The organism is Rhizobium pantanalense (genome assembly GCF_030182525.1).
GTDB lineage: Bacteria > Pseudomonadota > Alphaproteobacteria > Rhizobiales > Rhizobiaceae > Rhizobium.
Window position 1 is genome coordinate 171,915 of record NZ_JAQJCH010000010.1, and the last position, 115,343, is coordinate 287,257.

Annotated in this window: 91 protein-coding genes and 6 pseudogenes (2 of these 97 cut by a window edge); 60 read left to right on the forward strand and 37 right to left on the reverse strand. The window is 57.5% G+C overall.

Features of this window, described 5'->3' with window-relative positions:
* Positions 1-1,238: the 3' portion of an MFS transporter gene (locus tag PH558_RS24295; RefSeq protein ID WP_285207049.1), read on the forward strand. Its footprint begins 67 nt before the window's first position; only the last 1,238 of its 1,305 coding nucleotides appear in the window; its start codon lies off the left edge, out of view; the stop codon is at positions 1,236-1,238.
* Positions 1,239-1,570: 332 nt separating this feature from the next.
* On the opposite strand, the gene PH558_RS24300 is transcribed toward PH558_RS24295, so the two are convergent.
* Positions 1,571-2,233 (reverse strand): TetR/AcrR family transcriptional regulator, encoded by a 663-nt coding sequence (locus PH558_RS24300; RefSeq protein ID WP_483314182.1) that lies wholly within the window; start codon positions 2,231-2,233, stop codon positions 1,571-1,573.
* Between the two features lie 81 nt (positions 2,234-2,314).
* Between PH558_RS24300 and PH558_RS24305 the strand changes: the two genes are divergently transcribed.
* The 6 genes and pseudogenes from PH558_RS24305 to PH558_RS24330 all read left to right on the forward strand — a co-directional run bounded on the left by PH558_RS24305 (position 2,315) and on the right by PH558_RS24330 (position 13,164).
* Positions 2,315-3,055 (forward strand): SDR family NAD(P)-dependent oxidoreductase, encoded by a 741-nt coding sequence (locus tag PH558_RS24305; RefSeq protein ID WP_113408708.1) that lies wholly within the window; start codon positions 2,315-2,317, stop codon positions 3,053-3,055.
* A gap of 93 nt (positions 3,056-3,148) precedes the next feature.
* Positions 3,149-3,475, forward strand: a pseudogene (locus tag PH558_RS24310) (ATPase domain-containing protein); the annotation flags it as partial.
* A gap of 471 nt (positions 3,476-3,946) precedes the next feature.
* Positions 3,947-7,162 (forward strand): alpha-1,4-glucan--maltose-1-phosphate maltosyltransferase, encoded by a 3,216-nt coding sequence (locus PH558_RS24315; protein ID WP_285207050.1) that lies wholly within the window; start codon positions 3,947-3,949, stop codon positions 7,160-7,162.
* 1 nt (position 7,163) lies between these two features.
* Entirely contained in the window at positions 7,164-10,457 is a 3,294-nt protein-coding gene (gene treS / locus PH558_RS24320) for a maltose alpha-D-glucosyltransferase (RefSeq protein ID WP_113408711.1), read from the forward strand.
* On the forward strand, positions 10,454-12,691 hold the full coding sequence (gene glgB, locus PH558_RS24325) for a 1,4-alpha-glucan branching protein GlgB (protein WP_285207051.1): 2,238 nt from the start codon (positions 10,454-10,456) through the stop codon (positions 12,689-12,691). The genes treS and glgB overlap by 4 nt, the downstream gene beginning before the upstream one ends.
* 122 nt (positions 12,692-12,813) lie before the next feature.
* Positions 12,814-13,164 (forward strand): response regulator, encoded by a 351-nt coding sequence (locus PH558_RS24330; protein ID WP_113408713.1) that lies wholly within the window; start codon positions 12,814-12,816, stop codon positions 13,162-13,164.
* Positions 13,165-13,224: 60 nt separating this feature from the next.
* On the opposite strand, the gene treZ is transcribed toward PH558_RS24330, so the two are convergent.
* The gene (gene treZ, locus PH558_RS24335) at positions 13,225-14,985 is read right to left on the reverse strand and encodes a malto-oligosyltrehalose trehalohydrolase (RefSeq protein WP_285207052.1); all 1,761 of its coding nucleotides are present in this window, start codon (positions 14,983-14,985) and stop codon (positions 13,225-13,227) included.
* A 129-nt stretch (positions 14,986-15,114) separates the two neighbouring features.
* Between treZ and treY the strand changes: the two genes are divergently transcribed.
* Positions 15,115-17,589, forward strand: coding sequence for a malto-oligosyltrehalose synthase (treY, locus tag PH558_RS24340; protein ID WP_285207053.1), 2,475 nt, complete (start codon positions 15,115-15,117; stop codon positions 17,587-17,589).
* A gap of 97 nt (positions 17,590-17,686) precedes the next feature.
* Positions 17,687-19,756, forward strand: coding sequence for a glycogen debranching protein GlgX (glgX, locus tag PH558_RS24345; protein ID WP_285207054.1), 2,070 nt, complete (start codon positions 17,687-17,689; stop codon positions 19,754-19,756).
* A gap of 399 nt (positions 19,757-20,155) precedes the next feature.
* Here the strand turns inward: glgX and PH558_RS24350 are convergent, their stop codons facing one another.
* The 3 genes from PH558_RS24350 to PH558_RS24360 are packed head-to-tail and all read right to left on the reverse strand — an operon-like array spanning position 20,156 to position 23,065.
* Entirely contained in the window at positions 20,156-21,223 is a 1,068-nt protein-coding gene (locus PH558_RS24350; RefSeq protein ID WP_285207055.1) for a two-component system sensor histidine kinase NtrB, read from the reverse strand.
* Between the two features lie 37 nt (positions 21,224-21,260).
* A complete protein-coding gene (gene kaiC / locus PH558_RS24355) occupies positions 21,261-22,757 on the reverse strand; it encodes a circadian clock protein KaiC (RefSeq protein WP_113408717.1) in 1,497 nt (498 codons plus the stop codon).
* Positions 22,754-23,065, reverse strand: coding sequence for a circadian clock KaiB family protein (locus tag PH558_RS24360; protein ID WP_095438081.1), 312 nt, complete (start codon positions 23,063-23,065; stop codon positions 22,754-22,756). The genes kaiC and PH558_RS24360 overlap by 4 nt, the downstream gene beginning before the upstream one ends.
* Before the next feature lie 259 nt (positions 23,066-23,324).
* Between PH558_RS24360 and PH558_RS24365 the strand changes: the two genes are divergently transcribed.
* Positions 23,325-24,080 carry a Crp/Fnr family transcriptional regulator gene (locus PH558_RS24365; protein ID WP_113408719.1) on the forward strand — a complete coding sequence of 252 codons (756 nt, stop codon included), beginning with the start codon at positions 23,325-23,327 and terminating at the stop codon, positions 24,078-24,080.
* Between the two features lie 177 nt (positions 24,081-24,257).
* Here PH558_RS24365 and PH558_RS24370 read toward each other — a convergent pair whose 3' ends face one another.
* Positions 24,258-24,554, reverse strand: coding sequence for a hypothetical protein (locus tag PH558_RS24370; RefSeq protein WP_095438079.1), 297 nt, complete (start codon positions 24,552-24,554; stop codon positions 24,258-24,260).
* A 182-nt stretch (positions 24,555-24,736) separates the two neighbouring features.
* Between PH558_RS24370 and PH558_RS24375 the strand changes: the two genes are divergently transcribed.
* The 3 genes from PH558_RS24375 to PH558_RS24385 are packed head-to-tail and all read left to right on the forward strand — an operon-like array spanning position 24,737 to position 28,511.
* A complete protein-coding gene (locus PH558_RS24375) occupies positions 24,737-25,498 on the forward strand; it encodes a gluconate 2-dehydrogenase subunit 3 family protein (RefSeq protein WP_095438078.1) in 762 nt (253 codons plus the stop codon).
* 2 nt (positions 25,499-25,500) lie between these two features.
* Positions 25,501-27,267, forward strand: a complete 1,767-nt coding sequence (locus PH558_RS24380; RefSeq protein ID WP_285207345.1) for a GMC family oxidoreductase — start codon at positions 25,501-25,503, stop codon at positions 27,265-27,267.
* Positions 27,268-27,296: 29 nt separating this feature from the next.
* Entirely contained in the window at positions 27,297-28,511 is a 1,215-nt protein-coding gene (locus tag PH558_RS24385; protein WP_095438077.1) for a c-type cytochrome, read from the forward strand.
* A 268-nt stretch (positions 28,512-28,779) separates the two neighbouring features.
* On the opposite strand, the gene PH558_RS24390 is transcribed toward PH558_RS24385, so the two are convergent.
* The 6 genes from PH558_RS24390 to PH558_RS24415 all read right to left on the reverse strand — a co-directional run bounded on the left by PH558_RS24390 (position 28,780) and on the right by PH558_RS24415 (position 35,241).
* On the reverse strand, positions 28,780-30,030 hold the full coding sequence (locus PH558_RS24390) for an MGH1-like glycoside hydrolase domain-containing protein (protein WP_285207056.1): 1,251 nt from the start codon (positions 30,028-30,030) through the stop codon (positions 28,780-28,782).
* A gap of 30 nt (positions 30,031-30,060) precedes the next feature.
* A complete protein-coding gene (locus PH558_RS24395; protein WP_113408723.1) occupies positions 30,061-31,119 on the reverse strand; it encodes an ABC transporter ATP-binding protein in 1,059 nt (352 codons plus the stop codon).
* A gap of 13 nt (positions 31,120-31,132) precedes the next feature.
* On the reverse strand, positions 31,133-31,993 hold the full coding sequence (locus PH558_RS24400) for a carbohydrate ABC transporter permease (protein ID WP_483314183.1): 861 nt from the start codon (positions 31,991-31,993) through the stop codon (positions 31,133-31,135).
* The gene (locus PH558_RS24405; protein WP_095438074.1) at positions 31,990-32,841 is read right to left on the reverse strand and encodes a carbohydrate ABC transporter permease; all 852 of its coding nucleotides are present in this window, start codon (positions 32,839-32,841) and stop codon (positions 31,990-31,992) included. The genes PH558_RS24400 and PH558_RS24405 overlap by 4 nt, the downstream gene beginning before the upstream one ends.
* 71 nt (positions 32,842-32,912) lie before the next feature.
* On the reverse strand, positions 32,913-34,187 hold the full coding sequence (locus PH558_RS24410; RefSeq protein WP_285207058.1) for an ABC transporter substrate-binding protein: 1,275 nt from the start codon (positions 34,185-34,187) through the stop codon (positions 32,913-32,915).
* A gap of 43 nt (positions 34,188-34,230) precedes the next feature.
* Entirely contained in the window at positions 34,231-35,241 is a 1,011-nt protein-coding gene (locus tag PH558_RS24415; protein WP_095438072.1) for a substrate-binding domain-containing protein, read from the reverse strand.
* 401 nt (positions 35,242-35,642) lie between these two features.
* Here PH558_RS24415 and PH558_RS24420 point away from each other — a divergent pair, with 401 nt between their 5' ends.
* The 8 genes from PH558_RS24420 to PH558_RS24455 all read left to right on the forward strand — a co-directional run bounded on the left by PH558_RS24420 (position 35,643) and on the right by PH558_RS24455 (position 43,885).
* Entirely contained in the window at positions 35,643-36,551 is a 909-nt protein-coding gene (locus tag PH558_RS24420) for an amino acid ABC transporter permease (protein WP_285207059.1), read from the forward strand.
* On the forward strand, positions 36,551-37,312 hold the full coding sequence (locus PH558_RS24425) for an amino acid ABC transporter ATP-binding protein (protein ID WP_285207061.1): 762 nt from the start codon (positions 36,551-36,553) through the stop codon (positions 37,310-37,312). The genes PH558_RS24420 and PH558_RS24425 overlap by 1 nt, the downstream gene beginning before the upstream one ends.
* 39 nt (positions 37,313-37,351) lie before the next feature.
* Positions 37,352-38,182, forward strand: coding sequence for an ABC transporter substrate-binding protein (locus tag PH558_RS24430; protein WP_095438069.1), 831 nt, complete (start codon positions 37,352-37,354; stop codon positions 38,180-38,182).
* A 128-nt stretch (positions 38,183-38,310) separates the two neighbouring features.
* The gene (locus PH558_RS24435; RefSeq protein WP_285207062.1) at positions 38,311-39,183 is read left to right on the forward strand and encodes a polysaccharide deacetylase family protein; all 873 of its coding nucleotides are present in this window, start codon (positions 38,311-38,313) and stop codon (positions 39,181-39,183) included.
* Positions 39,180-40,079, forward strand: coding sequence for a polysaccharide deacetylase family protein (locus PH558_RS24440; protein WP_285207063.1), 900 nt, complete (start codon positions 39,180-39,182; stop codon positions 40,077-40,079). The genes PH558_RS24435 and PH558_RS24440 overlap by 4 nt, the downstream gene beginning before the upstream one ends.
* Complete coding sequence (locus tag PH558_RS24445) at positions 40,069-41,430, forward strand: MmgE/PrpD family protein (protein ID WP_285207064.1); 1,362 nt, start codon at positions 40,069-40,071, stop codon at positions 41,428-41,430. Before PH558_RS24440 ends, PH558_RS24445 begins: the two co-directional genes overlap by 11 nt.
* A 47-nt stretch (positions 41,431-41,477) precedes the next feature.
* The gene (gene argH / locus PH558_RS24450) at positions 41,478-42,866 is read left to right on the forward strand and encodes an argininosuccinate lyase (RefSeq protein WP_285207065.1); all 1,389 of its coding nucleotides are present in this window, start codon (positions 41,478-41,480) and stop codon (positions 42,864-42,866) included.
* A 77-nt stretch (positions 42,867-42,943) separates the two neighbouring features.
* A complete protein-coding gene (locus PH558_RS24455; RefSeq protein ID WP_095438064.1) occupies positions 42,944-43,885 on the forward strand; it encodes a LysR substrate-binding domain-containing protein in 942 nt (313 codons plus the stop codon).
* Positions 43,886-44,359: 474 nt separating this feature from the next.
* Here PH558_RS24455 and PH558_RS24460 read toward each other — a convergent pair.
* Positions 44,360-44,548, reverse strand: a pseudogene (locus PH558_RS24460) (SDR family oxidoreductase); the annotation flags it as partial.
* Between the two features lie 179 nt (positions 44,549-44,727).
* Between PH558_RS24460 and PH558_RS24465 the strand changes: the two are divergent.
* Genes PH558_RS24465 through PH558_RS34275 form a run of 6 tightly spaced genes read left to right on the forward strand, consistent with a single transcriptional unit; the run spans position 44,728 to position 50,157 of the window.
* A complete protein-coding gene (locus PH558_RS24465) occupies positions 44,728-45,531 on the forward strand; it encodes a MetQ/NlpA family ABC transporter substrate-binding protein (RefSeq protein WP_095438063.1) in 804 nt (267 codons plus the stop codon).
* A 56-nt stretch (positions 45,532-45,587) separates the two neighbouring features.
* The gene (locus PH558_RS24470; protein ID WP_285207348.1) at positions 45,588-46,670 is read left to right on the forward strand and encodes a methionine ABC transporter ATP-binding protein; all 1,083 of its coding nucleotides are present in this window, start codon (positions 45,588-45,590) and stop codon (positions 46,668-46,670) included.
* The gene (locus PH558_RS24475) at positions 46,651-47,304 is read left to right on the forward strand and encodes a methionine ABC transporter permease (RefSeq protein ID WP_112342008.1); all 654 of its coding nucleotides are present in this window, start codon (positions 46,651-46,653) and stop codon (positions 47,302-47,304) included. The genes PH558_RS24470 and PH558_RS24475 overlap by 20 nt, the downstream gene beginning before the upstream one ends.
* Before the next feature lie 19 nt (positions 47,305-47,323).
* A complete protein-coding gene (locus tag PH558_RS24480; protein WP_285207066.1) occupies positions 47,324-48,568 on the forward strand; it encodes an SfnB family sulfur acquisition oxidoreductase in 1,245 nt (414 codons plus the stop codon).
* Between the two features lie 7 nt (positions 48,569-48,575).
* Positions 48,576-49,805: an SfnB family sulfur acquisition oxidoreductase gene (locus tag PH558_RS24485; protein WP_095438059.1), complete on the forward strand. Its 1,230-nt coding sequence runs from the start codon at positions 48,576-48,578 to the stop codon at positions 49,803-49,805.
* A gap of 31 nt (positions 49,806-49,836) precedes the next feature.
* Positions 49,837-50,157: a LysR substrate-binding domain-containing protein gene (locus PH558_RS34275; protein WP_350223825.1), complete on the forward strand. Its 321-nt coding sequence runs from the start codon at positions 49,837-49,839 to the stop codon at positions 50,155-50,157.
* Positions 50,158-50,205: 48 nt separating this feature from the next.
* Here the strand turns inward: PH558_RS34275 and PH558_RS24490 are convergent, their stop codons facing one another.
* The 3 genes from PH558_RS24490 to PH558_RS24500 form a co-directional block, all read right to left on the reverse strand.
* On the reverse strand, positions 50,206-50,982 hold the full coding sequence (locus PH558_RS24490; RefSeq protein ID WP_285207067.1) for a molybdopterin-dependent oxidoreductase: 777 nt from the start codon (positions 50,980-50,982) through the stop codon (positions 50,206-50,208).
* Positions 50,979-51,839 carry a cytochrome b/b6 domain-containing protein gene (locus PH558_RS24495; RefSeq protein WP_113408737.1) on the reverse strand — a complete coding sequence of 287 codons (861 nt, stop codon included), beginning with the start codon at positions 51,837-51,839 and terminating at the stop codon, positions 50,979-50,981. Before PH558_RS24495 ends, PH558_RS24490 begins: the two co-directional genes overlap by 4 nt.
* 128 nt (positions 51,840-51,967) lie before the next feature.
* Positions 51,968-52,579 carry a hypothetical protein gene (locus PH558_RS24500; protein ID WP_015342254.1) on the reverse strand — a complete coding sequence of 204 codons (612 nt, stop codon included), beginning with the start codon at positions 52,577-52,579 and terminating at the stop codon, positions 51,968-51,970.
* A gap of 260 nt (positions 52,580-52,839) precedes the next feature.
* Here PH558_RS24500 and PH558_RS24505 point away from each other — a divergent pair, with 260 nt between their 5' ends.
* From PH558_RS24505 to PH558_RS24515, 3 genes are all read left to right on the forward strand, one after another.
* Complete coding sequence (locus PH558_RS24505; protein ID WP_095438055.1) at positions 52,840-53,397, forward strand: sigma-70 family RNA polymerase sigma factor; 558 nt, start codon at positions 52,840-52,842, stop codon at positions 53,395-53,397.
* Entirely contained in the window at positions 53,384-54,025 is a 642-nt protein-coding gene (locus tag PH558_RS24510; RefSeq protein ID WP_095438054.1) for an NrsF family protein, read from the forward strand. Before PH558_RS24505 ends, PH558_RS24510 begins: the two co-directional genes overlap by 14 nt.
* 169 nt (positions 54,026-54,194) lie before the next feature.
* Complete coding sequence (locus PH558_RS24515; protein WP_095438053.1) at positions 54,195-55,175, forward strand: SDR family oxidoreductase; 981 nt, start codon at positions 54,195-54,197, stop codon at positions 55,173-55,175.
* A gap of 264 nt (positions 55,176-55,439) precedes the next feature.
* Here PH558_RS24515 and PH558_RS24520 read toward each other — a convergent pair whose 3' ends face one another.
* On the reverse strand, positions 55,440-56,153 hold the full coding sequence (locus PH558_RS24520; protein ID WP_113408739.1) for an SDR family NAD(P)-dependent oxidoreductase: 714 nt from the start codon (positions 56,151-56,153) through the stop codon (positions 55,440-55,442).
* Between the two features lie 162 nt (positions 56,154-56,315).
* Between PH558_RS24520 and PH558_RS24525 the strand changes: the two genes are divergently transcribed.
* Entirely contained in the window at positions 56,316-56,696 is a 381-nt protein-coding gene (locus PH558_RS24525) for a winged helix-turn-helix transcriptional regulator (protein WP_244575535.1), read from the forward strand.
* A gap of 421 nt (positions 56,697-57,117) precedes the next feature.
* Here PH558_RS24525 and PH558_RS34395 read toward each other — a convergent pair whose 3' ends face one another.
* Entirely contained in the window at positions 57,118-57,285 is a 168-nt protein-coding gene (locus PH558_RS34395; protein WP_483314184.1) for a winged helix-turn-helix transcriptional regulator, read from the reverse strand.
* Between the two features lie 117 nt (positions 57,286-57,402).
* Between PH558_RS34395 and PH558_RS24535 the strand changes: the two genes are divergently transcribed.
* The gene (locus tag PH558_RS24535; protein WP_285207070.1) at positions 57,403-58,212 is read left to right on the forward strand and encodes an SDR family NAD(P)-dependent oxidoreductase; all 810 of its coding nucleotides are present in this window, start codon (positions 57,403-57,405) and stop codon (positions 58,210-58,212) included.
* Between the two features lie 360 nt (positions 58,213-58,572).
* On the opposite strand, the gene PH558_RS24540 is transcribed toward PH558_RS24535, so the two are convergent.
* Entirely contained in the window at positions 58,573-59,421 is an 849-nt protein-coding gene (locus tag PH558_RS24540) for an MFS transporter (RefSeq protein WP_285207071.1), read from the reverse strand.
* 239 nt (positions 59,422-59,660) lie between these two features.
* On the opposite strand from PH558_RS24540, the gene PH558_RS24545 reads away from it, so the two are divergent.
* On the forward strand, positions 59,661-59,912 hold the full coding sequence (locus tag PH558_RS24545) for an AbrB/MazE/SpoVT family DNA-binding domain-containing protein (RefSeq protein ID WP_095438921.1): 252 nt from the start codon (positions 59,661-59,663) through the stop codon (positions 59,910-59,912).
* Positions 59,909-60,307, forward strand: a complete 399-nt coding sequence (locus tag PH558_RS24550; RefSeq protein WP_285207072.1) for a type II toxin-antitoxin system VapC family toxin — start codon at positions 59,909-59,911, stop codon at positions 60,305-60,307. The genes PH558_RS24545 and PH558_RS24550 overlap by 4 nt, the downstream gene beginning before the upstream one ends.
* A gap of 117 nt (positions 60,308-60,424) precedes the next feature.
* Here PH558_RS24550 and PH558_RS24555 read toward each other — a convergent pair whose 3' ends face one another.
* Positions 60,425-61,519 (reverse strand): site-specific integrase, encoded by a 1,095-nt coding sequence (locus PH558_RS24555; protein ID WP_483314187.1) that lies wholly within the window; start codon positions 61,517-61,519, stop codon positions 60,425-60,427.
* A gap of 204 nt (positions 61,520-61,723) precedes the next feature.
* A complete protein-coding gene (locus tag PH558_RS24560; protein ID WP_113408416.1) occupies positions 61,724-62,248 on the reverse strand; it encodes a DUF6428 family protein in 525 nt (174 codons plus the stop codon).
* 42 nt (positions 62,249-62,290) lie between these two features.
* Here PH558_RS24560 and PH558_RS24565 point away from each other — a divergent pair, with 42 nt between their 5' ends.
* Genes PH558_RS24565 through arsK form a run of 6 tightly spaced genes read left to right on the forward strand, consistent with a single transcriptional unit; the run spans position 62,291 to position 66,169 of the window.
* On the forward strand, positions 62,291-62,674 hold the full coding sequence (locus tag PH558_RS24565) for an ArsR/SmtB family transcription factor (protein WP_285207074.1): 384 nt from the start codon (positions 62,291-62,293) through the stop codon (positions 62,672-62,674).
* Positions 62,674-63,117, forward strand: coding sequence for an arsenic resistance N-acetyltransferase ArsN2 (gene arsN2 / locus PH558_RS24570; protein WP_113408418.1), 444 nt, complete (start codon positions 62,674-62,676; stop codon positions 63,115-63,117). The genes PH558_RS24565 and arsN2 overlap by 1 nt, the downstream gene beginning before the upstream one ends.
* Positions 63,114-63,818, forward strand: a complete 705-nt coding sequence (locus PH558_RS24575; protein ID WP_285207076.1) for an aquaporin — start codon at positions 63,114-63,116, stop codon at positions 63,816-63,818. The genes arsN2 and PH558_RS24575 overlap by 4 nt, the downstream gene beginning before the upstream one ends.
* Positions 63,815-64,237, forward strand: a complete 423-nt coding sequence (arsC, locus tag PH558_RS24580; RefSeq protein WP_285207077.1) for an arsenate reductase (glutaredoxin) — start codon at positions 63,815-63,817, stop codon at positions 64,235-64,237. The genes PH558_RS24575 and arsC overlap by 4 nt, the downstream gene beginning before the upstream one ends.
* Positions 64,212-64,937, forward strand: coding sequence for an arsenical resistance protein ArsH (gene arsH, locus PH558_RS24585; RefSeq protein WP_113408421.1), 726 nt, complete (start codon positions 64,212-64,214; stop codon positions 64,935-64,937). Before arsC ends, arsH begins: the two co-directional genes overlap by 26 nt.
* Positions 64,934-66,169, forward strand: a complete 1,236-nt coding sequence (gene arsK, locus PH558_RS24590) for an arsenite efflux MFS transporter ArsK (RefSeq protein WP_113408422.1) — start codon at positions 64,934-64,936, stop codon at positions 66,167-66,169. The genes arsH and arsK overlap by 4 nt, the downstream gene beginning before the upstream one ends.
* Positions 66,170-66,260: 91 nt before the next feature.
* Here the strand turns inward: arsK and PH558_RS24595 are convergent, their stop codons facing one another.
* Complete coding sequence (locus PH558_RS24595) at positions 66,261-66,950, reverse strand: gamma-glutamyl-gamma-aminobutyrate hydrolase family protein (RefSeq protein ID WP_113408423.1); 690 nt, start codon at positions 66,948-66,950, stop codon at positions 66,261-66,263.
* Positions 66,951-67,028: 78 nt separating this feature from the next.
* Between PH558_RS24595 and PH558_RS24600 the strand changes: the two genes are divergently transcribed.
* On the forward strand, positions 67,029-67,541 hold the full coding sequence (locus PH558_RS24600; protein WP_285207079.1) for a GNAT family N-acetyltransferase: 513 nt from the start codon (positions 67,029-67,031) through the stop codon (positions 67,539-67,541).
* Between the two features lie 38 nt (positions 67,542-67,579).
* Here PH558_RS24600 and PH558_RS24605 read toward each other — a convergent pair.
* A pseudogene (locus PH558_RS24605) lies at positions 67,580-68,499 on the reverse strand (recombinase family protein).
* A gap of 595 nt (positions 68,500-69,094) precedes the next feature.
* Here PH558_RS24605 and PH558_RS24610 point away from each other — a divergent pair.
* Positions 69,095-71,113 carry a HAMP domain-containing methyl-accepting chemotaxis protein gene (locus PH558_RS24610; protein WP_285207080.1) on the forward strand — a complete coding sequence of 673 codons (2,019 nt, stop codon included), beginning with the start codon at positions 69,095-69,097 and terminating at the stop codon, positions 71,111-71,113.
* Positions 71,113-71,577, forward strand: a complete 465-nt coding sequence (locus tag PH558_RS24615; protein WP_285207081.1) for a chemotaxis protein CheW — start codon at positions 71,113-71,115, stop codon at positions 71,575-71,577. Before PH558_RS24610 ends, PH558_RS24615 begins: the two co-directional genes overlap by 1 nt.
* 157 nt (positions 71,578-71,734) lie before the next feature.
* On the opposite strand, the pseudogene PH558_RS24620 reads toward PH558_RS24615, so the two are convergent.
* The 3 genes and pseudogenes from PH558_RS24620 to PH558_RS24630 all read right to left on the reverse strand — a co-directional run.
* A pseudogene (locus tag PH558_RS24620) lies at positions 71,735-72,463 on the reverse strand (integrase); the annotation flags it as partial.
* The gene (locus tag PH558_RS24625) at positions 72,460-72,864 is read right to left on the reverse strand and encodes a type II toxin-antitoxin system VapC family toxin (protein ID WP_285207082.1); all 405 of its coding nucleotides are present in this window, start codon (positions 72,862-72,864) and stop codon (positions 72,460-72,462) included. The pseudogene PH558_RS24620 and the gene PH558_RS24625, both read right to left, overlap by 4 nt.
* Entirely contained in the window at positions 72,861-73,118 is a 258-nt protein-coding gene (locus PH558_RS24630) for a type II toxin-antitoxin system VapB family antitoxin (RefSeq protein WP_285207083.1), read from the reverse strand. Before PH558_RS24630 ends, PH558_RS24625 begins: the two co-directional genes overlap by 4 nt.
* 818 nt (positions 73,119-73,936) lie before the next feature.
* Here PH558_RS24630 and PH558_RS24635 point away from each other — a divergent pair.
* The 3 genes from PH558_RS24635 to PH558_RS24645 are packed head-to-tail and all read left to right on the forward strand — an operon-like array spanning position 73,937 to position 75,486.
* Positions 73,937-74,218 carry a hypothetical protein gene (locus PH558_RS24635; RefSeq protein ID WP_113233495.1) on the forward strand — a complete coding sequence of 94 codons (282 nt, stop codon included), beginning with the start codon at positions 73,937-73,939 and terminating at the stop codon, positions 74,216-74,218.
* A gap of 49 nt (positions 74,219-74,267) precedes the next feature.
* Positions 74,268-74,762: a hypothetical protein gene (locus PH558_RS24640; RefSeq protein WP_145676943.1), complete on the forward strand. Its 495-nt coding sequence runs from the start codon at positions 74,268-74,270 to the stop codon at positions 74,760-74,762.
* Complete coding sequence (locus PH558_RS24645) at positions 74,698-75,486, forward strand: hypothetical protein (protein WP_145676945.1); 789 nt, start codon at positions 74,698-74,700, stop codon at positions 75,484-75,486. Before PH558_RS24640 ends, PH558_RS24645 begins: the two co-directional genes overlap by 65 nt.
* Positions 75,487-75,584: 98 nt before the next feature.
* On the opposite strand, the gene PH558_RS24650 is transcribed toward PH558_RS24645, so the two are convergent.
* Entirely contained in the window at positions 75,585-76,643 is a 1,059-nt protein-coding gene (locus PH558_RS24650; protein WP_145676947.1) for a PIN domain-containing protein, read from the reverse strand.
* 244 nt (positions 76,644-76,887) lie between these two features.
* Positions 76,888-81,018, reverse strand: coding sequence for a HigA family addiction module antitoxin (locus PH558_RS24655; protein WP_145676949.1), 4,131 nt, complete (start codon positions 81,016-81,018; stop codon positions 76,888-76,890).
* 365 nt (positions 81,019-81,383) lie between these two features.
* Here PH558_RS24655 and PH558_RS24660 point away from each other — a divergent pair, with 365 nt between their 5' ends.
* The 3 genes from PH558_RS24660 to PH558_RS24670 all read left to right on the forward strand — a co-directional run bounded on the left by PH558_RS24660 (position 81,384) and on the right by PH558_RS24670 (position 82,771).
* The gene (locus PH558_RS24660) at positions 81,384-81,599 is read left to right on the forward strand and encodes a DUF2188 domain-containing protein (RefSeq protein ID WP_145676950.1); all 216 of its coding nucleotides are present in this window, start codon (positions 81,384-81,386) and stop codon (positions 81,597-81,599) included.
* 78 nt (positions 81,600-81,677) lie between these two features.
* Positions 81,678-82,244 (forward strand): AlbA family DNA-binding domain-containing protein, encoded by a 567-nt coding sequence (locus PH558_RS24665; protein ID WP_285207085.1) that lies wholly within the window; start codon positions 81,678-81,680, stop codon positions 82,242-82,244.
* Complete coding sequence (locus PH558_RS24670; protein WP_145676953.1) at positions 82,208-82,771, forward strand: hypothetical protein; 564 nt, start codon at positions 82,208-82,210, stop codon at positions 82,769-82,771. Before PH558_RS24665 ends, PH558_RS24670 begins: the two co-directional genes overlap by 37 nt.
* A gap of 252 nt (positions 82,772-83,023) precedes the next feature.
* Here PH558_RS24670 and PH558_RS24675 read toward each other — a convergent pair whose 3' ends face one another.
* Entirely contained in the window at positions 83,024-88,300 is a 5,277-nt protein-coding gene (locus PH558_RS24675) for a hypothetical protein (protein WP_285207087.1), read from the reverse strand.
* A gap of 388 nt (positions 88,301-88,688) precedes the next feature.
* Between PH558_RS24675 and tnpA the strand changes: the two genes are divergently transcribed.
* From tnpA to PH558_RS24700, 5 genes are all read left to right on the forward strand, one after another.
* Entirely contained in the window at positions 88,689-89,075 is a 387-nt protein-coding gene (gene tnpA, locus PH558_RS24680; protein ID WP_285207088.1) for an IS66-like element accessory protein TnpA, read from the forward strand.
* Complete coding sequence (gene tnpB / locus PH558_RS24685) at positions 89,072-89,425, forward strand: IS66 family insertion sequence element accessory protein TnpB (RefSeq protein ID WP_145676956.1); 354 nt, start codon at positions 89,072-89,074, stop codon at positions 89,423-89,425. The genes tnpA and tnpB overlap by 4 nt, the downstream gene beginning before the upstream one ends.
* Before the next feature lie 68 nt (positions 89,426-89,493).
* Positions 89,494-91,029, forward strand: a complete 1,536-nt coding sequence (tnpC, locus tag PH558_RS24690; RefSeq protein WP_285207092.1) for an IS66 family transposase — start codon at positions 89,494-89,496, stop codon at positions 91,027-91,029.
* Between the two features lie 79 nt (positions 91,030-91,108).
* On the forward strand, positions 91,109-91,486 hold the full coding sequence (locus PH558_RS24695) for a hypothetical protein (RefSeq protein WP_145676960.1): 378 nt from the start codon (positions 91,109-91,111) through the stop codon (positions 91,484-91,486).
* 49 nt (positions 91,487-91,535) lie between these two features.
* Complete coding sequence (locus PH558_RS24700) at positions 91,536-92,993, forward strand: DUF5677 domain-containing protein (RefSeq protein WP_145676962.1); 1,458 nt, start codon at positions 91,536-91,538, stop codon at positions 92,991-92,993.
* A gap of 194 nt (positions 92,994-93,187) precedes the next feature.
* Here PH558_RS24700 and PH558_RS24705 read toward each other — a convergent pair whose 3' ends face one another.
* Positions 93,188-95,497 carry a hypothetical protein gene (locus PH558_RS24705; protein ID WP_145676964.1) on the reverse strand — a complete coding sequence of 770 codons (2,310 nt, stop codon included), beginning with the start codon at positions 95,495-95,497 and terminating at the stop codon, positions 93,188-93,190.
* A gap of 297 nt (positions 95,498-95,794) precedes the next feature.
* On the opposite strand from PH558_RS24705, the gene PH558_RS24710 reads away from it, so the two are divergent.
* The 3 genes from PH558_RS24710 to PH558_RS24720 all read left to right on the forward strand — a co-directional run bounded on the left by PH558_RS24710 (position 95,795) and on the right by PH558_RS24720 (position 99,201).
* The gene (locus PH558_RS24710; protein ID WP_285207094.1) at positions 95,795-96,706 is read left to right on the forward strand and encodes an HNH endonuclease; all 912 of its coding nucleotides are present in this window, start codon (positions 95,795-95,797) and stop codon (positions 96,704-96,706) included.
* A gap of 360 nt (positions 96,707-97,066) precedes the next feature.
* Positions 97,067-98,068: a hypothetical protein gene (locus PH558_RS24715; protein WP_145676968.1), complete on the forward strand. Its 1,002-nt coding sequence runs from the start codon at positions 97,067-97,069 to the stop codon at positions 98,066-98,068.
* Positions 98,065-99,201, forward strand: coding sequence for a hypothetical protein (locus tag PH558_RS24720; RefSeq protein ID WP_145676970.1), 1,137 nt, complete (start codon positions 98,065-98,067; stop codon positions 99,199-99,201). Before PH558_RS24715 ends, PH558_RS24720 begins: the two co-directional genes overlap by 4 nt.
* A 371-nt stretch (positions 99,202-99,572) precedes the next feature.
* Here the strand turns inward: PH558_RS24720 and PH558_RS24725 are convergent, their stop codons facing one another.
* On the reverse strand, positions 99,573-107,711 hold the full coding sequence (locus PH558_RS24725; RefSeq protein ID WP_285207096.1) for an RHS repeat domain-containing protein: 8,139 nt from the start codon (positions 107,709-107,711) through the stop codon (positions 99,573-99,575).
* A 464-nt stretch (positions 107,712-108,175) separates the two neighbouring features.
* Positions 108,176-108,484: a hypothetical protein gene (locus PH558_RS24730; RefSeq protein ID WP_152094764.1), complete on the reverse strand. Its 309-nt coding sequence runs from the start codon at positions 108,482-108,484 to the stop codon at positions 108,176-108,178.
* Positions 108,485-109,231: 747 nt separating this feature from the next.
* Between PH558_RS24730 and PH558_RS24735 the strand changes: the two genes are divergently transcribed.
* Positions 109,232-109,963, forward strand: coding sequence for a hypothetical protein (locus PH558_RS24735; RefSeq protein ID WP_285207098.1), 732 nt, complete (start codon positions 109,232-109,234; stop codon positions 109,961-109,963).
* Between the two features lie 67 nt (positions 109,964-110,030).
* On the opposite strand, the gene PH558_RS24740 is transcribed toward PH558_RS24735, so the two are convergent.
* The 3 genes from PH558_RS24740 to PH558_RS24750 form a co-directional block, all read right to left on the reverse strand.
* Positions 110,031-110,849 carry a S1 family serine peptidase gene (locus tag PH558_RS24740; RefSeq protein WP_173002597.1) on the reverse strand — a complete coding sequence of 273 codons (819 nt, stop codon included), beginning with the start codon at positions 110,847-110,849 and terminating at the stop codon, positions 110,031-110,033.
* Between the two features lie 98 nt (positions 110,850-110,947).
* Positions 110,948-112,612 carry a caspase family protein gene (locus PH558_RS24745; protein WP_152094761.1) on the reverse strand — a complete coding sequence of 555 codons (1,665 nt, stop codon included), beginning with the start codon at positions 112,610-112,612 and terminating at the stop codon, positions 110,948-110,950.
* 21 nt (positions 112,613-112,633) lie between these two features.
* Positions 112,634-113,659 (reverse strand): hypothetical protein, encoded by a 1,026-nt coding sequence (locus PH558_RS24750; RefSeq protein WP_152094760.1) that lies wholly within the window; start codon positions 113,657-113,659, stop codon positions 112,634-112,636.
* Positions 113,660-114,071: 412 nt separating this feature from the next.
* On the opposite strand from PH558_RS24750, the gene PH558_RS24755 reads away from it, so the two are divergent.
* Positions 114,072-114,194 carry a hypothetical protein gene (locus tag PH558_RS24755; RefSeq protein WP_267904848.1) on the forward strand — a complete coding sequence of 41 codons (123 nt, stop codon included), beginning with the start codon at positions 114,072-114,074 and terminating at the stop codon, positions 114,192-114,194.
* Between the two features lie 10 nt (positions 114,195-114,204).
* Here PH558_RS24755 and PH558_RS24760 read toward each other — a convergent pair.
* Positions 114,205-114,480, reverse strand: a pseudogene (locus PH558_RS24760) (SOS response-associated peptidase); the annotation flags it as partial.
* 315 nt (positions 114,481-114,795) lie between these two features.
* On the opposite strand from PH558_RS24760, the pseudogene PH558_RS24765 reads away from it, so the two are divergent.
* Positions 114,796-115,023, forward strand: a pseudogene (locus PH558_RS24765) (DUF6429 family protein); the annotation flags it as partial.
* A 192-nt stretch (positions 115,024-115,215) separates the two neighbouring features.
* On the opposite strand, the gene PH558_RS34280 reads toward PH558_RS24765, so the two are convergent.
* Positions 115,216-115,343: the 3' end of a barstar family protein gene (locus tag PH558_RS34280; protein ID WP_350223826.1), read on the reverse strand. It continues 316 nt past the right edge of the window; 128 of the gene's 444 nt are visible here — the last part of the coding sequence; its start codon lies beyond the right edge, outside the window; it ends in the stop codon at positions 115,216-115,218.

A 115,343-nucleotide genomic window follows, 5' to 3' on the forward strand; every position in this document is an offset into this window, starting at 1 on the left:
TCACGGGAGTGATCAACTATCTCGACCGTACAAACCTATCGATTACCGCCCCGTCCCTTACGGGAGAGCTTCAGATCGACCCTGTGACAATGGGATGGCTGTTTTCCGCATTCGGATGGACCTACACGGCCATGCAGATACCCGGTGGATGGCTGGCGGACAGGGTCCATCCACGACTTGTCTATCCCTTGACGATTTTGGTCTGGTCACTTGCGACCCTGAGCCTCGGCTTCGTGGCTGGGATCATCAGCTTGTTTATTCTCAGGCTCGCCGTCGGCGTATTCGAGGCTCCCAGCTATATCGTCAACAACCGGATCGTCACGACCTGGTTTCCGGAGAGAGAACGGGCAACGACGATCGGGATCTATATCTCCGCGCAGTATGTCGGCCTCGGCTTCCTAACTCCTGTTCTTGTTTGGGTCGAGGCTCTCTACGGCTGGCGCTCCGTCTTCATTCTGACAGGCATCCTCGGCATCATCGCCGCAATCCTTTGGGCAACCATCTACCGCGACCCGATGAAGTTTAGGGGCACAAACGAAGCAGAGCTGCGGTTGATCAAAGAGGGTGGCGGCGTCCCGGAGCTGAGTTCTAGGCTGGTGCAGGAGCAGGCGGGTCGAAAGTCGTTTTCCTGGTCCGATCTAGGCGTGGTCCTCAGCAAGAAAAAGCTTTGGGGCCTTTACATCGGTCAGTTCAGTTATCTGGCATCCGCAAACTTCTTTCTCACCTGGTTTCCGACCTACCTTGTTCAGTACAGGCATCTGGACTTCATCAAGGCAGGCTTCTACGCCTCAGTGCCGTTCCTGGCAGGTTTCGCTGGCGTGCTTGTTTCGGGTTTCGTTTCGGATGCCCTCTTGCGGTCGGGCCTCAGCCTCAGCGCCTCCAGAAAGATCCCTGTCCTGACTGGAATTGCCCTTTCTGTTCTGATCATTGGAGCGCAATTCGTTGAAAGCCCCGTGCTGATTATCATGTTCCTGGCGATTGCGTTTTTCGGCACTGGTATGGCATCGATCACATGGTCTTTCGTTTCGGCAATAGCACCAGAAAGGTTGATTGGACTGACCGGGGGCGTATTCAACCTCTTCGGGGGGCTCTCCAGCATCGTCATCCCGATCGCAATCGGTTACCTCGTCAACGGTGGAAGCTTTGCTCCGGCTTTGGCGCTGTGCGCCGGTTTGGCCGTCGTTGCCGCATGCTGCTACATCTTTTTGGTCGGCCGGATGGAGCGAGTGCAAGAATAGCTGAGCACCAGGAGCGCCGGCATCGGATGGCGCTCCCGCCTCCTGCAGGGATCAAAAGCTCCCGAAGCCTTCCTAGCTCTTCCGCCACGATCTGATCGTTGTTACGCGCAATGTCCGGAACTTTGAAGACATGGAACACCGGCTGCCATCGCAGCTGCTATGAAGGCATCACGATGCTTCTCCGAGTTTCTAGCGCATATGCAATTCCAAAGGTGTTGAATACCGTCGATAGCGCCCTTCGGGCTTCATGAGCCCTCTGCAAACGAGGTCCACAGCGCTTGTCGGTATTTCTGCGCCTGTGGCCAGTTCCAGGGGGTCATTTCAAAAACGGGTCAATCCGCGGCTTTTGAGACAAAACCGTCCCAGCCAGCCATGGCGATCTCGGCGACGCTTTGGAGCTCGGCTCTTTCCGCTCCGTCGCGGGCGCGGATTGCCATCCCGCTCTGAACAGTCTGGAGAAACCTGCAGACCATGGCGATATCAAGCGCCGGTGGAAGTTCTCCTTCGTCGACCGCCTTTTCCAGACGCGACGCGAGCACATCGAAAGCTAGCGCTCGTGTTGATCGCATCAACTCGGCAAGCTCGGCATGGCCATCGCTGCCCACCGTACCAAGCGTCGCCAGGCAGCCGCGCGGCAAGTCGCAGTCCGAACCGGTCATGGCGGCGGCCGAGTCGTAGAGATAAGCTTCCACCGCTTCACGCACGGTGATTGCCTCATGGAAACGCCGCCAAACCAGATGTTCGTAGTAAGAAGCGTAGTGCCGCAGCGCTTCGGCATAGAGTTCGTCCTTCGAGCCGAATGCCGCGTAGAGACTTGTCGTGGCGATGCCCATGGCTTCCGTCAGATCCGAGATCGACGTCGCTTCGTAACCTCTGATCCAAAACATCCGCATGGCGCAGCTCAGCGCTGCGTCACGGTCGAACGCACGGGGCCGGCCACGTCCGGACCCTGTTGTCGGGGCTTTCAATGATGTGCTGTTTCGATCTTTTTGCATCGATCGCTACATAAACTCATTGACTTCCATTTTCAACGTCCATATGAATTCTGCATCGATCGCTACACAAATGGAGTTGAGATGATTGATCTGAAGGGAAAGAGAGCGCTTGTGACCGGCGGCTCTCGCGGGATAGGGGCGGCCATCGCCCTGACGCTTGCCGAACATGGCGCCGACGTCGCGCTGACGTTTCAGAGTTCGGCTGAGCGCGCAAAGGCGGTCGTCGCCTCAATTGAGGCTCACGGCCGGCGCGGCATAGCGATCCAGGCCGATAGCGCGGATCCAGCCGCGATCCGGCGGGCAGTCGATGAAGCTGCAAAGGAGCTTGGCGGCCTCGACATTCTGGTGAACAACGCCGCGATCGCACTCTACGGATCAATCGCCGACATCAAGGTCGAGGACATCGATGCGCTCCTTGCGGTAAATGTCCGCGGCACGATCCTTTCGACGCAGGCCGCCCTTCCGCATCTCGGCGCCGGGGGGCGCGTGATCACGATCGGCTCAGCCGGTGCGGATCGGATCGTCGGCGCGACGGGCACGGTCTACTTCATGACGAAATCGGCACTGCAGTCCTTCACACGCGGCCTGGCGCAGGAACTGGGACTGCGCGATATCACCGCCAATCTGATCCAACCAGGCTCGACGGATACCGAGATGAACCCGGCGAATGGAGAATATTCTGAATTCCAGCGCAACCTCATCCCGTTGGGCCGATATGGTGCACCTTCGGACATCGCAGCAACGGTTGCGTTCCTCGCAAGTCCTGCGGCAAGACAGCTAACCGGCGTGATCCTCAACGTCGATGGCGGTTTGAACACCTGACCGCAGTGGTTCCTTCGCGATAACTGGCGGCGGGTCGTGACATTCTCTCGTCGATCAACATGAAGGTCGATCGGCCATGTGAAGGCGTCGTTCTTCACCGGATATCTACTTCATTGTCGCATCGTGAGAAGGCGATCCGCGACATCCAATCACTCCTGAAATTTCTCGCGCGGGTGGGTGTGCTTACCATCCTTATCGTCGCGCAGCACGGTCTGCTCGGACAAGCGGTCGGTATTCATGTCGATGTAAGTTTTCTGGGTGACACGGTGCTTGCTGCTGCGAATTGCCGAGCAAGAGGATAGGCTGCGGCGCAGCGTTACTGTCGTGAAGAAACGGCACGGTCCGCACGATCTCGACGTAGGGGAACTGTTCATCCAAAGCTCCGGCGTCACGGTGATCTCATGTGACCCCATTCCGGAGGCCCAATCGCTCGTGGCTGCGCATGACAACCATCTCGACTGGGTGTTGGTAATGGCGCCTTGTCGGCGCGATGCCGAACATTTGGAGACGCTCCTCGCTTAGAATGGCGGAGTTGTACGGCGGGCGGGGGGCTTGGAACCAAATGACAGCGCTGTTGGTGCAAACACTGCTGTCTCTCGATGGCCCGGATCGTATAGTGCTGGCGGGACGCTATGGGGTCGAAAGTAGACTACAGCGGGCAATGTGTGGCGACGGCCTGCCCGAAGAGGAAACGCGCGAGCGCTTTAGCCAATCTATTGCGAACTGAGGTGGAAAGTACCTTCGTCTGAGCGAGGAGCGGTGCTTCTTTATGCCTGGGTTGTTCAAATGAAAGTTGCTCGATTGGAGGGAACAAGCAAGTCGTTCGATGGTTGGTCTTGGTATCGCCGGGAGGGACAATTTATTTCCGCCTGATGCGTGGAGAACAGACTGATGACGTTTGCAGCCGAGTCGGCCGGGGCGTTTAGCCATCCGCGGATCTATTATGTAAATCCGATGCTCTTAACTGGGCGAGACCAATGGAGCGAAGCTTTTGATCATGCAAGCGCTCTCGGTTTCGATATCGTGCTTTCTGCTTCGCCTTTCCTCGAGACGAGAAGGGCCGGTCTTTGTTCCATAGAGAATTATAAGCAATCGGATGCAGAGGCCAAACATGAAGATGAAGTGAAGGAGGGTCTTTTCGCCCTGGCAAAAGATGCGCGCGAGCGAGGGGTGGCATTTATGCTCGATCTCGCGATAATGCCGTGCAACGCAAGAACAGGCGTCTCGACCCCTCTCGACCCACGGCGGTCGCCGAGCTCTCCATCTCAGCCCCGCCCGCCATATTCGAGCGAGGTGACCGGCGAATGGGAAACCCGCCTCGCAGACTTCGCATCCTGCGGGATCATGGGGTATCGGGTCATTGGCCTTGACAGCCTGCGTGCTGAGGGTTGGCGACGATTGATCGCCAGCGCAAAGATCGCCGATCCGGAAACGAGATTCTTTGCCTATACCCCGGGGACTGACTTCGCTTTTCGTTCAGAATTGCAAGACTGCGGGTTCGATGGAGCCTTTTCGTCGCTTGCTTGGTGGGATCTGCGCGAAGGCTGGTTCCTTGAAGAGTATCGCCTGCAACTCCCTTTCGGGCCACAGATCGCTTTTCCGGAAGCGCCGTTTGGAAGGCGCATCGCGCATGGCACCGAAAGCAGGGAAATCCGAGAGCGAAAATCACGCCGCGCTCTCCATCTTGCAGCCGAACTCGGCGACGGATTGCTTGTGCCGATGGGATTCGAATTCGGCGCCACCTTGCCGCTCGATCCGACATATGGTCATGGAAAGGGTTTGCGTGTCCTCAAAGCCGAGGGAGCCTACGATATCTCGGCCGATATACGCGACCTGAATTCCGTTCCACGTGCGTCCACTCGATGGATGCTCCTTCAATGTGAAACAACGAGCCAAGTCACGGTTGTCGCGCAGGCCGATCGGTCCACATTGCGGGAGGCAGCGCATGCGCGGCTTCTCGCCGTCAACAGAGATCTGCGTCGTGTCGCGGAACTCCCTGACGACATTATGCATCGCTTGGCCTCACCTTTCCTGCCTATCGGGGCGGAGTCCGGCGGCCGCAGGATCACTCCCGGTGCCGTATGTGCCATCACAACCGAAGCTCGCTCGGTCGTCGCGGCTGACGAAGGGGAGCTGTCCCTCGCTGAAGCGACAGCTTCTCCGCGCATCGCCATCGAAAATATTGCGCCGCAAGTGGATGACGGACGTTTTGCGGTCAAGCGCATCGTCGGCGACACCGTGGTCGTCGAGGCGGACATCTTTGCCGATGGCCATGATCTGCTGTCGGCCGCCCTTCTTTACCGCGCTCGCGATGAGCCTGAGTGGCGTCGAGCGAGAATGGTCCTTTCCGAAAACGATCGTTGGCAGGGCTCCTTCCTTCTCGATCGCGCCGGACGCTTCGAGTTCATGGTCGAAGCCTGGAAAAATCCCTTCGCTATCTTTCGCTACGAGCTTTTCAAGAAGAGCGAAGCACGGCTCGATCTGCGGCTGGAGCTGATCGAAGGCGAAGAGTTGATCCGGGATGCTGCAGCCGATGACGGCATATCGATGAGGGACGAGGACCGGGGTGAACTCGCGGCGCTGCTTGCCGAACTCGAAAGGCGTGACGGGCCAGGCAAGCTTGAATTGCTGCTTGCCACACGAACAAACGAACTCATGTCGCTCGCCGACCGCCGTCCCTTTGCCTCGCACTCGCGGACCTATGGTATCGAAGCCGAACGCCGCGAGGCGGCCTTTGCAAGCTGGTATCAGATATTTCCACGCTCGCAGAGCGGGGATCCCAATCGCCACGGCACTTTCGAAGACGTCATCGCACGTTTGCCGGCCATCCGGGATATGGGTTTCGATGTGCTTTACTTCCCGCCGATCCACCCGATCGGCCATACCAACCGCAAGGGCCGCAACAATTCTCTTATCGCCGCTCCGACCGACCCGGGCAGTCCTTACGCAATCGGTTCGGAAGCCGGGGGGCATGAGGCAATCCACCCCCTGCTTGGAGGATTCCATGACTTCGAGCATCTGATCTCGGAAGCAAGGCGGTTCGGATTGGAGATTGCGCTCGATTTAGCGATTCAAGCCTCCCCTGATCATCCGTGGCTAAAAGAGCATCCGGGCTGGTTCGACTGGCGCCCCGACGGCACGATCCGCTATGCGGAAAATCCGCCGAAGAAATACGAAGACATCGTCAATGTCGATTTCTATGCACCCGATGCGGTGCCGGCACTTTGGGCCGAACTGCGCGACATCGTCGAAATGTGGATCGAAGAAGGCGTGGAAATCTTCCGCGTCGATAACCCCCATACCAAGCCTTTTCCTTTCTGGGAGTGGATGATCGGCGATATCCGCGCGCGTCATCCGAAGGTCGTGTTCCTTTCGGAAGCCTTCACGAGACCGAAGGTGATGTACCGGCTGGCAAAGGTCGGCTTCTCCCAGTCCTACACCTACTTCACCTGGCGCAACACAAGGGCAGAGCTGGAGGAATATCTGACCGAGCTTACTCGAAGTGAGGTCAGGGAATTCTTTCGCCCGCATTTCTTCGTCAACACGCATGATATCAACCCGGACTTCCTGCAGAACGCGCCGCGCTCTGCCTATCTCATCCGGGCCGCGCTGGCCGCCACACTGTCCGGGCTTTGGGGCGTCTATAACGGTTTCGAGCTTTGCGAAGGACGTCCGGATGCCAAGCGCAAGGAATATGCCGATAGTGAAAAATACGAAATCCGCGCCTGGGATTACGACCGACCGGGCAACATCAAGGCGGAGATCTCGATGCTCAACCGCATTCGTAGGGATAATTCAGCGCTGCATTCGCATCGCGGTCTGACCTTTCTGCCCTCGTCGAACCCCAACGTCATGTTTTTCGAGAAGGCAAGCGCCGGACGCCACAACGTTCTGTTTGTCGCCGTGACGCTCAATCCGCACGCGATAGAGGAAAGCAATGTCGAATTTCCGCTCTGGCGGTTCGGCCTGGCAGACGATGGCACACTCGCTTTCGAGGATCTCGTCAGTGGCCAAAGATTCAGCCGTACCGGGAAGTGGCAGATGATCAGGCTCGATCCGACTCATTTGCCCTTTGCCATCTGGCGCGTCAGGGCAGGGGAGGTCTGAGATGGACACTGTTCACATGGCCGAGAGCGATAAACTTGCCGACGACCCGTTATGGTATAAGGACGCGATCATCTATCAGCTGCACATCAAGTCGTTTTACGATGCCAATGGCGATGGCATCGGCGATTTCGAAGGCCTGTACCAGAAGCTCGACTATATCGCTGCACTCGGCGTGAATGCCATTTGGCTCCTGCCGTTCTTTCCTTCGCCTCGGCGCGACGACGGTTATGATATCGCCGATTATCGCAACGTCAGCCCGGACTACGGGACACTCGAGGATTTCCGGAAGTTCGTGGCGGCGGCGCATGAACACAATATCCGCGTGATTATCGAGCTTGTCATCAATCACACCTCGGATCAACATCCCTGGTTCCAACGCGCGCGGCAATCGCCTGCCGGAAGCCCCGAGCGAGACTTCTACGTCTGGTCGGACACCGACCTGAAATTTCCCGAAACCCGTATCATTTTTCTGGATACGGAAAAGTCGAACTGGACATTCGATCCGACGGCGGGCGCCTATTACTGGCACCGCTTCTATTCGCACCAGCCAGATCTCAATTTCGACAATCCGCTGGTCATGAAGGAAATTATCGATGTCATGCGCTTCTGGCTTGAGACCGGCATCGACGGCTTCCGGCTAGATGCGATCCCCTATCTTGTCGAGCGCGAGGGCACCAACAACGAAAACCTGCCGGAAACCCATCTGATCCTCAAACAGATCCGTGCGGCGCTCGATGCGACACATTCCGGCGTGCTGCTCCTTGCCGAAGCAAACCAGTGGCCGGAGGACACGCGAGAATATTTCGGCGACGGCGACGAATGCCACATGGCGTTCCACTTTCCCCTGATGCCGCGCATGTACATGGCGATTGCCAAGGAGGACCGCTTCCCGATCACCGACATCATACGTCAAACGCCTGAGATCCCCGAAATCTGCCAATGGGCGATCTTCCTCAGAAATCACGACGAGTTGACGCTCGAAATGGTCACCGACGCTGAACGCGATTATCTGTGGGAGACCTACGCCTCCGACAAGCGCGCCCGCATCAACCTTGGCATCCGCCGCCGGCTGGCGCCATTGATGGAACGCGACCGCCGCCGTATCGAGCTCATGAATGCGCTGCTGCTGTCCATGCCGGGAACGCCCATCGTCTATTACGGTGACGAGATCGGCATGGGAGACAATATTTATCTTGGCGACCGGGACGGTGTGCGCACCCCTATGCAATGGTCCCCCGATCGCAATGGCGGCTTTTCGCGCGCAGATCCGGCACGCCTCGTATTGCCGCCGGTTGCCGATCCGCTCTATGGCTTTGAGGCATTAAATGTCGAGGCACAGGTGGCGGACGCGCATTCCCTGTTGAATTGGACACGGCGAATGCTGGCGCTGCGCGGTCGCCACAGCGCGTTTGGGCGGGGTTCAATGCGGTTTCTGGCGCCGGCGAACCGGCGGATTCTCGCCTATTTGCGCGAATATGACGACGAGGTCATTCTGTGCGTTGCAAACCTGTCGCGCGTTCCCCAGGCCGTAGAACTCGATCTGCAGCAGTTCGAAGGGCGAGTTCCCGTCGAGTTGACGGGCATGTCGCCATTCCCGCCTATTGGACAGCTCACCTACCTGCTCACACTCCCCCCCTATGGTTTCTTCTGGTTCCAGCTCGCTGCTGATGCCGATGGGCCGGCCTGGCGTACGGCTCCGCCCGAGCAACTTGTCGATCTAGTGACGATCGTTATCCGGCGCAGCCTGACGGAGCTTGCCGAGCTGCCGCATCACACGGCGGTGCTGAGCAGGGATATCCTGCCGGCCTATCTTGCGAAGCGCCGCTGGTTCGGCGCCAAGGACCAGGCTCTGCAGGAGGCGAGGCTTGTTTCCGCGACACCGATACCCTTTGCCGACGGAATCGTGCTCGGAGAGATCGAGGTTGTGCTGCCGGATCATGTGGAGAGCTATCAGTTGCCGCTCGCAGCCGAATGGGATGATACGGCGCCCAACGTGCTCGCCCAGCAGCTGTCCCTTGGGCGCATCCGGCAAGGTAGGCGGGTTGGATTCTTGACCGATGGATTTGCCGTCGAGATGATGGCACGCGGCATTTTTCAAGGCCTATGCGATCGCTCGACGGTCAGCGGACGCACAGGCATGATCGAATTCATCGGCACCGATCGGCTCGATTGTCTGGCTTTGACAGAGGATATGCCGATCCGCTGGCTTTCGGCCGAACAATCCAACAGCTCGTTGCTCGTGGGCGACTTGGCAATGATCAAGCTGATCCGCCATGTCTTCGTCGGCGTCCATCCCGAAGTCGAGATGACGCGCTATTTGACGGAACATGGTTATGAGCATACTGCGCCTCTTCTGGGCGAGGTCGCTCGGACCGACGGCGAAGGTCGCCGATCGACGCTTATCATCGTGCAAGGCGCGATCCGCAATCAGGGTGACGCGTGGAATTGGATGCTGTCCAATCTGCGCCGCACCGCTGACGAGATCGTGATCACCGAGGCTGCAGTCGAGTCAGCCGATGAGCAGCTGCAGCCGCTTCTGCATTTCATTTCCATGGTCGGCGAACGCCTCGGAGAATTGCATGTCTTGCTGGCGCAGCCGACCGACGACGAAGCTTTTGCGCCACGTCGGGCGGATACACGTGATATCGTCGGCATTCGCAAAACCGTAACGGGCGAGATCACCTATGCTTTTTCCAAGCTGACCGGCCTCGAAGATAATGTCGAGCCGGAGATCGCAGAGCAAATATCCTCGCTGCTTGCCGAACGTGACAGGATCATCGAGCTTGCCAGTGCGCTGGCGGATCAGGCAAAAGGCACTTTGCTGACGCGTGCGCATGGCGATTTCCATCTTGGCCAGATCCTGGTGACGGAAGGCGATGCTGTTATCATCGATTTCGAAGGCGAGCCGGCGCGCAATCTCGCTGAGCGTCGCGCCAAGACGAGCCCGCTGCGCGACGCTGCCGGCCTGCTGCGGTCGCTCGACTATCTCTCGGCAACCGCCATGCTCGAAAACGACGCCATTTCGGATCATCATGATGCCCGCCGCAGACAGGTGATCCAGCGCTTCGCGGAAAACGCGGAGCTCGTTTTTCTGACGTCCTATATCGAGGCATTGGCGGCTTCGCCCGATTTGCCGAAAACGCCCGCCGAGGTGCGGCGGATCATCGATATCTTTCTTCTGGAAAAGGCCGCCTATGAGATCGCCTATGAGGCACGAAACCGGCCGAAGTGGCTCCCGATCCCGCTGAACGGATTTGCCGCCATCATAGCCCGACTTTCGGAGAGCCGCTCATGAGCGATGTTGCCGACATTCTCAGCCAAGTGGATGCGGGTTCGATATATGCGCTGGTGGAGGGGCGGCATGGAGATCCCTTTTCGATCCTCGGCATGCATCAGGGGATGGACGGCCGGTACAGCATCAAGGCTTTTCTCCCCGGCGCTTTGAGCGTTGAAATCCTCGATCGAGACAGCGATCGCGTTCTGGCATTGGCCGGTCTCATCCATCCGGCCGGCCTGTTCGGCGCGATGCTTGCCGAACGCAACGCTTATTATCTGAGAATTCAATGGCCCGATGCAGTCCAGGTGACGGCCGACCCCTACAGCTTCGCGCCGTTGCTCGGCGATCTGGATCTTCACCTGATCTCGCAAGGCACGCATTACAATCTCAGCGAAGCTCTCGGCGCCAATCCGATGACGATCGATGATGTCGCAGGCGTGCGCTTTGCGGTTTGGGCGCCGAATGCGAGCCGGGTGTCCGTAGTCGGCGACTTCAATGCCTGGGACGGACGCCGCCATCCGATGAGGCTCCGGCCGCAGGCAGGTGTCTGGGAGATATTCATTCCGCATATCACGGACGGCGAACGCTATAAGTTCGAGATTCTCGATCGCTTCGGCACCCTGCTTCCGCAAAAGGCCGATCCGGTCGCGCGGGCAGCGGAGCCTGCGCCATCGACGGCATCCGTGGTGGCTTCGTCCGAACCCTTCCGCTGGAGCGATCAAGCCTGGATGGACAATTGCCGAAGCACCGATCATTTCGCCAAGGCGCTTTCGATTTATGAGGTCCATGCCGGCTCCTGGCTGCGCGACATGGAAGATGGCGGCCGCGCGCTGGATTGGATCGAACTCTCGCAGCGGCTCATTCCCTACGCCAGCGAAATGGGTTTCACCCATATCGAGCTGCTGCCGATCATGGAGCATCCTTTTGGCGGATCGTGGGGCTATCAGCCACTCGGCCTGTTTGCGCCGACCGGGCGCCACGGCACGCCCGAAGATTTCGCATATTTCGTTGATCGCTGCCACCAGGAAGGGCTCGGTGTCATCCTGGATTGGGTGCCGGCGCATTTTCCGACGGATGTCTGGGGATTGGCGCGTTTTGACGGCACCGCGCTTTATGAGCACGAAGATCCGCGAGAGGGCTTCCATCGCGACTGGAACACGCTGATCTATAATCTGGGGCGCAACGAGGTCAAAGGCTTCCTGATCGCGAGCGCGCTCGAATGGCTTGAGCGCTATCATGTGGACGGATTGCGCGTCGATGCCGTCGCTTCCATGCTCTATCGCGACTATAGCCGCCCGCAAGGCGAATGGATCCCGAACCGCTACGGCGGGCGCGAAAACCTGGAAGCCATGGAATTCTTCAAGCATCTGAACAGCATCGTTCACGAACGCTGTCCGCATGCACTGATGATCGCCGAAGAATCGACCGCTTTTCCGAACATCACAAAACCCGCAGCGGAAGGTGGGCTCGGTTTCGACATGAAGTGGAATATGGGATGGATGCACGACACGCTCCATTACATGTCCGACGATCCGGTCTATCGAAAGTATCATCATGGCTCGATGACCTTCGGCATGATCTATGCCTATAGCGAGCGCTTCATCCTGCCGTTTTCACATGACGAAGTTGTGCATGGAAAGGGCTCCATGCTCGCCAAGATGCCCGGCGATCAGTGGCAGAAGATGGCCAATCTCCGCTCTCTTTTTGGCTTCATGTGGGGGTACCCCGGTAAGAAGCTTCTCTTCATGGGCGGTGAGATCGGTCAATGGTCGGAATGGAGCCATGACAGTTCGGTGGAATGGGATCTCCTCGATGAACCGTCTCACGCCGGCCTGCAACGGCTGGTGCGCGATCTGAACCGGATCTACAGGTATTTTCCCTGTTTGCATCATGGCGATACTGTGCCGGACGGCTTTGAGTGGGCGGTTGCAGATGATGCCGAACAGTCGGTTTTCGGAATGCTCCGCTTCGACGCCGCGCGGCGGTCGGCAGTTCTGGTCATCTCGAATTTCACCCCGGTTTTCCGGGGCGGATACAGGGTAGGTGTCCCTTTTTCCGGCCTCTGGCGGCGGATACTGGATACCGATGACCCTGTTTATGGCGGAGCCGGTATCGGCTCGGGCGATCGCGTTACCGACGATTTTCCTGCGCATGGGCGCCGCCAGTCACTTCTCCTCGATCTCGCGCCCCTTTCAACGGCGATGTTCCTCTTTGAGCCCGAAGGAGCGACGAAGGGAGGTGAACAACCCTGAAAGTCTGCTGTCTTTGGAGGTTGGACAATACCGTCGGGCAGCGCATTCGACAGAACTGTCCTTTAGCGGACATCATCTTTCTTCCAATTTTGTCTATCTCTGATTGCATGAGGAGGTTGTTAATGAAGATCATGATCGTCGAAGACGAGCCCTTGGTGGCACTCGAATTGGAACGTATCGCTATCGAAGCTGGCCACGAAGTCGTAGGCTCTTTCATGACCGCGGAGCAGGCTCTGGCTTATGCGTCAAAGGCACAGGTGGCTTTCGTGGATCTCGGCTTGGCCGATGGCCACAGCGGAGCGGGACTCGCTCGTCGATTGACGGATCGGTTCAGGATAAAAGTGATCTTTGTGACCGGCAGCCCCGAACGCGTTGGATACGGCCTCGAAGGAGCAGTCGGAATAATCGGCAAGCCATTTACCGACAACGCGATCATCGACGCCTTGGAAAAGGCGCAGCGCCTACGAGCCTAAACTAGCGGACCTCCAAGGCTTTCGAAGAGCGGCGCAAGCTCGTCGCTCAACTAACGTGGCTTAGGACAGGCTCCAGACAACGGTCCACGGTCCCATCGAATTGTTGGCTGTGCTGCCCACCGAGAAAAATGCTTGTCCCTCGGTAGGTCCTTGTAAAGCAGCTGGCGTGTTCGACAGATTGGCTGTCAGATGGAGGCTTGAGGCATCCATTTGCCAGCGCAGTCGGAGGGGCGAGGCGTCTGGATCGTAGGTCGCCACGCAACTAGACGCATCAGCAAGGAGCGGCACGACGACTTGATGTCTGAGCCGCAGCAACTGCTCGTAATAGTTGTCAATTGCCGAGTTCTCACTCATTTTGTCCCAGCGCAATTTGGCGCTGCGAAAGGTGGTTTCGGCCGTCGGGTCGCACGCGTCCTCCGCTTCGAAGCCGGGCAGGCGCTTCAGTTCCTCCTTGCGGCCAAGCCTGATCTTGGCGTTGAGCTCCTCATCGAAATCGCAAAAGAAGGGAAAGGGATCGGCAGCGCCCCATTCCTCACCCATGAACAGCATGGGGATCTGCGGCGAGAGAAGATAGATGGCTGCAAGGGCCTTTATCGCCTCGATCGGGTGGGAGGAAATCATGCGATCGCCGCGTGCCCGATTGCCGATCTGGTCATGGTTCTGGATGAAAGAAATAAAAGCCGATGGTGACAAGCCAGCGCTCGGCGATCCTCTTGGCCGGCCTCGATACTGCATATGCTCCCCCTGGAACGCGAAGCCTTCGGCAAGCGCACGGCTCAAGCGTGGTGCCCAATCGGCATAATCCTCGTAGTAGCCGAAGATCTCGCCTGTGGCCGCGACATGAAGAGCGTGGTGGATGTCATCATTCCACTGTGCCGTAAAGTGGCGCGGCTTACCGTCTTCGTCGCGAGCGAGGAGAGCCGCTTCATTATCCTCGTTCTCGACGATCAGATGAATTTGGCGTTCAGGGAACGCGCTCCTGACGCGTTCAGCAAGTTCAAGAAGGATATGCGGATCGCTATCGTCCTTCATCGCGTGCACGGCATCGAGCCGCAAACCATCCATCCGGAACTCGCTCAGCCAATAGATTGCATTTTCGATGACGAAATCGCGGACGCAACGGCTGTCCTCGGCATCGTAGTTCAGGCCTTTGCCCCAGACGCTTTCGTGCCGGTCGCCGAAGATCGGCGCGTAGCGGGGCAGGTAGTTCCCGTCCGGCCCGAAATGATTATAAACAACATCGAGAAAGACGCAGATGCCCCGCTCATGGGCTGCATCGACGAGCATTTTGAGATGTTCGGGGCGGCCGTAGCTGCTATCCGGCGCATAGGGTAAAACACCGTCGTAACCCCATCCATATCGGCCGCGAAAATCCGAAAGCGGCATGAGTTGAATGGCCGTTATGCCCAGGCGCTGCAAGTGGTCGAGCTTTTCGATAGCCGCTAGAAACGTGCCGGCTTCCGTGAAAGCGCCGACATGTAGTTCGTAGATGACGATTTCCTCCCAGCAGCGTCCCTTCCATCCCTGCACTCGCCATTCGAACATGGGATCGATCAGTTCGCTCGGGCCGTGGACATCTTCGGGCTGAAAGCGTGAGGCAGGATCCGGCACGGCAAACCCATCGGCCAGCACGAACTTATAGCGATCGCCGATCTGCGCATCTTTGACTTCGACGACGTGCCACCCATCCTGCCTCCGCCGCATAGCCCATTCCCCACGCTGCTCAATGCGGATGCGCACGCGCTCCGCCAAGGGCGCCCACAGGCGAAACAAGACCGCATTCTCGTTGATTTGGGGCCCAAATGCGAAGCTGTGCTGCATGACATCCCGTCCGTCGATGACACTTAGATTTTCCTGCGTTCCAACTCATCTTGACGGGAACGGTTCCTCAGATGGGAACAGATCTCTTTCAGTTCCGTTCTTAAGAGCCCCCGACGCAGCGAGGAAGCCATGACCGTCTTAACGTCCACCTATCGCCTGCAGTTTCGCGGAGATGTCACCTTTGACAAGGCAACGGAGCTGGTTCCCTATCTGAAAGATCTCGGTATCAGCCATGTCTATGCCTCGCCGATCCTTGCAGCGAAAAAGGGATCGACGCATGGCTATGATGTCACGGATGCGAACGAGATCGACCCGGTGCTTGGCGGTCGCGAGCGGTTCGATGCTTTCTGCGCGGCCTTGCAGCAGGCGAGCATGGGCTTGATCCTCGATATCGTTCCCAACCATATGGCCGCCTCCGTTGAAAACGCGTGGTGGCGTGACGTATTACAGCGAGGATCGGGCAGCGCCTATGCCGGCCATTTCGATATCGACTGGCGCCGCAAGCTCACCTTGCCGCTTCTGGGACGCCCATTCGAGGAGAGCCTGGCCGCGGCGGACTTTCATCTTCGCTACGAGGCTACAAATGGGTGCGTATATCTAGCCTACTTCGACGATCTGCTTCCGCTCTCGATCGAAAGTGTCGAGCGGCTGGCCGCGGACATAGGAACGGATGCGGAGCGGTTGCGCGCATTTTCGAGGGATGCGGCCGCCATGAGAAAACTTCTCGCGGAACAGCATTGGCAATTACTCTATTGGAAAGATGCCGCCGAAAACCTCAGCTACAGGCGCTTCTTCGAGGTGGCAGGCCTGGTCGGAATGCGCGTGGAGGACCCGCGGGTCTTCGACGACACGCATCGGCTGATCATCGAATTGGTTCGTTCCGGACAGGTCCAAGGATTACGCGTCGACCATATCGATGGACTGGCCGATCCGAAGGGCTATCTCGAGCATTTGCGGCAGGCCGTCGGCCCGGACACGTTCATCGTAGTCGAGAAAATCCTTGCCCGTGGCGAGACGCTGCCGGCGGATTGGCCGGTGTCGGGAACGACCGGCTACGAATTCATCGCCGCCATGGCCGATCTCTTCGTGAACGAGGAGGGATTGTGCAAGCTGGAGGAAGCCTACAGGTCTGTCAGCGAGGAGGATGCTGACTTTGCCGCAGGTTTGCGCAGGGCGAAGCTGTTGATGGTCGAGCGCAATTTCGCCGGCGAGACGAGGCGTCTGACGATACTGGCATGTTCGATTTTTCCCGATTTCGACGCGGAGGAAATAGCGGCGGCGCTTCGCGAGCTGCTGGTCGCCTTCCCGGTTTACCGTACCTACGGCTATCGGAGAGCTGCATCGTCCGATGACGTGGCGGTCATCGAGAGTGCCTGCGAGAAGGCCCGAAGCCGATTGCCGACCGTTGATGCCCTCGATGCCCTCGGCCGCCTTCTGAAAGGGGATGTTGCTGCAGCCGAAGCCCTGGAGTTTCGAGCCAGATTCCAGCAGCTCAGCGGTCCGATCATGGCAAAGGCAGTCGAGGACACGCTGTTTTATCGATATAACCGCCTGATCGCACTGAACGAGGTCGGAGGCGAGCCGCATATGCCGCCGGGCTCGGTGGCGGCCTTTCATCAATCCATGACCGATCGATTTCGGCGACAACGCCGCGGCCTTTCCGCGACCTCGACGCATGATACCAAGCGGGGAGAAGACGCCCGCGCCCGCCTCTACGGCCTGACGCAGGATCCTGATGCCTGGATTGCCGGTGTCGAGCGATGGCGCAACATGAATTCTCCTCTTCGTTCCAGCCTTGCCGATGGACCTGCACCTGAGCCCAATATCGAATGGATGCTTTATCAGACGCTTGCCGGCATCTGGCCGCAGGACCTCGAGAGGGCCGATCGGAATGCACTGAAGGAACGGTTTTGCGCCTATGCCTTGAAATCGATCCGTGAAGCCAAGCTCCGGACGGATTGGATGGATGAAAATCCTTCCTATGAGCATGCGGTCCAGGCCTATGCCGCCGCTTTGTTTTCGGAGGATAATCAGGACTTCATCCGTGATTTCGACCGGATGCTGCGCCCTTTCATGGAACTTGGTTTCCGCAACAGCCTGTCGCAGTTGCTGATCAAGCTCACGGCTCCCGGTATTCCCGATATCTATCAGGGGACCGAGGGACTTGATTTCAGCTTGGTCGATCCGGACAATCGAAGACCGGTCGGCCATCTATGGACTGACACGGGAGCAGCCGGTCCCCTTGCATCGGATGCGGCTTCCTTGAAACGGCACGTCATCCGTAAGGTGCTACGCTATCGTAATCAACATCCCTTGCTTTTTCTCGAGGGCGAATATGTGCCCTTGGAAACCAGCGGGGCACGAGCATCCAATCTCGTGGCTTTCGCGCGCGTTCATGAGCGTGAGATAGCGATTACGATCGTGCCGCGCCTGGTCGATATGCCTTCATCAGATTTCTGGAAAGACACCGCTGTGACGATGCCGCGAGAGCTCAACGCGCCGCTATACGATCTCCTGACGGACAAGCCTTCTTCAGCCGGCAATCTTCTGGCAGCGCAGCTGTTTGCCGATCATTCCCTATCGCTTCTCGTGGGAGATCGCTGACGATCCTGGCGTCGATGCATGCGTAGTCAGACTTCAAGGCCGGAACAAAGCGCTTCACGGGGTGTTTCTGCTGCGCAGCAACGAACACGAGGATTCCATGACGGAAGGCGGCAAGAGGCATGCGATCGAGCCTGGAGATTTCACGCGCCTGGGAGCGAATTATGACGGAGAGGGTGTCAATTTCGCACTTTTCAGCGCCTATGCGGAAAAGGTGGAGCTCTGCCTTTTCGACGAAAGCGGAAAGCAGGAGATCGAGCGGATCGCCCTGCCGGAATATACCCATGAAATCTGGCATGGCTATGTGCCTGGATTGAAGCCGGGTGCCTTGTATGGCTACCGCGTGCACGGCCCGTTCGATCCCCTAAATGGTCATCGCTTCAATGCGAATAAATTGCTCGTCGATCCCTATGCCCGTGAGCTTGTGGGCAACATCGAATGGTCGCAAGCCCAGTTCGCCTATCGTCTGGATGACGAGCAAAAGGATCTTTCCTTCGATGAGACCGATAGCGCCGGACAGATGCCGAAATGCCGTGTGGTCGACCTCAAGAATGAAGCGCCGGATAAACGGCCGTCGGTAGCGTGGCCTGAGACAATTTTCTATGAGGCGCATGTCAAGGGAATGACCATGCTGCATCCGGCAATTCCAGAGCCGTTGCGTGGCACGTTTGACGGCCTGGGGCACGGGGTCGTCGTCGATTACATCAAGAGCCTCGGCATCACCTCGATCGAGCTCCTTCCCATTCATTTCTTTCCCGATGACAGTCATTTGCTCGACAAGGGCTTGCGCAACTATTGGGGCTACAACAGTCTTGCCTTCTTCGCGCCGGCAACGCGTTATTACGGGCCGAAAGGCCTTGAAGGCTTTCGCGACATGGTGCGTGCCTTCCACGATGCCGGTATCGAGGTCATCCTCGATGTCGTCTACAATCATACCGCGGAGGGCAATGAACTCGGTCCGACCCTTTCATTCAAAGGCATCGACAATTTCTCCTATTACCGCACCCTGCCGGATCAGCCCCGCTACTACATCAACGACACCGGCACCGGCAACACAATCAACACGTCGCATCCGCGCGTGCTGCAAATGGTGACGGACTCACTTCGCTATTGGGTCGAAGAAATGCATGTCGATGGCTTTCGTTTCGATCTCGGCACTATTCTTGGCCGTGAACCGCAGGGTTTCGATCAGCGCAGCGGCTTCTTCGATGCGGTCGGCCAGGATCCGGTGCTTGCCAAAGTCAAACTTGTCGGCGAGCCGTGGGACATTGGCCCCGGCGGTTATCAAGTGGGGGGATTTCCGCCGGGCTGGGCAGAATGGAATGACAAATATCGCGATACGGTCCGAGATTACTGGAAGGGCACTCCCGGCATGACAAGGGATTTTGCCGCCCGCATCTTAGGGTCGGGCGATGTTTATGATCTTCGCGGCCGCCGCCCATGGGCGAGCGTCAATTTCATCGCCGCCCACGATGGCTTCACGCTCAATGATCTCGTTTCCTATAACGAAAAGCATAATGAGGCCAATGGCGAAGACAACAATGACGGCCACAATGACAACCGCAGCTACAATTACGGCGCTGAAGGTCCGACCGACGATGAAGCCATCAATACCGTTCGAGAGCGCCAGAAGCGCAATTTTCTCGCAACCCTCTTTCTCTCACATGGTGCGCCTATGCTGCTGGCGGGTGATGAATCCGGCCGTAGCCAGATGGGCAACAACAATGGCTACTGTCAGGACAACGAACTCAGCTGGCTGCATTGGGACGATCGATATGGCAGCGCCGAAGCGCTTTACAATTTCGTCAAACGCCTGATCGCCTTGCGTCAGGCACATTCCATTCTCAAACGGGAAAATTGGCGTGACGGTTTGATCGTCACCTGGCTCAATCCGAGCGGCGGAGGGCAGACTGACGAGCAATGGGACGATGAAGCGAACACGGCGATCGGCTTGCGCCTGTCGCGTGAGCAACCCTTCGAAGAGGGCTGGGATGATGTTCTAGTCCTTTTCAATCCTCATGATGGTGATGTCGACTTTACCTTACCGGATGACAAACGCTGGGCGCTGGAGCTGTCGACATCCCATCCTGATGGGCAGGATCGGGGCGGCGCCGACAAGAAATTCTTGAAACTTGAAGCCCGCAGTCTCTCGCTCTTGAGGCCTTCCTGAAACAAGCGTGAGAGAAATGATAATGCGCATCGCGGGTTTAAGAGTGTGCAAACTCGGACAAGCGACGGAAATCTCGATCCGGTCCAGTCGAAGGTACCGTCGATATAGGTTATTCCAGCGGTATGCGGCATTAGTTATCTCACTGGCCCGGTGGACGATGAAACGAATATTGGCACTTGGTTATCGTTTTGTAGCTCACATGATTTCTTGTGCTATGCCGCGAACAATACAGGTTGCCCATCCAATTAGTCTTTGCGCCACGTAAAACTGCCAATCACCGGAATTTTGGTCTGGAATCCAGGCCGACCGGCTCTGTTTGGTTTCCAGTAGAGGCCAATATCCGTTCTATTTGGAAATTCTTCCGCCATTCAACCTCTCGATGGCAAAAGTCCAGCACACCTAATCGCCGCCATCCGCAGCGTATGGCAGAAAAAGATGGATACTGGTGCCTTCGCCCAATTTACTATCGATGCGTACATGTCCACCTGACTGATGGACGAAACCGTAGACTTGGCTGAGTCCCAGGCCGGTGCCTTCACCCTCGGGCTTGGTTGTGAAGAACGGCTCGAACACTTGCGCGACGGTTTCCTGCGACATGCCGCAGCCATCGTCACGGACGGTAATTCGCACGAACGATGTGGCCGCGGTATCGAGGTCCCCCCGCTCATCAATGGCATTGCTCGTCTCGATCGAAAGCGTGCCGTGACCCGCCATCGCGTCACGTGCATTGACCGCAAGGTTGAGAAGGGCAACATCAAGCTGGTTTGCGTCAATGTGTACTTCATTCGGATCCGCGCCCAAATTCCGACGGACTTTCACCCCGCTTCCAAGTGTTTGCTCCAAGAGACGAGTGAGGGATTCGATACGTTCATTGATATCGATCGTTTCTGGAGCAAGAGTTTGGCGTCGAGAGAATGCAAGCAGTTGCTGGGTCAGGGCACCGCCATTTCCAATGCGTTTTCGCAGCTGATCGAGCAGCAGTTGGACGTTCGGATGTGTCGGATCTTGTTCGAGCTGCCTTTCGAGAAGTTTCACACCCGAGTCGAAGACGGCCAGAAGATTATTGAAATCGTGAATGATACCCGCCGCGAGCCGTCCGATCGCCTCCATCTTCTGCGACTGACGCCGGCGTTCGTCGGCCGCGCGTTGTGCCGATACGTCACGCAAGCTGGCAAGCAATGCTGCATGTCCGTCCCAGCCGAGTTCCACCACCCGCATTTCTACCTCAGCGGGCGGTCCACTTGGCCTATGCACTGTGAGTTCGGTCGCCTCGCCGGATACCACGGGTCGTCCAAGTGGAACATGCACTAGCTTTTCCGTCGGCTGACCGAAGATCTGCCCTGCCGCTGGGTTGGCGTAGAGGACATCTCCTGCTAGGTCGACGACAAGAACGCCGTCCGCGATGGTTTCAACGAGACGCTGGAAGCTGAGTTGGCTAATGCCGGCCCGGTGCTCGTCGGTGGCCATATCCCCAGCCTCTGTGGCATTCCGCGCGTCGTCCCCATTATTCATGGCGATGCTCCGACACGACCGCATCACCGAACACGTCCGGTGCGCCGCCGAACGCCTCTCCAAGATGCATGCCCGAACTGTCGATGGTGAAACGACGGATCTGCTTGTCATGCTCGCTGCCACGCATCTTCAAGACCATCAGACCGCGGTGCATCATGTCAACCTCCTGGATATAGCGCAGAAGAATGATCGAGTCTGTCAACGTCGAGATATGCTGTTCGCTAGCGCTCTGGCCGCCGACAAGCGATTTGTTCGTTGCGGTGCAAAGGCCGGCGATCTCGCGCTTCTTGATAAAGGACGTGAGACTGATGAGAAACTCCCGAAAACCTGTGTCGGGCGCGATGCGTTCCAATGCCGAAAGGCTGTCAACCGCAAACCTGTCAGGCTTGAATTCCTCGACCAATTCCCGGATCATCAATAGATGATCCGGAAGGCTCTGTGCCTCCGGATAAAGGCAAACCACCTTGAGCTTTCCATCCTCCTCCATCGCTTCGAAGTCGACGCCCCAGCCGCGTGCATTACGAAACAACTGCCCACGACTTTCTTCATAGCCGACCAGCAGTGCACGCTCGCCAGCCGCCACACCGCCGGCGAGAAAGTTCGTCACCAGCAGTGTCTTTCCAGTTCCCGTCGCGCCGCTCACCAGGGTAACACTGTCGCGGAAGAAGCCGCCACTCGTCATTCCGTCAAGCTCGGCAATGCCGCTCGTTACCCGCTTGGTGCTCGATTGCTGCTCAAGCCGCAGCGACGAGAGCGGTACTGCGACAATCCCCTGGTTCTCGACCAGCGTGATGGGCACCTCGCCTTCGACATGCCGACTGCCGCGCATCTTCAGAACCTCGATCGTTCGCCGACGGCGTTCGCGCTCGAGGGCATTGCGTAAGATGACAACATTGTCTGCAACGAATTCCTCGATACGATGGCGAGAAATGTCGCCGTATTCACTGTTGCGCTCTGCGGTCATAAGGACCGTCAGCCCTTCTTTCTTGAGCGCTGTCGCTGTGCGCAACAATTCCCGGCGCACCGTCGTCGGATCTGCGACAAAGTGGTCGAAAAGCTGCGTCAGCGAGTCGAGCACAATGCGCTTTGCCTTTGTTGCCTTGACGGCATGGAGGATGCGTGCGAGCAGGCCGGCGAGATCGAACTCGCCAACGACCAGCTCGTCTCGATTTCTTGGGCTTGCGTCGACAAAAGCGAGCCTGCTCTTTTCCCGCCATCCGCGCAGATCCCAGCCGAAGCTCGCCATATTGACTTCGATCTCTGCGGGCGGTTCCTCGAAGGTGACGAACACACCCGGCTCGTTGAGATCGGTGATGCCGTGGGCGAGGAACTGCGTTGCAAAGACGGTTTTGCCACTTCCTGGCGTTCCGCCGACGATCGTCGTGCGGCCGCGAGGAAGCCCTCCCATCACAAGATCGTCAAAGGCGGCAATGCCCGTCTTTACTCGTTCAAGAACGGGATCGATAATTGGCTCCTCTGTGGCGGTCATAGGGCTGTGTCCTTCTTCCGATAGCCGAAGTATTCCAGAACCTGGTTCGTGTCGCTGATGTCGCCAACCATTCGCCGCGGAGGGGTTGCCGACTCGTCGGAAAGAGTAGGAGTCGCGAGAATGCCGGCCGTTTCAGCCAGGTCAGGGCGTTCCAAAATGTTGACGATCTCGATGTCCATCTCACCGGCGGTGGCCTCAATCAAAATCTTCCGGCTCTCCAATGCGCGCCGAGCGCCGGGCGTATCGCCCGCCACATAGAGCCGCAACGTGGAGCGCAATGCCGGATCGGGCGGATTTTCGATGGTCATGGGACACGCACATCTCGACGAGGGATTGATGGTGCTGGCGTGCCCGCGGCGCCCGCCATTTCAGTACGGCTAGTCCGGCATTCTTGGCCTCCCAAGCGAACCGATGTCCCAACTGAGAGCCCGGCACAACGTTGCGCTTGCTTGGGTCTTAAAAGCACCCAGTGTCGCCTTGTAGACATAAATCGAAAACGTGTCTGTCCACTTGTGAACATTTCCGCGGCTGAGACGTTGCAAAGTTTGTTTGGATGGAGTCGCAACCATGGACGCACGCACCAGGGACCTGGATTCACCTGGAAACAATCTCCTACGTGCTCTACGAGCCAATGATTGGTCCGTGTTACAGCCCAAGCTTAAGGAATGGTCGGCGCCGACCGGCACGCTCTTACATGAGCCGGGCGATACTGTACGCTATGCCTATTTCCCGCGGGGATCGAGTCTGATCTCCTATCTGGTTGTGATTGGCGACGGACGCGCGATCGAGACAGCGCTCGTCGGCCGCGAAGGTGCTGTCGGAGGCATTGTCAGTCAGGGGAGGCTGCCCGCTTATGCACGGGCAGAGGTACAGCTTGGAGGAGACTTCTTCCGCATCGATCTGCATGATCTGGAGGATGCGAAGACGCGCTCGCCGACGCTCAGATATCTATTCGCACGCTATGCCGATTGTCTGATGGCGCAAGTGTTTCAGTCGGTGGCATGCAACGCCGCCCATACGATAGAACAGAGAACGGCCAAGTGGCTCATGGCTGCGATCGAGAGAACAGGAGCGGTCGATGTCGCGATGACTCAGGAACAATTGGCCGCCATGCTTGGTGTAGGGCGCAGTTATCTAAGCAGAGTGATCCAGGACTTCCGAGAACGAGGCGTCATCGAAACTCATCGCAAGCGCATCGGCGTCCGCAACGTCGATGGCCTGCGGTCGCTGGCCTGCGGGTGCAATGCCTGTGTCAGTCGTCACTTCGACGACGTGTTGACGGGCGTATATCCAGCCGAGGAAAACGGCCTGGCTGTAAAATAGACTACAATCTCCGCCTGCAACGGGAGACGGTGAACCGCACCGGGTTGGTTTTCCAGACATCTCTATCAAAGGGTTCCGACTTTCGCCAAGCCGGCGAATTGGGCCGCAGTGGCTGCTTCGCTCGCGGAGTCCAACGCCCATCGTGCCATGCGCCGCTCCGGCGATGAGCGGGAGCTGTCAGTCGCAGCTCTGCGAACCCGCTTGCTCCTGATTGGCCGACGTCGAGGTCATTGCGTTGGCCTGATTGTTGCAGCCGCCACTATTCTTGTTCGAATCCGCCTTCGTCTTCTTGCCGGTGTCCTGTACCCCGTTCGTTCCCGTTTTATTGTCTCCCTGCGCCGGTTTATCTTGGTTTGTCGCGGGAGCGGGAGATGAATGATCGTTGGCTGCGCCGTCGGGGCCGCTGGATTGTGCCAGCGAGGCTGTGGCCAGGCAAAGTGAAACAAGCGAGGTGGCCGCGATTTTCGAGAGCATGGCTTTCTCCTCAACATTCTTGTAAGTTCACTCGGAACTTTTGCAGCTGCCCGAAGTTCCGAAGCCCGTCGCAGATATTTAGGGCGGACATATGTTTTCCGTTGCCGAGCGGGACAATTCACTTCGATCCTATTCCTGTCACTTGAGCCCGCGCGAATACTGGTTAATCGAGGGTATTTTCGATGGAACGTAAACGTGCTCGGGGCCATACCCGCCGCGCATTCCTCTCATCCACGGCTGTCGCCATCATCCTTGGGTCCGTGCAAAGGGCGAGCGCTCTCATCATCGGCGGGGAACGTCCCTGGATCCCATTTGACGCCAGTCCGCCGGATGTGCCCTCGGGGGCAGCGCCCAGACGATGGTTTTTCTTTACCGACGAGGAAGCAGAGACGATCGGCGCCATTACCGAACAGCTGATCCCGGCCGATGAGCTCAGCATCAGTGGAAGAGAGGCAGGCTGTACCGAATATATCGACCGGCAGCTGGCGGGTTTTTTTGGCAATTTCGACCGGCTTTACATGCAGGGTCCTTTCCAGCCTGGTACGCCTGAACAAGGCGATCAATCGTCGCTCGTTCCGCGTGCCCGCTATCGCCTGGGCATTGCGGCGCTGAACGAACACTGTTCCGCCACCTTCAAGCAGCCCTTCGCCCAATTGACGAGCGAACAGCGCGATCAGGTGCTGACGGATCTTCAGCATGGAAAAATCGCCATGCGGGACATCGATTCCATGTCCTTCTTTTCGCTCGTCCATGCCAACACCATGGAGGGGTTCTTCGCCGATCCGATCTATGGCGGCAACAAGGACATGGTCTCCTGGAAGATGCTCGGCTTTCCCGGGGCCCATTATGACTACCGAAACTACGTGGAGCGCCATAACGAGACGCTTGATCTGCCGCCGGTTGGCATTGCCGGGCGGCCCGAATGGAACATCGGAAAGGATTGATGATGGCGACGAAGCTGCCTCACACGGATGTCGCCATAATCGGCCTTGGCTGGACCGGTGCCATTGTAGCAAGCGAACTGACGGCCGCCGGTCTCGATGTCGTTGCGATCGAGCGCGGACCATGGCGCGACACGGCGCGCGACTTCAGCATTGCGTCCGTTCCGGACGAGCTCCGCTATGTTCACCGGCAGGAACTCATGCTGCGTACGGCGCAAAATACGGTGACCGTCCGCAACGATCCTTCGGAAACTGCCCTGCCGATGCGCAATTGGGGTTCCTTCCATCCTGGAAACGGGACGGGTGGCGCCGGTAATCACTGGGCCGGCATTACCTTCCGCTTTCAGCCGCAGGAGTTCCGGCTGAAGAGCTATTTGCAGGAGCGTTACGGCCCCACAGCCATTCCCGATGAATTGACCTTGCAGGACTGGGGGACCGATTGGAGCGAGATGGAGCCGTTCTATACAGCCTTCGATCGCATTGTCGGCACGTCGGGAAAGGCGGGCAATCTCCGGGGCCAGATTCAGGAAGGAGGTAATCCATTCGAAGGGCCCCGTTCGGAAGAATATCCGACGAAACCGCTTCGCCAGCCATATGGGCCTGTTCTGTTCGCCAAGGCCGCGGCGGAGATGGGCTATCGGCCCTTTCCAGTGCCGTCTTCGCTGATTTCCGAGCCTTATACCAACCCTCTTGGCGTAACCATGGGGCCATGCACCTTCTGTGGGTTTTGCACCAATTACGGCTGCGCCAACTATTCCAAGGCCAGCCCCATCGTGAACATCCTTCCGGCCCTTGTTCGCCGGCAGAATTTTACGGCGAGGACGAATTCCGAAGTCTTGAAAGTGCTGACCGACTCCACCGGCAAAAAGGCGACCGGTGTTCTCTTCGCCGATACCTCCGGCGAGGAATGGGAGCAGCCGGCGGATCTTGTCGTTGTCGGCGCCTTTACCTTCGAAAACGTGCGTCTGATGCTGCTATCCGGGATCGGTAAACCCTACGATCCCTCCACCGGAGAAGGCACGACCGGGCGCAACTATTGTTATCAGACGGCCAACGGGGTGCAGCTCTTCTTCGATGACAAGAACTTCAATCCTTTTATCGGCGGCGGCGCGGTCGGCATGGGGATCGATGAGTTCAACAATGACAATTTCGACCATAGTGGACTCGGCTTTTTCGGTGGCGGGTCGATCCGCGTCACGCCGATCGGCGCCGCTCCGATCAGCTATCGGCCCGTGCCGCCCGGGACGCCCGCCTGGGGCAAGGAATGGAAAAAGGCGACGGTGAAGAATTACCTGTCGGCCATGTCGATCGGCTGCGAGGCCTCGAGCTATGCAACCAGGAACAATTATCTCTCATTGGACCCGACCTATACCGATCGTTTCGGGCGGCCGCTTTTGCGCATCACCTTCGATTTCCCTGAAAACGACCTCAAGATGGCACAATATTGCACCTCGAAGGTCGCCGACATCGCCAGGCACATGGGGCCACGCCAGATGGTGGAGAACCCGATGAAAGGTCACTGGAACACGGTTCCCTATCAGTCGTCGCATGTGGTTGGCGGCTTCATCATGGGGGAAAATCCGGCCAACAGCTGCGTCAACAAATATCTGCAAAGCTGGGATGTGCCGAACCTGTTTGTCGTCGGCGCTTCCGCCTTCCCGCAGAATCCCGGTTACAATCCGACCGGCACTGCGGCTGCCCTCGCTTTCAAGGCTGCCGATGCAATCAAGAACATCTATCTTAAAGATCCGGGCCCGATGGTGCGCACATGACGAGGGCGCTCTGGAAATTCAGGCTCGGGATGACGGCAGCCGCAGTTGGGGGCTTATCGTCACTTGCCATGGCGCAATCCCTAGGCGATGCGGAGTTCAATGTGGTCGACCGGGGCCGCTATCTCTCCATTCTGAGCGATTGTGCTGCCTGCCACACCGCGCCAGGAGGAAGGCCCTTCGCCGGCGGTCTGAGCATCGAAACACCTTTCGGCAATCTGGTCACGCCGAATATTACGCCCGACCGCGAGACCGGCATTGGCAAATACACGAAGGACGACTTCCAGCGCGTCATGTCCGAAGGGATCGGCAGGGGCGGCTATCATCTCTACGCTGCCATGCCGTATCCCGCCTACACCAAAATGACCGCTGAGGATAACGCAGCACTTTTCGCCTATTTGCAAACGTTGCAGCCGGTCAAAAATCAGGTCGAGGTCAACCAGCTGCCGTTTCCCTATAACCAGCGCTGGTCGCTATTCGGCTGGAACGCCCTGAATTTCACCGCAGGTGTTTTCAAGCCGAATGCAGACAAGAGCAAGCAATGGAATCGCGGGGCCTATCTCGTACAGGGGCCAGGACATTGCGGTACATGCCACACGCCAAAGAACGCGCTCGGAGGCGACAAGGACAGCGAGGCATTGCAAGGGTTTGTCATTCAGGGATGGAATGCTCCCAATATCACCACCGATCAGCATAAAGGCATCGGCAGCTGGAGCGTGGACGATATCGTCGCCTATCTCAAGACGGGCGCGAACCGGTTTGATCTAGCGTCCGGACCGATGGCGGAAGTCGTCACCAAGTCCACATCCAAGATCAGCGATTCCGATCTTGCAGCGATCGCCACCTACCTCAAGGACAGCGGCGAGACGTCAACGGCAGCATCTGCCGCCATCGCGCAATCCGAGCCTGTCATGAAGGCGGGTGCGGCTCTTTATGCCGACCGTTGTTCCGGCTGCCATACGCCGGCGGGCGAGGGTATACCAAAACTGTTCCCAAGGCTTGCCGATGCGCCGCTCGTCAATGCCGATGACGCAACATCGCTGATCCATGTGGTCCTCGCCGGAAGTCGAGCCGGCAGCACCGATGCTGTCAGTACTTCCCCCGCCATGCCCGCCTTCGACTGGAACATGTCCGACGAACAGGTTGCAAGCGTCCTGACCTATGTCCGCAATAGCTGGGGCAATGCTGCACCGGCGGTAAAGCCCGCGGATGTTGCAAGTCTGCGTGACCATTTAAAGAAGCAGTGATCATGCAATTTAACGGTTTCTTGAAGAAATCCGGATGGCTCGGGTTACGAACGGAAGGAAGCGCTGTCAGCATATCTCAAAGATAGCGTGCGGCCAAACCGCTGCACCACAGCATCAGCCTTGGTGCCATACGTGAGTCCTGAAATCGTCATATATCGAAGCCCTATTCGGGCACAGCATCAACGATCAACCAGCAGTCCGGAAAGTGGGAGCAAAATAGCGCTTACACGACCTAAGCTTTATGCGCAGGCGCGACTGATACCTAAATTTATGACGCCACAAGCCACATATACGCTGCCGCCGTCCAGGAGAAGCCAAGGCCGCCGCAGCCTTCACCGGTGACCGGGTCGAAATATTCGGCAAAACCCTCCGCCTCGATCGCCGAGATGGTCGATTTGCGCAGCTTCTCGGCATCGTCGATCCGGCCATTGCGCTTCAGGCCGTCGATCAGCAGCCAGTTGATGATCGCCCAGGCCGGGCCGCGCCAGTACCGTTTCGGCTCCCAACTGTCGATACCGGGCTTTACTGTCGGGAAGGCGACTTTCATCCCCTTGGACCATGCCTTCATTTCATCGACGAGAGCGCCGACGACCGCCTGGTCGAGATCGAGCGACAGAAGCGGGATGAACCCCGCTTGTGTCGGTGCCTCGATATCCCAGCCCGAAACGAGATCGCGGGATACGAAACGCGACAGATCGGGTCGCCACTGGGCGAGGATCGCGTTGCGAGTTTTTTCATTGAGTGCGGCGATCTCGGACGCATCTTCATTGCGGCCGAATTCGTGGGCGAGTGCTTCGAGGTCTTCGCCGGCCTTGAGCAGGATCGCGGTGGTCTGGATCTCGGCGACCTTGAAGGGTGCCTTCGCCCACTGTCTAGCCGGCTCCCAACCGCAGGCGGCATAGGTGTCAACCAGGTGGATGAAGCGCTGATAGTCCTCGTCGCGGGGACGCATCGAAGCGTTCACGTGGCCGGTATCCTTCCGCACGACCGGGGTGTCGGTAGTGGTGGGAACGCGGGCGAGCGCGAGGTCCCATGCGGGAGAATTGTCGCTGCCGCTTTCCCAGGGGTGAAGCAGAGCAACGAGGCCGGTCCCTTCAGGGTCGCGGGCCGCATACCACCAGCGGTGCCATTTCAGTGCCGCCTCGTAGAGCGGCAGGGTGCGGGTCTTGTCACGGGTGGCTTCGTGCAGCTTGCGGAGCGCGATAGCGAAAACGGGCGGCTGGGTGATGCCGGAGGTGGGGGGCGTGTGGCGGGTGCGCCATACGTTCGGGCCTGGAAAATAGCTATCGCTCGGCTGGTGGAAGACGATATGCGGGATCATTCCGTCCGCCCACTGGCCCTCGACCAGCCGCTCCAGTTCGCGATAGGCGCGGTCCGTATTGTAGAGCGCGAAACCCATGGCGACGAAGGCGGAATCCCAGTTCCATTGGAAGGGATAGAGCCGGTCCGTCGGCACCGTATAGCCGCCGCGGTCGTTGGCGACGAGAATGCGCTTGGCTTGATCGATATGCAGGTTCATGTCGGTACTCCGGAATTGGGAAAGGACGCCCTAGGCCATCACGGCCGGAAAGGATTGGCCGCTTTCGGGCGAAAGCCAGGTGATGCGCTTGCGATCGAGCTTCAGGCCGATCGTATCGCCGCTCCTGACGGTTTCGGAGGCAGGCAGGATGACACGGACGGGCTGATCGTGGATCGAGCCGGTCAGGAGCAGGTGCGAGCCCATCGGTTCGGCGACCCGCACTTTCATTTCGAGGCCCTCGGGCAGGCCCGCGAGTTCGACCGCCTCGCCGCGCAGGCCGAGGATGATCTCCTTGCCGGCTTCCTGCGGTGCATTCAGTTGCTCGATCCCGGCAGAGACCTGGCCGTTCAGGACAGGTACCTTGATGAAGTTCATCGGTGGATTGCCGATGAACCCGCCGACGAAGCGCGTTGCGGGATGATTATAGACATCGACCGGCGAGCCGACCTGCTCGACGATCCCTCCGTGCATGACGGCGATGCGGTCGGAAAGGCCCATCGCCTCTGTCTGGTCGTGCGTGACGTAGATCGTCGTTGTGCCGGCCGATTGCAGCACCGTCTTGAGTTCGGTGCGCATTTCGAGGCGAAGCAGCGCATCGAGGTTGGAGAGCGGTTCGTCCATGAGGAGTACCTTGGGCTCGACGGCAAGCGCGCGGGCAACGGCGACGCGCTGGCGCTGGCCGCCCGAAAGCTTGTTCGGATAACGGTCGAGATACTGCTCGATATGCAGCAGGCCGGCGGCCTTTTCGACCTGCGCCTTGATGCGCGCCTCGTCTGCCTTCTGCATGCGCAGCCCGAAGGCAACGTTTTCGTACACCGTCATATGCGGGAAGATCGCATAGTTTTGGAAGACCATCGCAAGCCCGCGATCCTTGGGAGCGAGCCCGAGGACCGACTTGTCGCCGATGCGGACATCGCCGCCGGATGCGGTTTCGAGACCGGCGATGATGCGCAGGAGCGTGGTCTTGCCGCAGCCGGACGGGCCGAGAAGCGAGACGAATTCACCGTCGTTGATCGTCAGCGAGACCTCTTTCAGGGCCTGGAATGCCCCGAAACTCTTGCGGACACGGTCGATGACAATATTGGCCATGGAATTGGTCCCGTTACTTGGAGGAAATGCCCCAGATCGCGAAAAGGTAGCGCCTGACCGCGAAGATGAAGACAACCGAGGGAAGGATGAGCATCAGGCCGCCGGCGAAGCGATAATGCATCGGGCTTTCGGAAAGCACCGTCAGCAGATAGGCCGTCAGCGTGCGGTTGCGCACCGTCAGCACCGAGGCGGCAAAGACTTCGTTCCAGGAAATGACGAACGCAAAGACGGCCGTTGCGACGATACCCGGCAAGGCGAGCGGCGCAACGACCTTGAAAAAGGCCTGGATGCGGGTGCAGCCGAAAACCCATGCAGCTTCTTCCAGCTCCTTCGGGACGCCGAGGAAAATGCCCTGGGTCACTAGAGCCGCGAAGGGGAGCGCCAGGACCGTATGGATCAGGCCGACGCCGACGATCGTATCGTAAAGGCCGAGCCGGATGAAGGACACGGTGAGCGGCAGCGCCAGGATCGCCAGCGGGAAGGCGCGCGTCAGCAGGACCAGCAGCCGGTAGCTGTCCTTGCCCGCAAAATTGTAGCGGGCGAGCGCGTAGCCCGCGGGCGCCCCGAGCAGGATGGAGAGGGCTACCGTGATGCCTGCGGCGCCCAACGAATTGAGGAAGGAGCGGACGACCCCTTCCGCCTGCAGGAAGAGAATGAAGGGTTCGAGCGAGATGCCGGTCGGCAGGCCGGTCTTCGGCCAGATGTAGACGCCCTGTCGCCCGCCGAGTGCGCCTAGCGCCACGAGATAGATCGGAACCAGAACCCAGGCGCAAAGCGCGGCGATACCGCTCCAGAGCAACCAGCGGCGCGATGAAACGAAGCTTGCGGGATTGGCGGTGGCGGCTGCTTCGGAACTGATGGCTTGCATGTTCATGGCAGGCGCTCCGGATCGACCTTGAAAGCCTTGAGATAGACGAGGGTTGCGGCGAGCGAGATGACCATGATCAGAACCGCATAGGCGGCCGCGACGCTGTAATTCTGGTTCTGGTTCTGCCAGTTGTAGGCTTCGCCAACGAGGACCGGAAAATTGCGGCCGCCCAGTGCATAGACGACTGCGAAGACCTCGAAGGCGAGTACGGTGCGCAGGATGAGGGCCGATTGGAGCGCCGGGCGGATCAACGGCAGAGTTATTTTCCAGAAGCGCGTCCAGGGACCGGCCCCAAAGATTTCGGCGGCTTCCTTGAACTCCTTCGGCACCTGGTTGAGCCCGGCGACGATGATGACCATGACGATCGCCGTGCCGCGCCAGATCTCCGCTACCGCGATGGCGATGAAAAGCGCAACAGGCGTCTGGTAGGAGAGCCAACTCGCCTGGCGGCTGATCACGCCGAGGCTGAAGAGCAGCGAGTTGAAATAACCGCTATTCTGGAGGATCGACAGCCAGACGAGGCCGGCGGCGAGATCCGAAATGCCGAGCGGGATCGTCCAAATCCACAGAATCGTCTCCCGCCCGCGGCCGATCTTGGCGACCATCGTGCCCATGGCGAGCGCGATGGCGATCTGGACGGGTACGACAACGATCGTCAGCAGGAACGTGTTGCGCACCGATTGCATGAAATTGATGTCCGTCACCATGCGCTGCATGTTTGCAAGCGACGGCGCGCCGTCCTCCGAGACCGCCAGCCAGATCGTCTGCACCAGCGGCACGATGAAAAGCAGGCCGAGGAAGACGACGGATGGCAGGATCAGCAGATATGGGATCCAGGGTCGGTTTTGGGTCATGGGCTCCCGCCTCGAAAAGCAGGGTTGCGGAAAGAATGCCCGGACATTTGCGCCCAAGCACCCAGGGAGGATTATTGAACCGGGCAGGCGCCGTCGCTCTTGGCATCCGGTGCCCAGCAGGGAGCCTTGGTATCGGTCATCAGTTTGGCCATGACGGCGCCCTGCTTGGCCAGCACGTCGCCGACGGGCTGGTTTTGCAGCACGATCAGCTGGAAGCTGTCCATATAGACCTTGTTGAATTCGCCGCCCTTGTCGCCGAGGCCGACTGGGAGAAGCGAAATCACTGCATCCTTGGCCGTCTGGGTCTCGGCGACGGCACCGGCGAGAAGTGCGACGCCCTTGTCGAGATCCGGCGGCAGCTGGACGTTCAGCGTCGGGAAGAAGCCGACCTTAGACGCGGTGAGCAGCTGGATCCCCGGGGTCGTCAGTGTTTCGATGATCTTCATCGCGCCCGCCGCATCCGGGGCACCCTTCGGGATCGAAAGGCCCGCGAGAACGGGCATGTATCCGCGCCCCTTGGGGCCGGCCGGGGGCGGGAATACGACGTAGTCGTCCGGCGAGGCGGAAATGGCATTTTTTAGTCGGGCGACATGATCCCAGGCGACCATGACTTCACCGGCGGCCAGCGGCTCCTGCATGAAATCGTAATTGGTCGAGTTGGGGTTTACATAGGCCCAGAGCACCTTGAGTTTCTCCCAGCCTGCCGCGGCATCGGCGTTCTTGAAGGTGCGCACCACGCCGCCGGTGAAGGACGGGTAGAAATAACCCTGGAAGTAACGTGCCATCAGGCCCTTGGGACCGGCCGGGAAGCCGATCTGCGGTTGGCCGGTCGCCTGCTGCATGTTCTTGCCCCACTCGATCAGCTGATCGTAGGTGATGGCGTTGATATCGGCGCCCTTCGGCAGGTATTGCAGGGCTTCCTTTCTGGCGGCCATGACATAGGTGGCCTGCATCCACGGAATGTATTGCTGGCTGGATTTCCCGAGCTTGCCGAGATCGAGGAGCGATTGCGGCATGCCGCCGCCGGCGAGCTTCTTAGCGAGATCATCAAGCGGTTCGAGCTGATCCTTGTCGGCGAGTGGTGAAAGCTCGCCGTGCAGCGCGCCGACCAGGCTGACGGTGTGCTTGCCGGCCTTGGCTTCTGCCTCCATGCGTACGGCGAACTGCGGCGGCTCCTCGACCACATAATCCATGTTGCCGGCATCCTTCAGCAGGTCCTGCCGCACCACGGTCGCCTCCTCGATCGGGCGAAGCTGCGTGGATACGAAGACCGTCTGGGCAAGCACCGGTGAGGCAAAGGCCAGCACAGTGGAAGCCAGAATTCCGATTGATGTGATAGGTTTCATATTCTCTCCTCCTCATTGTTTTTGTCTGTAATGCACTGTCTGCTCATGCCGCTTTCATCGGGCGGCGATGGCTGTCGCGATCGATGAATTCGATCGCGTGAAGCTCCTGCAATTCCTCCGCAGGCTCGCCGGCGATCGCCCGCAACAGCAGCGAGGCGAAGCTCGCACCGAGATTTTCGCCGGTCATGCGCATGGTCGAGAGGGAAGGGCTGGTGAAGGCACCCGTCGGCAGGTCATCATGACCGACAATGCTGATCGCGTCGCCGCCATCGATCTCGCGTAGCGCTCTGAGCGCTCCGATCGCCATTTCGTCGGTGGAGCAAACGAGCGCGGTAGGACGCGAAGGCTGCCGGAGCAATTCCAGTGCGGCGAGATAACCGCCCTGTTCCGTGGGCGCGCCTTCGGCGCAGAGATCGGCATTGAGACCTGCCTCGTCCATCGCCGCCTTCCAACCCGTGCGGCGCACATGCGCGAAGTAATATTCCTGTGGCCCGGCGATATGGCCGATGCGGCGGTGGCCGGCGGCCTGAAAACGGACCGTTGCCGCGTGAAACCCGGCAAAACCGTCACCGTCGATATAGGGATGCGGCACGAGGCTTTCGGTGCGTCCGTTGGTGACGAAGGGAATGCCGCGCGACTGGAGAAATTCGACGCGTTCGTCCTGCCGCCTGGTGCGGACGAGAAGCATGGCGTCGACGCGGCGGCCATCAACGAAACGACGGCAGATGTCGAGTTCACTTTCACCGCGTGGCACAGGCGCGATGACCAGGTTGAGGCCGGCACTTGCAAGATGCTCAGCACAGCTGGAGAGCATGTCGAGGAAATGCGGCGGACCGATATGCCCGGGGTCGCTCGGCAGCGTGATGGCAACGAGTTCCGCACGTTGTTTTCTTAGCCTGCGCGCCGATGCGTTCGGGCGGTAGCCAACCATGTCTGCAGCCTCTCTCACCCGCTTCTGGGTTGCTGCAGAGACATCGCCGTAACCGTCGAGTGCACGGGAAACCGTGGTGATCGACAGTCCGAGCGACTGCGCGAGTTGCTTGAGATTTGCCAAGATCGTCCTCCGGAACGGCGCAGAGAATTGTCCAAAACGTTTTGGGAGTCAAGCCAAAACGTTTTGGATTTTCATCATGCTAATCCTGACGCCGAGCGCGAGTTGTAGGGCGTCGATATGCACTACCTCTTGCGTGATCAAGATCGGCGGGGCGGCGTGTACAACGTCCGAAGGCGCTGCTGCTCCAATATGTTCGGGTCAGTCGATACTGCCATTGCGCCGGAGTCGTCCGACAAGAAACCGACTCTCTCATATGGATCGCATTTCAATTAACCAGCGCGATCGCACTGTGGAATGCCATGATTTATGCGCAACGCGCATAAATTACATGTTCAAATCTCGTTTGTGGCCGAATTCAAAAGCAACGTAAGCTTTCCCCATTAGAAAATGAAAGCTCACCAATGAGCTCAGGGGATCTTAATTTGACGAATTCAGCGCCACTGGACGTGAATGCGCTTGTGATCGTGCCACAGCGAAAAATCGGCACGAAGATCATGGCGGCGATCTGCGTCATCCTGCTTCTTCTTCTGGCGAGAGCCTTCTGGAAGGGCGATATCGCCTGGGAATATGTCGGACAGAACCTGTTCACCAGAGCCGTCATGTCGGGTGTCGGCAACACGATCATCATGACCTTCTGCGCCATGATCGTCGGCATCGTTCTCGGTGTCATTGCCGCGATCATGCGCATGTCGGACAATCCCGTTCTGCGCGGCATATCGGTCGGCTATGTCTGGCTGTTCCGCGGCACGCCGGCGCTGCTGCAGCTACTCCTGTGGTTCAACCTCGCTCTGATTTTCCCGGCGATTGGTATTCCGGGATTGTGGTCGCTCCGCACCGTTGACGTCATGACGCCCTTCGTTGCCGCCCTCCTTGGCCTTGGCATTCAGCAGGGCGCCTATACTGCCGAAGTCGTGCGCGCCGGCCTTTTGTCGATCGACAAGGGGCAGATGGAAGCAGCCCAATCGATCGGCATGACCAAGTTGCGGGCAACGCTGAAGATCGTTCTACCGCAGGCCATGCGCGTCATCGTCCCGCCGATCGGCAACGAAACCATCGGCATGGTGAAGCTGACATCGCTTGCCAGCGTCATCCAATATTCGGAAGTTTTGAAAAACGTCGAGGACATCTACTACGTCAACTCGCGCGTTATCGAACTGCTGATCGTCGCAGCCATCTGGTATATGGTCGTCGTCACCCTTCTCAGCATCGCACAGATCTATATCGAGCGGCATTTCTCCAAGGGCTGGGGGCGGCGTGATGCCAGCGCGCAACAGGCGGCCAACCAGGCTCTCACCGGGGAGGCAAGCTGATGGACGCGATCATCAAGGTGCACGGCCTGCAGAAGTACTTCGGCACGTTTCATGTCCTGAAGGATATCGATTTCGAGATCAGGAAGGGCGAAGTCGTCTGCATTATCGGGCCTTCCGGCTCGGGTAAAAGCACCTTCCTGCGCTGCATCAACCAGCTCGAACAGATCGACGCCGGCTATGTCACGGTCGAAGATGAGATTGCCGGCTATCGTCGGGAGGGCAACCGGCTCTTTCCGCTGCCGGATCGCGAGATCGCCCGCCAGCGTCAGGCCGTCGGCATGGTGTTCCAGAAGTTTCATCTGTTCCCGCATCGCACGGTCCTGCAGAACATCATCGAAGGTCCGGTCGGCGTGCAGAAGCGACCGAAGCAGGAATGCATCGCCGAAGCGCGCGTTCTTCTGCAGCGCGTCGGCCTCACCGACAAGGCGGGCGCTTATCCGGGCGAGTTGTCCGGGGGCCAGCAGCAGCGCATCGCCATTGCCCGGGCACTCGCCATGAAACCGAAAGCCATGCTCTTCGACGAACCGACCTCGGCACTTGATCCCGAGCTGGTAGGTGAAGTGCTCGGCGTCATGAAGGAGCTCGCCGCCTCCGGGACGACCATGATCGTCGTCACGCATGAAATCGGCTTCTGCCGCGAGGTCGCCGACCGCGTGGTCTTCATGGATGCCGGTACGATCGTCGAGACCGGCACACCCAGCGACATATTGGAAAACCCCAGAAATCCCAGAGTGAAAAACTTCATCTCTGCGGTGCTTTAACAACAAAAACCCTGAAAAAGATCATCAGAGGAGAATTGCATGAAACTCATTCGCTTCGCCATTTCGGCGGCCCTGCTTTCGCTCGCGGCCACTGCCGCTTCCGCGGATTCGAGCTTGAACCTGCTGAAGGATGGCGAACTCCGCATCATGACCAATCCGATCTATCCGCCGATGGAGTTCGTCAATCCGGACACCGGCACGATCGACGGTTTCGATGTCGACCTGGCAAATGCGATCGCCAAGAAGCTCAACCTGACAACCGTGTTCGTAACCTCCGCCTTCCAGGAGCTGCAGAGCGGCCTGCAGACCGGCCGCGCCGACATGATCATCTCCGGCATGAGCGACAACGTGAAGCGCCAAGCCAGCATGGACTTCGTCGATTACATCACCAGCGGGCCGATCCTCTTCACCGTCAACGCCAATGCCGCGACCTACAAGCAGGCGACCGACCTTTGCGGCAAGACAGTAGCCGGAAGCCGCAGCACCTCCTTCGGTGATAACGTCAAGGCCTGGAGCGCCGAGAATTGCGAAGGCAAGGGCAAGCCCGCCATCAAGTTCGAAGGAACGGCGGATTCGAATGCGGCCCGTCTCGGCATGAAGCAGGGCCGTTATGACGCGGTCGTGCAGGGCATCGAAACGATCGCCTATCAGATGCGCATCGAGCCCAACACCTACACGCTCGTCGGCGAGCCGCTGCTCAGCAACGACACGTTCGGCATTGGCTTCAAGAAGGACCACACCGCGCTTCGCGATGCGGTTGCCGGTGCTCTCGACGCGCTGATCAAGGACGGCACCTATGATGAGATCCTCAAGAAGTGGGGTCTCGTCCACAATGCCGTTCCGAAGGCCGTGATCAACGGCGTCAAGTAAAGCTTGAAGAAGCGCCGCGGTAACAGCGGCGCTTCCCAATCCCTTCATGCAGTCATCAGCCGGGGTGTCTCAACGCCCGCGGAGGGATGGCTGCACCCTAAAACACCTTGAAACGCATGCTGAGCCCCATGACTGCGAAGAGTGCAATCAAATCGGCGAAACCAAGTCTGTGGCCGCAAGGCCGACAATCGGCGGTGGCGCTCGCCTTCGACGTCGATGGTCCGACGGGCGATGCGATGCTCGACGGTTCGCTGCTCTCCAATCCCCGTTATTTCACGCAAGGTTCCTATGGCCCGTGGCGGGCGCTGCCGCGGCTTCTCGATCTTCTTGCTGCCTATGGCCTCAAGGCGACCTTTTTCGTACCGACCTGGGTGGTCGAACATTGGCCGTCGCAATGCGAACGCATCCTTCGGAATGCCCATGAGATCGCCTATCACGGCCACTATCATGAGGTTTTCATCGACTGCAGCCGCCAGCAGCAGCTCGACATCATGGGGCGCTCTCGCGACATCTTCCAAAGCCGCATGGGCGTGACGCCGGTCGGCTTCCGCACGCCGTCCGGCGACTGGAGCGACGAGACTGCGCAATTGCTGCACGAGTTTGGCGTCATTTATTCAAGCTCCATGCGCGGCGACGACCGGCCTTATTTCCACGCGACATCTCGCGGACGCGGCCTGGTCGAGATTCCGGGTCGCTGGGATATCGATGATTACACCGCGCTTGCCTATAGCGAGGAGCCCGATTTTCCCATCGGTCTCGACCGTATCTCGGGCTACGCCGATGTTCAAAAGAACTGGTGCGCCGAATTCGAAGGCTATCACCGCGAAGGGCTCTGCTGGACGACGATCCTGCATCCGAAAGTCTGCGCCAAACCTGGTCGGCTTGCGATCCTCGAGGGCCTATTCAAGGCGATCACCAGCCATGGCGACAGTGTCTGGGCGACACACTGCGCGGAAATCGCAAAATGGTGGATCGCACAACATCCGGAGGACGCCGCATGACCGATACGGCTTCCAAAGGCTTCTGGCCGCAGGGCAAGACATGCGCGGCAATTGTCTCGGTGATCTTCAACGATGGGCTTGATGCAGTCGCGCAGGCGCCTGATCTCAAAGGGCGCAGCAAGAGCTTTTCGGTCTGGCAATATGGCGCCGCGCGCGGCGTCGAACGTCTCTGCAACGCCTTTGCCGATGCCGGCATATCCACCAGCTGGTTCGTGCCCGGCATCGTTGCAGAGAAACACGAACAGTTGCTGCGCGATATCGTGACACCACACCATCAGATCGAGAGCCACGGCTGGGATTTCGAGCGCTATGACGCCATGGATGCATCGGCCGCTGTGGACCTCCTCAAGCGCAGCCGTGACAGATTGAGCGCGATTGCATCGAACGAGGTTTCCGGCTTCCGGCTGCCGGCAGGCAACTGGCCACGTCACTTCGATCGCCTACTCGTTGAGGCCGGCTATTCCTGGTCGGCATCGTTGAATGGTGACGATGTGCCCTACAGCCATTCCTCGTCGCTGGTGGAGATCCCGGTTCACATCGAGTTGGAGGATCGGCCCTATTTCCAGTTCAATTTCACCCCGGCTTTTCCCAAGGGGCAAAGCCGCATTCCGTCCTATGAGGCGGTACTTGGCAACTGGATCGCCGAGTTCGATGCCTATCGCAAATACGGCCTTTGCTATGTCATCCAACTTCGCCCGGAATGGACAGGCACGCCTGGCCGGATAGCGCTGGTCGAAGCCTTGCTCGCCCATATCACAAGCTTCGATGACGTGTGGCTGGCGACGGCGGCGGATGTCGCGCGCTGGCATGCCGGCAAGGGCCTTGCCGCACCGGGCGATCACCCGATCAATGTCTACGAAGCCTATGTCGATGAGGAACAGGCCCGTGAGCGATAATCTGACACAGGCACTGGCGGAGCTTGTCTGCTTGACGAGCTATGAAGCTTTTCCGCCCGAGACCATCCACAAGGCGAAGCTTCATATTCTCGATACGCTCGGAGCTGCCATCGCCGGTTCGGCCTCCCGCGAAACCAATGCGGTCGTGGCGATGCTTGATATCAAGGCCCGCACCGGTCATGCCGCGATCTGGGGGCGACCGATCGCATCGGACGCAAGGACAGCCGCCTTCGTCAACGGCGTATCGGCCCATGCCTACGAGCTTGACGACAGCGGCGGTTGCGATCATTCCGGTGCTGTCGTCCTTCCGGCTGTGCTTGCCGCGCTTGGCGATCGAAGCCAGCCAGTGAGCGGCAGCGAGCTGCTGCGTAGCGTCCTGCTCGGCTATGAAGTCGGCCGGCGCGTATTGGAAGCCGTCGGCGGATATGAAGAGCACAACGGTCTCGGCTGGCATTCGACTGGGACCTGCGGGGCGTTCGGCGCTGCCGCTGCCGTCGGCAGCATGATGAACCTCGATATGAATGCAATGGCCTCCGCTCTCGGCTCTGCTTGCTCCTTTGCCGGTGGAACCTGGGCTTTCATCCACAATGGCAGCTCAACCAAGAAGCTTCATGCCGGCCGCGCCGCCGAAGGCGGCCTTATGTCCGCTTATCTCACACGGCAAGGGTTCGAAGGGCCTGATAGCGTCTTCGAGGCGGAGCGCTGGGGCAGCTTTTTTGCGACTTTCGGCGCCGGCAAGGGCGATCCGCAGGCGCTGATCCGCAACTTCGGACACAACTGGCGCCTGAACCGATGCTCGATCAAGCCGCACGCGACCTGCCGCGGGACGCACGCCGGCATCGATGCGCTTGACATCATGCTGCAGCGTCATGGTCTCGATCCCGCTGATATCGCCGCCATCGAGGTCGATATCAGCGGCTTCCAGCATGGCATGTGTGGCGGCAAGATCATCGAGTCGCGCGCACAGGCCCAGATGAGCTTGCCCTATGCCCTGGCGGCCCGGCTGCGTTACGGCAAGGTCTTTCTGGCCGAGCTTGAGGAGGCCGCGTGGTCGGCCGTGGAGATCGGCCCGTTGATGGATCGCATCACGGTGCGGATTGATCCCTCCATGAAAGACGAGGACGAGCCGGCGATCACCATCGTCACGACATCCGGCGAGCGGCATCGGCTTGTCGTTGAATTCCCCCTCGGAGGCCCGCAGAACCCGCTGAGTGATGAGCGACTGATCGGCAAATATACAGCCCTAGCCGGCATGGTGCTGCCGGCATCAAGGGTCGACGTTCTCAGCGACTTCGTTCTCGATCTCGAAAATCAGACCGATGCCCGCAGCCTGCTTGCGCTGCTTCAATAGAGAATACGCCCGGAGGAGGGCGGCATTTGTTCAAAAGGAAGACCGCGATGAGAAACCAGAAAGAAGCCACATGGTCGCCGCTGTTCAAGGAGGCCGTCTCCAGGGATTTTGAGAGCTTTCATGAGTGCCTTGACCAGGACAAGCGCATTGCCTTGCACGATGTCGCCGGATCGAAGGTCCACGCCGAGATGCTTGCTCGCGCCGGCATTCTGACCACTGACGAAAACGGTAAAATCCAGACTGGTCTTGACCAAGTGGCCGAAGAGATGCGCTCGGGTGCCTTCGAATGGAAAACCGAACTCGAAGACGTCCACACCAATGTCGAGGACCGGCTGATCGCGCTGATCGGTGACGCCGGGAAGAAGCTGCACACGGCAAGATCGCGCAACGATCAGGTGGCGACCGACATTCGTCTCTATGCCCGCGAGCAACTGGATCTTCTCGCCGACGATCTGAAGACGCTGATCGGCGCCTTTGTCGATCTCGCTGAGAAACATGCCGATGCGATCATGCCCGGCTTCACGCATTTGCAGGTGGCGCAGCCCGTCACCTTCGGCCATCATCTCATGGCCTATGCCGAAATGTTCCTGCGCGATCTCGACCGGGTCGGCGCGACGCGCGAACGGCTCAACATTTCGCCGCTGGGCGCGGCGGCGCTTGCAGGTACCGGCTATCCCATCGACCCTGAATACAGCGCCTCTAAGCTTGGCTTCTCCACGTCCTTCGCCAACTCGCTCGACGCCGTTTCCGATCGCGATTATGTCGTCGATGTCTGCAGTACTGGCTCGATCATCATGGGGCACCTGTCGCGTTTCAGCGAGGAAGTCATTCTCTGGTGCACGCCGATGTTCGATTTCATCGAGGTCGGCGATCAGTTCTGCACCGGCTCCTCGATCATGCCCCAGAAGCGCAATCCGGATCTGGCCGAGCTGGTGCGCGGCAAGGCCGCCCGCGTCATGGGCAATCTCACTTTCTCGACAGCTCTTATGAAAAGCCAGCCGCTTGCCTTCAACAAGGACCAGCAGGAATCGAAGCCGCCGCTGACCGATACGCTTGAGACCGTCCGGGCCGCCGTCAGCGTCACGGCGCAAATGATCCCGACCATCACGGTCAAGCATGCGAAGATGCTTGCGGCCGCCAATCAGGGTTATTCGACCGCAACCGACCTTGCCGATTATCTGGTCCGCGCCGGCGTGCCGTTCCGCGATGCGCACCATGCAGTCGCCGCGATCGTCGGTGCGGCCCGCGACAAGGCCCTTCCGACGCTCTCGGAGCTTTCCCTTGCCGAGATGCAGGCCTTTGCACCTGGTATTCGCGAGGATGTCTTCGAGGTGCTGACGGTTGAGGGATCGGTTGCCAGCCGCGATCATAAGGGCGGTACGGCGCCGCGAAGGGTCCGGCAAGCCATCGAGACAGTTCGTCGGGCGATCGCCTGAGCGCCGGTCGGTTGCCATTCCATCCACATGCTTTATTGCTTGCCGTTCGAGACAGCAGCAAAGAAGCCGGGTAGGGAATGGAGCCGAGGTTCGATCACAACAGGTTGCCGCCGCTGCAGACCCTGCAGACCTTTTCCGTTGTTGCGGAAACGGGCAGTTTCACAGCGGCGGCGGCAGAGCTCAACCTCAGTCAGAGCGCGATCAGCCGCCAGGTGCAGCAGCTCGAGCATTATTTCGGCTGCACCCTGTTCGAGCGCCATACCCGCAAGGTGGCGCTGACGGAGCGGGGCATGGCGCTAATTCCGATCGTCGACGGGCTGCTGGCGTCGCTGAAGACCTCGTTCGAGGCGACGCGAACGACGGCGCGGTCGCTGACTATCCGCATGCCGCCGACCTTCGCGCGCAAATGGTTCCTGCCGCGCCTGCCGGATCTCCACAGGCATCATGAAGACCTGAACATCAATATCGATACCGCCTGGTTTCTGAGGCCCACCTTTTCTGTCGGTGATATCGACATGTTGATCACCTACGGCAACGGTAACTGGCCCGGTATGGATGTGCTGCCGCTATTGCGGGAGCAGTTGACGCCGATGTGCTCGCCACAGTTCCTGTCCAAACTGGGCGATCCGCCCGCGGTCAAAAACTTACAGAACTGCGTTCTGCTGCATTCCAATCCGCGTCATAGCGACTGGACCCTTTGGCTGCAGGCCGAAGGCGTCTATTCGTTCCAGGCAGCCCGTCATCAAGTCTTCGATACGCAGGATTTCGCGATGACCGCCGCTGCGAGCGGCTATGGCGTGACGATGGGCGATCTCGCCTTTTCGCGCCAGGATCTGGAAAGCGGCGAGCTGGTCGCTCCATTCGAACGGATCATCGACAGCGGCTACGGCTACTACGCACTCTGGCCGGCCCGCGCTGAAGCGCGCCAGAAAGTGCGCGCCTTTTCGGATTGGCTGGGGCACAGCTGCAGCGCGAGCTTGGACGGCTTTGGCGGAGATCGAGCCGAGACGTCATCGTAGCATTCCTCCGGCAAAATCAGCCATTTTTCGCCAGCACCTTCATCCCGATCTCAACCGATAGCCGGCACGGTCGAGTTTCGGCGTCATGTCTGCCATGCGGCATGCACCTTCAGCAGCCGCGGATGCTGCCTGCTTTCAAGACCCAATCGCAGGTAGCAAGAGTTTCGAGCGGGCCTTGGCGATCTTGGCAGCGGTCGAAGCCTCTGAAGCCGCTGTCACGCAATACGCCTAGGAGCCGACCGGGCGCCTCAAAATCACAACTGGCGCGGAAAGCGGCGGCTACAAGCTCTGATCGGTTGGGTAAATTGGAAATGCGAAGTAACGTATTCGTCAGCGGCTCGCGCACCATTCGTCAAACTTTATGTTGTTCGTCCAGGTGCTACAGGCAGCGCTTAGAGGATCACCGATGCGAATCCCGTCAATAGCACCTATTGCCCATGCTCATGGGCTCGGCCCGTGAGCATGGCTTGAGGATTACCCAAAACGGATGAATGATCCTGCCGTGGCGCTGAAGCGGACCACGCCGCCGTCCACGCGCAAAGCCGAGCCGGTTGTCGCGGAAGCCTGCTCCGAACATATGTAGACGATCATGTTGGCGACTTCCTCGCCCTGGCTCGGCCCGCTCCTGGCTGCGGCAATCCTGCGCCACGCCGACGCTGGTCGAGCTGGTCATGGCGAGGCCACTTGTCTCGGCCGGCATGGTGGCGGGGTAGCCGCTTCGTCTTCTGGTTCAATTGCTGTGCCGCAAAATTATTCCCTAACCGCCGTCCCTGTCGGTAAAATCTGCTTTGTCTACGGCTTTCATGGACAATAGCCTCGTGCCGGATCAACAGGGGACGTCCATGAGAAAGTACATTGCAGGAATCGTCGCGCTCGCGGCATTGACATTGGCGGGCAGCGTTAGCGCCGAAACGATCAAGGTGGGCGTCGTCCCAGGAGTGTATGCCGACTCCATTGAGGCACTGGTTCCTGAAGCGAAGGCGAAGGGGCTCGACATCCAGGTTGTCGAATTCACCGACTGGACGACGCCGAACATAGCCCTGCAGTCGGGCGATATCGACGTGAATTATTTCCAACATCGGCCGTTCCTGGACAACGCCATCAAGGAGCGTGGATACGACTTCAAGAGCGCCGGCATCGGCGTGCTTGCAAATATCGGCCTTTACTCCCTCAAGCATAAGAGCTTCGACGAGATCCCGGACAAAGGCACCGTTGCGATCGCCAACGATCCCGTGAACCAGGGACGTGGACTTCTCCTCCTGCAGAAGGCAGGCCTTCTGAAGCTTAAGGACGGCGTCGGATTCAAGGGGACGCTTGACGACGTCACCGACAATCCGAAACACCTCACGTTCAAAGAGGTCGAAGGGCCGCAGCTCTCCCGCGTGACCGCAGACGTCGATCTCGCGCAGGGCTATCCGCACTTCATCGTCGCGTCTAAGGCGTTCAATCCGAGCTCGGGATTGCTCTATTCCGGCGTTGACGACAAGCAGTTCGCAATCGTCTTCGCAGTGCAGTCGGCGAAGGTCGACGATGCCGGCATCAAGGAATTAGTCGATCTCTATCAGAAATCGGACGCCGTGAAGGGCGCCATCGACAAGGCGTTCGCCTCGGACCCCAAGCTCTATACGCTGCCATGGGTACATTGAACGCAACGGCACGACGCTTGTCAGAAGCGGAAGGCGAGAAGCCGGACGCTCCGGCAATAGCAACAGTCCCGGTGGAGCGAGTTCTTCCGGGACAAAATGTCGGCACCGTCTCGTTTACTGATGTCGAGAAGCGCTACAAGTCGTCGGCAGGCGAGGTGCACGCGCTTCGCGGCATTTCCGTCGACGTGCCTGCCGGATCGATCTACGGCATCATCGGTCGGAGCGGCGCAGGCAAATCGAGCCTTCTTCGCACGATCAACCGTCTGGAACGGCCGACCGGCGGACGCGTGACGGTGGATGGCGTCGATGTCTCGTCGCTCGACGAAAACGGGCTTGTTGGGCTTCGCCGCAGGATCGGAATGATCTTCCAGCATTTCAATCTCCTGTCGTCGAAGTCCGTCTGGGGCAATGTCGCGTTCCCGCTGGTCGTTGCGGGCGTTCCGAAGCGCCAAATCGAGGAGAGGGTCGCGGAGGTTCTGTCGCTCGTCGGGCTTGAGGGCAAGGAAAAGACCTACCCATCACGGCTGTCGGGCGGACAGAAGCAGCGCGTTGGCATCGCGAGGGCACTGGTTCACCGGCCGGAAATCCTGCTCTGCGACGAGGCCACGTCCGCACTCGATCCGGAAACGACTCTTTCGATACTTGCGCTTCTCAAGGACATCAACCGCCGGCTCAATCTGACGATCATTCTCATCACGCATGAGATGAGCGTCATCCGTGAGATCTGTGACCAGGTTCTGGTTCTCGAGGAGGGAAGTGTTGCCGAAGCCGGTCCTGTCTGGCAAGTCTTCGGAAATCCGACCCATCCGGCAACACGGGCATTGCTTCAACCATTGAACCGCGACATCCCCGAAGATGTCCAAAGTCGACTTCGTGCTCAGTCGGATCGGGAGGCGCGGCGGACGATCATGGAACTGTCTTATACTGGACAGGGCGGCTTGGAGCCAGACGTGGCCGCGATCGCGAATGCTCTGGGTGCGTCAACGCGGGTCCTGCAGAGTGCGCTCGACCGCATTCAGGGACATGTGAATGGTCGCCTGCTCATTTCCGTCAAGGGGGTGACAACGGCGGTGCCGAAGGATCTGGAAAATCTCGCTCATCAAGTCAGGATATTAGGCTATGTCGGCGATGATGTATGAACGCCTGTGGCAGGCGTTACTCGACACGATTGTGATGGTCGGTGTCTCCTCGCTGATCGCATTTGCGGCAGGCATTCCGCTTGCCGTGTTTCTGGTGCTTGCCCAGCCCGGCGGGCTGATCGAGGCTCCGAAAACGCAGCGTGTGCTGGCGGCAATCATCAACGGCTTTCGCGCCACGCCGTTCATCGTGCTGCTCGTCGCGCTGCTGCCGCTCACCCGGCTGATTACGGGGACGACCATCGGGGTCTGGGCGGCCGCGGTGCCCTTATCCATCAGTGCGACCCCATTCTTTGCCAGGATCGCCGAGGTCAGCCTTCGCGAAGTCGATCCCGGCCTCATCGAAGCGGCCCAGGCGATCGGGTGTCGGCGGTGGCACATCGTCCGGCATGTGCTGATTCCCGAAGCGCTGCCCAGCATCATCGGCGGTTTTACGATCACGCTCGTCAGCGTCATTGGCGCCTCGGCCATGGCGGGCGCGGTCGGCGCGGGTGGGTTGGGGGACATGGCCATCCGCTATGGCTACCAACGCTTCGACACGACCGTCATGGCGGCCGTGATCGTCGTGCTGATCGCGTTGGTCTGCCTGGTGCAATTTGCCGGTGACAGCGCTGTCCGCTATCTGCGCGCCCGATGATGTGAAAGTTCGATACGATATGATTGACCAGAGTTCGCATGCTTCCGACGTAGACGGACGTCGTCCATCGCCGCCCGCGCGGCCACATCTCATCAGGGACGATCAGGAGGCCTTGGACGTCGCCGCGCGTTTGGCGGAGCGCTTCGTGGTCGGCGCCTCCGAGCGTGATGCCAAGAGGCTTCTGCCTTGGGCCGAGATCGACGAGTACACGGCGAGCGGCTTGGGTGGGGTCACCATCCCGAAGGCGTTCGGCGGGGCCGACGTGTCGAACGTCACACTTGCGAAGGTGTTCGAGATCCTCTGTCGCGCCGATCCTGCCCTCGGCCAGATCCCGCAGAACCAGTTCGGCGTGCTCGCACTGCTGAAGGACGTGGGCTCCGACGCACAGAAGGCTCGAATCTTTGGCGACGTCCTCAACAAAGGATTCCGCATCGGAAATGCGGGGCCGGAGAAGAAGACGAAGTCGGTGGCCGTCAGCACGACATTGCTGCGGTCGACGCCAGACGGCCTTCGACTGACCGGCCGTCGCTTTTATTCGACAGGGGCGATCTTCGCTCACTGGATACCCACGAGGGCGGTCGACGAAGAAGGACGAGCCGTCCAGGTCTGGGCCGCCTACGATGCGCCGGGAGTGACCGTCATCGACGACTGGTCGTCGTTCGGGCAGCGCACGACGGCCAGTGGCTCCGTCAAATTCGCAGACGTCCCGATCGATCCAGAACTCGTCTTCCCCGTCTGGTCCTATGCCGATCGTCCTGGGCTTGCCGGACCGATCTCACAGCTCGTGCAGGCTTCCATCGATTCGGGAATTGCAGCGGCGGCCGTCGGCGATGCCGTTGCCTTCGTGCGTGATCGCGCAAGACCATGGGTCGACTCCGGCGTCTCCTCGGCAATCGACGATCCGACCATCATTCACTCGGTCGGCAGTCTCTACACGGACCTCCACGCGGCGCAGGCGGTCCTTTACGAGGCTGCTGAGACGATCGACCGTATTGCAAGAGACAAAGTCACGGACGCCTTGAGCGCTATAGCGTCCGTTGCGGTCGCCGAGGCGAAGATCCTCACCACAGAGATCGCGCTCGCCGCGACCGAGCAGCTTTTCGATCTCGCGGGCTCGTCGGCGACACGGGAGGCACATAATCTCGGTCGTCACTGGCGAAACGCCCGTGTCCATACGCTCCACGATCCCGTCCGATGGAAATACCACCTTATCGGCAAGTACGAGCTGACCGGCGCTTACCCCGCCAGACACCAGTGGAATTGAGGCGCCGATGACGAACGCAACACCGGTATCTTCCGTAGCGCCCAGCTCACGCCACCCTGCGTCCATTGCCGGTGATGACCAGGCGATCGAAGTGGCAACCCGGCTTGCTGACGAGTTCGCGGCCGGCGCGTCGGATCGCGACCGCGACCGGTTGCTGCCATGGAGCGAGCTGGAGGCGTTCACCGCCAGCGGTCTCTGGGGTATCACCGTGCCCCGGGCTTATGGCGGGCCGGGCGTCAGCAATCGGATCCTCGCACAGGTCATCGCGATCATCGGCGCGGCCGATGGCTCGCTCTCGCAGATCCCGCAGAACCATTACTACGCGCTCGAGGTGCTTCGGGTCGGCGGCAGCGAGGAGCAGAAGCGCTTCTTCTATGACCGTGTTCTTGCAGGAGACCGATTCGGCAACGCTCTTGCGGAAGTCGGACAGCGCGACTTCACGCGCCGCACAAGACTGGTACGTGACGGCAGCGGCGCCTTGGTCGAGGGGCGCAAGTTCTACTGCACGGGTGCACTCTATGCGCACTGGATTCCGACTCTTGCCGTTACGGATGAAGACGGAAAGCGGACGAGCTATCTGGTCTTCATTCCTCGGAACGCGCCAGGCGTCACCATCACCGACGACTGGGACGGCTTCGGCCAGCGCGTCACCGGCAGCGGTTCGGTGGAGTTCGAGCATGTGCAGGTCGAACCTGAGTGGATCGTCCCGTTCCAGGCGTCGTTCGACCGACCGACGACGATCGGTCCGCAGGCACAGCTCATGCATGCCGCGATTGATCTCGGGATCGGGCAAGGCGCCTATCGCGAGATGCTCCGGTTCATCGAGGAGCGGTCGCGCCCGTGGATCGACGCCAAGGTCGAGCGCGCCGTCGACGACCCGCTGACGCTCTACGGCGTCGGCGAAGTCAAGTTGCGGCTTCGTGCTGCCGAGGCCCTGCTTGGGCGGGCTGCGGCACTCGTCGACGCCGCGCAACTCGATATGACGGAAGAGACTGTCGCGGCAGCATCGATCGCGGTCGCGGAGGCGAAAATCCTGTCGACGAAGGCGGGACTGCTGGCCGGGACCAAGCTGTTCGAACTCTCGGGCACATCGTCCACTCTCTCGGAAGACAACCTCGATCGATACTGGCGCAACGTGCGAACCCACACCCTGCACGACCCGGTTCGCTGGAAGTATCAGGCGATCGGAAACTACTATCTGGGCGGAAAGCTACCGCCGCGCCACGGCGCAATTTGAAATGGACTGAGACGGAGAGGCACCTTGCCTGATCGTCGCTCGAGCTGAGCGGCCCGGTATTCTCAAGGCTCTCGTTCGCGCCGGCCTCGGTATCACTTTCCTCTCGCTGCTTGGCGTGGAAAAGGAGGTCTCCGAAGGCAAGCTCGCGTGGATACCACTTGGCCCAGGCATCATGGAGCCCGCGCAGATTTCGCTCTTGACACCACGTAGCCGTGTGCAGCCCGTCTATACGATGGAATTCATAGAAATCGTGAAGAGCGAGCTGAGCGAGCATTTGCGCGTCAATCGTCAAGGTTCAGGACCTTGCACGCGTGAAATCTTTGCGTGCCTGAGGTACGGCCTATGCCACTGATATCGTGTACGATTGCCGCGCCTGATTATTGACGTCTGCCGCGACATCTCAGATACCGGCATACCATTCGTAGCCGCGATCTTCCCAGAACCCGCCGTTACCACCCCAGAGATCATCGAACCGGTCACGGATTTCGATGCGCATGACGTATTTGGCATGTTTGTAGCCAAGATGACGTTCGACGCGCAGGCGCAGGGGAGCGCCGTGTTCGACTTCCAGATCCTTCCCGTTAAGCGAATAGGCGAGGATTGTCTGCGGATGAAAGGCGTCGATCAGGTCGATACTCTCGTAATAGCGGCCGCTGCCGTCGAGCGTCTGTTCCAACTCGTCGGCACAATAGAAGACGGCGTAACGGGCACCTGGCTTCAAACCGGCAGTCTGCAGGATCAATCCGAGAGGAACGCCCTGCCATTTACCGATGGCGCTCCAACCTTCGACGCAGTCGTGGCGGGTGATCTGGGTGCGAGAAGGCAGCTTCTTCAGATCAGTCAACGAAAATTCCATCGGCCTATTGACCATGCCGTCGATCTTGAGCCGCCACTCGGCAAATTGGGTTTCGACCATCCGGACATATTCAGCGCTGTTGGGCTGAGTTGATCCATTCGGATGAAAGCTCGGTGAAATGTCCGCGTCGGTATATTCTCGGGCAAGCGTTTGCGGAGAGACGATGAGCCGCTGTGTTCCCAGGGTCAGCCGCTCAGCCAGAGCGAGCACCTTCTGCACATGCTGGCTCTGAGAAATGTCATCGCATCCGCTCAGGCCCACGGCGCCCAGACTGGCGGCCGAGCCGATGAGAAAACGGCGGCGGGTGAAGATGGAGCTCATCGGTCGGTCTCCTCGTTGATGATCGCGTAGCGGCCGGTCACCATCGAACGCATGTTGTTCCAAAGGCCGGAGAGAATGACCATCGCGATATGCACGACGACGAAGGCCACCAGGCTCCAGGCGGTGATGAAATGAATGGAGCGGGCCGTTTGGCGACCACCGAAAATATCGAGCAGGAAGGGGTAACCGGCGTCTATCGCGGGTGACATGGTCAATCCCGAACCGATCATCAGCGGCAGCAGGATGAAGATTACGATGAGATAGGTCAGCTTCTGCAATGCATTGTAGCGCCGCGCCTTTTCGCCTTGCGGGAAGCGTAGCCGGGCGTGGTCCTTGATTTCATGCCATATATTTCTGGGCGCGATATCTTGAGCCGTCGGCGCGAGATCGCGGCGGAAATGACCGCCGATCAGGCCATAGGCCACGTAAACGAGCCCATTGATGACAAACAGCCAGGCGAAGAAGAAATGCCAGCGTCGGCCAGCTGCAAGATCCTGGTAGCTCGGTATCGTCGCCCAAGCCGGAAATGCGCGCGGCATCATTTCGCCGTCGGCCGTGGAGGCACCGAGTATGCCGGTTGTGGTGATCGACAGACGGCCGATGCGCACTATTCCGGTGGTGTTGTCGCCATCCTGATTGCTGGCGATTTCGAACCACGACGGATCTTCAACCGCTCCGTAGTTTCCCCAATGCAATTGTGGATCGGCATTGAAGATCTGCATGCCACTCATCAGCAGCAAGGTCAGACACAGCACATTGATCCAGTGCGTTATCCGCGTAAGAGCCGAATGACGGCGAATGAAGATCTTGGCCGGGGGCGGTGGCGGCGCGGTGCCGATCTGCTCGATGCTTGTCATGGACAATTCTCCTGACGTGCCGCCGGACGGCGGTGTCCGAAATCATATGCTGCGACGCTATCGCCGCTCATTGAGCTGCCCGGATGCGATCGGCAACCGGGCAGCCCCGTGATGGCGGCATCGATGCGTCACATTGGCGGGATGACGCCGTTTATGCCGACCACGACACGGTCGGATTCAACCGTATTGTCTCCATCGGTCGTGCCGTTGATGATGACTCCTGCGCCGGGCTTGATGTCGTCCTTCGTCGCCTTGCCGAAGGTGACGACCGGCGTGCCTGGCGGGATCGAGATCTTCTTCTCGCCGCCCTTATAGGTGAGCGACAGGGTGGGGCCGTTGACCGAGGTAACGGCGCTGGCAACCGTCGCATTGGTCATCGAGCTCTTCGGCTTCAGATCCCAGCCGTAATCGCCCTCGCCGGTGCCCTTCATCGCGGCCGGGAAGATCAGCACCTCGAGCGCTCCGTTGATGCCGCTGTCGGTCGGAACGGACGCGATGCCGACGAAATCCCCAGGCTTGATGTCTGTCACGGAGGCGTTGACGATGCCGTTGACGGCCCAGCCGGATTTCAGCTTGATCGTCACGTCCTTGCCTTCGCGCGATTTGACCATCAGCGTATCGCCGCTGAGGCTTTCCACGACGCCGCGAACGCGCGCCTTATCGGCAGCCTGTGCGGATAGTGTGGTCGCGGCACCAAGCGCCAGCACCATACCCATGATCTTCAACTTCGTGAGCGACATTCTGCTCTCCATATCTTGCATCTTTTCGATATGATGCCCATCCGGCTATCTGGAGCGGGTAGGGCGATCGCTTTGGAAAGGAGGCGAGGCGGCTATGGCATCCTACCAGCGACAACCGATCGTCCCTCAATTCCGCCCCCTCATTCGGCGCTTGTGCGAATGCGTTACAGCGATCACGCCGTTGTGATCGCAAGAAGGGCGACAAAAAATCCGGCTCAGGGTGTAACAAATAGCGCCGATCAACGAATGACTGCACGCGAATGACGAAATCGGTATCGGAACAGGTCCTGAAAGGCTTGATGCTTCTCTCGCTTGACGGCGATGAGGCTGCGTACAGGCGCTTGCTCGTCATTTTGCGAGATCTGCTTCTGGCATTTTATCGAAGGAGACTTGGATCGAACGCAGACCGTGACGCCGAGGATCTGGTCCAGGAGGTGCTTTTGGCGGTGCATAGCCGGCGCATTACCTATGATCGGGAGCGGCCGTTCACCGCGTGGTTTTTCCAAATCGCGAAATACAAGCTGATCGACCACTTCAGGGTAAATGGCAGCAGAAGAGGCGTAGAAATTGTTTTGGGAGACGAGGTCGCGGCTGAATTTCGAGAGGAGACACTCTTTGCTCACCTCGATATCGACCGTCTTCTCGACCAATTGCCTGCCAAACAGCGGGAGCTTCTGCGGCAGGTAAAGATTGCCGGAAAAACCACTGCTGAAGCTGCGAGCGAGAGCGGCCAGTCGGAAGCAATGGTTCGCGTCAGCATTCACCGAGGGATGCGCGCGATTGGACGCAAGCTGGGTTTTGCCAATGACGAAAAATGATGAATTCATCGAGGCTTTGGTAAGCGATCTCACTCCGGTTCGCCATCATGCGCTGCGAGTGAGGCTTGCGCTTACAATCATTGTCGGCGTGATCGGCGCGGCCATCGCACTGCTGATATCGCTCAGCTTTCGCCCGCATCTGCACCACGTGACGGTGGCAGCGTTTTGGGTGAAGTTTTTATATACTGCCGTACTAATGAGCGCGACGATCGTGGCCCTTGAACGAGTTGCGCGCCCAGAGGGTTCGATTGGGAGTATGGTTCGGGTTCCGGTCGTGGCATTCAGCATCGTCGCGCTTCTGGCCATCGCTCAACTCGGGCTGTCGCCGGCTTCATCCTATCCGGGTTTGATCATCGGATATTCGGCGTCCTTTTGCCCTTTCCTGATCGTGGCTTTCGGCATTCCTGCTTTCTGCGCCAACATGTGGTTTCTCAGACGTGCAGCCCCCACGCGTCCGGCACTCGCCGGTTTCGTTGCAGGCGCTTGCGCCGGGGGCGTCGGCGGCTGGGTCTACTCCTGGGCCTGCGTCGAAAACGGTATCCCATTCATCGCGATATGGTACACGCTCGGCATCTTGCTCAGCGGGCTGGTCGGAAGCCTGGTCGGCAAATTCAGTCTGCGCTGGTAGCGTCGTTTTGACCTGCCGAGGCGCTGCAGGCATGCTGCCGATCTGAAGCCTTTCCCAATTTTTTAATGGTGATGGTCGTCATGAGGATGATCGGCCGGAGACGATCGGGCATTTTCGCGGTATGAATGGTAGTCATTAATCCTACCAATCAGACGCTGAGGTTCTTTACATGGCTTTGAACGTGCTTTTCATTGGCGGTACCGGCCAAATCTCATATCCCTGCGTCGAGCGTGCTGTTGGCCAGGGACATCGTGTCAGCGTCTACAACCGCGGCCTGAGGGGCGACCCGTTGCCTGCTGGCGTGACTTCGATCACCGGCGAACTTGGATCGGCTGCCTATGCTGATCTGGCCAGAGCCAACTATGACGTCATATGCCAGTTTATCGCTTTCACGCCGGATCAGATCGCGCGAGACATCGAGGTGTTTGCGGGCAATTGCGGCCAGTACATTTTCATCTCTTCGGCCTCCGTCTACGAGAAGCCGGCACGCCACTATGTCATCACCGAAAGAACGCCGGCCATCAATCCCTACTGGCCCTACAGCCAGGCCAAGATCGCCTGCGAGGAGCTGCTGATGGCGTCAAAGGGGTTGGCCTGGACGATCGTCCGCCCCAGTCACACCGTGCGTACGGGCCTGCCGATCATGATGGGCGACAGCGATATAATGGCGAGGCGCATGCTGGATGGCGAGCCCACGATCGTCGCGGGTGATGGCCACACACCGTGGACATTGACGCGCTCGGTCGATTTCGCAGTGCCTTTCGTCGGGCTTTTCGGCAAGCAGGCAGCCCTGAGTGAAATCTTCCACATCACCTCCGATCGCGCCCATATATGGGATGATATTCAGAAGGCGATCGCCAGATTGCTGGGTGTCGAGGCGAAAATCGTCCACGTGCCGACGGACACGCTGATCAAGTATAATCCGGATTGGGTGGGCCCCTTGGTCGGCGACAAGGCCTGGACCGCGATCTTCGACAATTCGAAGGTCAAGCGCGTTGCCGGTGACTTCAGCTGCGCCGAGAACCTGGAAGAAATCCTCGCCGAACCGATCATGCATTTGAAGCATCGCCTCTCCCAAAATCGTCCCCCAAAGGGTGAGCTCGATGCCCTGATCGACAGGATTTGCGCAGCGCAAAGCGCTTTGGGATAGGATAGGCATCTCTAGAGCGAGGCTTAGCGTATTGCCGGTTGATTACCAGCTGAAAATGACCCAGCTGCACATTTTACGATCACCTGCTGCGCTCCCAACTTTTTGAAAGAGTTGGCTTTGTTTGCTTCTGTAAGATCGGAGTGAAGTGTCAGACTGGGTCGACTCGAGGCGATAATCAACACTGAGCCGAAACTCGGATTGACCGGCGGCGGGCGGCTTTGTAGATCCTGCCTTCAGGAAAGGGCAGGCTTGGACCCCGGACAGTCAAACCTGGGTAGCTCCGCCGTCCACGCACAGTTCCGCGCCGGTCGTGAAGCTGCTTTCGCTGCTTGCGAGGAAGAGCGCCGCCGACGCCACTTCATCCGGTCTGCCGAGACGGCCTAGCGGGATCATCCCGGTAAGTGCTGCACGAACTTCGTCTGTAGTCGCCGCCATCATGGCCGTGTCCGTAGGTCCAGGGCTGACGACGTTGACGCGGATCCCTCTGGGGGCAAGTTCGTTTGCCCAGGTTCGGGTGAACGATCGAACCGCCGACTTGCTCGCGCTGTAGACACCGTATCCTTTCGGACCGATCACATCGGCTATGGACCCGATCAACACGATCGAACCGTTATCAGGGATGAGTTCCAAGGCGTTCTGTGCGGCAAAGAGGAGGGAGCGAACGTTTAGGTCGAATATGCGATCGTATAGATCTTCGGAGATGCCGCCGAGCTCTGCGTATTCCGACATGCCCGCGTTCAAGACCAAGACGTCAATTCCGCCGCGTTCCTCGCGAACCCGGTCGTATAGCTGCTTCACATCGGAGGCGAGGCCGGCGTCTGCAACGACCGGGATTATCCGGCCTTGGTCAGGGGACACGAATGGTTTACGGCTGGTCGCGTAGACAATTGACCCTTCGGCCGCAAAGCGAGCCGCGATCGCGGCTCCGATACCGCTTCCGCCACCAATAACCACTGAAATCTTGTCTTCGAGTTTCATCGTGAACTCCTTGCGATTGAACACGAGGAGTCAGATATAGTTCCTATATCTAGTGCGAAATACGCACCATGTGTAAATCAGATATAGGAAAGTATATCAGTGCCAAGTTCTATCGACACGAGAACTGCAACCGCTGTACGAGCCCAAAAGTCGACAAAGAAGCTGATCGATGAGGCATTGATCGATGCAAAAAGGGCGAGGCCGGTGCTTGAGCAAGTCGCAAATAAGTGGTCGCTCCTGATCCTAAGCGTACTCTGCACGAAACCGTCACGCTTCAACGAGATCATGCGTCGTCTCGACGGCATAACGCACAAGGCCCTCGCGGATGCGCTCAAGCGTCTCGAGAGAAACGGACTCGTTCGAAGGCATGTTTTGCCGACAGCCCCGGTGGGCGTCGAGTACTCCATCACGCCGATGGCCGAGTCTCTTCGCGAGCCCTTCGCGGCGCTCTACCAGTGGGCGATGACAAACGGAGCGGCCATGGAACAGTCTCAAGAGGAGTATGACCGCAAGAGCTTGACTTCAATCGGGGAAACGTCCTGATGAAGCTGCACGTGCCGACGCTCTCGACACTGTCTGGCATGTTCGATGCGCATCATCTTCAGTTTGCCAGCAAGCCATCCTAAAAAGATGCAGAAGATGATCGTGGCGAGCGCGTGCGCGATCGTGACGATAATGTCCCGCATCAGCCCTGCTCCTGTTCGGGCGACACTTTGCCCTTGAAGACGAAGTAGATAGACGGCCCTTCGTTCCATAAATTAGGTTATCTGTTCTTTAGCCGGCTAAATGGAAAATTCTATTTCCAGCTGCGACATTCCAATAATTTCAATGGCTTCACTTTGGAGAAGATCGGTAAGCGGCGTTTCCCTCGCACGTTGACTAAGCGCAACAGGCCGCTTCCTCAGCGCTCATGGTCGTCGGTCGGACGCTTCCGGGTAGTCCCTCGAAAATTCCCGCGCCGCCATCAAGACCGGCATAAGACCACGGCCAGCAACCGTAAGGAAATGTCTGGGATGTCTCGCATGAACTGTGACGCTCGCATCGATGGCTCGGCAAACAGCCGAAACAGGATGGGTAGCTTCCAACGACCAGTGATCATTCGAAGCACTCTGGTCATGTGCAACCGATCCATCGGGGCCGAGACAAACCTCCCTTGGTTCTCGTTCGATAGGCACCTTAAAGTGCGTAATTGCCTCGTTCATCGTCTTGTCCCCTTATCAGTACATCGCAGTAAGATGGGGATTGCCAAGTGGATTTGAAACTTGATGGAAAAATTGCGCTTGTCACAGGAAGCAGCAAGGGTATCGGCGAAGGCGTTGCCAAAGGTCTGGCGCGTGAGGGCGCTATCGTCATCGTCCATGGCCGTAACAAAACGAGTACCGAAGAAGTCGCCCACGACATCGTCACCCAGGGTGGCCGCGCCTATGCGGTCTTTGGCGATCTGACGAATGACGATGACGTAGAAGGGCTCGTCAATGATGCCCAGGCTTTCGTTAAACCCGTAGAAATCTTGATCAACAATGCGGGGGGCTCTGGCGAGCCTGAAGACTGGAGCACCACTCGCCCGGAGACATGGGCATCTGAGTACGACCGAAACGTGCTGGCGGCAGTAAGGATGACCGCTCGGCTGTTGCCAAACATGCGGGCTGCTAAATGGGGAAGAATCGTCAATATCTCCAGCATGGCCGCGATGATGGCTCCTGCGAAAAGGCCCGATTACGCTGCCGCCAAGGCTGCTATGATCGCGATGACGGCCTCGCTGGCAAAGGAGGTTTCCATGGATGGTATTACGGCGAACACGGTGTCGCCCGGAACGATTCACAGCGACAGATTAGACGAAGGCTTCAGAAAGGTCGCCGCCGCGCAAGGTTTTGCGTCAGACGCACCATGGACCGAAATCGAGAAAATCGTGCTGCCGATGTTTGCCGAAGTCCCCATGGGCAGGGTTGGGACGCTTGAGGAGATCGCCGATGCCATCGCCTTTCTCGTAAGTCCGCGCGCCAGCTATATCACGGGAGCGAACCTACGGCTCGACGGCGGCATGTGGCCGGGACTTTAATCGTCTGCGGTGTCCGCTTCGAGCCGACAGTACCCTTTAACGCCATGCCGCCCTCCACAGAATACCACCTATTACTTGCTAGCCACATGCATCTGAACGACTGCTGAACGGCCTCAAGCCGCACAGATGTCGATCGCCATTGGCGCCCCTGCGACTTGGCAGCGGCCTCGCTTGATAAATCTTCGCGATCCAGCGGAGCGACTGTGCCCCGCCGGATGAGGATTGCCTGTCAAGATGCACTCTTCAGTGCGCCCACCTTCAGGCGTTCCGCGAAGCTTCCGATCTATACGCTGATCGTTTTCGCCGGGGTCCCGCAGTGCAGAGCGAAGAGATTCCTGTGACACGAGTGAAGAGGTGCAATCACGGGGACGGCCGCTTGCGTCGCGCCAGCGCGATCACGACAACGCCGACAATGGCGACCAGAGCTCCCCTATAAATCCAGGGCGACTGGTCGATCATGAAGCTCTCGGCCGGATATGGAAAATAGACGCTCACCATATCGAAGCCGCCCATCAGGCCGAGCGCCAGCACTGACAGCCAGATCTCCGTCGAGGCGCCAAACACGGCGATGAAGAAACCGACCAGGGAGACGCAGGCAAACATGATCACGCCGGCATGGTCTTTGATCGGATGGCGCAGCAGGAAGGCCGCCACCAGGATCGAGCCGATGCCCGGTGCTGCGCGCAGCAAACCGAGCCCCCAAGGGCCGACAGTCAGAATGTCGCGCGCATAGACGGGCAACAGTGCCGAGGCTCCACCGAGCAACCTGGCGAACAGATCGAAGGAGATGGCGCCGAGCATGATCTTCTCCCTCCAGATGTAATGGAAACCGGCCACCAAGGTTTCGAAGGTTGGCTTCTCCTTTCGGCCGGTGTCCGCGGCGCGCGCCGGAAAGCGGATGCCTGCCGCCAGGACCATGGCAATAGTCAGCAACACGAGAGAGGCAATGTAGGCCGCTTCCGGTGAGATGCCGTAAAGCAGGCCGCCGGCGACCGGTCCACACACGGCCGCGATCTGCCAGGAGGAGGTCCCCCAGGCAATGGCACTTGCGAGATCTTGCCGCGGCACGAGGTCGGGCATCAAGGATTGCTGCGCCGGCCCGAAGAAAGCGCGCAACGTGCCGAGCACAACGAGCGTGCAGAAGACCTTCGAGGATCTGCATGCCGTTCCGCAACAGCCGGTGGAACTCCTGGATGCCGGAATGATCATTGGCTCTCAAGATTTGTCTGAGGGCGAGAATGTCCAGGAAGCAGAACCATGGAGTCTTGCAGTACCGCTTCACCGTCGTTCTGAAGGTAGGGGTTCGCCACCGAGAAAACTCCGAGTTCGAGCGGCCAAGCGGCAAACTGGTCGAGGCTGGAATGTTGGTCAGTAAGGTTCTTGACTTGCTTGCTGGTAATGCGAATTTCAATTACTATTTAATAGTACTCAACGAAAGGAATGTCCCTATGACTTCACTGGCGGTAACGATGAAAGGGCAGGTCACGTTAAAGCGGGATTTACTGCAGCACCTCGGCATCAAGCCGGGCGAACGCATCGACTTTGACAAACTCCCCGGCGGCGAGCTTCGGGTGAAAGCTGCAAAGCCCACTGGAACTATTGATAACTTTATCGGTCGGCATGCGGGCAAGGTTAGAAAGCCCATAACGATTGAGGAAATGAATGATCTTGCGGCCGCCGGTTGGGCGGGTGACGAATGAAAATCTCCGTCGATACAAACGTGCTGGCTCGTGCCGTTTTGCAGGACGATGTAGAGCAAGGCCGTGCCGCGAGCAAGCTCCTGAGAGAGGCCTCGCTCATCGCGGTGTCCTTGCCGTGCCTGTGTGAATTGGTTTGGATATTGCGCCGCGGGGCGAAGCTGTCGAAAGAAGATGTGGCCGTGACGATCCGCGATTTGTTGGATGCCGGAAATGTGGTCATGAACCGGCCCGCGGTTGAGGCCGGGCTTGCGATCCTCGAGGCCGGAGGCGATTTTGCCGACGGTATCATGGCCTATGAGGGCAGTTGGTTAGGTGGCGAAACCTTCGTCTCGTTCGATAAAAAGACGGTTGAACTACTTGCAGAGCAGGGTCAAGCGGCGCAGCTTTTGCCCTGACGGTACAGCACAGTAGATATCCGCCCACTCCCATAATGCGGTGGAGTTATTTGCCCGGTCAGTGGAAGAAATTATTGATGCGGCCACAAAGGATGCCGAAAGGCTGGTCAGCTTCGGCTACATTGCCAGGCGTGCCGCCCGTCCGTTCTTGCGTTCAGCGTTGTTATAGTAGCTCGCAGCCTGCGCCACGGACTTATGCAGGGACTGCTGCATCGCCTCCTGCTGAGATACGCCACGATTGGCCGCCTCGGTCAGATAGCCCGATCGCAGCCCATGGGCCGAAAACACCTCCGGATCCAGTCCGGCCTGACTGCAACGCGTCTTCAGGATCAGATTGACCGACTGCGGTGTCAATGCCCGCCGGTCGATGTTGCCCCATTGGTCGATGCGACGAAAGATCGGCCCGGTCTCGATCCTGGCCGCCGCAAGCCATTGCTTCAGCGCTTCGACCGGCCGACCGATCAACACCACATGCACGCGGTCTTCAGCCGTCGTCGTCTTCGTACGGCCGAGATTGATGGTGAGGCACGGCAGGAGAGGGGAGGCGGGGTCTCTTGGATTGGCATGCACCGGTTCTTCGTCGACCAGATCCTCGACTCGCAGGGCGGCCACCTCAGAGCGTCGGCGACCACCGGAGGCAAAGGCGGTGAGCAAGAGGGCGCGATCGCGAAGATCGACCAGGCGTTCGCCGGCACAGGTGGAAAGCAGTTTTACCAAAACATCACCGGTGACCGCCTTTTTGCTCTTGCGCCGCCTTGGCCGAGCGTTGGCCCGCACGGCGAGTCTGAGCGCAGATTTCAGAGACGGAGCAGCAAAAGACCCTGTCAGGCCACGCCAGCGGGTGAGGATCGACCAGGAGGTCAGCCGCCGGCGCACCGTATCCGGCGCATGCGGACCTTCCGCCCTTAGCAGACCCTTTGTACGCAATCCGCTCTCGACCTCGGCCGGCATGCCGTGGCCTGGATTTTCGGCGCGTTCGACCGGGTCCCAGAGATGATGGGCGACGAATTTCAGGAGCAGGCTTTCCGGCGCCGGCCAGGGGAGGGAGCTGCCTGTCGCAAGCTCGCACAAGGCTTCGAGATAGCCAAGATCGGAGGCAAGCGCCCGTAGCGTGTTGGCGCCCATGCCCTGCTTGGCGAGATGCTTGAGCGTGGCGACATCCTCGTCGGTCAGCAGCATCGCTAGCTGATCGCGGCGGGCAAACGGCAGGATGGCGTCGAGCGCATCGAGTTCCTCGGCGCGGTTTTGAACCGGATCGGCGGGGAGGGGAGGGTTTTTGGCTTCGGCATAACGCCCGCGGCTATGATATGGCACGATTTTAGAGTGTCAGTCGCCCAGTTTGAACGGATTCGATCCCATTGAAAAGCAAGAGCTGAGCATCGGCCTGGATCGCCGGATTTTACTAAACGGGCGGACTCAAGCGCAGCAGGCGCTTTTTCCAGACGACGGGCCACAGCACGGTTGGGCTTGGGCTTTCTGCTCCGCCAACCACCGATCACGCGGCTTGCAGCTCGCCGGCCGCGGTGAGAGCTCGACATGGATGGCGCCGACGCGGAGCGTTGGCATGGCAGCGCAGTAAAGCTGCATAGGCCTGACACCGTCGCTGACTTCGAAGGTTAGCTTGGCCGTATCGTCGAGATTCACGTGCTCGGTGACCTTGCGAATGATCGCATAGAACTTACCGGCTGACATATGCGTACGATCACCCTCTTCGATATCCCAGAGCTGAATGAACATCTCGCTCCAGGCTTCCGGACTGGCGCCGCAGTCGAGCGCGGAGAACTGTCCGGCTTTGACCTCGGTCACGTGATAGCCGGGCTTCACCGGCCGCCCGTCGTAATAGAAGACCAACGGGGAATCCTTGGCGGCCACGAGTACGCTCATGAGCTCGCCGAGGGAGATATCGTCCTTTTGCATTTTGCTGTTGTCGATCGCGTTCATCTGCGCTATTCCTCGTTTCAATTATTCAAGGATTGTTGAAATATGGATCAACGTCAAGCCCTCATCGCATTCGGAGCGTTGTCCCAGGAAACCCGTTTGCACATCGTCCGCATGCTCGTCGTTGCCGGCCCCGACGGCATGGCCGCCGGCGCGATTGCGGAAAAGGCCGTGGTGTCGCCGTCGAACGTCTCCTTCCACCTGAAGGAGTTGGAGCGTTCCGGCCTGATCGCTCAGCAGCGTGAATCCCGGTCGATCATCTACACGGCCAACTTTGAGGCGCTTGGCAGCCTCGTACGCTTCCTGATGGAAGACTGCTGCGCTGGCCATCCGGAAATCTGCGCCCCTGCAGCGGAGATCGCTGCCTGTTGCGACTCGAAAATTCAGGGGGAGCAAGACGCCAGTATCAAGCAGTCCAGGGCGAGCTGATGGGTAACGACGTCGATCTGCAGGCAATAGACGGCCACCATGACGAGCTTCGCGCGGCGCTGTCGGCCGCCGGGCTTCCGGTCGATGACCTAACGGAGGCCGGCCGAAGCTTCTACCGGTTCTCGCGGGACGGGGGGACGGTCGGTTTCGGTGGGCTGGAGCTCCATGGCGAAGCAGCACTCCTGCGCTCGATCGTGGTTCTGCCCGATCGGCAAGGTTTCGGCTTCGGCCATGCCATCGCGCTGGTCCTGCTCGATCAGGCCCGCAGGCAAGGCGCTGCTTCCGCCTATCTGCTGACGGAAACCGCTGCACCGTTCTTTCAATCGCTCGGCTTTCGTCCGATCGCCCGCTATGAAGCCCCGGCCGAAATCCAATCGACACAACAGGCCGCCAGCCTCTGCCCGGCATCGGCCGCCTTGATGATGCGGAGCCTGCTGGCATGAGCGCGGCGTTTCCACTATCGCGGCGCGTGACCGCCGAAGTGCTCGGCACGCTACTGCTGGTCGCAACTGTCGTCGGTTCCGGCATCATGGCTGACAAGCTTACGCACGACACGGCGCTTGCGCTGCTTGGCAACACTCGGGCGACGGGCGCCATGCTGGTCGTGCTGATTACCACTCTCGGGCCGATTTCCGGGGCGCATTTCAACCCTGTTGTCTCGATGGTCTTTGCCCTCAGGCGGGAATTGGCCGGCTCTTCGCTGGCGCCTTATATCGCTGCGCAGATCGTCGGCGGCATTGCCGGCACGGTGCTCGCGCATGGCATGTTCGGCCTGCCTTTGCTGCGGGCGTCCGAAACCGTTCGATCCGGCGGAGCACAATGGCTCTCCGAGGTGGCGGCGACCTTCGGTCTCGTCTTCGTAATCCGTTCGGGCATCCGGTTCCGCGCTGATGCCGTGGCGTGGCTGGTCGGCCTTTACATCACGGCCGCCTACTGGTTCACCGCATCCACATCCTTCGCGAATCCGGCCGTGGCGATCGCCCGGTCGCTGACGAATACGTTTTCCGGCATTCGGCCGGTCGATCTGCCGGGTTTCATCATCGCAGAAGTCATTGGCGCGCTTCTGGCGGCGATGCTTGCCGGCTGGCTGCTGATGGACGCCCGCCACGCTGCCCCCCTCACCAAGACGGAAACCGCTCCATGAACGTCACCATCTATCACAACCCGGACTGCGGCACCTCACGCAATACGCTGGCGATGATCCGGAACGCGGGCATTGAGCCTGACGTCATCGAATATTTGCAGAATCCGCCGAGCCCGGAGCAACTGGTCAAATTGATTGCCGACGCCGGCCTGACAGTCCGAGGCGCGATCCGCGAAAAGGGCACGCCCTATGCGGCGCTTGGGCTCGACAATCCCGACCTGACGGACGATCAACTGCTCGACGCCATGCTGAAGGACCCAATTCTCATCAATCGGCCCTTCGTCGTCACGCCGCTCGGTACGCGACGGGCGCGCCCGTCCGAAGTGGTGCTGGACATCCTGCCCGACACCCACAAGGGTGCCTTCACCAAGGAGAATGGCGAGAAGGTGCTCGATGCCGAGGGCAAGCGCATTGTCTGATCTGCAAGCCGTCTCGCCGGAACATCTGCGTCAAGTCGACCTGACTGCGCTGCAGCCGCCATTCTCGACGCACAAGCCGAGAATCCTGATCCTCTACGGTTCACTGAGGCCGGTGTCCTACAGTCGTTTCCTCGCACACGAGGCCGCGGGGCTGCTCGAACACTTCGGCTGCGAAGTCCGGATCTTCAATCCGGAAGGCTTGCCGCTCCCAGACGACGCGCCAGTATCCCATCCCAAGGTGCAGGAACTGCGCGAGCTGTCTGCGTGGTCGGAAGGCCAGGCCTGGGTAAGTCCCGAGCGCCACGGTGCGATGACCGGTATCATGAAGGCACAGATCGACTGGATACCGCTCTCGGTCGGTTCCGTCAGGCCGACGCAGGGCAAGACGCTCGCGCTGATGCAGGTGTCTGGCGGCTCGCAATCCTTCAATGCATTGGGGCAAATGCGCGTTCTCGGCCGTTGGATGCGGATGATTACGATCCCGAACCAGTCGTCGGTGGCCAAGGCCTTCCAGGAGTTCGACGCCGACGGCCGCATGAAACCTTCATCATATTACGATCGCGTCGTCGACGTCTGCGAGGAGCTGGTGAAGTTCACCTGGCTGACGCGCGACGCCTCGTCCTACCTGACCGACCGCTACAGCGAACGGAAGGAGGCAGCCGAAAAGCTGGAGCAGCGCGTGAGCCTCAAATCCATATGACGACCAGCACCGAACGTCCGCCTGTGGCTGCGATCCTGGCCCTGGGGCTCACCCAGATCATCGGCTATGGAACGCTCTATTATAGCTTCAGCATTCTTGCGCCGGACATGGCGCGGGATCTGAACTGGTCGTCGGAATGGATCTTCGGGGCGTTGTCGGTGGCGCTGCTCATCGGCGGCCTGTCGGCACCGACGATGGGCAAGTGGATCGATCGCTTCGGGGCGGGCCGCGTCATGGCGGGCGGTTCGGCGGCGGCCGCTTCGGCGCTCGTGGCCTGCGCGCTATCCTCCGGCAAGGTCGTCTTTGTCGTCACTCTGATCGCGATCGAGACGGCGTCTAATCTGGTGCAGTACGCGGCGGCATTCGCGCTGCTCGTCCAGATCAACCCGAAAGTCGCGCAGCGCAGCATCACATATTTGACGCTGATCGCCGGCTTCGCCTCGACGATCTTCTGGCCGATCACGACGGCGCTGCATGAAGACATGTCGTGGCGGGAAGTCTATCTGGTCTTCGCCGCCCTCAACCTTCTCGTCTGCCTCCCTGTCCATGCGCTGCTTGCGAGATCGGTAGGTTCGGAGGGCACGGATGCGCGAGAGACGTCCACCTCCCAGCGCGTCGAAGGAACACTTCCTGTTTCAGCAAGGCGATTGGGATTCATCTTCATGGTCGTCGGCTTCTCCGTTCAATCGCTTCTCAGTTCGGCGGTCCTGATCCACATGGTTCCGATCCTGTCCGGTCTTGGGCTCGGGACATCCGCCGCGCTTGTCGGAAGCCTATATGGGCCTGCACAGGTGCTCAGCCGCTTCACCAACATGGTCTTTGGCGGCAGACTTGCTCCTGTTCGGCTTGCCATCGTCTCGGCATCGCTAATGTCGGGAGCGATCGCGCTGCTGGCGTTCTCGCCCGCCTCGGCATCGAACGCCATAGCGTTTGCAGTCATCTTCGGGCTGGGCGGCGGGATCTTCAGCATTGCGGCAGGAACGCTTCCGTTGTGGCTGTTCGGGAGCGAAGGATATGGCCAGCTCCAGGGAAAGGCGATGGCGTCCCGATTAGTGGTATCAGCAATCGCTCCGTTTGCGCTGGCGCTTGCGATGGAGGTGGTCGGCGTGACCTGGTCCCTGGCGATAACTGCCATCGTCGGCGGCATTGCGATTCTGGCCTTTATCCTGATTGGCCGGCTAACGAACCTGCCTGACCGATCGCATCACGCTCTCGGTGGAGCTGAGACTTAATCCATCACCAGACACGGCTTGAGGAACTCGTCAACGGCTACCGCGGCGTACCGGCGGTATCTCAACTCGAGGTCAGCGAGAGTTGCTCGGTTTATGTTGCTGCTTCCACGAGGCCACGAAACACAGCGTTGCCAGGATGGTTCGTGTCCACAAATAGCTCCTGATGCCATTGCAGGCCGATCGCGAAGGAGCGTGAGACGACTTCAATCGCCTCGACGATGCCGTCCTCAGCGTAGGCGCTTGCAAGGACGGCCGGTGACAGTTGTGCAATTGCTTCGCGATGGAACGTGTTCACCTCGATGCGGGACTTGCCAATGATTTTCGCCAAGCGCGATTCCGGGACAATCTCGACCGCATGAAGGTGGTCTCGTTTATCGTGTTCGTTTGCAGTCGGAAAGGAGGCGCGCAGATCGGGCGTGAGACGACAGCCGTTCAGGCATGCGAGCATCTGCATGCCGGCACATATGCCGAGGATGGGTTTGTCCCTTTCCAGGAAGCCCTCGACAATTGCTCTTTCGACCTCGAGCCGTTCCGACGGCGGAGCTTTGGAGATCTCTCCGGCGATGTACCAATCATCGGGATAAGCAAACCGACCACCAACCGAAACCAGGCCGTCGAACTCGTTCAAAACGATATCCACGATTTCAGGAAGGTATGGAATGCCAAAGGGAAGACCTCCCGCCTTACTCACACCCCGAAAATAGCCCTTTGCCGCTTCATAGCGCGTTCCGCCCGTGCTGGTGTTCTCGTCGAGAATGATAGCGATGCGAGGCTGACGCATTGGTTCCGGCTCCCGCCTTAGTCGTTTCGACACTGTTTATGAGCATGCTTCGCGTCAAGAAAACATAGTTGCCGATTCATGGCGAGATTGATTGGTGATATCGACATGGGAATTGACATCCGTCCGGTGGATCTTGAAACGCGGGGGCACTTCTCGGAGATTTTGGAGGAGGCGAGCGCGTGGCAAAAGGCGCGTGGATCGGAGGGTTGGAACTACCCCTTCGATGACGCTTGGATGCTGCCTCGGATCGAGCGCGGCGAATTGTTCCTTGCTTATATGGGCAGCCAACCTGTCGCGGCATTTCGAATCCTGTGGGAGGATCGTCCGTATTGGGGCGAGAGAGAAACAGGCGACAGCATTTATCTGCACACCTTCGCGGTTCGCCGCGATAGAGCCGGAAACGGGATTGGTACCGCCATCATCGAAAAAATTGCCGGCATGGGACGAGAGCGAGGTCTGGCGACCATCAGACTTGATTGCTCGCTCTCCAGCTCAAGGCTGATTGCCTATTACAAGCAGAACGGCTTCTCTTCCGTCGGGATCACGTTTATGAACGGGAAAATGATGAACCTGATGGAGCGCCCTTTATAGGACAATGTTCCGGACGATTGGTAGCAGGGGCAAGATCTTCAGTCGCGAACCAGGCCGAAGCGGCGCGCCTCGTCCAACAGTGCCCTGACGGAAGACGGCTGCCATTTCCTGCCACCACGCGCCGGCCGCTCCCCCATTTGATCCAGTTGCGCGGCTATGTCGCGAAGCGATAGGCTGGGATCGGCGATCGTGATTGCGGCGACGAGCTTCATCAGATGATCTTCCGGCGCGCGGCGCGGTGAACGAGCCAATAGTTCCGGCTCCGCGAGTTTCTCCCGAACCATGCGATGAACGGCGCGACGGAGCCGCTCGACTGTCCAATCGTGACCGCGACGGTTGAGAACCCGCACGATATTATCCCAGCTATGTTGAGGCCGGAGTTGCCGCACCGTCGGCAGCCACGTTTGCGCCGACGCGATGAGCTCGTCGAGATAGATTTTCTCGCGTGCCTTTGAAACAGCCTTGATCGCTTCCGGCCGTCGCTCTCGCAGCCCCGGGTTTCCAGGAAGCTTGCCACGGGCCTTCGCCGCCTGGATGCCGGCCTTGGTGCGTTCGGCGATCAGCGCTCTTTCGAGCTGCGCGACCGCACCGAGAACCTGCAGCGAGAACATGCCCTGCGGCGTCGAGGTATCGATCGGATCTCGGATCGACCGGAAATGCACGCCGCGCTCTCTTCGAGATCCTCGATCACCTGAAGGAGGTGGCTCACGGACCTGGCCAGCCGGTCGAGGCGAACGACGACGAGGACGTCTCCCGCGGCTAGTTCTCCCAGCAGCCGCGTCAGGACCGGTCGGGCGCGCGATGCTCCCGAGCCATGCTCCTGGTAGATCCGATCGCAGCCGGCGGCGCGCAACTCGTCCATCTGGGCATCGTGGACCTGGTCGTCCGTCGAGACGCGGGCGTAACCGATCAGCCGCTTTTGAGGCTGTTGGACGTTAACTGTTTGCGTCTTCGCCATTGTGCTTTCAACGGACTGTTTCGAGGTGATTTGTACAGATAAGGAATGTGTAAGAAAATGACCATTTGCAAGCGTGTTTTATGTTCAAAATAGAAGGCCATAGAGCGCGTTCTCTGACGAAAGACAAGTGCTGATCCATCGTGGCCGTGAAACGCGCGTCGGCGGGCTTCCTTGGCCGAAATCGCGTAAAATGGGTTGTTTCGAAAGAGATCGACTATCGCTTTGGTCTTCTGGACGGGCGCTGACGCTTCGAAGCTTTTGGGGAGGGGAGCAGCCGGGCCGCCAGCAGGGGATTATTCCTCTTATGGCCAATGTTCCCGCCACCGTTGTTCAGCGGGAAACCAACGCGACGCCCTCCTTTAGCGAAAGAGCTAGCCAAAAAGCGCAATCTTTGTCATTTGCTCGAGATCGAGAAAGCTTTCCTTAACCATTCATCGCAAAGTATAAATCGTCGTAAAATCTGCTACTTTGCAGATTCATGCGTTCTTCGATTCAAATGATTTGGATCCGTAAGCAGTATCGCGAGTTCATCCGCGTTCATTGCGCAAAGATGTATATCAAATTGCACTTTCAAGCGCGGCGGGGATAATCGCATATGATCCACAATACATTGAAATCTTTAAAGATTGGCAGAAAGCTGCTGATATTAACTCTTGCAACCGTGGCGATCGGCGCGGGCGTCGGTATCTATGAAGCCGGTAAATTGCGACTGATCGACAACACGTATACTGCGATGGTCGATAGCGATGTAGAGGGATCGATAAAGCTGGCCGAGATCACTGGCAATTCGGACTCGATCGGTCGTGTTCTGTATCGCATGATCGCAGAAACGGATCCCGCGGATATGCAGGGATCCGTTGAAGAGTTGACGCAGGTTTTCGACGAGACGGCCAAGTTCATCGACCAGGCTGCAAGCAATTACCCTCAGCGAAGGGTCGACTTTGCAACATTGTCATCAGATCTCGCAGCCTTACGGGCCTCGGCGGGGCCGATCCAAAAGTTAACCTTGGTCAACGACAACGCGACAGCCTTGCAGCTTACTAAAGACACATTCCGGCCCGCGCGCAAGAAATTCGATGATGACGCCACCAAGCTTTATGATTGGGCAAGGTCGGAGTTGAAGCGGAAGGACGATGCAGCGAGCGTCGTGACCAACACGACAATTTCAACCACCTACGCCGTTCTGGGTGCGGGCGCACTGCTGGCCCTAATGCTGAGCGTTTATGTGACCATTACGCAAGTCGTGCGGCCGATGAATGGCCTGACAGCCACGATGACCGTGCTTGCCGATGGAAATCTCGCCGTGGAGGTCCCAGGCTCTGACCGTGGAGACGAACTCGGCGCCATGGCGCGAGCCGTGGAAGTCTTCAAGCAGAACAGCATGAAGGTTCGTGAGATGAACGCGCAGGAAGCCGCCTTGCAGGCAAAGAGCGCCGACCTGCAGTCAAGCATCGGAGAGGTGGTCTCGGCCGCAGTTGCCGGGGACTTCACGCAACGTATCACCAAACGTTACGATAATGCCGATCTTGACCGTTTCGCCGCAAGCGTCAATGAGCTTGTGACCTCCGTCGATCGTGGGATCGCTGAAACGCGCCGGGTTGTTTCCGCCCTTGCCGCTGGTGACCTAACCGAAAGTATGCACGGTGAGTTTCAGGGCGCTTTTGGTGAGCTGAAGAGTAACGTCAATGCGACCATGGCAAACCTCCGATCGGTGCTCGGAGAGGTCCGCGTAGCGATTGACACGATCAACGGCGGAGCGGGGGAGATGAGGATCGCCTCTGGAGATCTTTCGAAGCGCACAGAGCAGCAGGCCGCTGCACTGGAGGAAACGTCTTCCGCTCTCGAAGAGATCACAGTTGCTGTGAGGAGCTCGACGGAGCGGGCAACAGAGGCTAGTCATATGGTTGACGAAGCCCGCAGGAGCACGGAGCAGTCCAGTGCCGTCGTCAAAGATGCGGTCGCGGCCATGGAGCGGATAGAGCGGGCTTCCAGTGAGATTGGCCAGATCATCAATGTCATCGACGAAATCGCCTTCCAGACGAATCTGCTTGCATTGAATGCTGGCGTCGAGGCCGCGCGCGCTGGCGATGCCGGCAAAGGCTTTGCTGTAGTCGCCCAGGAGGTTCGCGAACTGGCGCAACGTTCGGCGACCGCCGCCAAGGACATCAAGGCGCTGATCAATAGGTCTGGAGAAGAGGTGGACACCGGCGTTAAGCTGGTGACCGCCACTGGTGATGCCCTTGGTCTTATCCAGGGCCATGTCATCAAAGTCAACGAGCACGTTCATTCGATTGCGACCGCAGCCCGGGAACAGTCAACCGGACTGTCGGAAGTCAGTACGGCGCTGAACCAGATGGATCAGACGACCCAGCAGAATGCGGCAATGGTAGAGGAATCCACGGCTGCGACTAACCGGCTCGCCGACGAAGCAATTAATCTGGCCCAGCTGATCGCCCGCTTCAAATTGGATGATCAGGTTTCCGCGCCACGCGCTGCGCGACAAGACAGCAAGTCTGTTGCTTCTCCCGCTCGTGCTTTGACCCAGAAACTTGCCGGAGCATTCGGCGGCCGCACAGCAGCAGCAGTTGCCACTAAGGAATGGGAGGAATTTTGATGGAAGCCTCGATCACCAACACGACGCTTGAGATCATAGCTTTCCATCTCGGTGAGCAGCAGTTCTGTATCCGGACGACTGCGATCCGGGAGATCAGAGGATGGGCGGCGGCAACGCCACTGCCCCATGCTCCGCGTGACGTGCTCGGCGTCATGAACTTGCGCGGCTCGGTAATCCCCGTAATTGACCTTGCGGCAAAGCTTGGGATTCGCAGTGCCACGCACACCGATCGCAGTGCCATTGTCGTGGCGGAAATTGGCGACAATATCATCGGCCTAGTAGTCGACCGCGTCTCCGATATCCTGTCCATCGGCTGCGATCGGATCCAGCCTGTGCCGGATCTCGGCAGAACCTTCGATCCGGCATTCTCACACGGGATCATTCCCCTCGACCAAGGCATGGTCTGCTTCCTCAATCTCGATCATATGTTTGCCAATCTCGAGGGAGTAGTCGAGGCCGCCTAGTGTGAACAATCGGAGAGAATGCCGTTGATCGACCCTTGGCTTCAAGTGTGAGTCCAAGCTGCAACACCAATCGGACAATCGGCCGCTTAGCTGAACTGACACTGGATCACCTGTCTCAGTTCGAGCTATTCCGTTGATAGCGGGACGATTTGAGCGGGCGCGTCGGCTCCTCGTCGATCAGATCCTCGACGCGTAGTTCAGCGACTTCTGAGCGCTGGCGACCGCCAGAGGCAAAGGTCGTCAGAAGGAGAGCGCGATCGCGAAGATCGACCAGCCTCTCGCCCGCGCAAGTCGCCAGCAGCTTTGCCAGAACATCGCCCGTGACGGCTCGTTTGCTCTTGCGGCGACGTTGCCGCGGCGCGGCTCGGACTGCCAGGCGCAATGCCGTCTTCAAAGACGGAGCAGCAAAAGACCCTGTCAAGCCACGCCAGCGGGTGAGGATCGACCAGGACGTCAGCCGCCGGCGCACCGTATCCGGTGCATGCGGGCCGTCGGCCCGTAGCAGACCTTTTGCACGCAATCCGATCTCGACCTCGGCTGGCATGCCGTGGGAAGAATCCTCGGCCCGTTCGACAGGGTCCCAGAGATGATGGGCGACGAATTTCAATAACAGGCTTTCCGGCGCCGGCCAGGGCAGGGGAGCGCCGGTGGCGAGCTCGCACCAGGATTCGAGATAGCCGAGATCGGAGGCCAGCGCCCGAAGGGTATTGGCGCCCATACCTTCCTTGGCGAGATGCTTGAGGGTGGCGACGTCGTCGTCGGTCAGCATCGCTGCCAGCTGATCGCGGCGGGCAAAGGGCAGGATGGCGTCAAGCGCATCGAGTTCTTCGGCACGGAGCCGCACTGGATCAGCGGGGGAGGGCCGGACGACAGCTTTGCTTGTCATTGAGTAGCCGATGCTGGATGGCACTTTACGTCTGTTCGCCCGAAATCATTCCCCTTGAATAGCAAGGGCGCCTTGGCGATCGCAGCAACGGCGTACGAATAGCAGTCGCCCATATTAAGGCCGGCAGGATGGCGACCTTTGCCAAACAGGTCGAAGGCCTTCTCGGCAGCATAATAATGCCGCTCGCCAAAGGCGATGGCGGTCACATTTGGCAACGCCACGAGCTGTGAAATGATGGTTGCGGCGTTGGGAAAGCTCTTGCCGGTGAGCACCATTCGTGCCTCAAGCAAGGTCGGCCAGGCAATGACGACTTCCTCACGGGTGACGAGCGCATGAAACCGTTCAGCTTCGGGCTCTCCCAGTGATGTGGCCACGATCACCGACGTATCGACGGCGATCATTTCGGCAAACCGTTTTCGTCGTAGAGATCATCATGGGCGGAGGTGGTGCCGGGTGGTACGGACCGTCGGCCCTCCGCCATTAACTCCCAAAGCGTGTCGGCTGGCGTCTGTGTCGGCTTTTGCCGCAGTTCTTGGTCGTAGTGCTCAAGCGCGATCTCGACGAGCTTGTTGATCGGCTGGCCGGTGCGTTTAGCCAGCGCGTGCGCAAGATCGCGTGCCTTGCTGCTGCGGATGGAAAGCTGGGGTTCAGACATTTTGGGCGCTCCTGGCGCGGATTTCATGGCGCAAAAGATAGTGTTTTGCGCTGAAGATAGCAAGGTTTGGCAGCTAGATGGCTCACTATCGATACTTGATACCTATCGATAGTGAAAGCCACAGAAAAACACCGTCCGAGCAACGGAAGTAAAGTGCGAGTTCGATTCGTCATGGAAAAAGAACGGCGTTAATTCATATGGTTAATATAGCGGCAATTTGAAAATGGCACCCGAGATCTGGGTGACGAGGACGCATTTGAGAGCGGTTTTGATCAGCTAGGCGGAAGCCTCTGCTGACACGCCTTCTACTTGCTCGGGTGGGTACCGTGTACCATCGTGATTCGATGTGCCGTATTTTCGTGACCTCACGGTGTCTACGATCCGCGCCGCTCACATTAGGATCGCATTTTCAATTGGATCACGCGTTCCTGTGAGAACAGAAAAGGAACAAGTTCATCAGATCAATTTATTCGTGGATGAATTGCACTCGAGTACGACCCGACCGCGCTTTTCGAGCTGATATTCGGCATATTATGCCAACAACCTGGAAACGATGCGCTGACAACGCTCAAATATCGTTCCTGGTTGTTGGCGCTGCACCCGCAGCAGGGAAACAGTTAGCACCTGGTTCCCTCCATCGCGGTAAAAATACCGTGCTACAAGTTTGCTTGTTGGGCAACGAGAAACCGTAACAGGCGTAATGATTGTCAACATATCGTTGAAACGTCGACACACTGTAGCACGGTTCGCTGTTGTCGTGCCACAATTGACAGTCCTTCCGCGCTCGCCATAAGGTTGAGAGACTATTGGAGGGACTCATGCCGACATTAAAGATCGCGCATATTCGAGAGCAGGGGCAGGACATGATAATTGTCCCGCTCGATACTTCTTTTGAGCACAAGTCTCAAGATGATCAGAACGATGCTGTTGACGAGATTCAAGTGGCAGCGCAAAGCGCCGGATTGCGAGGTACGGTTGTCGTAGTCTGGACAAGCGGCGGAAGGATGAGATTTATCGGCCCGCAGCCATGGCATCCCTTTCTTCGCTCGCTAAGCATGAACTCGATACGAGCAAGTCTGAACAGAACGCTTTCCTGGTGAGCGATTATTCAACGCAGCGGGATTTTCACGGCAGGCCCAAGGGGACTTTATGATCACTGACGTTAGTAACTACGTCTCTGTTCGAGATCGAGCCGAGCAACTTGGATGCATGGTTTCCGATCGAATATCAGTGTTGCCGGCAAATTTCGAATCAGCCGTTTCCATCAATGATTTTTTGCAACGTACTGAGGCTGCGACACTCAGGACTTTGTTTCGGTTGAACGGAGTGCCGAGCGATGATTTGGTATCGAGGGAACAGCGTGGAGCTTATATTCAGAATAATTCAATCGAATGGATTGCTCCTACGCTTTTCGTTGCCGGCTCGATCTGGTCGCAAGAGCCCAATGTAGTCAATCTGGCGTTGAATGTCTTGTCCACGTACATTACAGACTTCTTTAAGGGAGCGCCGGGACGCAAGACGGTGAAGCTCGAAATTGTCGTCGAAAAAAGGAGATCAACACTCTGCAAAAGGCTAAAATATGAAGGAGACGCCGAAGGGATCCGAGAGCTTGCCGCCGCTATTGGACGGCTCGCGGACGAATAAATCTGACTTCGAGTGGATTGAATACTTCAACCGCACCGTCGATGACGCAAGACTGTTCTGCAATTTGACGCGAGACAGCGAGTTGCAGGAGGAGTGCATTTCTCGATTGAGAGAAATGAGACGGGAGTGTGCTGAAGTCAAGAAGAATGCCCTCGATCAGGTCAACGAAGATTTTGCCAACATTTTGCTCGGTTTTGAATGTGTTGTAGACAGTCTTAGACACGAGCTTCGGATGTGGATCGCCCTGAAAGAGGGGCAACCGGACGCTGCGTGGGATAGACTTATTTCTGCGCAAGAAGCTGGCCGTGCAGCTGTTCGGGCTCATCAGGGCTTTTCTGCGCTGACGGAGCATGTAGAGAGATTAGACTGTATTGAAAAAGTTGTATTTCCACCTCAAGTGTTTGTAAGCACGGGATTTATCGTCGGGTCGCAAGAGTGCTCAATATGCGGAACTGAATATGGCGATTGTGATCACCTAGAAGGAATACCCTACAATGGTGAGTTTTGCCTCGTTCTGCCGAAGCGAACTGCAATCGATCATGTAGCCATTGTGGACGATCCACGTGACAGAAGATGCCGTATTACGACTGTACCGACCGACCAAGGCAGCCGAAACCGTATGACTTGGAAGTTAGAATCGTCAGCAAGTGGATCGACCGGAAGTATGGCGGCAACCGGTCGCATTTTGATTGCCAGTTCAACGGGTTCTGGCGATGATATTTAGACCTGTGAAACCAAAGAGTGTTTCCACGCGGAACTGAGCCGGACAAGCCAGTTCATGTCGAAGATGGATGTAGCCGGTAGGATCCTGCAGGGCCGAGATTACCCCGTGGCCTCGATAGAGGTGACTTTATAAGCGTCATCGAGGGTAAAACGAACCGTGGCAATGCTGTCGGCAACAGCGGTGAACGCGACGAAATGGCCTTCTTCGTCAACGTCGCTATAACGTACGTCTAGCTGTGCCTCGACCCATTCCCAGTCACTCAGTTGCGCGACCCCATTGAAGAAGCACTCGAAGGGAAGGATAGCTTCTACCAGGAGTTCATCAACGACATGTGTTAACGTCAGTTCTGGATCGCCCACATCGAGTCGAAGGCTCTCGATCCCGAAATTCGAGATCCCCGACGGCATTCCGATGTCCACGGTGTGGTTACGGATACCGTCGGTGACGATTGCTTCGCCTTTTTCGGCAATCACCTCCAAAGCCCGGCTTCGAAGTCGGGTTTCCGTTTCCTTAATCTTCTCGCTTTGGGGCTCGATGATCGTCTTGATGATGTCGTGAAGCTGGCGTTCGAGCCCGATCCTTGCCGTGTCGACACCGAAAGCCTGTGCGTCCCGCAGGAGATCGCCGTGGAAGCCTCCTTTGTTGTCTGCGAAATCGCTGGCGTTATCGGTGACGAGATAGAACATATGCGGCGAAGCAGCTTGTCGATCCGCCACGAACTCCAGGAAGGATCGCCAAATCATGTGATCCTTGAAGCCGGTTCCATCCGCCTTGTACGGTCTGAGGTTCTGGTAGTAGCGCTCGACCAGATGCTGGAGCGGTAAGTTAGGATAGGGCAGGGTGCCGATTGCCAATTTTTCCAGCTGTTGGTCGCGCTCTGTCAGATAGTTCTTCAGAACCTCATCGACATCGATTTCTTTGAAAATCGGCATGAGATGTGGCGGAGCGAGGACGCTGAGGGATTTTAGGGCTAAGCTAATATCCGCCGATTTGGCAGAAACCTCTTTGCGGACTTGACCTTTCAACTCATCGAGGACGACGTTGGGAACCCACACCCCACCACCCAGTTTACGAGCAGCCAGGGCGACGCTCCGCAATCTCGGGCTCAGAAGCCGTTTGTCGCGGAAAACGGTCGTCGTATCGATGATAATATGCATTGGAAATTCTGGCCTCCGGTCTCCTCACCGAGTAACGGCTCCTACGGCGGTTATCAAGATTGCCGCTCGTAAGACGGTGAACGGTCGGCTAACGTGACGATTGTTTCAATTTTCGGGGTCATGATCTAAAAATGATCGAAGTTGGTTGGCGAGGTCTCTTCATGATATTTTATCAACTTAAGAACGGACGAATGGCCGGGAACACTCAGAGCTGAGTTCTCTGGATCAGGCTGTCTTGAACCGGTTACTCTAGAAGTCTGCGTTTGATGTCTGCTTCGGTGTCGTGAAAGCTGGCCTCGCGTTCATAAGTTGTTGCGAGCGCCATCAAAAGCTTTGACGAGACGAACGGATGGGTGAATTGAAGCGCTTCGCCCCACCTGCGATACTTGTCCGCGAGATCCCGCTCCTGATCGCCGCCGATTCCTCTAGAATGGACGCCGCGTGAGTTGTAGATACCAATGCGCGCTCCTTCCATAATCGATTCAGACTGAATTTCTTCCATCACTTGGCGAACCGCATCACAAGGCCAAACGCCATCCTGGCCCACTGACGAATGCGCAAGGGTCTTGCCGATGCAGAGGTCCCCGATTTCGCCACGGCTTAGCTCGGAGCTCATCTGCCTCACGGTCCTGATCCAGTTGGCGAGCCGCTCTGCCTTCAGCTCGCCCAGATCATTGTGGCCGGGAATGATTTGGATCGCCTCAAGCAGCTTGTGCCCACGCTCAGCCAGGTCTTTCACGCGGTCAGCGGGTACCTGGAATTCCTTCGGGTCTACTCCACCGTCCTTGCGTTTATAGGCCCATATTATGGCTTGAACATAAGTCTCGGGATGCACTTCCACATACCGTTCAAGATTGGGAATTCCATACCCGGTCGAGTTCCCGCCCAGTGGTTTGGCCAGAACAGCCAAAAATGCGAACTCCAACATCGCCTTTTCGTCGGCAGTAACGACTGAACTGGCGTTTATCTTCCTGAATGCCTGATCGATATAATATTCATCAAGCATGTATTCGCCAGATTTGTCACTACCTCCCTTTGCCATTCGTGAAAGGAGGCGATGCAACGTTTGGGCATCCAGTTTTTCCAGACCGAAGCGAACGCTCACAAACGCAGCACGTGGTCGGTCCGCCTTTAAGAGACGCTCAACACTTTCGTTATTCTCCTCATCTGAGTGGGGATTCCAGTCGGGTACAATCTCTTGCCAATAGCTGGCTTGTGCTGGCTTCTTTAACTGGTCGATCAGCGTCCAGGTGCTCTTCTTGTACGGCGCCAGTACCAGTAAGCTTATCAACTCTTCCTCGCTAAGGTTTGCTCCGACCGTCCTCAAAAGACGTTCGCGCTCCTGGTCGTCCAATATTGCCCGCAACGAGCCTGCAATTAGGTTTTTGCAGGCATAGGCGTCGTCGCCACGGTTCGAAATTCGTCGAAGTGCCAAGCGAAGAAGCTGGTGCAACCCATTTTCCGACAGTAGACCTCCAGCGCAGAGAGCGCCGATCTGAAACGATGCTTTGCCGCGGACCGCGAGCTCAAGGATGCCCAGGAACCCTTTGTCTTCCTGAATTTCTCGTATTGCATCTGCGCGCAACCGTTGGATACGCTCATCGCGCTTCTGGAAGTCAATCCTATCGATATCTTCCAGCTCATCAGCCGATTCATCAATCCAAGTCTCGCGAAATAGCCAAGCATGCTTGTTCAGGAGGTCTTGCGGCTGCAGGGCTTCATAGGCCACTGCGGCTTTGGCATTCAATTCGGGAAGCTGACCATCCTTCTTGGCGCGAACTGTGGCACGCCGTGAAAGCCGAGTGATCCGAATTTTCTCGCGAAGGGCAGCTTTGTCTGAATCACTCGCACTTGTTTTTGCCCAGGCGTCAACCAGCATCCAGACGCGATCTTGATCAGCATCATTCAGATCATGAAGTCGCTCAACAAGGTCGCATAGCATTGACAGAGAATAGCTTTTCCATGTGAGTGCTATTTCCACCATCTCACGAACGAATTCGATAACTGGCTGCCAGGTAGGAAATGGTTCGCCAAAGCCGAAACCGTCGTTGCGCCAGCGTGGTTTGTGGCTGTAGTCGCCGATCTGATGGTGATTGCCAAACTGCGCGACACAGATCTTCCACGCTACGTCGGGATACTTTTCTGCTAATCCTTTTAGGACACCGACGCGTTGCTGATGGTTGGCTGCCGTCTGCGGCATCCAGGCCCTGAATATCGATTCCAAGGAATGAGCGGGTTTATTGATCCAATTATCGTTGATCTCCACCTGCGCGAGGCGGGCAAGAATGAATACTGCACGTGAAAACGTCTTCGGACTCCAAGAGAGGCCCTCCAGTGCCCACAAAAGGCCTGTTCGGCTCGGGTGCCCGAAAGGGCCTGGCCCAGCAGGACGAAGTAACCCTATGACCGCGGGATTATCCGTCTTCAGATCACGTTCCAAAATTGATAGAAATTCGTCCGGAGCGGCTTCTGCATAAGTGGATAGGTCGCGATCATTTGCTTCAAGAACGCGGGTGGTAAGCGGCGTCGGGAGTAAGTCGCGGACGACACGCGCGACTTCCTCTTCAATATCTACACCCAGGCGATTTTTGAAAAGGTTCGTTCCGTGTACTGCAAGCAGAACCAACGTTTCAGAAATACCTTCGCGGAAGGCACCTGAAAACTCTCGCACTTTTCCATGCAAAGCAGCGGCCCACCGCTTGTCGTCTTCAAAATCCAGTGCTGGATCGTCCTCACCGAGTACCATCCTCGCCAATGAAAAATACCGTTTCAAATCATCGGAGGTGACAGCCCCGGCCACGGCGTAAAGCAAATCGATCTTAGAAATGACACCACGGTAGTTGCCAATCGACCAGACGGGTGCATCGTTCAGTTGGGTGAGGCGCTGCACTACTTTATCGAGTTCATCGTATGGCCGATCCCGTGCCATTAGAGAAAGGCCAAGCTTATCGGCTTCGTTAGTGCTCTGCCATGCGCCTACAAACAGGAATGGCACCAGGCTTTCCGCGGTCTTCGGATCCCTAACCCATTCAGGAGTCTGCAGTGCGGGAACAGTCGCAAGTCGGCGACGCAGCACTGTCAAGGACCGGCCTGTTTCATTCGTAAGCCGCAAGATCGTATCGCGATCGCAGCCCATTGCCTCTAGTGCTTTGTTGAAGGTGTCGTAGCTCGTGGGTTCAAGAGCAATGTGCACCTCAGCGTTTGTAGCATTTCGAGGGTAGACTATGATTGAAGGCATATTCTTTGCATACGGGCCGAGTTCTCGCTCCACCTCTCGCGTATGCACGACCGGAATAAAGGTTTGCGCTCCTTGTGCCAATCGCGGAAGAATGCCCGGCTCGTCGAAGACCAAAACGCGATCACGATAAGCGGCGAGTTCTTCGCCACCCGGTTCACCTAGCAATTGCGATAGGAATGCAAGTGCTTCCTCGGTTGAGTCTGCCGCGATTACTGTCGGTCCGTCCGACGGCTTCGACAAGCGAGCAAGCATCGTGCGCTTGCGTGCTTCGATGGCGGAGCTGAAGAGCGCCCCACTGAGCGGGGGGTGGGCAACATCTGCCCAATCGGACCAGCATTTATCAAGTGAGCGGACCCCATGCGCGGGGATGTTGATTTCATTGGCGAACCAAGCTTGCGCGGGGAGCGATTGTTCGATCCATTGCTCAAGGTCGCTCGAATCATAAGCACGGACGTCTTTCCAAAGCTTTCGTGCTTTTGCAGCGTTAATCCATGTAGCTTTGCCGGGCCAGCGGCGAGGTGTCACGAATACGAAGACCATCTCTTTCCGCTCGCTTGTATCGAGCGCTTTTACGCTTTTTTCAAAATCGCCGTCCGCCTTCGCTTTAACGTCTTCGTTGGTGCCGAATTCCCAGCCGGAATGACCACTGGGAATCCAAGGCGTTCCATCTCCCGCGTCAACAACGCCGTCCCAACCCGCACGCTCGGCGTCATCGTTTCCTGGAAAGTCCACTTTGCTAAGCGCGAGGCCGGTGGAGTGGACAAGAGTTCGTAGAAGAACCGCAAATCGTATACGTGCTTGAATATTGTGGTCGACCCATTTCTCAATTTGATTGGCCTTGATCGCCAAAAAAGGGGGAACGTAAGCTCTAGTCTCGGCGGGGGCATTCTTCTTCCGAGATTGTGCCTCGTCGTATTTTGCCTGCATGTCCAACAGGCTTTCTCGAGGATAATTGAACGCCTTTTCTAAGCGCGTGGCCATCTCAACCGACAAAGCAGCGTTTCCGTTGAGAAGGTTCGACAATGCTGGCCGACCTACGCCTATCAATTCCGCGGCCTTCGTCACCGACATGCCGGCAGGAATTACGTCGGCTTTTATACGCGTGCCCGGATGCTGAATATCGGTAGTCGAGGTCATCTGGAATCTCCAAGCGAAAAATCAACTTGGGATCATAATATCGTATTGTGTAGCGCTACACAATACGATATATATCAAGCTGCGTATGGGCGACTGCTCGGTTCTGCTTAATCCCCGGGCGATATGACCTTATCTGCCGGATAAAATGGCTTTGAGAATAATTTAAGTCAAGAACGGCGCCGTTCTTTGCGAAGTAAGAACTGGTGTCGAAGATCCGGCAATAACGAAGGGGTTCGACTCGTGACGCGGCGTTAACAGGCGTCAATAATACTGTGCTGTTTAGCGAAAATGGCAGGAGGAAGCGCATATTTAAAAGTAAAAACTGCATTCCAAATAAAAATATTCCAAGAACTCATGGAGTTGTTATGACCGGCAAAGATAAGACGAAGGAATTTTTCGTAACGCGTCGGCCAGATGGCCGCTACAACGTCCTTCGGCCAAACGCCGAGAGGCCGAGCGCCGTAACGGACACCCAGCGTAAGGGGATTGATCGGGCGAAGGAAATTGACCCCGATGCTGCAATTCATATCCAGAGGGTTCGCGGCAACCCCCCAGGTCCCGATAAATTCCGCAAGGAATAAGCAGCGTATGCTCAGTCTCAGCGAGAGTCTGGTTTCTCACCGAGATCCGTCATCATGATTAGCCGATCTTTCGATGAAATGGGTCGCAGTGATCTTGAGGCGCTGGTCGCCAATCGTGTGAGTGAACGCCGTGATTTGGAATTCAAGCGCGATCTTCCGGGTGAGACGCCGGAGGAGATCAAGGAATTCCTAGCTGAAGTTACCTCGCTGGCTAACGCACAAGGAGGCGACCTAATATTCGGCATAGAGGAGAAAGCCGGCGTCGCCACGGCGCTTGTCGGACTGACTGTCGAAAACCAGGACAAGACCCTGCTGCGTCTCGAAAACGTGCTTCGAGATTCTATTGACCCAAAGTTGATCGGTGTTCAAATGGAGTGGATTCCGCTCGATGAACCCTTCGGCGCCGTTATCATCCGCGTGCCGGCCAGCCTAGCAGCACCTCACAGGGTCCGTTATAAGAAGAACGGCCTCTTCTTCGGCCGCAATAGCCGGGGGAAATACGAGATGGACGCTCAAGAGCTGCGCGTCGCATTCACAAAGTCCGAGCAGTTGCCCGAGAAATTTGCCAGCTCCACGCTGACGCGATTGAAGCCGCGGGAGGCCGTAATATGCCTTTCGCTCTTAATCCAGAACCAGCCGCGGTAGTTTCGATTGTTCAACTAGCTTTCTTCCAAGAAGCCAGAGACCTCGCCATAACGCATGAGAACGTCCAGGTGCCTGTTGACGTAAGTAGAGGAGTCGATTGGATCGACACGCTGGAAGGTTTGTTGATGCATACAGCTGTTAACGACGAAGGGCGGGTTCGTTCATACGCACTTACCCATCGGGGCGGGCGTGTTGATGTCGCTTGGACAATCGGCGGAATACGTGAGATAAGTGGCCACGAACCCAAGTTGGTGTGGCCCAAGCGCTTCGAACAGGGCCTCCTCGACGAAGCCGGCTCCGCCGCTGCACGTCTTCGGCAGCACGGTCTCCAAGGCCCGTGGGTGGTCCTAGCTACTGTTATCGACGTGCTTGGCTACCAACTTATAATTAATGATGACTCCACTTCCAAGCCTGCCTGGCGCGATCGGGCTTTGATGAGTGCGCTGGTAGCCGATCAGGTCGATGAAGCCAACCTTCAGCCACTCCTCAAAGCCTTCTGGCTTCTTTTGGGATTGCGACGGCCGTAAAGTTGGCCAGTCACACCGGAGCGGGATTAGGTCTATGGTAGCACGTGATCCAGAGGCGATTCTGGGCCAACTCGGAACTGGCGGTCGCTTTGCGCCCTCATTGTGGTCATTGAGACCCCGGTCTCGATCGTTGAAAGCAGCCATTCAAGTTGGGCAGAAATATCAGGGCCGCTCTCCGACGTTGGAACATTCCGACGTCACATGATGTCGAACGCAACGAGGATGCGTTCGCGCCTGCACGACTGTCGAACGCTATCGTCTGAGTCGCTTGATGCGTTCTTGAAGCGGAAGCGCCGCAGGGACTTGCCTTGCCACGAGGTAGGCCGCCAGTGCCAGCAGAGCGTCCCGTGCTTCCTGTTCCTGTGTGAACGCGGCGGAGTTCTCATGCAGTACGATGTCAAGAAGATTAACGAGCGCATCACCCGTTCCTCCTTGGTCCCGCCAGTATTGTTGTCGGACTGTGTCGGCAAACGATTCGGCCAGCCATTTCACTCCGTCCATTCGTAGTGCCTCTCCTGGCTTCGAGGCTAGAAAACGGGCGAACGCATTGACATTTTCCTCATCAACTTTGAGGTTGGCTTCCGCCCAGCGTCGATAGAGGTCACGCATGGAAAGCACTGTTCGTGCGGCCTCCGGCAAATTGCTCAGAAATGCCTCAGAACCAAATCCGAGCAATTGCAGCAATAAGCGTTGTTCGTCGAACCAATGGCCACCCTCAGCCCAGCCGGCGCTCAAGGCGAATTCGATCATGTCGCGCCAACGAGTGCAAAATTCAGTCGCATCACATCCGCGATTAAGTTCGAAGAACCAGGAGGCAACAAAATGCTCGATAATGTGGCGTGCCGCCGGACCACGGCCAAGGACTCCACGCCAAATCTCCGGTGCGAGCTCCGCCGAGACATGCACCGCATAGAAAGCGAGCTTGCCGATGATTTCGTATCCGAATTGATCAGGCAGCCGATATTTGCCGTATTCATCGCGATGCTCTAAACAAAAGATCGCTTCATAAGCCCAGAGCGACGAGATCACTATGCGGCCGATTTCGAGCTCCTCTCCTTCCGGACGAAAGTCGTTGGCGACCAGCCAACCGTAGAAGCCGGCGAGGAATCCCATATCGAGACCGCGCGAAGCCGTTTCATCGGAAATGGCTCGAAGCCAGGCTTTATCTTCGCTAGCCATCCGGCGGCGCCGGCGCGCCTGTTCAAGCGGTTTGGATCGTTGCCACGTGCCGAGGGGATCGAGGCAGGATGCGTCGGCTTGCGTGCTTGCGAATCGGCGCTCACGCAGCCATTTCAGCCAGCGTTGCCAGCGCACCGCGACTTCGGGCGGATCATCATAATCCGGTCCGAGCATTGAGAGGGCGGACCACAGCGTGCCAAGTTGCAGCAGGCGCCACCACCGCGCACCAAGCTCTGTTCGATGGCGATGGGCAAGGAGCCCCAGTGCGCCAACCGCATTCGTGTCGTCGCTAGTCAGGATGCAAAGCAGAGCACGTTCCCATTCGGTTTCTTCGCTGCCGCTACCGAGCCACAGATGAAAAATCCCGTGCGCCGCGAACTTCAGACGGCCGTCGAAGCTGATACGCTGCCGCCGCATTGACACTTGGTTGGTTGCGGCGCCGTCTGCCGTGGCACGCAGTTGGGACTTGGCTGCTTCATGCACGGCGGGCTGAGCAGCAAGCCACGCGCCGCCACAGACAAGCAGTGTGGCGGCCGCCGCCAACCGGTTAAGCGCCTGGCGCCCCTCGTCACCTGGCTCATCATCAGTGTGTGGAGCGGCCAACACATTAGCCAGGAATTCAGCGTCAGTGTCCGCCAGTTCGCCGCGCGCCTCAAGGATGTGCTCACAACAATATGAGAGCGTCAGACTCTGCAATTTGGGCGCGTTCGCCGCCTGGAACGCGATTCCCTCTGCCTTCACCGCTTCGGGAAGATCGAATGCAACCGTTGCCATGCCGGTGTCGGGATCGCGTTCGATCCTGTAATTTGCATCGTCAAGCTGTGCGCAAAGAATGTCGAACTCGATGGCTTCCTTCGGCGTCTTAGGCCTGAGCCACGTCGCAGTTGCCGCTTTGAGGAAAGCGGCAACATTTTTGTCTCTTGGAATAATCTGGCCGACAATCTCCAGCAAGTTCTGTCGCCGATAAGGCGCCGCCGCCCATTCCCGCGCCATATTGAAAGCGGCTTCCCCCGCGCGGTACCATGCAAATACAGGGAAAAATTGATTGTTCTTGACCCGATTCTCGTCGAGCAGATACACGTCCCTGCTGCTCAACAGCGGCATCAGCACATCCGAAAACAAGATGCTCCGGTATTTTCCAATGTTCACAAGCAATCCAACGAAGGCAAGCGAGTTGCTCTCCTTCATAAGCCGCTCCAGATAAGGGGCGATGTCCGTTCCCTTGTCGAATTGCAACGTCAACCACCGTTCCAGCGCGTTCAAGGCACAGTGAAGCTGCCCAATCGCAGTCGAATCGCTGTAGGTCCAATCAAAAACCATCCAGTCGCCGAAATAGAACGTCTTTGTACTGTCGCGCATCACAAGGGCTATCTGAGGCGGGCCTCGGCGGTTGGCTTTCCAAGCGTGTGACCACCGTTCCGTAGCGAAATCCACCAACCGCACGAGGGTAGTCAGCGCTATATCAGGGTTGATATGTAAGAAGGCCAAAAACTGGCTTTTCCAGAAGGCGGTGGGATAACTTTCTGCATCGTATTCCAGCCCGATCTTTTCGAAACCGAATCGGTCGGAATTTTCCTCGCGCGGATCGCTCTCGATAATGGCGGCAAGCATAATTTCCGCAGCCAGTTCGGGCAGTAGATTCATTAGCGGGGTCAGCGCTGCCGTATGGAGGACGGTGTGGCGAAAATCATTTTCGATACGGCCCATTGGCCCCATCGACCATGGCGGTAGCTTCCGCGATCTGAAAAAGCCTATCGGACCGCTGGATCGCCGCCGCTCTTCCAGCTCATTCTGACGAGCCCGATAGTCTGAATCGAAGTTCATCCGCTCGGCATGGTCCGCCGCTGCCTTCGCTTTGGCCGCAGCAACCTTTTCCGTAACCTCCGCTTGCTGGGGGCGACGGCGTGCCATTTCTAAGGCCCAGGTCGCCACGTCATCGGGAAGGTCCCAGCCTCCGGAAAAGGCAGCAGCATAGATTGGGCGCTCGCCATCGCTAATGTAGATCGTGTCCTTGCCTTGATCGATCTGGAGCGCCCTTGCCGTCGCCAACGCAATTTCGGCAAATTCCTTCCGGAAAGGCAGTGGAACATCGCTGTATAGCCGCAGCGGGGTCGCCGTCAGCCACGTCGTGCAGATGTCCGCGACCGTTGGCGAGACAAGTTCCGCAACTTGCTGGAGGTGATTGTGGAGAAAGTTCACCATCGCGGGCCACAGCCCGATGATAGGGGTGCGGTATTTGTCCTCCATATAGAGCGCAAGAGTGCGATCGATACTTTGGGATGCGTCGGGCGCGCTGGGAACCGTGGCGACGTGTAGGAAGCGGCGGAGCAGGCGGTTCAGCCGTTCACCGTTGTTGGCGAACAGCAATCCAGCGCGTTCTTCCAGAAACCAATCGGCCTGCGGATCAAGGCACAGCGCATCGAGCAGGATATCCGCAGCCGGGGTAGCGCCCTTCGCCTCCAGAAGCGCCAACACCTGATCCCATTCACTGACGCCGCCGGCGGCCTCGCGCAGAAGGAATTGCCCGAACAAGCGCAGCGCGCCGCCCCACAACGGATTGTTAGCCAGCGCAGCCCATCGATCGACATCATGCGCGATTTCCTTGAGCCGCTGGAAACGCGCCCAGTCCGCGGCAAGATCGTGGTCGAATTCGATCCGGTTGCGAGTGTTTCGACGCAACGGAAAATGTGGCGGCCTGCTCTGGAAAATCAGGGTGTCCGTGGCGTCCAGTTCGCTGAGCGCAAAGCTCCGCACAAACTCCGCTTCGCGTTCCGCCAACCGAACAAGCAAGCCTTGCGAGGCTGGTTGATCCTGCGTCCAAAAAGTCCAAATACGATCGGCTATGGCCGCAGGTGAAGTCAGTTCCGGGCTTCCCGCCTGAAACAGGGCCGACGCCTGAATAACCCATCTCAACGCTCGGAGGTTGGTAAGCGCGGCCACGGTTTCGTCCCGGCCGGCCAACCAACGAAGATCACCACTCGCGCGGAGCGCTGTTTTTACCTCCTCAACACTGAGCGCGCTGATAGCAAGCGGGCGCTGTACCGCCACGCCAATCAATGGCTGGAGGCGATCACGCCATCCTTCGGGTTGACTGATAATCACGATACGCCACAGCCGGTCGGCTGTTGGGTCGGAAGAAAAAACAAGGCATTGAACGAGCAGCTTGATCCGCGCGAGCGCATCGGAATCAAGCTGCTCCGCCGCATCGATCACCAGCACATTGCGCGGGCTGGCACTTGCCAGAAGAATCTCGTGCAAGGGATACGCGAGCTGGAGTCGCGATCGATCGAGATCACTGGTCGCGGCCTCGGCTTGCTCCGGGCCAAGCCATACTTGTCTGTCCCGGGGGAATAATGCGTCCAACGTTCCCTTCACGAGCGCGGATTTCCCGCTGCCGGATTCGCCGACAACCGGCACAATCGGTTGATCACGGAGAAGTTCGGCAAGCTTGGCTTGGTCTTCAGTTCGGTCGATGACAACACCCGAAGGAAGCGCCATTTCGATCCGCGCTTTGTAGTCCGACGTTAAGGCCTCAAGTGCGCTCCATGATCCCGCGAAGCTCGGCTGATCCTTAAAACGGTATTTTGCGCGGAGATTTTCCCAGATCGCCTGCAGCGTCAGCGTACCAGAGCCGACGCGGGTGTCGGTAGCCATTTGAACCAGATCGGTCCAAACCCGCTGTGCTTCTGTTCGATCGCCACTCTGCAGCAGCATACGGCATCGGCCGATGGCCTCTTCAAGGCATGTGGATTGGTCGAGCTGGAAGTCGAGCGGGATGACAGCGAGATGCCGGATCAGTTCGATGGTCTCGGCGTCTGTTGCCATACGGGTGCCGCCAGGCGCCTGGATGCTTTCGAAAATGCGCGTGTGGGTTCGGGTTTTCCGGATGCGGGTGATGGCAAGCTCGGGATCGACACCCGAACACCATGTCACGATATCGCTCCACGGTGGTGTGAACGTCGCGTGGCGCCCGCGCGTCACGAGCGCAAGTACATCGGTCGCTTGCTGCATTGGGCCGTCGGAGGCGCGCCATTGTGTCCAGGCGCGATGCACAAAATCAGCCGGGAGACCGTTGGCGGTGACCTGCATATTGCTCTTGCATGAAAGGGCAAGGTGTTTGCCATCGGCTTCAGCCGTTACCAGCAGATCGTCGATCCGCCATCGTAGTGCGTCCGTCTGCGATTGAATTATGTTGCCTGCGTTCCCGACAGCCGGCAACGCTTCACCAACAAGAAGCTTGGTTGTCAACGATGCGGCAACAAGGTCTTCGAAAGTGAATCCTGGGCCAGCCGTTTGTCGAGTAGTTGCCTGGCCGGTACGCCTACCTTTCCGAGGCGTTTTAGACTTCATGCAGCCTCCTCACGTAAAAAAACGGGATTCTCGTAAAATCATCGCGACAGTCGCACGCAAGTCACCGAGATGCTAGCACCGATTTGAAGGTCCAACTTTCGAAGCTGATCAGAGGATGACGCCCCAAGACTAAAACCGTGCGATACTGAGCGGCTCGACTACTGATGGAAGGGGCCTTGTCCTGATAGACCCTTTTGCGCAGCAGTTAGGGTAGGGACAGGGCCGGATCGACTCTCTCGCGCAATCAATCTAGTGATTTTACTTGAGAGCCCAGAAATTGCCTTCAGTAGGAAGGTTGCCCTTCAGTAACCGGTGTGCCGCTCCCACGTTGCCCTTCCTGCCCTGATCTGTGATCGCCTTTCCATGGATGAGCAACGGGAGTTTCTTCATGGAGACTACAGTGGAGTTTCTCACGACCAGGAAGTCTGGACGTGAGGTTCACCGGCACTGGCCGGACGAGGTCAAGGCACAGATCGTTTCGGAGAGCCTGCGGCCCGGTGCACTGGTGAATGAGGTCGCCGAGCGCCATGGGCTGAAGCCGAACCACCTGTCCACCTGGCGGACGATGGCGCGGCAGGGCAAATTGGTTCTACCCGCACCCGAGGACGCGGTAGAATTTGCAGCGGTAATCGTCGAACCACCTGTTTCCGAACCGCCGGTCAAGAGGGCCAGCCGTCCCGAGATCATCGTCGGGTCCGTCACCATTCGTCTGGAAGAAGGTGCGTCTGCCGCCCGCATCGCCGCTGTCGCGCGTGCATGCGCGGTTCCTGCATGATCTTTCCATCGAACCGCGTCCGGATCATGGTGGCGACTAAGCCCGTCGATTTCCGCAAGGGCCACGATGGCCTAGCGGCGCTGGTCAAGAACGAGTTGCATAAGGACCCTTTTACAGGGACGGTCTTCGTATTCCGGTCGCGGAAAGCAGACCGACTGAAGCTGATCTACTGGGATGGCAGCGGTCTGGTGTTGGCCTACAAGCGGCTGGAGGAACACACCTTCACCTGGCCAGGCGTCAGGGACGGCTTGATGACCTTGGGACATGCTCAGTTCGAGGCCTTGTTTGCAGGCCTCGATTGGCGGCGGGTCCGCTCTGTGGAGACAAGAGCGCCGGATGCCATCGAATAGATGCGGCACGATGACTCGGGCGGCGGATTCTTCCGGCGAAGCGTGACGAGGTTTGATAGACTTCGGGCATGTTGGATGCCGCCGATCTACCAGACGACATAGCTGCGCTGAAGGCGATGCTGATCGCTGCGCAAGCCCGTGAAGTTCGCAAGGATGACCGGATCGAGCGACTGGAGAAGCTGGTCGCAGCTTTCAAGCAAGCAGCCTTCGGCCGTAAATCCGAGAAGACCGATCCTGAACAATTCGATCTCGCATTGGAGGACCTGGAAACGGCCATTGCTGCCATCCATGCCGAAGATAAAGCCGATAGCCCCTCAGGGAAGCCGCAGCCTAAACCACGCGCCGCCAATCGGGGTTCTCTTCCAGCCCATCTTCCTCGTGTTGAGGAGATCATCGAACCGGAAAGCCTGATCTGCGCCTGCGGCGGCGGCCTGCATTGTATCGGCGAGGACGTCTCCGAGCGGCTGGATGTCATCCCTGCGCAGTTCCGCGTCATCGTCACGCGTCGTCCCAAATATGCCTGCCGCTCCTGCACCGATGGCGTTGCCCAGGCTCCAACGCCTGCAAGATTGATCCACGCCGGGTTGCCCACGGAGGCGACCATTGCGCATGTGCTAGTTTCGAAGTACGCCGATCACCTGCCGCTTTACCGACAAGCCCAGATTATGAGCCGCCAAGGCGTTGATCTCGACCGCTCCACGCTTGCCGACTGGGTCGGCCGAGCGGCATTCGAACTTCGTCCGGTCTTCGACGCTCTGATCGCCGACCTGAAGCGGTCCACCAAGCTGTTCATGGACGAGACCCGTGCGCCAGTCCTCGATCCCGGTTCCCGCAAAACTAAAACTGGATACTTCTGGGCGCTGGCCCGCGATGACCGACCGTGGAGCGGAGGTGCTCCACCCGGCGTAGCCTTTACCTACGCTCCAGGGCGTGGCGGGCAACATGCCGAACGGATACTGCAAGGGTTTACGGGCGTCCTTCAGGTCGACGGCTACGCAGGATATAATCGGCTGATTGTGCCGGATCGTGTGGGTCCCGACATCCAGCTGGCGTATTGCTGGGCGTATGCTCGGCGTAAGCTGGTCGAGATCACTCGCACTGGCTCGACACCGATTGCAGAGGAAGGCGTGAAGCGGATCGGCGAACTCTATCGCATCGAAGCAGAGCTGCGCGGTCTCGACGCCGACGCTCGCCTCGCCGGGAGGAAGGCACGGTCAGCCCAATTGATCGCAGACATCCGGACTTGGCTCACGCATCATCGTGCCCGCGTCGCTGGCAAGTCGCCGCTCGGAGAAGCTCTCGCCTATGTCGCCAAATACTGGGATGGGCTCTGCGTCTTCCTGACCGACGGTCGCATCGAGATCGACAACAATACGGTTGAGCGAACTATCAGGCCGATTGCCCTCAATCGTAAGAATACTCTCTTTGCCGGACATGACGCTGGAGCGGAGAACTGGGCGATCATCGCCTCGCTGATCGAGACGTGCAAGTTAAATGCCGTCGATCCGTATGCGTATTTGGCCAGGGTCCTGACCGCCATCGTCAATGGCCACAAGCAGAGCCGAATAGGAGACCTCCTGCCGTGGAATAACTTGGTGGTGTAATACGCGCTCAAAGGCTTCTATCGGACCATTGCGGACGGCCACGTTTTTAGAGCATTATCAAAGCAGCTTGGGATAGCTGGTGACAAAATTGCGTAGAAAACTCTTTGGCCGAGGATGGGAGCTTAGCGTCTTTGAGGATGACATTGGCTTGGTTCTCTCGCTCCCGGTCGATTCAGGCTTTTTGACACATAGCTTTGAATTTTACATCAAGAAGCCCGATCTCGAGGCCCTTCAGGGCAGTCAACTGCGGCACAAGGTATTGGAATTCATTCTGCATGAGCGCCTTCAATGTCGAATGAATGAAGGAGCCCTCCGGAGCGTTGAAGAAGAAATAGGCCCAGTGATCCAGGCAGTTCTGCATGGAAATATAGGTCGTCTTATTGAGGCGGTATCAGCCTCTCCGAATTCAGAGCGTATTCGGTATCGATTGAACGGGGCCGGATTAACCCTGGACTGAACGGCAGCAATTGACGCACCGTGGCCCGTCCTCGTCATGACTTCGGCCCTTGACACTGCAAAAACCATCTTGGTCAAGGTGCGAACGAAACAACGCTTACGCCCTTCATCATTTGATCACACAAGATGAGGCGACGCGAAAATCAACGGGAAGCGATTCCAACGATAAATCTTTGGGACAGGGACAGTGTACTGTGGTCAGAAGAGGAAAAGGATTCTCGCTAAAATCGAGGAACAATAGGCCGCTCTCAAGCCTTAATCGAGTTTTTAAAGGGCTTCTAAAAAATGCACCGAAAGAGTTTCTTGTCCGACGACTGTCTGATCTGATCGGGACGAAGATATCAGATGCGCCCGATGGCTTTGCCTCCGCGCTTGCCAATCACCTTATAGTAGCTCCAACAGAGCCCTTCGTGTGGGGCACCAATAGCCATGATGACGATAACATTGAATTGTCATTGACCGCTGAAGATCTTGCCCCGATCCTTGAAGCTACAATCAAATTTAACCAGGAGGAAATGCCGAAAGTCTGCTCAGAAGCCCTAACCAGTGCGGCGCGAATAATCCTTGAAACGCTTGAGGCAGATTGGCCTATCCAGCGGGCACATGACCAAGCAAGGATGGCACAGTTCAGCGCGAATCTATATGCTCGATGGGGCGATGCTTTTGAAATTTTGCGAATGATGTACACGATCTCGATTGAGATCGGTGAAAGTATCGCAAAAAGCCGTGGACGATCGCAGCCTGTGTTGAGTGACACAATCATTCGTCTGCATGCGCGTGCATGCCAAGTTGTCTTGGAAATAATTATTCTCATGGAGAACGGCCTTGCGGATGGCGCTATGGCAAGATGGAGAACATTGCACGAGATAACGGTGGTTGCCACCCTCATTGCCGACGAGGGGGAAGAATTAGCGGTTCGATATAGGTGCCATGAAGCTGTGGAAGCTAAGCGAGCCATGGATCGCTATGTCTTGCATCATGAGCAGCTTGGATACTCACCTCCCACACCGGCTGAAATAAATAGCATAGATACGGCGTACCATGACAATCTGGCGCGCTTTGGCGACAATTTCGGCTCTGAATATGGATGGGCAGCACACCATTTGAAAATCAAAAAGCCGAGACTGGTTGACCTTGAGGCTGCAGTTGGCAAAGCCGTGATGCAATCGTACTATCGAATGGCGAGTTATAATGTTCATGCCGGGTCCCGCGGCATCGGCTTTCGTCTTGGGATTCTAGATGGCGAGGGAACTCCAACGGCCTTGGCAGGTCCTAGCAATGCTGGATTTGTCGACCCGGCGCAGAACACCGCATATGACTTGGTGCAGGTGACTGCCCTTCTAGCGAATGGAACGAAACGCCCGGATCGAATGATAGAGTGGAAGATACTCACGCTCCTTAGGGAGAGCCTTCTACTAAAATTGGATAATGCTCAAAAGGAGCTAATGTCTTCTCATCGGGCGCAAGGCAAACTAGCACGCCGGGTGCGCGGACGAGCCATTGACTAGCCAATCTGTTGTGCGATCCCGACGTTCGCGTTGATGCCTACGTTTCGAGCCATGTCGTTGACGAACAAGGAGATGGCTAAGAGACGATTTCGGTAGCCTATAAACAATGATTTCCGCAAGTTGTGCGGCTGCGGTTTGTTGAGGCGCCCAAGTCGCGTCGCTGACGCTTATCGAGCCACCTCAACGCATTGGATTTATGCCGCCTCCCAAACCTGATTCAATATCTTGGCGGCGAGTGCGGCTTTGTCTTGCGGCAGGAACCGCCCGTAATGCTGTTGGATCATGTCTGGTGTATCCTGGATCGCATAGCTCGCCTGTTCGTAGGATCCCGTCAGCTTGAGAATATGGGTTGCCAATACGTCCCGGACATTATGGGGACCGTGCGGCAGCAAGCCCTTGATCGCCCCGCGGCCGGTATAGGGATTGTAGATCCCGTATCGCTGAATGGCCAGCCGCCAGGCCTCATAGAAGGTGGTCTGGTTGTAGGAGGCCTCCGTGCTCGATTGCTTGACCGTCTTTATAAAGAAGGTGCCGGGATCATTGGCGTTCGCCAGCAGAATGCGCCGGTGCCGATCGATGTAGGCATTGATGTAGTAGTAGAGGTCCAGCAGATTCGGCAGGATCAACCGGAATGGTTTGGAGCCGAAGAAGGACGAGTTGGAGTTCTTGAAGGCGTTGGCCGGTATCAGGACCTCCCAGCCATTGTCTCGATCGCTCCAACGGATTTCGCCGCGTTTCAGCTCTTCAAGCCGGCGCTCCGAGGTTGGAATATGCCCGCGAGGGCAAAGCAGAAGCTGCCGAAGATTTTTCTGACGAAGGCCGAGATGAAGGCCAAGCCGCAGCATGAGAAATGATCGTACGGATTCGGCCGCCGCTCTTGGATATCGATCCTTGTCCGGCATCCTGAGAAGGATCTCGTCCGTGATCTTTCGATACTCCGCCAGCGGGCTCGGCGCCTCGAGCACGCACATGATCGGTTCGAATGGATCGCGATGTATGCGCATCACCCGCTGGATTTCCTTGATGCGATTGCGCGCATGGGCATGAAACGCGTCACAGCAGGCGTGCCAGTCGCGCTTGGCAAAGGCGATCTCTTCTACCGAGACAAGGCCTTCGATGGGAATCACCCTCTCGATTAGTTCCGGATGCTGTCTGAGCCAGCCGGTCTCCTCGCGTGTGAGCGACAAGGCAATGCTCAGCATGTCGGCTTCCCAGGCCGTGTAAAACCCGCGCCGGCGCTCGCGCCATTGCAAATACCAGTCCCAGACACCGCGAAACACCAGAAGACCGAAGGTAAGGACACCGAGTGGAATACCTCGCCCCGCCACCTGGCCATCGGGAGATGCCGCAAGGGCTCCGAACATGAGGCCAAGGTGCTCCAGTTTTTGCGAAGCCGTCTCTTCGCCCCAGACGCTGTTCCGCTGAAACCCGATCGCCGTGAGCGTCGATGTCTTAAACGAGATCAGGTTCGCCATTTCGAGCGCAAGGCGGGGAGGGGCATCGATAACGCCCGACAGCAAATCCGGATCATCAAGGTCTCCAATGGGATTGCTCTGGTTCGAGGTGCCGCGTCCGATCGGGACCGATGACGCTCGTCCACCGTAAGCCATTGCCGGAAAGCGGATTGCATAACGTTGTTTGATTGCTGCCGCCTGAAAACGGCGGTAGTCGGTTGCGCCGGTGATGATCACCCTGCGAATCCATTCGAGGATCTCCTGGCGCTTTGATTTCGGCAGCTTGTTGAAATTGTCTGGAAGATGCCAGGCCAGCCGGCGGCGCTCCGCGGGAGAAATTTCCTCCTCGATGTCATGGCCGGTGCCGGCGCGAGACTGATGCGGAAGTTTTGCCTTGAAGTAGCCTCTTGACAGTCGATACCGATGCTCGATGCGATCCAGGATCTCGAAGCTCTCCACGCTGCGCGGCACCTTGGTGCCCTTCAGCCAACTGAGGAGAGTCTTTGCATCGAAACTGTCGCCAGGCCGCACAACAGCACGATGGAGATGGTAGTAGGTCTCGCCAAAGCGCCTGATGTGCAATTCCAATGCTGCCTGAAACGAGACGGGTTCTGTATAGTCATCGAAGAGGGCAATGGGGAATTCGTCAATCGGCTTGGGCTTTGCTCCCGGTTTTGAATTCTTTTCCGCAGAGCGATTGCCGCTGGCAGCTCGAGCTTTCGAGATCCGCGCGGAGCTCGACGATGAACTCGTGCGGTTGCGAGGTGTCGCGGTGTTCGTGTTCACCCAGCGGATGATGGCATCGAAGCCGTGCTGTCCAACGCGCATCAGCTTTGCGCTCGGCTTGGCAGAGAGCCGGCATGCGGCGGCGATCTCGGTCCAATCGACTGTTTTCCCCTTCGTGGGAGGAAGGGCTTGATCGTTGACCAAGGCCAACATGTAAGCGGTCAAGCGCTCAAGCTCGGCCGGACTTGCCAGTGGTGCCAGCCGGATCTCGCAAAAGCTAGCGATTTTGCGCTGAAAGGCTTTCGCCGTCGGATTCATGATCATTCAGGTTTCCCTTACAGATAAGATTCCAGCCCCGGGGCACGGCCTGCTAAGGAATGAACGTTAGCGAAGGGTTAAGATCGGGCCCTTTGGGATGTTGCAGAGATCACCGTTCAAAGCATGGATAGGATCCAGACCGGCCGCCGCAGGGGCCGAGCTCACCGGCAATCGAACGTCTCGCTGTTGTCCCGGAGCGCTATAAGGCGTTCCCGCTAAAAACGTGCAATTTCGGTCATTTTGTCTTCGAGCGAGGGACAGACTTCATATCCGAGGCCGATCTTCTCATGCTAAGCATCGAGGATGGGATTCGGAGTTTTCATTCATCGTTCGGACTCGATCTACGACGACAGTCCGGCTGAACAATATCAGTTTCCAAGCCAGTACCTCGGCCGTGTTCAAGGCTGCGTGGGGAATTGGATCATCTATTATGAACCGCGCAAGGTTGCCGCCACGCGCGGCTATTTCGCGGTCGCCAAGGTCGCCCAAGTCGTCCCGGACCCGAAAGTGGCGGGCATGTATCTGGCACTGATCGAACCTGGCAGTTATCTTGATTTCATCAATCCTGTTCCGTTCAATGGCCCAGATGGTGTCATCGAGCGCGGCGTGTTGAACCATGACGGACGGATCTCGGGGAGAGCGCAATCGGCAGTGCGGCCTATTTCCGCTACGGATTTCAACCGCATCCTGTCGGCCGGCCTCAATGAGCCAGAACCGGAGCTACCGCGGCTGGATGGAGTTGAAGCGGCTGATCTTACAAATGGATTTCAAGACGCAGTTCAAACACCGTTCATCTTTGAACAAGAACGCGAGCGTGTGATGCAGCTTACCTCCCGTGTTGTTCGCAATCGGCTGTTTCGACGGCTGGTTTTGCAGGCCTACGACAAACGATGCGCGATCACCGGCTTGAAACTCATCAATGGTGGCGGGCGCGCCGAAGTGGACGCGGCTCATATTCGACCCGTGGAGGCGAACGGACCTGACACCCTCGGTAACGGCATTGCTTTGTCAGGCACGGCGCACTGGATGTTCGATCGCGGCCTCATCAGCCTTTCGGATGACCTCGATATCCTGATCTCGCGACAGGCGAATGATCCGGAGAGCATAAGAGGACTGATCAACAAGACCGGCAGAGCGATCGTACCCTTACGGCCGTCTGCGCGGCCACATCCGCATTTTCTTCAGTGGCATCGTGAGAATTGCTTTAAGCAATAGCGTGGGATTTCAGTCGTTTATCGGTCTAGCATCTTCCAATGCAGGGATTGAACGAGAGCCCGCCCGTTTACGGGTTAGAGCACCGGTATATTTCTCGACCTGTTTCTTGAGTAGATGCTTCGCGAGATTTTTCAAAAGATCGAAGCTGAAGCCGCCGACAGCGATCTCGTCCGCTTTAAAGCAGTTCCCTGATATGTTGAGACTTTGTTTAGTGTCGAAGGTCTGGTTCGACCGCCTCAGTTCGAATTAGAATTTTTGCATTATTAAGATCTGCCGCCATTTAACTATAGATTGAATAAGGCGTGACAAAATACGCAACCGCAGACAGAATGAAGTCATGTCTTTTGCGGGATAGATAGTATGTCAAAATCGGATGAAGAGAAGGATAAGCAGCGGCTGAAGGACGCTGTTCGCTCCATCATTGTCACCCAAGGCAATGAGTTCATCAAAGAGCTACTGCGGAAGCATAAGATACAGATCGGGACGAAGAAGGCGGATTTTGCCAAGAACATCCTGGCCGCGATCGATGCCGGCACTTTGACAAGGCAGATAATTGAAGATTGGCTGTCCGAAGTCGAAGGCTGGGGTAATCAGCACATCTATTTGTTCAAGCCACCTACTCTTCCTCCCGCGGACATCCGAGACAAACTAGTTGCCTCGGATTTTGGGAAGCTCATCGACACACCAATCAGCTATGGGTTCCCCGAGAACCTTGAACTCAGCGCTATTTCGCTGACCTCCGATCATCTTTTCATAGCCTGGCACAAAGGCGCCGGCGGGTGGGAGCGGACACCGTCTAAGGACTTCGAGCGGTTCGAGGACGACGAAGAGCGCTACAAGTATAAGGCGTACCGAGAGCGGTTCGATCGCTCCGTTGTGCGCTTTGCTTGGCGCTTCCTTGACCCATATTGCGCCGTGATGATCCAACTCCCGGCCGAGGGCAATGCTCATAGGCCCGTCCATGTGCAGGTCCAGGAGGACCTTAAACACATCGGACTTTTTGACGAAAATCCGGAGCGCATCCAGCTCAGCCAAGCGTTCAAGAAGATGACTCTTCAGAACGATACGCGGGTCCAGTCGACTCGAATGATGACGGATGGAGGTCACGTCGATGTCGTTTCCACGCTGACGGAAGGTGGTATCGAAGATGTCCAGGCTCTTCGGGAAGCTCGGCGCGGCGTAGACGACAATAGTTTCACCGGTGCCGACGGCCTGTTTCACTTCTTGCAGGAGAAGCACGCAGCGCTCAGCCGAAACGTGAAGGTGCAAGGGTACGGCATTGAGAGCCGAATACGCATTTGGGTCCAATGCAAGCGTGAGGATGTCTATCACGTCCTCGGCGTGGTCTGGTCTAACACATGACAGTGGACCAACTTCGTGCGGCGTTTGGGACCACTGCTGTCGATGCTTTACTTGCTCGAATAAGTAGCGGGGCAACGCCCGAGATCGATCCTCAAATCTCCGCTCGCTCGTTTGGTCTCGACGAGGAGACGGCTGTGGAGTTCTTAGACGCCGCCGCCGATATCGCCCTGATCGAGCGCCGGGCGATTTTAAGCTGCCCAGCGTGCAACGAAGCGATTGAGGCGGAGGCAGCAACGGAGGAACTATGTCCCTTCTGTGGAGAGGCTTTCGCCGATCACGGCGGCGTTCGGCGAAAGCCTGTCTATCGATTGGGCGTTCATGGTACGCGCGACATTCCTTGGGTGGTCGTGATTCACGGCTTTAATACTCACGGTGAGTGGCAGCAGGACTTCAGTTGGCGCATGGGGAATAAGCTCAAGTATAGCGCCCCGGTTCTGATTTACAAATACGGGCTCATTCGCTTTAGTGTTCTTGTGCGCTGGCGTCATCGGCAACTTGCAAGAAAGCTCGGAACCACCATCCGTTCTGCCGTCGAATACGCGAGAGCCAACCGAATACCCGAACCGCCGGATGTGATTCTCCATAGCTTCGGAAGCCAGTTGTTCGTCCAGTTGCTTGCAATGACCGAATTCGATGACTTGAAATTCGGGCGCGTTATAGCCGCAGGCACTGTAATCCGTCCGGACTACAATTGGACAGACCGTATATCTCAAGGCCGCCTTGAGGCCGTGTTCTGCCATTGCGGTGGAAAAGATTGGGCGGTTCCGTTGGCACAGTACTTCATTCCAGGGACTGGCCCTGGCGCACGCCGCGGCTTCAGTGACAATGCCGTTATCAATGTGATGAATGAGCACTATGGGCATGGCGGCTGTTTCGAAATCAAGGAGCTAGAGGCCAACCTCGCCCCTGGAGGGTTGTGGGATCGCTTTTTGCGTCGGCATCCCAGCACGTTTGACGGCGATCCGAATCTATACAGACCGAAGGCATGGCGCCCGATGTGGGCACCCATCCGGGGTATCGTTCGCATCGCTGGAGTCTTCCTGATGGCGTTGATAGCCGCAATTGCCATTACATCGATTTCTTGGGCCTGGCTCAAGGCAATTATATGGACCGGCATAGCGAGGCTTTTCTGAGTTCATTGCGAAACAGCCTGCCCGCCCTTGTGGCATGGCTCTCTTCGACGAGTTCAACCAGACAGGGTCGCAACTGTTCGATATGGACGCTGAAATTCGCCAGAACGTTTTCGCGGATAAAACAGACATTGCAGACGGGCCAACTCGTTCGGTTTCCTAACGAATTTGCTACAGGAGGAATTTGCAATAACGGGATCGTCGGTTCGACTCCTTTCACATTATTACTGATCCGATTTTGTTGGCTGTGGGTTGTTGTCTTTAAAAAAGTAGCGTCGCAGCCAAGGGCAGGACGACTGCTTTGCGCCTTCATTGTTGTCGCCCACGTACGATCGCGGCGACCCCAAAAGCAGTCATTCGTGCAGGCCGCGAGATTATGTCCAGGACCAGAAGCGAAATCGCAGGTGTGTCTCTGGGAGATTGTTGCTGTTCACGTTGTAAAAGGCGCCGCCCTCGTGCAGGAGGTTTCGCCCGGCGTTCAACTGAGTATTGCTGGTGCCATAGCCTATCTTTGCCGTCCAATAGCGTCCTCCTCGCATACCCGCGCCAAGGCCGGGCTGTTGACTGTGAAAACGCACCTCGAAATGCGTTTCAGGCCCGGCTCCACCGGTGCGAGGTACATTGCTGGACCTGAATTTCAAACCAAACATGTTGTTGGAGTTGAACGTATTCGGAGTTCCCCGCGGCGCAAGCTTCATCAGATCGCGCCAGGTAATGTAGGAGTTTGTCTGGACTGGCACTGGGGCAACCGGTGCTCTCGGATTTTTGAGTAGGTTGCCGGCGTTCAAAACACGATTGGCGTAAGTGTCTCCATCGGCCGCGGCATTGATGCGCGGGCCCCGTGGTCCAGGGAAATAAAAGGCTGACGTCAAGCCGCCGAGGATTGCCCCGGTGCCGGCGCCAGTCAGGGTGGCCCAACCGACGTTCTTGAACAGGTCAGCCCCTTTCTCGCCGCGAATCGCATTTTCCATGACTTGCCCCGAGGCGCCTGAAACCGCGCCCGAGATCGCGCCACTGGCCGTGCCGATCGCGACCCGGCCCGCTGTCGTCGCCGCGAAGGTGGCGACCCGGCCGCCGACGCGCGCCGCGGCACTCACCAATCCCGCGGTGGCGCCGCCTCCCGTCGCGACCGCCAAGGCGCCGGTCACGAAGCCGACCGCCGCGCCTATGCCAACTTCCTTCCAGAATTCGCCCCAATCCTTGATCTGCCAGTCGTTTTGAGCAGCATATGTGATTGCGCTTACCCCACCACCAATAATCGCGCCGACGATGGCGCCAATCGCGAGCGCGGCGAGGAACGCGAGCAGGCCGCTGGGGTCACTTGCCTGGAACGGAATGTTCGAGACGTAAGGGTAGGGGCTGGATGTTGAACGTAACGGATCGGGGGAGAGGAACCGTCGGGTTATAGGATCGTAGAGACGTGCGTTGAGGTTATACAATCCCGTTCGTGCATCATACTCCTGGCCGATGAACAGGAAGCGGACATTTTCGGCCCACGGGCCTACAGGCGTCTGCGACATGCCGCCAAAGGGGTCATAGGCGTATCCAGCCAGGATGGTTCCATCCTCAGCCAGGACAAGCCGCGTCGAATTCTGGCGATCGCGAATAACAAAGCCAGTCGAGAGATTCTCGTCGACTACGGCGACGAAACCAAACGGCCCGGGGATGTATGTCATCGAGCCGCCATTTTCCTCTGCTTCCGCGAGAATATTGCCGCTCTCATCGCGCAAATAAGATGTTTTCGACGCGGGTTCTCCAGCCGCTGAAAGCTGCGTCAGCTCGATGCGCTCATCGCCTTCGCCGTAGCCAACCTCAAAACTCGAGCCATCCGCCATCGCACCAGACGAGACCAGGCCGTTTACGAGATTGTACGAAAGGCTATCCAATGCACGGCCTGAGGCCGAGACAAGGTTGCCGCCTGCGCTATAGGTATAGATCTCCTCGTGGTCCGGTGTCGTCATGCCGACGAGCTGGTTGGTTCCATCCTTTATCGTGAAACTGCGATCTATTCCACGATCGACGACGGAAAGCATGTTGTCGTTGGCGTCGTACCTCATCGTCGCGTCGACGCCGCCGATCGAGCGAAGCATTCCATCAGCATTGACGACAGCGGAGATATTGCCCGCGGCGTCGTAGGCGTTTTCCCAGTCGTCAACGACAAGTCCGGCGGAACGGGCAGCCGGGCCGGGCGAAAACACTGCCTTCGTGATCTGGCCCTGATAATAGGTGGTGCCGTCCGCGCCTGGTGTTTCCCAATAACTCAGTGCTTCATTGAAGACTTCGCTGCGGGTTTCTATCAGCAAATCAAGTGAATTGTATTGGAATTGACGCGTGAAAGGCGCTGTTCCAGACGGGTTGAGAATTTCCTCTTGCGGCAAGCCATCCGCCGTATAGCGATAGCACGCCCACCGCAGTGGGTCGGTTTCAGAACCGATCTTCGTTACACGTCCTTGGAGATCCCTCTGGTAGAAGACTATTGTAGGCTGGCCCGCCGGATCGAAAGAAAGAGACGTGATCTGCCCGACGGCATCAACTGCGTAATGTTGAGCTCGAACTCCTTTTACGTCTGTCTGCCTGATCTCGACCAGATTGCCGGCGGCGTCATAACTGTTCAGTTGGATCCATGAGTTGTTGGCCTCAAGCTGGCTGCGCCGAAATGCCACCGTCCGTCCGATGCCGTTGACGGGATCGGCGACATCGCCTGCCTCAAGGCAGTCCCAGACAAGGTTTGCCTCCCACTTTCCGTCCGTCGGCCAATCCGTGTTGGCGAGCGGCGTCAATGCGACTGGATCCCACGCGTGATCGATGGTTCCAGATTCAAAAACGCGCCCCAATGGATCATATCGGAGATAGACTATTCGATCGGCGCCGCCGGCGCCCTTGGCCACCCCATCGGCGATCAGCGTGAAGCGCGGCTGGCCGAGCTTGTCGTAAATGACTTTGGTCTCTCCGCAGTCCGACGAATAGGTTTGCAGGATATTGCCGAGCGGATCGGTTTTTCGGCTCTGCGCGTAACTTTCGTTCCCCGTGGCGAAGACCATAGGAGGCAGCATTGTCGTCAGTTGCCCACGTGCATCGAACGTGCGCGCACTTAGCCGCTCGAATGGGCCATAGTGCGGCGGCGCCAGAAACCGGCGCCGCAATTCCGAAAAGCGATCATCGGTGAAAGTCCGGGTGCGCGCTCCATCTGCGTCGCGGATCTCGGTGCCGCAAAACAGTCCCGATGAAACCCCTTGCGCCATGTCACCGGTAACGTTGGTAATCGTCGGTGTTTCAGTGAAGTGATTCCCCTCGGGGTAGATCGCATGCACCTTGCCGGGACTACCAATTGCGCGCTGGCGATCAATAGGCGCCATTTCGAGCAGCACACGCTTGTAAGGATATCCCTCATCGTTCGAGCGATCGTCTTTGCCGGAGTAGTAGTCGGCGACGTCGCCGCTCATAACTCCCGTCGTCCAGTCAATTGAGGAGACAAGTTCTTTGCGAATGCCCGGCGTGCCATTCTCATAGCGGGCCGCCTTGGTCGTGATGACAGAGCGACCGAGACGATCTTTCAACGTCGCTGACGCGATCATCCCTTCCTCGTCGAAAATCTGACTCTGGAAGGGCATCGAGAGAGCATCCAGGAAGTCGAGAGCGATTTGAGGCTTTGGAAGCAATGTAAGACCGGAAACGCTCAGGCCGACGGCTTCCGTAGTTTCCACGGAGAGGTGTCCGGCCTTGCCATCTAGGGCTGCGCCGATCGTCGGTTTCCCATCGATGAAGAGAGCGAGTGTCTCGCCGTAACGCGCGACTATCCATTCCGCCGCCGCAAGCTCGAGCTGCGCAACGCGAGTCTTTTCCGCTCCTTGGCCGTCCAGAATGCGCCACGCTCCGTTCGCCGGCGACCATTCAATCGCGCCTACGTCACTGATGCGGACAGCGATAGCATCGCGCCACCCTTCGGTGGGCGGCACGATGCGCATCCGGCATGCGACGCCTTCATCGGCGAAAGTCCCCGTGGTCGTCAGCCGGACCGCGCCGGCCTCGACGACCGTTAGCTGATTGGACAGAACGGTTGCCGACTGGACCTGCCATCCATCTACCGGACTGGGTGTCCAGTTGGTTCGCCACTTGTCGTCCGTGAAGCTTTCAAACGAGCCGCCGGCAGACGACTGGATATTGAGCGAGCAATTTGGAGCCGAAGCGTCGAAGCTGTCGTTTCCATCTGGAAGACGCGAAAATCCACCGCTGGCAAGAGCGATAACCTTGCCGTCTGCGTTGGTAGAGGCAAGCGCGTGATAGCCCTCGTCGTAATAGGATCGCGTCGTTGCACCATTGTCGTCGATTTGCGACGTAACGAGTAGCGTGTCCACGTCATAGACCGTCGCGCTCGCGCTGCCCGGCAATGGGAAAATTGCGATGTCATCGACAAACTCGTTCGTGGATGCGCCAGCGTTCCCGAACTCGATAAGCATCTCGGTTGCGTCTACGGGCACCGTCAAGGCTCGCTGAAGCTTGATCCAATTTCCGAAGGCAGGCTCAAAGGCAATATCGTAACGCTGCGTGCTGTCGCTGAAGGATATGGCAATTCCACCGCCTGGGGTCGAATCCGCCTCATTCCATAGCCAGAGGTTGAAGGCGACGCGAGTCACGCCTTCGCTAAGTGCGAACCGTGCCTCGATGCCGGGCGCCTGGGCCGCCGATGAGAGCTTCAACGATGCCCGCCCGCTATGAGCTTTGTCCGTCGAGATGAGGTCGCTGAGAAGCGAGCCATTGGTCGTCGACCAAGGCCCTGTCGCCTCATAGCTTTCAAAGCCTGTGTACGTGCATTCCGGTTGGCCCGCGGCACCTTGCCGGTTCGCTCCGGTTCCAGCATTCTGGAAACTCGCAATGGTACGCACATTCTGGCTGTCGAGTATCTGGCAGGAGGACACGCCAAGGGCGTTACGCCATTGAAGCGCGACACCTGTCGGCGCGCGACCGACAACCTCGTTGTTGCGAACCCATTCCACGTTTGCGTCCGGATTGGAAAAATCGAAGGCTGGCGCCTGTGCACCCGGTCCGTTCCAGGCATACTCGGCGAGATTATCGTATGGAGCGTCCGCGTGTTCCCATTCATTCGTCCACGTTGTGACGCTGGATGCGATGGTGGTCGTGTGCGTGACATTGGTCAGCCGGGTTTCTGCCACGGCACCCAATTGCCTTGTGGCTTTCATGTCAGTGTATTCCGGCAAGGTCCAGGCATAAATCAGCTGCGCCGTGATTGTCGAAAGCGTACCATCCGCCTCACGATTCACGGTTGATTGCGTAACCATCGAACCTGTTTGCGGATCGTAGGACTGTTCCTTGCGGCGGCCGAGTTCGCTTGTGAGTTCGATCAGACCCGACGGAGTAAACCGGGCCGCAAATCGACGATTATCTGAGTTGATGAGCCAGGAAATGCCCTGAACCACGGAGGCGACCGTCGCATCCGGGGACAGGGGTAGACCCGCGGCCTCGAACGCATCAAAGACGGATAGAGGGATCACGCCGTTGTCGAACGATGCGCCGGCTTCGGCGTCTGCGGTGAAGATCTGCAAAAGGCCGTCGACTGTCTTAGTCGCTCGAATGACGGGCATAGCGGCTGGAAGAAGAAGCTCCACCCTAGAGGCGACCCCGTGCTCCAGGCGCAAACCTTGCCATTCAATCTTTCTTTGGAAAAGCTGCAGGTCTTCGACTGTGTAAACGCTCGTATCATATTCTCGGCCGGCGACGAGAGAGTGGAATGCGTCCAGTTCCGGATCGTCCGCGATCGGCAACCCGTTGTAGTAGTGTGTTTCAATTCTTCCGCCCGTGGCAAAGCCCGCGGAATCAATCAGGCGCTCTTGAACTTCTGGATACTGAACCACCTGACCTGTTGGGTCGAACAATGCTGACGCGGTGTCATAGTCATAATCCGACCTCGTTGTTTGGAAGCCATCATCGACGGCAAGCGAGCCAATGACGTCGTCGGTCTGTTCATCTGACAAGCTGTTGTTCAGAATTCGATGAAGCACCAACGAGGCTGGTGCCACCGGATTGGAACCTTTCGGAAAAGTCGCGAAGGCGCGCTGGCTTGCGCAAGCCGGGGCAGTGAACCAGGCGACGTCACCTCCAAATATCTGCCCATCGAAATAAGCGATGTCGACCTTTCGCGCATCGCCAAGCAACAGTACCACAACCCGCTTGGCTCCGGCGGCAAGCGCCTCCGTGTAGATGATATAGGAACCGCGATTGACTAACGATTGAGGATCGCCGGATGTTGAAAGGTCAGCGATTGGGCTCCAGCTTTCATCTGCCTGTCGTCGATAGACTTTCGTGCCACAGGTCATGATGTTGCCTGCAAGCGTAGGCCTGTAAAGGATAGCGTTGGCCTCAGCCAGCTGCTCCGACACCCAGCTTCCGGTGGTTGGAGCATATCGGATCATTGCCACGGCGGGTGACCCAACGGATAGTGTTCGAACCGCAAAGTCATCGCCGATGACATAAGACGCGTTGGGATCGTCGGTGAATGTAAAGGGCTTCCAGGCGCCCGCGTCATAGCGGAATACACGCGGACCGTTGATCACGATCGTTTCCGAAACATAGGTGTGCGCAGTCTCAGCACGGGCGCCGTAGGTTCCTGCGAACTTGCCTTCTGCATTCCATTTCAGGAGCAGGAGTTGACCGCCGGCAGCGTCGACGTAAGTTACCGCTCCAAAATTCGGTCCGCAATTCAGCAAACTGCCGACATAATTTTCGTTCCACTGGACTCCATTTCTGCTGATGGGCGTTCCCGTGAGGGACCAGGATCTGTCAATGCCTCGCGAATAAAGTGAAATCGACAGACTGCCAGCATTGGAAATCGCGCCAACGAGAGTGCGTATTCCATCCGTTCCGACGACGACGTTCGGCACGGCGAGCGTGAAAAGTGTGTCAGTCCAGGACTGAGTGGTGGGCTCATAGCTGAAAATCTGGAACCGACCCTGACCCACGATGGATAGCGCAAAGAAGTCCTCTCCGCCAACGAGACTTGCCCGGACCGAAGCGACCTTTGTTGTCAGCGAAATGGTTCGCTTCTCCATATGCCAGACGTTTTGCTGGTATGGATCACGCCTTAATAACAGTAGATACGCGTTGTTGCCTGCAGCCCCGGAAAGCGGCGGCAGGAACAAAGCGATCATTGTTGAGGTTTGGGCGTAGACGATGCCTTCGGCATCAAACGCGCCGGCGATCGGCGACGACGGCGACCATGGCTTGCTCCATGCTCCTCCGAAGCTATAGATCTGGATCGCCGCCGATCCGCTCGTGCTATTGAGCCAGGTTACCGCCAGAAAGCCTTCTGAGGGCAACAAATAGGGCCGGGCACCCTTTGACCCGGCGGGAGGCTCAATTGTCAGCGACTTGTTGAAAAGCGGATTGCTTGTGGCGTTCAATGAGATCGTTTTATACGAATAGTCCGTTTTCGATCCAGCAGGCGTTAGTGTAGCGGTGAGCGCTCCGGGAGCAGGCGCACCAGCATCCGCATTGTAGGAAAACTTCGTGGCCGGCTCCTTCGCGATCCCATTCAGCGAAGACTCCACCGACGTCAGAAGACGCTTGGTGTACTTTTCCTCAGCCGGATCGACCAGATTGCAAAAGTCGTAGCCAAAGGAAACGACGCGGATGGCTGTCTTCGATTGCCAGTTGCTGTACTCGGTGACCCGATTAAGAAATTTGGTTTCATACCGGTCCTGATAGGCCGTGTTCGGTTCGCCCTTATAAAGATGTGGGCATTGCCACTCGAAACGCTCCTTGTCCAAATACGACAACTCGACGCCTTGGCCGAGGTCATCCGTTATTTTCGCGAGATAGGTGGCGCGAGTGTAGGAGAGGTTCGTGCCGACGGGCAGCGTGTCGACGTCGTAGACATAAGATAGTCCAATGCCCCAAGCGTTCTCGACACGGGCCAAGTTCCATGCGACGACATACGAAGTCCCATTTGGCGTCGTGCTGGCGCCGATCCATCCGTCCCAGGCAAGACCGAACTCGCAGTTTCCCTCGGTCGTATGGCCACCATAAAGGCGACGGCTGCCGTCCGGTAGTCGGACCGTCCAGCTCTCTACTGCGGGGTCGTATGTAAACTGCCAGAGCGGCAAGCTGTCCGTTGCGAAGACATATGTGTTGAGGTGGCTTGCAAGCAAAACAAGCGTGAAGAGGGTTCCGTTGTTTTCAATCGCGTAAGCCCCGCTATCGATGCCAAGCGATCGCTTCCCCATTACGACGATGCGCTCCCGGGGTAGCGACCAGCCAAGCCCCAGGATTGACGTCGGTGCTTGGGCATTATCACGTTTAGCTATCCGGAATATGTTGCTGGCGCATGCCGCCATGAGTTTGATGGATATTTCATTCAATCCGGGCATATCCGAGATGGCGAGCGGAACCATGATGTCGCCGCGAAACTTGTTGACGGTGCCAGCACCAGCTCCGCCGATTTGACCGTCGAGAACTTCGGGTTGGAAAGGGGCTGCAGAGTTGACTGGATTCCTGGACATGGTAATTGGTCACCTTTCAGGATGGTCTAAATGAACATGGCCGTGCGAGAGGCACGGCGGTTGTCACGCGAAGCTTTCAGATCATAATCGCAAGCAGCTCAAATAACACGCAAAAGATGTATTTTTCTGCGATGGTATCGCAGAGTTCAAAGATATCGAGCGCATTGAGTGATCGCACCCTTCGCGCAATTTTGCTGACACGTGTACTGGCAAGGGTCCGTTGCCGGGGAGCGCGCCCGGCAACGGGTTCCCTATCCGCACGCAATGGAGCCTTTGGGCAAGATCCGCCGGCTCAACGTCATGTTCGATTGGTTTCAGGTATGCGCAGATAAAAAGGACGGTTTGCCCGCACTTTGACTACCGACTAGGCGCCAAAACAGGTGTGCAAAAATGCGCCTGTTCCTTTTTTATAATTTGAGAATGCACGTAATTTTCACGAGCCATGGGTTTGGCTCGATACTGAATTAGCTAGATTTTGCGGCAGTAACTTCACCGATCCCAGAGGCGATGAAGGTAAAATCCCGATTTTTCGCATCGCCGTGGCTATCTCCCACCTTGACGTAAAGATCGGTACTGCTGAGCGAAATAATCACAGCGTTGTCGCGCGTATCGCCATCGTAAATTTCCGTTGCCGATGCACCGTTGATTTGGCTGAAAGCGGGCCGAAATGAAATCATGAAGTGGCCTTCACTCGGTCTGCTGACACTAAAGCCGCTGCCGTATTTTACGCTCCCATCTGAATTGATTGTGCCTGCTATTATGCGATCGACCATGGTGTGTCTCCCAAATGAGCAAATTCACATTTTCTTATATAAAATATTGTCGCAGAAATTGCAATTCATGGTTTTATAAATTGTCTCTATTTGAAGGCGTGCCGAGCTTCATTGTTAATTGAGTGTTTAGCGAGTGCACCATTTCGAACTTGCGCATGCAGTGGTCGATGGCTCAGCTCCTTTCAAGGCGGTTGGTCTTTATGCGATCACTCGGGCCGTCACCAATGCTAATCGGGTCGCAGGAATCTCTAGAAGATTTTCGCAATAGCCATTTCCTTTTCCAGTTCAGCTATCACTGAATGCAATCACCTGTGGGCGAGATCGTGGCGGCAACGGATGTGCCAAGCCATCTCGACTAAAACAGTATCGAGATCGACGGGCGTTGGAAGTAACTACAGGCGCGGATCCGCGTCGAGGAGTTCGAATGGCGGTGGTCGTTGGCAAACTCTATTCGAGGCATGATCGCTGGTAGTTGAGCCTGCCGTCCGCGTAGGCGCCAGCTGCGAAGGTAAACCGGAGATCAGAAGCGTTTTCACGGAGTTTCTTGGGTGATTGCGAGCAAGCCCAATGAAGAAGTAAACGCGAACTTCGAATTCTGGAGGCTAAGGCTGTCCTTCTAGTTTTTTGATCTCCGTAGATGCTATTATTCCATTGCTTTGGATATATGAGATTCAGAAAATTCTTTCGCGATTGACTAAATAAATTCGCCGAATATTATTATTTATCGGCATGATTGGCGGGGGTGTCATGAAGATTATTCTTTTAGCGGCCGCAGTATTTCTATCCGGATGCAGTGCGGACATGTTGAAAAATGGTGCGACTGTTACCCCGGCAACTGTTCGTGCCTATATGAAGAATTCTTGTTCTGTCCCAGATGGATCGAGATCTTATTCTGCGTACGATTTTTATGTCGCCGGGATAGGTGCCGCGCGTCTGCAATGTGATAATTATATGCTTGCATTGATGAATACGAACCGAGATTCCAGATTTGCCGGCAGTTCGATTGCAACCGCCAATTCGCAAGCAGCACTCATCCTTGCCGCGACAATGTCGAATGCAACCAAGCCTGTAGCAGTAATTGCCGCCGCCTCAGAATTTGTTCGTCAGATAATCAGTGGTTATAATAATGAATACGCGTTTGCGTCCTTTGCTCAGGAAATTTATCCGCAGCTGCGCGCGATGATGAATGCCTATCTGGCAGATACGCGAACATTGCAGGTGGTTGAGCGAATTAAGGGCGACCCCTATTCCACCGCAAGCTACTGCATCGCAACTGATGTCGTGCGGACCTTTGCGTCCTATTGTTCTCCGGTGAACATAGATTCGAATGTTAGAAGCGCGATTTCTGCCGCGAAGCCGACACAGACGGGTACGGATACGGGCCAAAGCGCTGACCAAGCCCGGTCTCTACAGCTACCGCGCCGTCCGCCGGCCGGCTCGACCTCCCTAGCGCTTCCAACCTACAAGTTAAGTCAGTGAGAATGCGCTGCAGACGCATAGCCGTTCGTACGTCTCTTCTACAGAATTGCGAGCGTCCCGCCAAATCTCACTGGCGTTGCGTAGCAATCCATTTCGTGTAGTGACTCACCCTCGTATAGACGCCAGGTTTTCCCGGGAGTGCACAACCATCACCAAAGCTCACAATCCCCACTAAAGTTGGTTGAGAGCCGTTGGAATCTATCGTCAATCCACTTCCGCTATCGCCTTGGCAAGAATCCACTCCTCCCAATTTAAAGCCTGCGCACAACATTCTTGTGGAATCGAGGGTAGGGTAATGGCAATCGTCAACATCGACATATGGCACTTCAGCGTAATTGAGCCTCCGAACTTTATTGACTTCTCCGTCGCTACCCCACCCGGTTACGACGAGAAGGGGCTTTGCATGATCCTCAACAAGCTTGGCTACACGCTCATCCGCTTGAGTGTTGGCCAATGCGACGGGATTAGTATAGCGGTCGAACTTTAAGGGCGAGGCAAGTTTCAGGAGAGCGATATCATCACCGTCTTCGACTTTTCGATAGGCATCATTGACGATAATTGCTTGTACCTTGGTGACATTTATCTTCGAACCGAGCAGGATCGAGCCGCTGCTGACCGTTATGTCGTCCGGTTTCAAGCCGGCAACGCAATGAGCTGCGGTCAAGATCCATTGCTCCGCTATGATGGACCCACCACAGTAATGGGCTTTGAAGCGATCTGGCACCCAGGACGCTCCCAGTGACACCTGCCACGAGTATTGGCCTGCTGATGCGGCGATACCTCCAACAATTTTCGGCGTTCGTTTCTCGATGTAGGCAGCAACGGCCGCTTGGAATTCGGGAGGCATCAACAGGAAGTTTTTGCTGCTTAAGACGGTTTGATCCATGACAGCTGGGGGCGTTGCAAGCGCGGGACTTGCTATCATGAAGAAGGCTGAAAAGCACAATCCGGGTGGTCGCATCTCTTGCTCTCAAATATCGAAGATCAGTAGCCTAAAACCTTCATTCTCACACCGTTTCCAGTCACTTCCGGGCTGGCGGCAACGGATGTGATCGCTTTGCTACTAATGCCTTGCTGAGTCAGCAGGTACTTGGCATTTGCAAGTTGTAGCAATCGGTCTGATGCCAAGGCAGGATCTTCAGTCGCGCCAGCCGACAGCGAAATCCATGTTATCGTCTTGCCAGACTGTTTGAGCTGGTTGATCATGTCATCGATCGCACTCCCAGAAACCAAGGACGAGCTTTCCGTGCTTGTCGGTATCACAAAATCACCGATGGGACGCCCAAGAACGATCTTCTGATCTGATGGTGTCGGATTGACTTTGATATAAGCATCGTTTCCTCCGAGTTTCGGTGCTCCAATCTTAGCCCAGGTATCTGATCCGTTGGTTATGTAATCTTTCACCAGGACGCGATCCATACTCGCAAGCTTTCCCACAACTTTACTATTCAGTCCCGGCGCTGCCCTGACATTAAAATTCTTAAGCACAATTCGTGATTCGGCAGAGATTGGAACGTTGGTGGAAGTCTCATGCGGAAGTGCATCTTCGAGAAGGCCTCCTTGATAATTCTGAATTCGGTCAAATCCGAGCGAGCTCAATGAGCGGTTGACTTCCGCTTGCTCGTCCTGCGTTGCTGCATTGAATGCAGTCTCCACATCTCGAGGCGACACACCAGTATATGCTTGTGCCGTCTCCTCATCACCATTCTTATCAAGCCACGCCTTCGCGGCGCGGACGTAGGGACTTAATGCGTATCGCGCGATAAAAACCTTGACTGTTTCAGCCTTCTTCTCGTTAAGCGCCGACAGCCAGGCTTCCTTGTCGCCATCATAGGTTTTCTGCGTAGGGTTCATATAAATCTTTTCATACCAATATCCGTAGACACCCGGTTCTTGCGGAGCTCCCTGCTGGGTGGAGTTGAGAAGAACTTTTACGCCAATATCCTGATATACATCTTTAAATTCTGCGTCTTGCTTGGCAATATAGGATACGATTGCGCTGGTATATAAGCTCATGACCTCTTTTTGCTCGTAGCCCGCAGCAGTGGCGCCATCCTTTGTGGCAAGTCCCATGAAGAAATGACTTTTCTGGGAAAGCTGTGTCTGCGAACCTTTATTCACCTCAACAGATTGCGGATCTGTCTTGATCGCGCCAAGAGATCGACAAGCGTCGATCAGTAAAACGACACCCCCGGGCTTAGCTATGTTAAAGTAGTCAGGAATTGTTTCGCTGGCCAACGCAGATTTTAATATATCGCCTTTGCTCATTGGTTGCGGCATTGTGGTACCCACGATATAGCTGCTACCGGCATATATGAAGCCATGACCACTAAAGTACACCACTACGAGGTCGTCTTCGTCTACCTTACGCGCGAAGTCCCGGAGTACCTTGTCAAAATCCGAGTAGTTGCGGAGGTTCGAGGCAGTCGTAACGTCGAAGTGGGCCTGGTTTAGGGCGTCAAACATCCCCTTGCTGTCGGCTATAGCACTCGGCAGCTTATCCAAATTCTGATAATCATCGTTAGTGATGACGAGCGCCCAATGCTTAGGCTCTCGCATCACGAGATCGCCATCGCCTGCCCAAGCACTTGTAATGCCGAGCGGCGTCAAAGTTATGCCAACAAGTAAAAACCTAGAAACTTTCCACATACTGCACCTGGCACATATGAGTTACAGCTTGGCTATAAGGTTCCCCTTCTCGAGATATTTCAGCATTACAGCCGCTCCGCACTGCTGTGACACCGCGTTTGCATCCCACGTTCCGTCGGCGACAAACTTTCCCTTTTGGTAATGGTTCGAGAAGCTCCACAGATACGGGGAGGGAATTCGGATTCCCTTTCTACGATAACCGAGACCATTATACAGCTCGAACCGATACAACATATCTTCAAGCGTCCAGCCGTGTTGCGTGGCAAAGCCTTCATCCTCGAGTGCGTGCTTGGCGCTAGCTTGCCACGTATACGGGGGCGCCCAATTCCTCGGCCTGTTTTTGGGGACATGTCGCGTAACTTGGGAAAGCGGAACGTCCCCATTGTAGAGATGGGCTTTGAAGTTGAAACTCGCCTCCAGTGCATGGACAATGCCGATAAAGAACCATGGGACGCCAGTGATGCTCGACAGCTGCTCATACTGCGTTCTTCCGATGCCAAGCTGTCTTATATGCCAGTCAACGCTGCTCGCGCGTTCAGCCTTGACTTCACAGCTATCATAGAGGCTCCGGTATTCAGCGGCATTAGGTTTGGATGCGCTGGGCACACTTTTCGGAAGGCTTTGAGGCGGCGAGGAAGTTGCCGGGATTTTTCGCGGCTGCTGCGGATTAGGATTGCGCGCAGTAAAGCTATGTTCATCACGCGTTAGATCACTGAGATACACCGAAGCATTGTCCGCCAAGCTAGCGGCTCGGGCATCCCCTTCGGCTCTTTCAATAAGCTGTAGAAGCCTGGGCATTCCGTTCAGATATGCATTGTCGGTGGCGAGTTCAGAACGCGGGCTAATATTCTCTGGTAGCGGCGATTTGGCGGGCGGCAGGGCAAGAGAATCTGCTCTGCTTTCGAGATCGTCCAATTTAATTGAAAGATCTAGGGTTTTTTGCGAGGAATATTGCGCGTTGGATCGACCAGGGATTAGCGTAAAATTCGTTGAGAAAATGGTGATCGCGCAGGTTCTATAAAGGAATTCCCGTCTCTTAAGTCGCATTATATTCCCCCAAGGTAATAGTATACTGCGAATAGAATAGGCATCCGTATCGATGCAATCTGAGATAATAAGAGATTTTAGTCAATAGAGCGATTAATGTGTTTGCACCTTGGTGTTCCAGAAGTCTATTTTGACAGCCAAACTGATACCCCGTTTGGGCGAGGAAAGTTAGCTATTGTGATGATGCTTTAATGAATTCGATGGGGAATCTCATGCTCTACGCGAAATGCGTATAGATTTTGTTCTAGAAGCTATGGATGATGCAGTTCGCCAACTGCTCGTTTAAGCGCCGGGCTCTAGTCGCCGCCGCTGGGTGAAAGTTCCGTGGCAGGCCAACCCGGCTCGGCCTGCTATCGAGACGTGCCTCAGGCACTTTAACGGTTGTGGGAAGGCGGGTGATGCGGCTGGCTGGATGCTGGCCGCGATCCAGGAGCGGGTGAGCGAACGTGAGCTTTACGGCTGGCGCAGGCTCGGTGAGATCGCCGATGCAGTGGTGTATGAGTTGCTCGTGTCGGAACAGGCATCGCTGCATTGATGGCTGCCCGCTACGGCAATTCCGGCCGGTCGACCAGTTCGCCTTCCTTGGTTACGATCGTCGATCCATAGGGTTCGCGCGATGTGACAGTCAGCGCCTCATCGGCTAACGGCCTGGCTAGATCCTTCGCCTCATCCCACGGCGCCCTCATCCAGACGTCGGTCTCTTCCCTCGTCAGCAGCAGCACCGGCATGGCCTTGTCATGAATGGGTTTGACGAGATTGTTCGGCTCGGTTGTCAGAAAATCGTAGAGATCGTCGGTCGTGAATCCATCCTTGATCGGGCGGCGGGGATATCTGAGATGATAAAGACGGCGCCGATCGGTGAGGGGCGGCTGCTAAGAGCATCCATGCAGGCCACAAGATCACCAAGGCAAGTCATTGAAATCGTTTGATCATCGACTTCGAAAGCGGAACGCATGCAATTAGCCGGCTAAAAATCAGATAAGTTTAATTATGACACTCGGCCACTTAGTTGTTCTGTTTCGCATCGTTTTGACCCGATTTGTATTTGCGGCTGATCCATTCGCCGGCTGAGCACCCATGTATGCATCCGAGGTGGGCCGCAGGACTCAATGGGGCTCGCGTGGTAACGTCGGTTCATGGAGATCGATGAGGACAAAATCGACGATACCGTCCTGGCACTGCTGTGGCTGACACTTCACAACGAGCGTTGCGCCTGGAAGGGTTTTGACTGGGCGACCACGGATCGCTTGCATCAGAAAGGCCTGATCGGAGATCCGGTGAACAAGTCGAAGTCGTTGGTGCTGACGGACGAGGGTCTGTGCCGATCCGAGGAACTGTTTCGCAAGCTGTTTATGCGGCAGCCGATAATGTGTGAATCGGCGTTGCCGAATGACCCGCCCATTTTTGAAACATCAATAGCTTATGACGCCGATTTTCCCCAAATCATCGCGCCGGTTCACACTATCCGCCCGAAGGCGACTGGGTCAGTCGCAAAGGTTCCAGCGTCATGCCAATCCGTGATTAAATGCCGAGCGACACTTTCCCACGCAATCCAACTATTCCAACACCAGCCGAACATTGTCGGCCTCCTTCTCACCACCAGGGCCATGGATTTGAATGATCCAGAGAAGCCAATCAAACACTGTCGGGCCTATGCCGGCACGGGCGTCACCAAGTTCCTGGC

Excerpts from the sequence above, each read along its gene's own strand:
- PH558_RS24300 (WP_483314182.1), bottom strand. The coding sequence starts at position 2,233 with ATGCAAAAAGATCGAAACAGCACATCATTGAAAGCCCCGACAACAGGG.
- PH558_RS24305 (WP_113408708.1), top strand. The coding sequence starts at position 2,315 with ATGATTGATCTGAAGGGAAAGAGAGCGCTTGTGACCGGCGGCTCTCGC.
- PH558_RS24315 (WP_285207050.1), top strand. The coding sequence starts at position 3,947 with ATGACGTTTGCAGCCGAGTCGGCCGGGGCGTTTAGCCATCCGCGGATC.
- treS (WP_113408711.1), top strand. The coding sequence starts at position 7,164 with ATGGACACTGTTCACATGGCCGAGAGCGATAAACTTGCCGACGACCCG.
- glgB (WP_285207051.1), top strand. The coding sequence starts at position 10,454 with ATGAGCGATGTTGCCGACATTCTCAGCCAAGTGGATGCGGGTTCGATA.
- PH558_RS24330 (WP_113408713.1), top strand. The coding sequence starts at position 12,814 with ATGAAGATCATGATCGTCGAAGACGAGCCCTTGGTGGCACTCGAATTG.
- treZ (WP_285207052.1), bottom strand. The coding sequence starts at position 14,985 with ATGCAGCACAGCTTCGCATTTGGGCCCCAAATCAACGAGAATGCGGTC.
- treY (WP_285207053.1), top strand. The coding sequence starts at position 15,115 with ATGACCGTCTTAACGTCCACCTATCGCCTGCAGTTTCGCGGAGATGTC.
- glgX (WP_285207054.1), top strand. The coding sequence starts at position 17,687 with ATGACGGAAGGCGGCAAGAGGCATGCGATCGAGCCTGGAGATTTCACG.
- PH558_RS24350 (WP_285207055.1), bottom strand. The coding sequence starts at position 21,223 with ATGGCCACCGACGAGCACCGGGCCGGCATTAGCCAACTCAGCTTCCAG.
- kaiC (WP_113408717.1), bottom strand. The coding sequence starts at position 22,757 with ATGACCGCCACAGAGGAGCCAATTATCGATCCCGTTCTTGAACGAGTA.
- PH558_RS24360 (WP_095438081.1), bottom strand. The coding sequence starts at position 23,065 with ATGACCATCGAAAATCCGCCCGATCCGGCATTGCGCTCCACGTTGCGG.
- PH558_RS24365 (WP_113408719.1), top strand. The coding sequence starts at position 23,325 with ATGGACGCACGCACCAGGGACCTGGATTCACCTGGAAACAATCTCCTA.
- PH558_RS24370 (WP_095438079.1), bottom strand. The coding sequence starts at position 24,554 with ATGCTCTCGAAAATCGCGGCCACCTCGCTTGTTTCACTTTGCCTGGCC.
- PH558_RS24375 (WP_095438078.1), top strand. The coding sequence starts at position 24,737 with ATGGAACGTAAACGTGCTCGGGGCCATACCCGCCGCGCATTCCTCTCA.
- PH558_RS24380 (WP_285207345.1), top strand. The coding sequence starts at position 25,501 with ATGGCGACGAAGCTGCCTCACACGGATGTCGCCATAATCGGCCTTGGC.
- PH558_RS24385 (WP_095438077.1), top strand. The coding sequence starts at position 27,297 with ATGACGGCAGCCGCAGTTGGGGGCTTATCGTCACTTGCCATGGCGCAA.
- PH558_RS24390 (WP_285207056.1), bottom strand. The coding sequence starts at position 30,030 with ATGAACCTGCATATCGATCAAGCCAAGCGCATTCTCGTCGCCAACGAC.
- PH558_RS24395 (WP_113408723.1), bottom strand. The coding sequence starts at position 31,119 with ATGGCCAATATTGTCATCGACCGTGTCCGCAAGAGTTTCGGGGCATTC.
- PH558_RS24400 (WP_483314183.1), bottom strand. The coding sequence starts at position 31,993 with ATGAACATGCAAGCCATCAGTTCCGAAGCAGCCGCCACCGCCAATCCC.
- PH558_RS24405 (WP_095438074.1), bottom strand. The coding sequence starts at position 32,841 with ATGACCCAAAACCGACCCTGGATCCCATATCTGCTGATCCTGCCATCC.
- PH558_RS24410 (WP_285207058.1), bottom strand. The coding sequence starts at position 34,187 with ATGAAACCTATCACATCAATCGGAATTCTGGCTTCCACTGTGCTGGCC.
- PH558_RS24420 (WP_285207059.1), top strand. The coding sequence starts at position 35,643 with ATGAGCTCAGGGGATCTTAATTTGACGAATTCAGCGCCACTGGACGTG.
- PH558_RS24425 (WP_285207061.1), top strand. The coding sequence starts at position 36,551 with ATGGACGCGATCATCAAGGTGCACGGCCTGCAGAAGTACTTCGGCACG.
- PH558_RS24430 (WP_095438069.1), top strand. The coding sequence starts at position 37,352 with ATGAAACTCATTCGCTTCGCCATTTCGGCGGCCCTGCTTTCGCTCGCG.
- PH558_RS24435 (WP_285207062.1), top strand. The coding sequence starts at position 38,311 with ATGACTGCGAAGAGTGCAATCAAATCGGCGAAACCAAGTCTGTGGCCG.
- PH558_RS24440 (WP_285207063.1), top strand. The coding sequence starts at position 39,180 with ATGACCGATACGGCTTCCAAAGGCTTCTGGCCGCAGGGCAAGACATGC.
- argH (WP_285207065.1), top strand. The coding sequence starts at position 41,478 with ATGAGAAACCAGAAAGAAGCCACATGGTCGCCGCTGTTCAAGGAGGCC.
- PH558_RS24455 (WP_095438064.1), top strand. The coding sequence starts at position 42,944 with ATGGAGCCGAGGTTCGATCACAACAGGTTGCCGCCGCTGCAGACCCTG.
- PH558_RS24465 (WP_095438063.1), top strand. The coding sequence starts at position 44,728 with ATGAGAAAGTACATTGCAGGAATCGTCGCGCTCGCGGCATTGACATTG.
- PH558_RS24475 (WP_112342008.1), top strand. The coding sequence starts at position 46,651 with ATGTCGGCGATGATGTATGAACGCCTGTGGCAGGCGTTACTCGACACG.
- PH558_RS24480 (WP_285207066.1), top strand. The coding sequence starts at position 47,324 with ATGATTGACCAGAGTTCGCATGCTTCCGACGTAGACGGACGTCGTCCA.
- PH558_RS24485 (WP_095438059.1), top strand. The coding sequence starts at position 48,576 with ATGACGAACGCAACACCGGTATCTTCCGTAGCGCCCAGCTCACGCCAC.
- PH558_RS24490 (WP_285207067.1), bottom strand. The coding sequence starts at position 50,982 with ATGAGCTCCATCTTCACCCGCCGCCGTTTTCTCATCGGCTCGGCCGCC.
- PH558_RS24495 (WP_113408737.1), bottom strand. The coding sequence starts at position 51,839 with ATGACAAGCATCGAGCAGATCGGCACCGCGCCGCCACCGCCCCCGGCC.
- PH558_RS24500 (WP_015342254.1), bottom strand. The coding sequence starts at position 52,579 with ATGTCGCTCACGAAGTTGAAGATCATGGGTATGGTGCTGGCGCTTGGT.
- PH558_RS24505 (WP_095438055.1), top strand. The coding sequence starts at position 52,840 with ATGACGAAATCGGTATCGGAACAGGTCCTGAAAGGCTTGATGCTTCTC.
- PH558_RS24510 (WP_095438054.1), top strand. The coding sequence starts at position 53,384 with ATGACGAAAAATGATGAATTCATCGAGGCTTTGGTAAGCGATCTCACT.
- PH558_RS24515 (WP_095438053.1), top strand. The coding sequence starts at position 54,195 with ATGGCTTTGAACGTGCTTTTCATTGGCGGTACCGGCCAAATCTCATAT.
- PH558_RS24520 (WP_113408739.1), bottom strand. The coding sequence starts at position 56,153 with ATGAAACTCGAAGACAAGATTTCAGTGGTTATTGGTGGCGGAAGCGGT.
- PH558_RS34395 (WP_483314184.1), bottom strand. The coding sequence starts at position 57,285 with ATGGATCGGTTGCACATGACCAGAGTGCTTCGAATGATCACTGGTCGT.
- PH558_RS24540 (WP_285207071.1), bottom strand. The coding sequence starts at position 59,421 with ATGATCATTCCGGCATCCAGGAGTTCCACCGGCTGTTGCGGAACGGCA.
- PH558_RS24545 (WP_095438921.1), top strand. The coding sequence starts at position 59,661 with ATGACTTCACTGGCGGTAACGATGAAAGGGCAGGTCACGTTAAAGCGG.
- PH558_RS24550 (WP_285207072.1), top strand. The coding sequence starts at position 59,909 with ATGAAAATCTCCGTCGATACAAACGTGCTGGCTCGTGCCGTTTTGCAG.
- PH558_RS24560 (WP_113408416.1), bottom strand. The coding sequence starts at position 62,248 with ATGAACGCGATCGACAACAGCAAAATGCAAAAGGACGATATCTCCCTC.
- PH558_RS24565 (WP_285207074.1), top strand. The coding sequence starts at position 62,291 with ATGGATCAACGTCAAGCCCTCATCGCATTCGGAGCGTTGTCCCAGGAA.
- arsN2 (WP_113408418.1), top strand. The coding sequence starts at position 62,674 with ATGGGTAACGACGTCGATCTGCAGGCAATAGACGGCCACCATGACGAG.
- PH558_RS24575 (WP_285207076.1), top strand. The coding sequence starts at position 63,114 with ATGAGCGCGGCGTTTCCACTATCGCGGCGCGTGACCGCCGAAGTGCTC.
- arsC (WP_285207077.1), top strand. The coding sequence starts at position 63,815 with ATGAACGTCACCATCTATCACAACCCGGACTGCGGCACCTCACGCAAT.
- arsH (WP_113408421.1), top strand. The coding sequence starts at position 64,212 with ATGCCGAGGGCAAGCGCATTGTCTGATCTGCAAGCCGTCTCGCCGGAA.
- arsK (WP_113408422.1), top strand. The coding sequence starts at position 64,934 with ATGACGACCAGCACCGAACGTCCGCCTGTGGCTGCGATCCTGGCCCTG.
- PH558_RS24595 (WP_113408423.1), bottom strand. The coding sequence starts at position 66,950 with ATGCGTCAGCCTCGCATCGCTATCATTCTCGACGAGAACACCAGCACG.
- PH558_RS24600 (WP_285207079.1), top strand. The coding sequence starts at position 67,029 with ATGGCGAGATTGATTGGTGATATCGACATGGGAATTGACATCCGTCCG.
- PH558_RS24610 (WP_285207080.1), top strand. The coding sequence starts at position 69,095 with ATGATCCACAATACATTGAAATCTTTAAAGATTGGCAGAAAGCTGCTG.
- PH558_RS24615 (WP_285207081.1), top strand. The coding sequence starts at position 71,113 with ATGGAAGCCTCGATCACCAACACGACGCTTGAGATCATAGCTTTCCAT.
- PH558_RS24625 (WP_285207082.1), bottom strand. The coding sequence starts at position 72,864 with ATGATCGCCGTCGATACGTCGGTGATCGTGGCCACATCACTGGGAGAG.
- PH558_RS24630 (WP_285207083.1), bottom strand. The coding sequence starts at position 73,118 with ATGTCTGAACCCCAGCTTTCCATCCGCAGCAGCAAGGCACGCGATCTT.
- PH558_RS24635 (WP_113233495.1), top strand. The coding sequence starts at position 73,937 with ATGCCGACATTAAAGATCGCGCATATTCGAGAGCAGGGGCAGGACATG.
- PH558_RS24640 (WP_145676943.1), top strand. The coding sequence starts at position 74,268 with ATGATCACTGACGTTAGTAACTACGTCTCTGTTCGAGATCGAGCCGAG.
- PH558_RS24645 (WP_145676945.1), top strand. The coding sequence starts at position 74,698 with ATGAAGGAGACGCCGAAGGGATCCGAGAGCTTGCCGCCGCTATTGGAC.
- PH558_RS24650 (WP_145676947.1), bottom strand. The coding sequence starts at position 76,643 with ATGCATATTATCATCGATACGACGACCGTTTTCCGCGACAAACGGCTT.
- PH558_RS24655 (WP_145676949.1), bottom strand. The coding sequence starts at position 81,018 with ATGACCTCGACTACCGATATTCAGCATCCGGGCACGCGTATAAAAGCC.
- PH558_RS24660 (WP_145676950.1), top strand. The coding sequence starts at position 81,384 with ATGACCGGCAAAGATAAGACGAAGGAATTTTTCGTAACGCGTCGGCCA.
- PH558_RS24665 (WP_285207085.1), top strand. The coding sequence starts at position 81,678 with ATGGGTCGCAGTGATCTTGAGGCGCTGGTCGCCAATCGTGTGAGTGAA.
- PH558_RS24670 (WP_145676953.1), top strand. The coding sequence starts at position 82,208 with ATGCCTTTCGCTCTTAATCCAGAACCAGCCGCGGTAGTTTCGATTGTT.
- PH558_RS24675 (WP_285207087.1), bottom strand. The coding sequence starts at position 88,300 with ATGAAGTCTAAAACGCCTCGGAAAGGTAGGCGTACCGGCCAGGCAACT.
- tnpA (WP_285207088.1), top strand. The coding sequence starts at position 88,689 with ATGGAGACTACAGTGGAGTTTCTCACGACCAGGAAGTCTGGACGTGAG.
- tnpB (WP_145676956.1), top strand. The coding sequence starts at position 89,072 with ATGATCTTTCCATCGAACCGCGTCCGGATCATGGTGGCGACTAAGCCC.
- tnpC (WP_285207092.1), top strand. The coding sequence starts at position 89,494 with ATGTTGGATGCCGCCGATCTACCAGACGACATAGCTGCGCTGAAGGCG.
- PH558_RS24705 (WP_145676964.1), bottom strand. The coding sequence starts at position 95,497 with ATGATCATGAATCCGACGGCGAAAGCCTTTCAGCGCAAAATCGCTAGC.
- PH558_RS24710 (WP_285207094.1), top strand. The coding sequence starts at position 95,795 with ATGGGATTCGGAGTTTTCATTCATCGTTCGGACTCGATCTACGACGAC.
- PH558_RS24715 (WP_145676968.1), top strand. The coding sequence starts at position 97,067 with ATGTCAAAATCGGATGAAGAGAAGGATAAGCAGCGGCTGAAGGACGCT.
- PH558_RS24720 (WP_145676970.1), top strand. The coding sequence starts at position 98,065 with ATGACAGTGGACCAACTTCGTGCGGCGTTTGGGACCACTGCTGTCGAT.
- PH558_RS24725 (WP_285207096.1), bottom strand. The coding sequence starts at position 107,711 with ATGTCCAGGAATCCAGTCAACTCTGCAGCCCCTTTCCAACCCGAAGTT.
- PH558_RS24730 (WP_152094764.1), bottom strand. The coding sequence starts at position 108,484 with ATGGTCGATCGCATAATAGCAGGCACAATCAATTCAGATGGGAGCGTA.
- PH558_RS24735 (WP_285207098.1), top strand. The coding sequence starts at position 109,232 with ATGAAGATTATTCTTTTAGCGGCCGCAGTATTTCTATCCGGATGCAGT.
- PH558_RS24740 (WP_173002597.1), bottom strand. The coding sequence starts at position 110,849 with ATGGATCAAACCGTCTTAAGCAGCAAAAACTTCCTGTTGATGCCTCCC.
- PH558_RS24745 (WP_152094761.1), bottom strand. The coding sequence starts at position 112,612 with ATGTGGAAAGTTTCTAGGTTTTTACTTGTTGGCATAACTTTGACGCCG.
- PH558_RS24750 (WP_152094760.1), bottom strand. The coding sequence starts at position 113,659 with ATGCGACTTAAGAGACGGGAATTCCTTTATAGAACCTGCGCGATCACC.
- PH558_RS24755 (WP_267904848.1), top strand. The coding sequence starts at position 114,072 with ATGCTGGCCGCGATCCAGGAGCGGGTGAGCGAACGTGAGCTTTACGGC.